Genomic DNA, 115,343 nt, shown 5'->3' with positions numbered 1-115,343 from the left:
GATACCGTGATATTTCAGTTCCCGCTATGGTGGTTTTCAATGCCCGCGATTATGAAAGGCTGGGTGGAACGCGTTTATGCCTATGGATTTGCTTACGGCGTCGGTGAACATTCCGACACGCACTGGGGCGACCGTTACGGAGAAGGCAAAATGGCCGGTAAACGCGCCATGCTGATGGTCACGACCGGCGGCTGGGAACCGCATTACAGTGCGCGTGGGATTAATGGCCCTATCGACGAGCTGCTGTTCCCGATCCATCACGGCATCCTGCACTATCCGGGCTTCAGCGTACTCCCGCCGCTGGTGTTCTACCGCACCGGACGCATGGATGAAACCCGCTATGCGCAAATTTGCGCGGAGATGTCTCACCGGCTGGATACATTAGAAAGCACGACACCCATTTCATTCCGCCAGCAGAATGGCGGCGATTACGCTATTCCGTCACTGATATTGAAACCGGAAATTGCGCCGGAGAAAAATGGGTTTGCGGCGCATTTGAAATAAGGATCTGAGAGAATTTCAGGCATAAAAAATGCCAGTGGATAATTTAATCACACTGGCGTTTTGTGGATTTTAAATAGCAGATGTCTCTAAAACTTATTCCCATTTGATCGCTATTTTCTCAATGCGCTTTGCCGTTTTTGGCTACATACATGGCGTTATCGGCATATTCGAGAAGCTGACGTTCATCGTTACCATGCTCCGGATAGAGTGCGATTCCGATACTGGGCGTGATGTTCAAACTGTGGCCTTCCAGGGTAAAAGGAGGATTGAAAGCGTCACGGATTTTCTCTGCTACCCGAGCAGACGCGGGTAAGGAAACCCCCTGAAGCAAAACCACAAACTCATCGCCGCCGACACGAGCGACGGTGTCCGATTCGCGCACACACAACTTCAGGCGCGCAGCGGCCCCCTGCAGCAGTAAATCCCCAATACCATGGCCAAGCGTATCGTTAACCTGTTTAAATTTGTCGAGATCAATGTACAACAGCGACAACTGACCTTGCTCCCGACGTGCTGTTGAGAGCGCGACTTTCAGGCGGTCATGCAAAAAACCACGATTCGGGAGGTCGGTCAGTGGATCATACTGCGCCATATACTGCAGCCGAGCCTGCATTTGCTGACGCTCAATGACAGTCGCTATTTGAGTCGAAACGAACTGCAGTAACTCCTGATCCTGTTCGTTGTAGCACACACCACCTGGGTAGCTTTTGACCATAAGCACGCCAATCGTGCCCTTATGCGACTTGAGCGGAACACCCAGCCATCAGAATGGATTCATGCCAAAAGAGACCCGCAATTCTTCCATGCGGGCAACCATCGTTTCAGGTGTGAGCAGCAGCGGCAGACCGGTATGAATAATCTCTGCGTAGAACGTACCTGGGATCAGGGTAAAGGGGTCTGGCCTCGGCAGAAACTGATCCACATGATAAGGGAAGCTAAGTTTACCGGTTTCATCATCGTAGAGCGTCACCGAGAAATTATCGACGGGCAGCAGCGTGCCGACGATCTCATGAATGCGCTGGAATAACTTGAGTAAATCTTCGGCGGTATGTGCAGCTTCAGAAATAGAATAAAGCGCAGACTGCAACAATTCGGATCGTTTGCGTTCGGTAATATCTCGGGCAACACCAATGCGCAATTGATCAGCCGGTGACCAGCGTGCCGTCCACATGATGTTGACTACTTGTCCATTCTTATGAATGTAACGGTTCTCAAAATGAAACTGAGGATTGCCAGACATGATCCCCACCACCGAGTTTCGGGTTATTTCCCGATCTTCAGGCAGCATCATGTCAAACATGTTTTTGCCGATCATTTCTTTCGGCGTATAGCCAAAGATACGTTCGCATGATGCGCTCGCAAAAACGATATTGGCATGGGCATCAACCGCAAAAACAGCATCCATCATGAGATCAATAAAACTGGCCAACGGCGCGTGAGGATTCGATTCCATAGAGAAACTATAAGGCCTGAATATAAGAGTGAGTACGACTACCTTTACGATAGATATCCGTCGTCCATTAGCACTGCATCGTTTTGCACCACCGGTTAAAGATAGTACAGGTACAGTTGAATAAACTATGGAAAGAATCACATGATAAGGTTGAAACGGCCGTCTGATATCTGACAGATATCAAAAAGCCCGCATTTACGCGGGCTTAGAGGTGTTTATTGCTTTAACGTGCAGGCTGTTGCCAGACGCGAAATCATTCCCACTCAATCGTTGCCGGTGGTTTGCCCGAGATGTCATAGACAACACGGGAGATACCGTCGACTTCGTTGATGATGCGGTTGGAGCAGCGGCCAAGGAAATCGTACGGCAGGTGTGCCCAGTGCGCGGTCATGAAATCGATGGTTTCTACTGCACGCAGGGAAACGACCCAGTCGTATTTACGGCCATCGCCCATCACACCAACGGAGCGGACAGGCAGGAAGACGGTGAAGGCCTGGCTGACTTTGTTATACAGGTCGGCTTTATGCAGTTCTTCGATGAAGATAGCATCGGCGCGACGCAACAGGTCGCAGTACTCTTTCTTCACTTCGCCCAGCACGCGAACGCCCAGACCCGGACCCGGGAACGGGTGACGGTAAAGCATGTCATACGGCAGGCCGAGTTCCAGACCGATTTTACGTACTTCGTCTTTGAACAGTTCTTTCAGCGGCTCAACCAGACCCAGTTTCATTTCTTTCGGCAAACCGCCCACGTTGTGGTGCGATTTGATCACGTGCGCTTTACCGGTGGCCGAGGCTGCGGATTCAATCACGTCAGGGTAGATGGTGCCCTGCGCCAGCCATTTCACTTCATCCTGCTTGCAGGCTTCTTCATCGAACACTTCAACAAAGACGCGGCCGATGATTTTACGTTTGGCCTCAGGTTCATCAACGCCTGCCAGCGCAGACAGGAAGCGCTCTTCCGCAGCGACATGAACGATGTTCAGACCGAAACGGTCACCGAACATTTCCAGCACCTGATCTGCTTCGTTAAGACGCAGCAGACCGTTATCGACGAACACGCAAGTCAGACGGTCGCCAATGGCGCGGTGCAGCAACATGGCGGTCACGGAAGAGTCAACGCCACCGGACAGGCCGAGGATCACATGATCGTCGCCAATCTGCACACGCAGACGTTCAACGGCATCTTCAATGATTTTTGCCGGCGTCCACAGGGCTTCGCACTCGCAGATATCCATGATGAAACGTTCGAGCATACGCAGGCCCTGACGGGTATGCGTCACTTCCGGATGGAACTGCACACCGTAGAAGCGTTTTTCTTCGTTGGCCATAATGGCAAACGGACAAGTCTCAGTGCTGGCAACGGTCACAAAATCAGACGGGATGGCCGTCACTTTATCGCCGTGGCTCATCCAGACGTCGAGCAACGGTTTGTTGTTCTCGCTCAGGGCATCCTGAATGTCACGGATCAGCGCACTTTCAGTCTGAACTTCAACCTGCGCATAACCAAATTCGCGCTCGTTAGAGCCTTCAACATGGCCGCCTAACTGCATCGCCATGGTTTGCATGCCGTAGCAGACGCCCAGAACCGGTACACCGGCTTCGAAGACATAGTCTGGTGCACGCGGGCTGTCATGCTCGGTGGTACTTTCCGGGCCGCCGGACAGGATGATCCCGTTCGGATTGAATTCGCGGATTTGGGCTTCGGTTACGTCCCAGGCCCAGAGTTCGCAATAGACACCCAGTTCACGCACGCGGCGCGCAACAAGTTGGGTGTACTGGGAGCCGAAATCGAGGATCAGGATACGGTGCTTGTGAATATTTTCGCTCATGAGGGGGCGTTTTCCAGAAAGCAATAAAAGCGTTAAAACAACAGGTTAAATTTTCTAACAATCTTAAAAGCAGACAGCGAGCCTTTAGCTCGCTGTCTTTAGGGTCAGGATCCCATGCGGTAGTTCGGTGACTCTTTGGTAATCGTCACGTCATGTACGTGGCTTTCCTGGATCCCGGCACCGCTGATGCGGACAAACTCAGCCTTGGTGCGCAGGTCGTCGATGGTAGCACAACCGGTCAGCCCCATACAGGAGCGCAGACCGCCCATTTGCTGGTGGATGATCTCTTTCAGACGGCCTTTATACGCCACGCGACCTTCGATACCTTCCGGTACCAGTTTGTCAGCAGCGTTATCAGTCTGGAAGTAACGGTCTGAAGAGCCTTTGGACATCGCGCCCAGAGAACCCATGCCGCGGTAAGATTTGTATGAACGGCCCTGATACAGCTCGATTTCGCCCGGAGATTCTTCAGTACCCGCCAGCATCCCGCCGACCATCACACAGCTTGCGCCGGCAGCGATAGCTTTAGCGATGTCGCCGGAGAAGCGGATACCGCCGTCAGCGATAACCGGAATACCGGTGCCTTCCAGCGCTTCAACCGCGTCAGAAACGGCGGTGATTTGCGGAACACCCACGCCGGTCACGATACGGGTGGTACAGATTGAACCAGGACCGATACCGACTTTCACCGCGCTCACGCCTGCTTTCGCCAGTGCCAGAGCACCTGCGCCAGTCGCAACGTTACCGCCAATGATTTGCAGATCCGGGTATTTCGCGCGGGTTGCGCGGATACGTTCCAGAACGCCTTCGGAATGGCCGTGAGAAGAGTCGATCAACAGAACGTCAACACCGGCAGCAACCAGCGCATCGATACGTTCTTCGTTGCCCGCACCGGCGCCAACCGCTGCACCGACGCGCAGGCTGCCCTGCTCATCTTTACAGGCATTCGGTTTACGTTCGGCTTTCTGGAAGTCTTTTACGGTGATCATACCGAGCAGATGGAATTGCGCGTCAACCACCAGCGCTTTCTCTACGCGTTTTTCGTGCATTTTTTGCAGCACGACTTCGCGGGCTTCGCCTTCTTTGACGGTGACCAGACGTTCTTTCGGCGTCATGACCGCAGTGACAGGCTGTTCCAGATCGGTCACGAAGCGCACGTCACGACCGGTAATAATACCGACCAGTTCGTTTTCTTCAGTCACGACCGGATAACCGGCAAAACCGTTAATTTCGGTGAGTTCTTTAACCTGACGCAAAGTGGTCGATGGCGTGACGGTTTTAGGGTCAGCAACAACGCCGCTTTCATGCTTCTTCACGCGACGGACTTCTTCCGCCTGACGCTCAATAGACATGTTCTTGTGAATGAATCCGAGGCCGCCTTCCTGCGCCAGAGCAATCGCCAGATTCGCTTCAGTCACGGTATCCATCGCTGCGGACAGCATAGGGATATTCAGACGGATTTTAGCGGTCAGTTGAGTACCGAGGTCGGCAGTATTAGGCAAAACTGTGGAGTGGGCTGGAACAAGGAGAACGTCGTCGAACGTTAGTGCTTCTTTTACGATACGTAGCATGGGCAATATCTCACCAAGGTGGATGCGGAAAAGATAAAATATTGCAGCGGGAGTATACAGGTGAGTAGGCATTTCGACCAGAACTATTTCAAAAACTTCTTGATTACCTTTTGCGGGCATGTAGTATCGTTCGATTAAGTCTCTGTTTTTGAATTTGATCTGGATCACATGTCACTACCTTCTTCGCCTCCTATTTTTACCGTAAGCCGCCTGAATCAGACGGTCCGACAGTTGCTGGAAAACGAAATGGGTCAGGTCTGGCTCTCCGGTGAGATTTCAAACTTCTCTCAGCCGTCCTCCGGCCACTGGTATTTTACGCTCAAAGATGACCGCGCTCAGGTCAAATGTGCCATGTTCCGCAACACGAATCGCCGCACAACGTTCCGCCCGCAAAATGGCCAGCAGGTATTAGTCCGCGCGACCATTACTTTGTATGAGCCACGTGGCGATTATCAGCTGATTGCCGAAAGTATGCAGGAAGCCGGCGACGGTTTATTGCAGCAAAAATTCGATCTGCTGAAACAGCAACTGGCCGCCGAAGGTCTGTTCGATGCGCAGTTTAAACAGCCGCTGCCCTCACCGGCCAAATGCGTGGGTGTGATTACTTCCGCCAGCGGCGCCGCGCTGCATGACGTGTTAAATGTCTTAAAGCGTCGCGACCCGTCGTTACCCGTCATTATTTATCCGACGTCAGTTCAGGGCGCGGATGCGCCGGGGCAAATCGTCCGCGCCATTGAGCTGGCTAACGCTCGGGAAGAAGTCGATGTCCTGATTGTCGGGCGCGGTGGCGGTTCGCTGGAAGATTTATGGAGCTTTAACGATGAGCGCGTGGCACGGGCGATTTTTGCCAGCCGCATTCCGATCGTCAGCGCCGTCGGCCACGAAACCGATGTGACGATTGCCGATTTTGTTGCTGATTTACGTGCGCCGACGCCATCTGCTGCTGCCGAACTGATCAGCCGCAATCAGCTGGAATTGCTGCGCCAGATCCAGTCGCAGCAGCAGCGTCTCGAAATGGCGATGGATTATTATCTCGCGCAACTTACACAGCGCTTTACGCGTCTGAATCACCGCCTGCAACAGCAGCACCCGCATTTACGTCTGGCGCGTCAGCAAACGACGCTGTTCAAATTGCGCCGTCGTCTTGATGAAGCCATGCAAAACCAGCTGCGTCAGATGCTGCGCCGCACCGACCGTTTGCAGCAACGCCTCACGCAGCAGCAACCGCAGCCGCGCATTCACCGCGCCCAGCAGCGGGTTCAGCAGCTTCAGTACCGGCTGCAACAGGCGATGTCATCGCAACTGACCGAAAGCCGTCAGCGTTTCGGTACTGCCTGTACGCAACTGGAAGGGGTCAGTCCGCTGGCAACACTCGCCCGCGGCTATAGCGTGACGACCACGCCGCAAGGCGCGTTGCTGAAGAAAACCACGCAGACTGCACCGGGCGATACACTGAAAACACGTCTGGCCGATGGCTGGATTGAAAGTGAAGTGAAATCGATTGTGGTAGAGAAGAAGGTGCGTAAACGTGCGGTTAAATAAGCGTTAGGTTTCCCCCACCCTCCCCCTTCGCAGGGGGAGGATATTGAAAAGCTTACAGATTATAGTTATTTGTCTTCACGCCATTCACCCAAACTTCACGCGTTTCGCCTTGCGGCAGCACAATACTCAGGGTTTTCCACGCCGGTTTGAAATCGCCGCGCTGCGTCAGCGTGATGTTGATTCGCTGATCGTCACTGGCGATATCCCAGTTCAGCCACAGCGCATGATTCTGCTCCCAGCGATGGCTTTCGCCGTCATCTTCAAACAGCATGCCTGACGATGTCACCTGACCCGGTGCCGGATACACATGCAATTCACGCAGCATATCTTTACTGGCCTCAACATGCGCCAGACGGCAAGATTGCGGCAATGCAGCACCGGCGCGCACCAGCAGCGGCAGGCGATCCAGTGGTGCGTCGAGGGTGATTGTCTGCCCGCCCGCAAACCATTCGCCGGTATAGAAATCGCACCAGCCCATTCCGTTATCAGGCAGATAAACATTACGCTCACGCTGCCCCTCATCCACCACGCTGGCGACAAGCAAATCACGTCCCATCAGGAAGTCATCGGTTTCCGCGAAGGTGTTTTTGTCGTGCTCGTGGTCGAGGAATGTCGGGCGCAGCATCGGCTCGTCATCCGCATGAGCCTGCCACAGCAAGGTGTAGAAATAAGGCAATAAGCGATAACGCAGACGGATGGCATCACGAATAAGCGGGGTCACCTGCGGATACATCCACGGCTCATTCACCGTGTGATCATCATTCCAGGAATGAATGGTGAAACGTGGATGCATCACGCCGTTTTGCACCCAGCGGACAAACAGTTCGGCATCCGGCTTATCGCCTGAGAACCCGCCGACGTCATGCCCGACGTTATACAAACCGGATAAACTCATGCCGATGCCCATGCGGGTGTTGTAGCGCAGCGTCTGCCAGTTAGTGCGGTTATCACCGCTCCAGGTTTGCACGTAACGCTGCATGCCGGAACAGCCGGAGCGGGAAATCAGATATGGCCGGATTTCCGGCGCGAAGTTTTGCTGTGCTTCAAACGACGCACGCATCATCAGCAACGGCATCACCGGACGGATATGTTTGATGGCGATAGACTTGCCAAAACCGTGGCAACGCGCATCGCTGTCCCAGACTTCATACTCGTTGTTGTCGTTCCACGTCGAACCGATGCCTTTTTCGAGCAGCTGTTGCGTCACGCCTTTCTGCCACCAGCGCACAGCGGCCGGATGAGTGAAATCGAGGTGAGAACCTTCGTCATCCCAGAATACTGAGCGTTCCGGCACGTCGCTTTCGCTGTCGCGGATAAATAAACCCTGCTCAGCAACCTGTTCATATTGCGGGTGATCCTGCAACAGGCAAGGTTTGATATTGGCCGCCAGACGGATACCAGCGTCGAGAAACGCTTTCGACATCACTTCCGGCTCAGGCACTTTGTCGTAGTTCCAGTTAAAGACGTAACGCTTGTTGCCGATCGAGGTGTAACCCGATGATAACTGAAATGAATCGCAGGGAATTTGATGTTGCTGACACAGCGTGATGAATTTCATCAGCTGTTGCTGAGCGTCCGGCGCATCGGTGTAATACATGGTCGAGCCACTGTAACCGAGACTCCATTTCGGCCCAAAGGTAGTTTTACCGGTCAGGCGCACCAGCTTTTTGGTGACGTCGAGTGACGTTGGGCCGACAAACAGGTAGTAGTCCAGATCGCCCGCTTCGGCACTGAAACGACGGTAAGGCAGATGGTAATTATCCAGTTCATTGCCGAGATCAAGCCAGACATTGCTGAGATTGTCGTAGAAAACGCCAAAACTGACACCATTGCGCCGCGTCAGGGTAAACGGGATATGCTTATACAGCGGATCGGTGCTGGCGGCGTTATAGCCCATCGCATCCAGATTACGCATTTCAAAGCGGCGGCCGCTACGGTTGAGATCACCGGCTTTCTCGCCCAGCCCGTACACGCCATCCTGCGCCTCACGCAGCTGATAGTGCGCCGATGCTTCGTTTTTCACGCCGAGCATATACGCGCCGGTTTTCCGATCTTTTACCAGCGGCTGCCAGACACCGGCCTCATTCTTATATTCCCAATCCAGCCACAACGGCTGATGCACCGTGACGCGCAGCGCCTCAGTGGTCAGTGTCAGGCAATCGTCGCCCTGTTCGAGCTGATAACCCGGCACTGAAAAACCTTCGTTGCTCAGACGGTCACGCCCTTCCCATGGTGCATCATTTTGTGGTGCGATACTCCAGGTACGATCCAGCGCAAGCTCGCCGTTTCGCTGGATGAATACGCGGATTAAACCCTGTTCCAGCACACGCAGAGAAAACAGATGTTTACCATCAACCCGCAAATCCACGCCTGCTTCATCCTGCCCGGCAAGCTCCCAGTGTTTTAACGTCTTCATAGACTCTCCCTTTTTGCCGGATTGCGGCGTTCAGCGATCAGAGCAACCAGGAAGACTGCGCCGATCAAATCAAAGAAACCCATCGCGATAAACAGCGGATTGAAACCCATTTTGTCGGCAACGGCGCCGATCAGCAGTGAAAACAGGAAACTGGCGATCCACGCCGAAGAACCGCGCATACCGTTGACCGTCGCTACCTGACTTTTATCGAATGTCTCCACCACCACCGCGCTTAACATGCAGGAAATCACCTGATGACCGAATCCGCCGATGGAGATCAGGGCAATGGCGGCGTACGGGCTTTGCGTGACGGCGACCAGCGCCAGCGACAGCATCATGAATGCGCCGGTAACAGAACTGGCGACGATGGAGTTGATGCGTGTGCAGCCAAAAACTTTGCGGTACAGCGTGGTGAGATATCCGCTGGCAATACTGCCGAGGTCGGCGGCCAGGAACGGCAGCCAGGCAAACATCACAATGTGTTTTAAATCCATCCCACGTTCATTGGCGAGATACAACGGCACCCAGAAACTGAACACCGCCCACGCAGGTTCAGCCAGAAATGCCGGAATGGCGATACCGTAGAATTTCTTGTTTTTACAGACAATTTTCAGCGATTTGATAAACGGCAGACGCGTTTGTTGCGGCTCGTTATCTGAACGGATCAGCGCCAGTTCATCTTTGCTCAGATTCGGATGCGTTTCCGGTGAATGGTAGAACTTCCACCACAGCAGAACCCACAGCATCGACAGCACGCCGCAGAACAGGAACGCACCACGCCAGCCAAATGACACGTGCGCGACCAGGATAATCGGCGGGGCCAGCATGGCACCAATCGAGAAGCCTACGCCTGCCCAGCCCGCGGCAACCGGACGCTCTTTACGCGGGAACCAGTCGGAAATCGCTTTGGCGTTGGCCGGAGTCGCCGCCGCTTCGGCACTGCCCATAAAGAAGCGCAGAACGGCGAGTTGGATCCAACTGCCCGCGCCCGCATGCAGCATACACACCACTGCCCAGATGGAGGCGCAAATCAGGAAGCCCAGCTTCAGGCCAATCACATCTATCAGCCAGCCGCACAATGGCTGGAAAATGGTGTAAGCCGCCTGAAACGCCGCGACGATATAAGAATATTGTTCAGTGGTCATGTTCAGGCTGGTTTTCAGTTCAGCCGCCAGTAACCCCAGAGAATTTCGGGTGACGTAGTTGACCGTCACGCCGAGCAGAAACAGCGCCAGCATCCACCAGCGTAAAGCCTTTATCTTTCTGCGTCCTGCAACCGCAGCTGTCCCGGTATTTATTTGAATTGTCATGTCCGTTCTCCCACCCGTCGGCCTGGCCGCAGATGATGTGTCATGTGAGGTATTTCTGCAGAGTAGGCAGCCGGATTTGTGAGGGAAACGTGATTTTTTGCAAAAGCTTTCACGCTATAACTGCACGGGGAAGTCAGGGAGGATAAAAGCTCACGGGAAGCACATCTTCTGATATGAAAATTTTTGCATGGACGATTTTGAAGGAGATCACAGTTTGAAAGGAAAGTTAAATATCCAGCAAATTGCCGACCAGACAGGGTTGTCGATCAGTACCGTTTCACGGGTTTTAGCCGGAAAAAATAACACCAGCAGCAAGGCGCGCGACAGCGTGCTTGAGTGTGCCAAATCTCAGGGCGTTCTCGATGGCCTTTCCACCGGCAGGCTGATGCTCAACAACATTTTGATTTTCGCTCCCGCCCGCGCCTTTGATGTGCGCAGCGATATTTTTTATTACAAGGTGATCCAGGGCATTCTGGCTGCCACCGCCCATCATGAAGTGCGCGTCCGTTATTGTGCGATGGAAGAAGAAAACGCCGATGCCGCGCTGTTCATCGCCAAAATGACCGATCCGCAAACCGAAGCCGTATTACTGGTCGGTATCGACGATCCTCACATTCATCAATTGGCCGCTGAAATGGGCAAGCCCTGCGTGCTGGTCAATTGCCATGACCGGCATATGCGCCATGACAGTGTCAGCCCCGATCATCAGACGATGGGCGATTTCGCCTGCGACTATCTCTTTTCTCAGGGCCACACACATATCGTGACCGTGCAGTGCCTGCGACGTCATACGATGGAACTTCGGCTCACGGGGATTAAACAGGCGTTCACGCGCCATCATCAGGTTTTCAGTGACAGCCAGCATCTGCTGAATACCTCAGGATTCGGTGCCCAGGAAAGCGAACAGGCGCTGCTGGAATTTCTGGATGCCTTGCCGCCCGGCCAGCCGCTGCCGACCGCAATCCTGGCCGGTGGCGATTTTATGGCTTCCGGCGTGGTAGCCGCGCTGGCTAAACGCGGCTTTTCCGTGCCCGGGGATATCAGCGTTATCAGCACTGACGGATTCAATCTTGCAGAAATTCACGATGTGCCGCTGACAGCGGTGCATGTGCCGCGCGATGAACTCGGTGCCGAAGCGATTTCCCTGTTGCAACGGCGCATGCTGCGCCCTGATGCGCCTCACACAACGCAGCTGTTGCAGGGAAAACTGGTGGTGCGCGAGTCGGTCAGAAAAGCCAGCGGACGCGCTGTGATTTGTCATTCGCATACGTTGTATGACCCGCAGCCGGACAGATAAATCTCATCTTTAACAGGCTTAACGCTCAGCAGTCCTATACTGACGGTGATGACTATTCATTAGCCGGCTTTCAGTATCAGACGGTCAGAACACCTTGTTTTCACCTTCGGGTGACTCTTGATAAGGAGATTCACGATGAATCACAGTTCAGCAAAGCGTTACAACAGCGTTATCCCGCCCTACATGCTTAACCGTATTATTGAACACGGTTCAGAGCCCCAACGCAGATGTGCCAGACAAACGCTGGTACATGTGAATACCCTGATGGCACAGCCCTACGCCAAACCGCAGAAGATCGTGACAGCCAAAGCGGGTCAGGTTGAGCGTGATATTTATGACGCCAAAAATACCACCCGACTACCGGGGGAGTCCGTGCGTAAGGAAGGTCAGCCGAGTAACGGCGATGTGTCGGTGGATGAAGCCTATGATTATCTTGGCGTGACCTATGATTTCTTCTGGCAGGCCTATCAGCGAAATTCCCTTGATAACAAAGGGCTGGCGCTTCTCGGCACGGTACATTATGACAAAGGCTATCAGAATGCCTTCTGGAACGGACAGCAGATGGTGTTTGGTGACGGTGACGGCGAAATCTTTAACCGCTTCACGATTGCTATCGACGTTGTCGGGCACGAGCTTTCCCACGGTGTCACCGAAACGGAAGCAGGTCTGGAATATAACGGCCAGTCCGGCGCGCTGAACGAATCAATGTCGGATGTGTTTGGTTCGCTGGTGAAACAATTCCACCTGAAACAAACTGCCGATAAAGCCGACTGGATTATTGGTGAAGGCTTGCTGGCGAAAGGCATTAACGGTTCCGGCCTGCGTTCGATGTCTCATCCCGGCACCGCTTACGATGACCCGCTGCTGGGTAAAGATCCGCAACCGGCAGACATGAAGGGTTATGTGAATACCCGCGATGACAACGGCGGTGTGCACATTAATTCAGGCATACCTAACCGCGCGTTCTATCTGGCAGCGACTAAACTGGGTGGTAACGCGTGGGAACGTGCAGGTTACGTCTGGTATGACACGGTTTGTGATAAATCCCTGCCCAAAAATGCAGACTTTGTCACGTTCGCTCAACTGACGATTCAGCATGCGGAAAAACGCTTTGACGCTTCCGTTGCACAAGCGGTTCGTGAAGCCTGGGAGCAGGTTGGAGTGATGTAAATGAAACCTTTAGATTCGCTGGAAAGTAATGCGGTCATTGAGATTTACCGCGAAGGCGGCATTGCGTTTATCCCGAAACTCAGCGGGCCGCGACGGGTCGAACTTTCAGGTATGAGTGATGATAAGCGGCGGGAAATTTGCCAGCTCATCAACAAAGCCCTGCCCTATGCTCAGGAAAAAGAAAACGCCGGTCATGGCGACCAGCGTTATTTCCGGCTGGAGATTTACTATGCATCGGAAGCGCATTCGGCCAGCCTGGTGGTGATTATTCCTGAAACCGAAACGCCCGAGGAACTGGTGAATTTATGGAAGCAGGCTCCCCCTGACGATCACTCTGCGGAATAAGGCGAATACGTAAACTGTACCCTTTTTTTAGAAATCATCCCGTGCCCGTTTTGGCAGAAGTAATCTACCGCGCCGCAGGCTTTCAGCTCCTGCAACGGTTGCTGGCAATCCGGGCATAATGCGATTTGCTGATAGTCGCCATGGCCGGCGTCACAATGAAAGTGACCACTTACCCAGCTCATCGGCTGGCTGCAAACCGGACAAAGTGCATCCATCGTCTATCCCTCTAAATAACACCCAGCGTCCGCAGTAAATACAGACCCAGTGCGGTAGTGAAAAATGATCCGAGCGTGGTGACGGCAATAATATTCGCCGCCAGCGTCGCGTTGCCGCCCATTGCGCGGGTCATCACGTAGCTGCCCGCTGCGGTCGGTGTGCAGGAAAAGAGAAATATAACGCCGAGCGCCGCGTCGCGAAAGCCAAACAACCATGCCCCGAAGGTCATCAGCGCAGGCACAAATATCACACGTGACGCGGAAGACCAGGCCGCCACGTGAGAACTGCGGAACATCGCCTTCACGTCAAGACTGGCACCGGCACATAACATTGCCAGCGGCAGCGCCATCCCTGAAATAAACTCACCGGTGCTGGCAATGGTCGCTGGCATCGGTAAATGGCTGTACTTAAACGCCAGCCCGAGCACCAGACCAATAATCAGCGGATTGGTGATAATACCGCGCAGAATCGGCTTCAGCCCGATGCTATTCCCCTGCCCGCCTTTCAGGCTGCGGGTTAGCGTAATCACGGAAAGCACGTTGAAGAGGATCACTGTGACCGCCAGATACATCGACCCCAGCGCAATACCTTCGCTGCCAAAGGCCAGCGAGGCATAAGCAAGACCCGCGATGCCGGTATTGGCGCGGAATCCTCCCTGCACAAAAATACCGCGCTCACGCGGGTCTTTCACCAGTTTTATCGCCACCAGTTCCAGCAACAGAAATGAAGCGACGGTGCCAAGGCCACCATAAATGGCGAGCGGCAGATTTGAGCCTGAGGAATCATGTCCTTGCGCCACGCTGAAAAACAGCAGGCAAGGTAAGGCGATATTGAACACCAGCCGGCTGGCTTTCTCGTTGAAATTGTCGTCCATCAGGCCAGTGCGGCGCAAAAACACGCCCAGCAGCAAGATCAATAAATTGGGAACCGTAACGCCAAACGCAAAACTCCAGGTCTGCCAGAACATCCAGCCAGCTCCTTGCGGGGAAATTAAGACGAAAAAAAGGGGTACATTTTCATGCACCCCATTCGTTTAGGATTTGTTTTTCAGGTGCTGCATCAGACGTCGGCGCTTGCGCTGCTGGTGAGGAGAAAGCGAGTTTTTCTTGCCTTCATACGGGTTCTCACCTTCTTTGAACTGAATGCGGATTGGCGTTCCCATCACTTTCAGTGAACGACGGAAATAGTTCATCAGATAGCGTTTATAGGAATCAGCCAGGTCTTTCACCTGATTACCGTGAATCACCACGATTGGCGGGTTATAGCCCCCGGCGTGAGCATATTTCAGTTTCACGCGGCGACCATTGACCAGCGGTGGCTGGTGATCGTCAGCCGCCATTTGCATGATACGGGTCAGTAAGGAAGTGCTCACACGCGTGGTTGCACAGGTGTACGCTTCGTTTACTGACTCAAACAGGTTGCCAACGCCGCTGCCGTGCAGGGCAGAGATGAAGTGAATGCGGGCAAAATCAACGAAACCAAGACGCAGATCCAGCTGATCTTTAACCTGAGCACGCGCTTCTTCGCTCATGCCATCCCACTTGTTGACCACGATAACCAGTGAGCGCCCGCTGTTGAGGATAAAGCCTAACAGCGAGAGATCCTGATCGGAAATGCCTTCGCGGGCATCGATAACCAGCATCACTACGTTGGCATCTTCAATCGCCTGCAGGGTTTTGATTACCGAGAACTTCTCCACGGTTTCAGTCACTTTGCCGCGCTTACGCACACCGGCGGTATCAATCAGAACGTATTCACGCTCGTCACGCACCATCGGGATATAAATACTGTCACGGGTCGTGCCCGGCATGTCGTAAACCACGACGCGCTCTTCGCCCAGAATACGGTTAGTCAGTGTGGACTTACCTACATTCGGACGTCCGACGATAGCCAGTTTGATTGGCAGAGACTGCGGGTCGAAATTATCTTCTTCGTCTTCAGGGATTTCATCACCGGTGGCTTCCTGCTCAGCCCAGTAAGCCGCGTTAGCTTCTTCCTCGGTCAGTTCGACTTCTTCCGGCTTTTCACCCACGAACGGGATCAGTACGTGTTCGATCAGTTGCGTCACGCCACGGCCGTGTGAAGCCGCGATAGCATACACATCGCCCAAACCGAGTGAGTAGAAATCACCGGTTGCGCTGTCCGGATCCAGCCCGTCAGTTTTGTTGGCGACCAGGAAAGTGGCTTTTTCACGGCTGCGAAGATGCTGGGCAATGCCCTGATCGGCAGGCATCAGGCCCGCGCGCGCATCCACCATGAACAGCACGATATCCGCTTCTTCGATAGCCAGCAGAGATTGCCCTGCCATGCGGGTTTCAACGCCATCTTCGGTACCGTCAATACCGCCGGTATCCACGATGATGAATTCATTACCCTCAATTTCGGCACGACCATACTTGCGGTCACGCGTAAGCCCCGGGAAATCCGCCACCAGCGCATCACGCGTCTTGGTTAAACGGTTAAATAAAGTGGATTTACCCACATTCGGGCGCCCAACAAGCGCAACGACAGGTATCATTTTGAAGCCTCAGTGTTTTTATAGGTGGTGCTAAACGCAAATAGCTGGCCTGCTGAATTTCATTGCAAACCACTATAATTCAATTTGTTACAGCGCAATCTCTCATTGGGGATTACGCGGATTTCAGAATACGAAACGGCCCCTGAGCAATTCAGGAGCCGTTTTAAAGCCCGGGGTCAACCGACCTCAGGGCCAGATGCCGGTCGCAGTATTAGCGGGTGAAGGAGTAAACCTCGCCACCTTTCGCCTGCACAACCAGCTTGTCGCTTGCCACAATCGGCGCGCTCAGGAAGCCATCGCTGTCGACTTTCTGCTGAGCAACAAAACGACCATCAGTGGTGTTGATCCAGTGCAGATAGCCTTCGGAATCGCCGACCACAATGTAACCATTATACAGCACCGGTGCCGTCAGGTTACGGTGCAGCAACTCACTTTGGCGCCACACGCTGACACCACCCTGAGTATCGAGCGCCATCACGCGGTCATCCTGGTCAACCATATAGATATGGCCTGCGTCGACAATGATGTCATTCACAGAACCAACATCACGTTTCCACATAATCTGACCAGAACGCAGATCCATCGCCACCAGATTGCCATTGTATGCCAGCGTGTAAACAACGCCATCAACGATAACCGGCGTGGTATCCACATCGCTCAGACGGTCGATTTCAGTCGTACCGGTAGTCTGAGAAATACGTTGTTGCCAGATCAGCTGACCTTCTTTCATCAGTACAGCACTGACGCGGCCATTATCACCACCGACGATTGCAGCACCAAAGGCTACCGCAGGCGCTGATTCACCACGCAGAGACAGCGTTGGCATATCGAGGTTAGCGGTCCATTGAATGGTACCGTCGGATTCATTCAGACCCTGCAACATACCATTGCCGGTGTGAACCAGAACCAGACCATCGCTGACAACCGGACGGGACAATGCTTCCCCCGCCACTTTGGTCTGCCAGGCGATTTTACCATCAGTGGTGTTCAATGCATAAACGATAGCTTTTTCACTGCCAACGTAAACGTGATCACCTGAAACTGTCAGGCCGCCAGACAGCTGTGCAGAAATATTTCGGGAGAGGAAGCCGGTCTTTTCAGACAGGTTGACGCTCCATTTTTCTTTACCACTGTCAGCATCGAGTGCTTTAACCAGACCAAAACGGTCAGCTGCAAAAATGGTGCTGTCCTGCCAGGCCGGACGCAGATTGGAGTAGAATTCGCCAATGCCGTCGCCTACGGATTTGCTCCACACTTGCGTCGGTGTGAATTGGTTCTCAACTTTTGGCAGCGGAGACATTTTGACCACGTCTTCTTCGCTGTTAAACAATGAACAGCCACTTAGCAGGGCAACAGAAACCCATCCTACCAAGAGTGTTTTACGCAATTGCATCGGGGTTCCCCTTAGCTGGCTAAGTTGTTCAATTTCATACGCAGCACGGTTTGCAGCGTTTGAGAGGGTTTAGAATCAAGTCCTTTGCTGTAGGCTTCACGAGCACCTTTTGCATCGCCTTTGGCAAGCAAAACATCACCACGGATGCCTTGTTGCATAGCCGTCCAGCCTTCACCCTTCACGCCGTCTAACGTTTTGAGTGCATCATCAAATTTGCCTTGCTGCATCTGGACACGCGCCAGACGTAAGTTCACCAGCGAACGTAAATTATCTTCTTTGGCCTGACCTTGCGCCTGCACTAATTGCTTTTCAGCATTGGCGAAATCACTGGTTCCGACAAAATGATCAGCCAGTTGCAGGGCGGCAAATACGCCGTAATTATTGTCATTGCTCTGAGCAAATTTTTCGAGATCAGCCACGCCTTTCGCGTTATTGCTGGTCAGCGACTGATTAGCTTGCTGGAAAGACGCAGAAGCTTCCGTCAGGGCAGAGTCCTGGTGACTCTGCCAGAAACGCCAGCCGCCCAGGGCTGCAATACCCAGAACAACGCCGATGGCCAGCGCTTTACCGTTTTCGGCAAAGAAGCGACGTACAGCATCAACCTGTTCATTCTCAGTGGTATAGACTTCCACAGTGTCCTTCTCCTTAACCCAACATCGAAGCCAGACGCGCGACGATTTCGCTTTGCGCCAGCGTTTCTTGCGTTCCACTCTGCAGGTCTTTTACGACGACCTGCTGGTTAGCGACTTCAGTTTCGCCTAGTACCAGGGCAACACGCGCACCCCATTTATCAGCACGGGCGAACTGTTTCTTGAAATTGCCGCCACCGTAGTTAGTCATAACTTTCAGCTCAGGCAGCGCATCACGCAGTGTTTCAGCCAGTTGCATAGCTGCGCTTTGCGTGCCAGCACCGGATGAGATCACGTAGGTGTCGACGGTTGCCGGTGCTTTGAAGTCCGGGTTTACGGCCTGAACCAGTAATACCAGACGTTCCAGCCCCATGGCGAAACCGACACCCGGTGTTGCACGACCGCCCAGTTGTTCGACCAGACCGTCGTAGCGGCCACCCGCACACACAGTACCTTGTGAGCCTAAGCTGCTGGTTACCCATTCGAACACGGTGCGGTTGTAATAATCCAGACCGCGCACAAGTCGCTGATTAACCGTATATGGGATACCAGACTGCTCTAAAAGTTCACACAGACCTGCAAAGTGTTCTCTTGATTCTTCATCAAGATAATCACCCAGCTCCGGTGCATCATTTAATAACGTCTGAATATCGGGATTTTTGGAGTCCAGAACACGCAGCGGATTGCTGTACATACGACGTTTACAGTCTTCATCCAGCTTGTCTTTATGTTGCTCAAGGAAAGCCACCAGCGCATCACGATAGTTCGCACGGGCTTCCAGTGAACCGATAGAGTTCAGTTCCAGCGCCACGTGCTCAGAAATCCCCAGCGCGCGCCACCAGCGGGCGGTCAGCAGAATTAATTCGGCATCAACGTCCGGCCCTTGCAGACCAAAGACTTCTACACCCAACTGATTGAACTGACGATAGCGACCTTTTTGCGGGCGTTCGTAACGGAACATCGGACCGATGTACCACAGACGTTGTTCCTGATTGTACAGCAGACCATGTTCAATACCGGCGCGCACGCAGCCCGCCGTACCTTCCGGACGCAGCGTCAGGCTTTCGCCGTTGCGGTCTTCAAAGGTATACATTTCTTTTTCCACGACATCAGTCACTTCACCGATAGCGCGTTTAAACAATGGGGTCTGCTCTACAATCGGCATACGGATTTCACTGTAGCCGTAACTGCCAAGCACTTGTTTCAACGATCCTTCAATACGTTGCCACAGGGCTGTGTCTTCTGGCAGGTAGTCGTTCATGCCGCGAATGGCCTGGATATTCTTTGCCACGTCAGTTCTCTATCGTTTTATAAAAAATGAACCCGATTATAGGGGCTTTGTGGCTTGTGGTTCAACGCACAGAAGCCATTACCCCGGTCGGGTTCAATATAATAATGCAGATGTACGCTGACACCTGCAACCGATGTTACTTTTCAAGATGATTGATAACGATACGTTTACTCTCATCCATAATCGCCGCTTTGGCGCGAATTTTTGCTTCTAACTGGTCGATCATATCATTGTTATCAAAACGCTCTCTCTGACGAACACCGTCTTCATAGAAACCGCTTTTGTTATGACCGCCGGTGACGCCCATGGTAGAAACCAGCGCTTCGCCCGGACCGTTAACCACACAGCCAATGATCGAAACATCCATTGGCGTGATGATATCTTCCAGACGTTGTTCCAGCGCATTCACGGTACCGATGACATCAAACTCCTGACGCGAACAAGTCGGACAGGCAATAAAGTTGATACCACGGGAACGGATACGCAGTGATTTGAGGATATCGAATCCGACTTTGACTTCTTCAACCGGATCGGCCGCCAGCGAAATACGCAGCGTGTCGCCGATACCTTCTGAGAGCAGCAGGCCCAGACCAATGGCTGATTTAACGGAACCTGCACGCAGGCCACCGGCTTCGGTAATTCCCAGATGCAGAGGCTGAACAATTTGCTTAGCCAGCAGGCGGTAGGACTCAACCGCCAGGAAAACGTCAGAGGCTTTTACGCTGACTTTGAACTGGTCGAAGTTAAGACGGTCAAGAATATCAACGTGGCGCATCGCCGATTCCAGCAGCGCTTGCGGCGTAGGTTCGCCGTACTTTTCCTGAATATCTTTTTCCAGGGAGCCGCCGTTCACACCGATACGGATAGGAATATTTTTGTCGCGTGCGCAATCCACCACGGAGCGGATGCGGGATTCGTTACCGATGTTACCTGGATTAATACGCAGGCAATCTACGCCGTATTCTGCAACCTGCAGGGCGATGCGGTAATCGAAATGAATATCAGCGACCAGCGGGACACTAACCTGCTGTTTGATAAGTTTGAATGCTTCTGCCGCATCCATGGTTGGCACAGAAACGCGAACAATGTCGACACCGACGCGTTCCAGTGATTTGATCTGTGCGACTGTCGCCGCGACATCTGTGGTGCGAGTGTTGGTCATCGATTGCACCGCAATCGGTGCTCCGTCACCTACAGGCACCTTGCCGACATAAATCCGGGTTGATTTGCGACGGGTAATGGGTGCTTGGTTATGCATTACTTCACTCTCCATCGTTGCAATCGTCTGACAAACTGCCGATTACTCGGCAGCTAAGGTCAGGCGCGCAACACGGCTTGATTTTACAAAACGACTTAAATCAACCGGCTTGCCCTGGAATTGGATATCCACCGCCCCCGGCGCACCGATTTTCAGTTTATACGGCGCAGTGCCCTTCACGCTGAAGGTCTCTCCGCCTTTCTTCATGCCGCTGAACAGGGTTTTTCCTGATGCGTCATCAATCTGGAACCAGCAGTCAGCTTTAAAGGTAAAGGTCACCGCTTGTGGATCCGCACCTGCTGCCGCAGTTTGTGCATCACCGGTTGGCAGACCGTTTTCAGCAGTTGCAGGCTGACTGGTTGAAACAGCGGCAGGCGCTTGCTCCGCTGGCGTACCCGATGCTGCCGGTGCGTTGCTTGCTGCTGCGCCCGGTGCGGTATTCAGCGGGATAGAATTCTGCGGCTGTGTTGTGTTTGCAGCAGGAGCCGTGTCAGAAGAAGTATCTTCTGTTGTCGGTGCAGAATTCGCATTGTCGCCCAGAGGAATAGTTTGCCCCTGGCCGTTATCCTGATTCAGTTGTGCTGATGACTGATCGGCCATTGTTGCGATTTCCTGCTGTTGCGCCTGATGATTTTGCCACCACCACGCACCGGTCAGGCCAATCACCACAAACACCACCAGCCAGGTAAAGCCCATCAGCCAGCCATCGCGTTTTTTGCGAGACTTACCGAGAGAGAATCCCTGCATTGAAGCCACTTTAGGCACTTTAATCGGCGCTTGTTTACCGATCAGACCTAATAATTCTTCTTCCGGGACATGAACCAGTTTTGCATAGGAACGGAGGTAACCACGCAGGAAAGTCGGCGCAAGATCGGCCGGCGTCGTTTCTTCTTCGATTTGGCGAATAGTTGAGACTTTCAGACACAGGCGTTCTGCAACAGCCTGATGACTAAGACCTAACTGTTCACGAGCCTGACGCAGACGTTCGCCTGTAGTCAGTTTTGCATTATTTTCTTGAGGGGCTTCAGTATTCATTGGCTAAGAACTGCTGGTACTGTTTAGATTGTGGATAACTACGCGCAAGTTGCTTACCGTAGCGTTGAACGCTATCCGGGTTGCCCGCTAACGCAGCGAATCGAATTTGTAACATGAGGCTGTCGGCAGTGGCTGGCAGAACATGTTGATATACATCCAGTAATAGTTTCGCCTGAGCGCGGTTCCCTTCCCCAAATTCTTTGGTTGCCTCAGTCAGCAAGGGTGCGCCTTTATCGGGATCCACTTTCAATGCCCGGCTTAGTAACACTCGCGCTTCCTCATTCTGATTGGCCTTCAGAAAACAGTAGCCTGCATTTTCCAGACTGTCAGCAACCTGACCGTAATCAGGCGCATTAGCTGCGGCGCTAAACTGCTGTTGTGCGGGTACATACTGCCCTAAACTACACAAAAACGCACCGTAATTATTTAAGACCGTCCCATTTTGCGGCGCCAGCTGCAACGCTTGCTGGTAGCGGCTTTCCGCTGCTTTCTGATTGCCGTTTTTTTGCTCGTAAAGCGCCATGCCAAGCTGTGTCCGATAATCCTGCGGCGCACCGTCAACGGCTTTCTGCAGATTCTGCCTGGCCGCCTCCATGTTCCCCTGATTCAGGTACGCCATGCCAAGTTCGAGACGCGTTTGTGCTGCGCCGCTGGCCTGTTGCGTTTCTTTCGGTGAACTGGAACATCCCGCCAGTAAAGCCACAGTCATGCCTGCGGCGATCAGCATTTTCACACTGCCCTTCATTGTCATGCTTAATTCCCTTTACCCTGCCAGCGACAATAAAACAGCGGGCTTCGACGGAACACCGTGGCGAAGCCCATTGGGATCAGACGGCTTTTACGGAAATCTGTTGCTCGCCTGCCATTTTTTTCTTCAACGTACGTTTGGTACGGTCGATAACATCACCGGCCAGCTGACCACACGCGGCATCAATGTCATCACCACGGGTTTTGCGCACGATAACTGTAAAGCCATAATCCATCAGCACTTTAGAGAAACGATCAATACGGCTGTTCGAGCTGCGGCCATACGGCGCGCCCGGGAACGGGTTCCATGGGATCAGGTTGATTTTGCATGGCGTATTCTTCAGACGCTCAGCCAGTTCATGCGCATGCTCGGTGCCATCATTGATGTGATCCAGCATAACGTATTCGATGGTAACGCGGCCCTGATTGGCGTTGGATTTGCTAATATAACGCTCAACAGCGGCCAGGAAGGTATCGATATTGTACTTGCGGTTGATTGGCACAATTTCGTCACGAATGGCGTCGTTAGGTGCGTGCAGGGAAATCGCCAGCGCGACATCTATCATATCGCCCAGCTTGTCCAGCGCAGGGACGACACCCGATGTGGAAAGCGTCACGCGACGTTTTGACAAACCGAAACCGAAATCGTCGAGCATGATTTCCATGGCCGGAACCACGTTATTGAGGTTCAGCAAAGGTTCGCCCATGCCCATCATCACCACGTTGGTGATGGGGCGCGTACCGGCCACTTTCGCCGCACCGATAATTTTTGCCGCACGCCATACCTGACCGATAATTTCGGACACACGCAGGTTACGGTTAAAGCCCTGTTGCGCCGTGGAACAGAAAGTACATTCCAGTGCACAGCCGACCTGAGAGGAAACGCAAAGCGTCGCACGGTCGCCGTCCGGGATATACACGGTTTCAACCAGTTGTCCGCCCACCTGAATCGCCCACTTGATGGTGCCGTCAGTTGAACGTTGTTCTGACGCGACTTCCGGTGCACGAATTTCTGCAACGCGGGCCAGCTTTTCACGCAGCGCCTTATTGATATCGGTCATTTGCTCGAAATCATCGCTGCAGTAGTGATACATCCACTTCATGACCTGATCAGCACGGAACGGTTTTTCGCCCATGTTGATGAAGAACTCACGCATTTGCTTGCGGTTAAGGTCAAGAAGGTTAATTTTTGCGGCAGCAGGCACGACAGTATTCACGGCTTCTGCGGAAACAGCGTTATTTTCAGACAAAATTGGCTCGGACGTGTTGGATTCTAACATGATGAAAATGGCCTCGTTGTTACACGTTATGGCGTATTGGAAGTGCAGAGCCTGGCCCGAAAGGTAACGGCTGGCCTGCAAATAAAATTGCGCCCCGAAGAGGCTGGCTCATTCGGGGCGCAACATTGTACAAATTTTAGGGCACGGTTGCCATGTTTGGAAAGTACAGTTACAAAATTCTTGTGAATTTGCGGCTTATCTTCCAGCAACGGTGACTCAAAAATCTTAACGCGGGCAGATTTCGCTTTCGGTAAAGAAGTAAGCGATTTCGCGTTGTGCAGATTCTACAGCGTCAGAACCGTGAACCGCGTTAGCAGTGAAGCTATCCGCGAAGTCTGCACGCAGTGTGCCAGCCAGTGCGTTGTCCGGGTTAGTTGCGCCCATGATGTCACGGTTACGCTGAACCGCGTTTTCACCTTCCAGAACCTGAACCATGATCGGGCCAGAGGTCATGAACTCAACCAGACCGTCGAAGAACGGACGGCCTTTGTGTTCTGCGTAGAAGCCTTCAGCTTGTTCTTTCGTCAGTTTCAGCATTTTAGACGCGATGATGGTGAAGCCAGCGCGTTCGAAACGTGCGTAGATAGCACCGATGTCGTTGTTAGCTACGGAGTTTGGCTTGATGATGGAGAAAGTGCGTTCAATAGTCATGAAAAAACCTCTGTCTGACTTTTATAGGTAGGGCCGGTTAATTTAATGTTATACCTGCCGTAAAATGGCGGTGATTATAGGGAGCGAAGTTACGATTGCCTACCCGAATCACAACATTTAATTAAAAAAATGTGTGATTAATTCACTATCGAACCTAAACCACCTATTTCCCGCAAACAAAACAGGGGCAAAACGGTGCTTTCCCCTGGTGTCCTCTCACTTTTATGCCTGTCCTGACGAAGGAATAATATTGCGCAACCAGCTTCCCCACTTGCGCTGATAGAACGGCTGGGTGTGGCTGATCAGATAATGGCTGATGCCACGCTCTTTTTCAGAAACGATACAGAAATCCACCGGACGATCGTCGGGAGAGGTTTCACTCGCCACATTCCCTGCCTCGCGGATCAGCGCATCAATCTCCTGCTCATCACCATCCGCTTCGACGCCAATCAGCAGGTTTGGCTGTTCATCCACGGCTTTATCGTGGATCAGCGCCATAAATGCACGGCGCACCGGTTTCTTCTGGGTGAAAAGCGTGGTGAGCGCGTCGATCATAGCGGAAGGATACTCCTCCGGCTGGCCGATCAGCAGCTGACTTTCTTTATCCAGCACCAGCTCAGACGGCGCATTTAACCCGCCATTGCTCAGCAACAGCGTAACCTCGTTCGGGGTGAATTCCTTGCCGTACTCCGACTTCGGATTCAGAAACAACTCCTCCCCTTGTGTCATTTCAAACAACACGCGGGCAGGCAGCGCGACAAACGCCTGCTCATCCGGGCTTTCGCCGGCACTGGCTTTTTCCAGAACCTCCACAGAGGAAAAGAAAGGAATGATCGAGCTGCCGTCCTGTTTTTCCCAGTGCAAAACATTCAGTTCACTGCCTGCGGTAATCGCCACACTGCCCTGCTTTTCAGCGTCATCCTGCCCTGCATCACCCAGCACAAACACGGTGGACTCCAGCAAAGTTTGATAAAACGCCGGACGCCAGGCAGGCGCGGTGACAGACAGGCGAAGCAGACGCTCCAGCTCGTTTTCACCGTCGGTCGCCGCCGCGCTGGCAGGGAGATGATCGTGTGGGACACTCATGGTTCTTAACTCCGCTAGTGGTATAAAACGGGGCGCTGTTAAGCGCCCCGTTGTGCTTCATGCATGCATTGCTTTCTAAAACTTACTTCGCCTTAGCTAACAGCAGGTTGGCGACGGTACGCACCCCCAGACCTGTCGCACCGGCAGACCACTGATCCGCCGCGCTTTTGCGGTACGTTGCGGAACAGTCGATGTGCAGCCAGCCTTTCTTATAGTCAGTGACGAAATGAGACAAGAACGCAGCGGCTGTGCTTGCGCCCGCAGTGTGTGCAGGACCGGCAATGTTGTTCAACTCTGCAAAGTTAGATGGCAGATGAGAACGGTGGAATTCTTCCAGTGGCAGACGCCAGAACGGTTCGTGTTCGGCTTTCGCGCTTTCCAGCAGTTCGCCTGCCAGTGCATCGTCAAAGCTGAACAGTGCGTGATAATCGTTACCCAGCGCAGTTTTCGCCGCACCGGTCAGCGTGGCCGCATCAATGATCAGTTCAGGCTTTTGCGCAGAAGCGTCGATCAGGCCATCAGCCAGCACCAGACGGCCTTCGGCGTCGGTGTTCATCACTTCAACGGTTTTACCGTTGCGGTAGCGGATAATGTCGCCCAGTTTCAGTGCATTGCCGCTGACCATGTTATCCGCGCAGCACAGATACAGTTTCACACGTTTATTCAGACCGTTCGCCGCTGCCAGCGCCAGTGCGCCGGTCAGCGTGGCCGCGCCGCCCATATCCGCTTTCATGGAATCCATTGACGCGCTTGGCTTCAGGCTGTAGCCGCCGGTATCAAAAGTGATACCTTTGCCGACCAGACAGGCGTAAACCGGTGCATCTGCGTCGCCGCCCGGGTTGTAATCCAGCGCCAGTAATACCGGCGGACGGTCAGAACCGCGGCCCACGGTGTGGATACCCATATAACTTTGCTGACGCAGGTCGTCGCCTTTGGTGATGCGGTAGCTGACTTTTTCATTACCGAATTCACACATCAGATCAACCGCGCGGGTCGCCAGTTGTTCAGGGGACAAATCCTCTGCCGGGGTATTAATGGTATTACGTACCCAGTCGATGATTTTCAGGCGTTGTTTAAGCGTGTTCGCGTCATCTTCAGACAATTCTGCCCATTCAACGTTGCGTGTGCCTTTCGGGCCACGGAAGCCTTGCCAGAATGCCCAGCTATTTTCGAGATCCCAGCCTTCACCCGCCAGTTTAACATTTTTAACACCCTGACCGTCGATACGACGCGCGGCACGGGCAATGACCGTCAGCACATCGCCGCCATTCAAATGAATGGTCATACCGGCGGAATCAGTGCTCAGTGTGGCTTTTTCGCCCCAGCGCGCATCAGCAGGCTGGGAAGAAAGGAATACGGACATTGCTTCATTGGTCGTGACTTCGGAACTCATAACAGCACTCCTGATGTTTTTTATCTTCAATGAATATTCATTTTCAATGACAGGCAAATCACCCTTTCATCGGGTGGCACTTCATTTCGTATAAACAGGTGGCAACTCACGCAGGCGGCGGACAGATTTCACCACCAGCGCAATCGCATAATCAATTTCTTCTTCCGTTGTCCAGCGCCCCAGCGAGAAGCGAAGGGAGCTGTGCGCCAGTTCTTCACTTAATCCCAGAGCACGCAGAACATAGGAAGGCTCAAGGCTGGCAGACGTACAAGCCGAACCTGACGATACCGCCAGATCTTTCAACGCCATGATCAGAGACTCCCCTTCTACACTGGCAAAACTGACGTTGAGAATATTCGGTGCCGCATGTTTCGGCGTGCCGTTCAGAAACACCTGATCCAGCGCCTGAATGCCTTTCCACAGGCGATCGCGCAGTTCAGTCAGACGCGCTACTTCGGTTGTCATTTCTTCTTTGGCGATACGATAAGCCTCGCCCATCCCGACAATCTGATGCACCGGCAATGTACCGGAACGCATGCCGCGTTCATGCCCGCCGCCGTGGATTTGCGCGTCAATCCGCACTTTCGGTTTACGACTCACGTACAGCGCGCCAATGCCTTTCGGGCCGTAAATCTTATGCGCGGAAAACGACATCAGATCAACCTGCAACTCGCTGAGATCAATCGCAATCTTGCCCACACTTTGGGTCGCATCCACATGGAAAAGGATGCCCCGACTGCGGCACAGTTCGCCGATGGTCGCAATATCCTGTACCACGCCGATTTCATTATTCACCTGCATGATGGACACCAGAATGGTGTCCGGGCGCAGCGCCGCTTCAATCGCCGCTGGCGGAATAAAACCATCTGCCTGCGGCGCCAGATAGGTGACGTCGAAGCCTTCGGTTTCCAGTTGAGCACAGGTGTCTAACACCGCTTTATGCTCAGTCTGGCTGGTAATAATGTGTTTGCCTTTCGCGCTGTGCGCGTGGGCGGCACCTTTAATCGCCAGATTGTCAGATTCGGTGGCGCCCGATGTGAAGACGATTTCACGCGGATCGACATTAATCAGCTCGGCAATCTGGTTACGCGCTACATCCACCGCCTCTTCAGCCTGCCAGCCGAAACGGTGAGAACGGGAAGCCGGATTACCGAAAGTACCGTCCAGTGTTAAACACTGCATCATTTTCTGTGCAACACGCGGATCAACCGGCGTGGTGGCAGAGTAATCAAGATAAATAGGTAATTTCATGGCAGGTAAGCTCCGGACTGCGCGTTCGGCTTCGAACGAAAGAATTAAAAACGACATCCAGTTTAAAACGGGTTCACGGCTTCTTAAAAGGGAAATGACGCTTTGCGGGCACTAATCGGTAAGAATTGACGTCAGAAAAGCAAAAGCCCGCAGAAATGTGCATTTCCGCGGGCTTTGAGTAACGTAAAAATTCACATGCATCCCCTAAATCATTCGTGTCGCATCAAGGCGGCAACGGAGCAAACCCCGAGGCGGCGCGAAGGATGACAGGGATTAGGCTCGAAGATTGACGTTGATAGTTTCCATCTGGCGGCCATTCGGCTGACGACGGGTTTCCCCGTTCTGGCGGTCGGCCACTTCCAGGATTTCCTGATTATTGACCAGCTCTGCCAGTGTAATATTGTTCAGGAAGCCACTGATGCGTTCGCTCAGATCACGCCATAAGGTGTGAGTCAGGCAACGTTCGCCATTCTGGCAGCCTTCTTTACCCTGGCAACGGGTCGCATCGACAGATTCGTCAACGGCAGTAATCACTGCACCAACGGCGATATCACCAGAATCTTTACCTAACAGATAACCACCGCCCGGACCACGAACACTGGCAACCAGACCATTTTTGCGTAAGCGCGAGAAAAGCTGCTCCAGGTAAGAAAGGGAAATACCCTGACGCTCAGAAATGTCAGCCAGTGGTACTGGTCCTTCCTGGGAATGCAGTGCAACGTCGAGCATAGCGGTCACGGCATAACGGCCTTTGGATGTCAGTCTCATAGCATGGTTACCTGTTTAAATGACTTAGAAATTCAATAGTGCGGAACATGCAAACGAGTCTGCCATTCCCGAGTAAAACAGTCAACTATTTAACCTAGTAATTTACTCAAGTATTACAGATCGGACAGAACCGCACGATTTCTGTCATTTACTGATAATCGACAACCCTTTGATAAAAAGCCACAAACCGGTGTTTTATAATCAAATTCCGATACTTATTCTTTGTTGCTATGAGTCTTTTCAATCGACGTCAGGATACCGCGCAGGATGTTTAATTCCTGAGATTCAGGTCGTGCACGGGTAAACAGACGGCGTAATTTGCTCATCACCTGCCCCGGATGTGCCTGACGAATAAAGCCGGTTTCCAGCAAGGTTTTTTCCAGATGCTGATAAAAACGTTCGAGATCGTCGACCAGCGGATACGGTGTCTCTTCATATTCAATCTGCGGTTTTGCCGCTTCCAGCAAGGCCAGATGTGCGACGCGTACTTCATAGGCAATAATCTGCACAGCCATCGCCAGATTCAGCGAGCTGTATTCAGGGTTTGCCGGAATGCACACGTGATAGTTACATTTTTGCAGTTCTTCGTTGGTCAGCCCGACGCGTTCGCGGCCAAACACCAGCGCCACCGGCGCGGTTTGTGCGGCTTTCGCACTGTGCTCACCGCACTCGCGCGGTTCAAGCATCGGCCACGGCAGTGTGCGGGAACGTGCGCTGGTGCCGATCACCAGACTACAGCCCGCCAGCGCTTCATCAAGCGTATCAACAATTGTCGCGTTACCGATGACATCACTGGCTCCGGCAGACAAAGAGATAGCCTGAGAGTCAGGTTTTACCAGCGGATTCACCAGATAAAGGCTTGATAAACCCATGGTTTTCATAGCACGGGCGGTAGAGCCCATATTGCCAGTGTGGGACGTTTCTACTAATACAATGCGGATATTGGGCAGCATAGGAACTCTTAACCAGACGGAAAATCACAACAGCCTAACACAACGGTAGTTAATTTTCAGAACCCCTGCTATACTGCGCGCCGTTTCCCGTATTCCCGTTCTTTAACATCCTAGTTGGAAGATATCCATGCATCCGATGCTCACCATCGCCGTGCGCGCTGCGCGCAAGGCCGGTAACCTGATTGCCAAACATTACGAAACGCCAGACTCTGTAGAATCTACACAAAAAGGTACCAACGATTTTGTTACCAACGTAGACCGCGATGCAGAACACATGATTATCGATGTTATTCGCAAATCCTATCCAAAACACACCATCATCAGTGAAGAGTGTGGCGAGCTGGAAGGCGAAGACAAAGACGTACAATGGATTATCGACCCGCTGGATGGCACTACCAACTTCGTTAAACGCTTCCCACATTTCGCTGTTTCTATCGCCGTGCGCATCAAAGGCCGCACTGAAGTCGCGGTAGTTTACGATCCAATGCGTAACGAACTGTTCACCGCGAGCCGTGGTCAGGGTGCACAGTTGAACGGTTACCGTCTGCGCGGTACTAACGCGAAAGATCTCGACGGCACCATTCTGGCGACCGGTTTCCCGTTCAAAGCAAAACAACACGCAACCAGCTACATGAATGTGGTTGGCAAACTGTTCACCGAATGTGCAGACTTCCGCCGCACCGGTTCTGCTGCGCTGGATCTGGCCTACGTGGCCGCTGGCCGCGTTGACGGTTTCTTCGAAATCGCCCTCAAGCCCTGGGATTTCGCTGGCGGCGAACTGCTGGTTCGTGAATCCGGCGGCGTGGTGACTGACTTTGTTGGCGGCCACAACCACTTCTCGTCAGGCAACATCGTTGCCGGCAACCCACGCGTCGTTAAAGGTATTCTGATGACCATGCGTGATGAACTGAGCGAAGCGTTGAAGCGTTAATTCCGCTGAGTATCAGTTAAAAAAAACGGGCGTCCTTTCGGGCGTCCGTTTTTTTATGTCTGTTGTTTATGTACAGGAGGTTATCCCCTGAATGGCCCGCCGGTTATCGGCGAAACATCACCGCCGCCAGTGCTGAAGAGCAAAATGCCCGCCACCAGCAGCACAATTCCGCCGGTCAGCGCCAGCAGCGACCAGGTGATCCGCTGCCACGCCGCAGGTGTGCGGGTTGCGCTTAGTTTCACCGCCAGCGCACGGCTGTAAAACACCAGTACGCCAATCAGCGAGACGGTCAGCGACGTGCCGATAGCCATCGTAATGGCTGAAATCACGCCCCAGTTGTAGACGCCAATCACTTTGGAAAACAGCAACACCATGATCGCGCCGGAACACGGGCGTAATCCCATCGCCAGCACAATCGCCACCTGCGTGCGCAAATCTCCGCCCGCCTGAAGCTGCTGATCGTTTGGCACATGCTGATGGCCGCAACCGCAATGTTCGTCGTGGACATGCGTTTCATTGCCCATTGGCGACAGGCTGTGGATTTTCATGGCGTGAACCGGACGCAAACTTTTGATGGTTTGCCACATCCGTTTAAGCGCCCGCCAGCACAACAGCAACCCCAGCAACATCACCAGAATGAAACTGCCCCGCTCCATCCAGAAACTGCTCTGATGCAGCTGACGCGAAGACAGTTGCAGCACGCCGAGCACCACACTGACCAATAATATTGCCACCAGCCCCTGCACAATCGCCGACGCGAAGGTCAGCTTCAGGCTGTTTTTCAGTCGCGAAGGATGCGTCGCCAGATAGGTGGTGATAACGATTTTGCCGTGCCCCGGCCCGATGGCGTGGATCACGCCATAAATCAGGCTAAAACCGGCCAGCGTCATACCCGCCTGCATCGGATTTTCTTTCACCTGCCGCAGCAGACCCGCCAGTTCCTGATGTAACTCCCGCTGCCAGATAATACTGCTGAGTAAAATACGCGGCCAGTAATGGATTAACAGGGAAGCGCCGCCCGCCAGCAGCAACAGAAATACCGCCAGCGGCCAGAGATCGCGCCAGGACAGGGTTTTCGATGGCGTGGAGATTAATGACATTCCAGCGTGACCTTCTGAGCAAATTGCTGACCAAGATCCATGTCTTCCGGCGGGGCATCAGCCTTATCGAGTGACAGGGCATAATTTTGCAGCGAGGCATCCGGCTTCGGCGTAAACAGCGCCAGCGTACAGCGTTTTTCCAGCGCCGGTGGCAGATGCAACGCGGTTTTGTCTTTATAGGTCATATCGACAAAATACGAAGGATCAAAAGTGGAGAATTCCATCGGTTTGCCTTCCAGCCCTTGCGGTTTGGCCAGCGGCAGGACGAATTCCAGCACTGCCTGATCGCCCTTACGGGAAAGCTGATACTCACTGGGCAGATCCAGATATTTCACCGGTTTTCCGTCGCGATAGAAATCTGTGAAGTAATGCTGACTCAGCACCCGCGCCATGACTTCGGCCGCCAGTTTCTTCCAGATATCCGACCCCGGTTTGGCGTTCTGTGCGTCGTACAGCAAATCTGCCGAGGTGATTTCATCCATCGTCCAGACCATTTTCAGCCCGGTCAGCGAGGTTTCATTCGCCACGAGCGTGGTCTGCATATCAATAAAACTGTGCGGGTGCGCCAGCACCGTTGCGGGCAGACAGAACAGCGCAACGCCCAGCCATTTGGCGTAACGGGAGAAAGGCCGGTTCCGGGCCTGGTGTAACGTCATTTCCATATCAGGCGCCATTATATTGTTACTAAGTAACAGTATTTTGCTGTGCATTTAACCGGTCGTCAAAAATATCTGTGATCTGAGTTGTAAGCCGGAGTAAAAGCCAATCCCCGCGCCTTATTGCGGGCATTCGCTTTGCTATGCTTGACTAATAATTTCAGGCGATACCTTTTCGGCAGGTGATATGAATCCAGAAAAACAGCCCTCCCCTGCGCTTTCCGCTACGCAACGCCGTTGCCACGTGTTGCTGATGCTGTACGCGCCGCTGACGGCGGTTCAGCTGGAGATCATCAGCGAAATTAACGGCGTCGGGCTAGACATGACGTGGGAAGATCTGGCGGAAGTGACCTGCGAAATTCAGCGGATCCACCAGCTTGATGTGCTGCAGTACAGCGAAAAAGAATGCCGCATTCAGGGCGATACGCTCGCTCAAAGGCTGTGTTTATTTCAGGGTTTGCGCCGTACATTGCGCATTTCACCGGACTTCGTTTCCCGCCATTTTATTCCCTGGCTGCATATCGCCTTCGAAGGCCAGGCCTGCCCGAAGGCTGCTCTGCGCACCGACATTCTTGGCATGATGCTGGAAGACTGCGGCGCGTTATTACCCAAACCCCTGAGCGGACACGACCGCCAGCTGATGCTCATCTGCCTGCAATACTGTCTGTGGCAAAACAATGGCCCGACCGGCTTACGCTTCACCGAACAACAGCGTCGCTGGCTGCGCGAAAAGCCCGAATATCCTGCCGCCCGCGAACTGTTTATTCAGTTACAGGAACTCAGCAACGGCCGGCTGGATGAGTGCGAATGTGAGTTTTTCACCCTGATGTTACGCATGCTGAAAATCCACAGTTATCAGAGTTCCGGTTCGACGGAAGATCAGCGGCTGTTATTAGAAATTGAAAATATGGTGGCGCGTTTTCAGGATATCGCCGGGATGAAATTCAGCAGTTACGAAGGGCTGGTCGGCCAGCTTTTCGCCCATCTGGGCCCGGCGATCGAACGCTGTCATTTTGGCATCGGCATCGACAATCTGATGCAGGAAGAAGTGAACCGCATGTATCCGCGTCTGGTGCGAACCACCCGCGAGGCGTTGCAGGGTTTCGAACACGAATATCTGATTACGCTTTCTGAGGATGAAATCGGGCTGGTGGCGATCACTTTCGGCGCGTGGCTGATGCAGGGTAATGCCTTGCAGGAAAAACAAATTTTGCTGCTGACGCACGACAATCCGCAGCTGGAAGAAGCGGTCGAGCAGCAAATTCGCGAAGCGACGCTGCTGCCGCTGAACATCAAATATCAGACGCTGGCAGATTTCTATAAATTCGGTGCGCCAAGTGGCGTAGCGCTGATTGTCACCCCTTACGCCACCCGCAGCACCGACGCCGACCCGCTGGTGATCCACACGCAACTACCGCTGGCCAAAGAGCAGCGTAAACGTATCCGCTCGCTGCTCGAAGCCCCCTAACGGGCTGACGTCTCCGGCGCTGACGGCGTAACCACCGGACGCAGGAAAATCGCCGGCACCGCCAGCAGCGCCATCACCCAGAACAATCCGGCATGCAGATGTTCGAACAGGAAACCGGATACCATGGTCATCACGGCCACGCCGCCCCCCATCGCCAGTGCGGAATACACCGATTGCAGGCGGATCACCTGATCACGTGGTCGTGCGGCGATAAATCGCATGCCCGCCAGATGGCAAACCGTAAACGTGCCACAGTGCAGAATCTGCATCACAATCAGCCACGGCAACGCGGTAAACGCGCCCATCATTCCCCAGCGCACCACGCCACACACGGCCGAAAGCAGCAGCAGATCCCGCGCTGACCAGCGGTTGAAAAGCTGTTTGCTAAAGGTAAAGACCAGCACTTCCGCCACGACGCCCAGCGACCACAAATAGCCGATGGTCGTGGAAGAATAGCCCACGTCCTGCCAGTAAATTGCACTGAAACCGTAATACGCCGCATGGGCGCCCTGCAACAGCGTCACACATAACAGGAAACGCCAGACTGGTTTTTCGCCAAGCAACGCTTTCCACGAAATACCCGGCGCACCGCTGGTACGCGGCTCTCCCACCGGCTTCACGCTCGGGCGCAGCAACATGCCGAGCAGCATCGCGGCCACGCCTGCGGTCAGTGTGTACAAAATCGCCTTATGACCGTAGACCTCAACCAGCTTGCCGGTCACCGCCGATCCAATCACGAAGGCAATGGATCCCCAGACGCGCACCTTGCCGTAATCCATATTGATCTGGCGTTGCAACGTGCCTGCCAGCGCATCGGTCAGCGGCACCAGCGGACCGAAGAACAGACTGAAACCGGCAATGTTGATCATCAGCCACGCCCAGCCGTTGCCAAACCAGAACCCGACGGCAAACGCCAGCGTAAGCAGCGCCAGAATACGCAAACCGGTGATGAGATGTGAAGGGTCTTTGATGGAGGGCGAAATGATTAACGTGCCGAGAAAACGGGCGACCAGACCAGCACCCAGCAACAAGCCGATGCTTTCGGAGGAGATCCCCTCACCTTTAAGCCACAGGCCCCAGAAAGGAAGAAAAATACCGTAACTGAAAAAATAGGTGAAATAACTGAGTGCAAGCCAGCGCGTGGAACGCAATTCCATAAATCCTCCGGTGTGAGGCCAATACTTTGACAAAGCTCACAATCGCTAGCAATCCGCAGACGCTTTCATACTCCCGTAATGTCTGCCAGCTCACAAATTCTGATACATGCCCATAAAAAAACCCGCCGTAGCGGGTTTTAGCAGCTTAACGGCTTCGCAAATATTACGCGTAAACCGGGAAACGTGCACAGATGTCGAGAACTTTCTGTTTAACGCGTTCGATCGTTGCTTCGTCGTTCACGTTGTCCAGCACGTCACAGATCCAGCCAGCCAGTTCGCGCACTTCAGCTTCTTTGAAACCACGACGGGTCACAGCCGGGGTACCGATACGCACACCAGAGGTCACAAACGGGCTCTTCGGATCGTTAGGTACACTGTTTTTGTTCACAGTGATGTTAGCGCGACCCAGAGCAGCATCGGCTTCTTTACCGGTCAGATTCTTATCGACCAGATCCATCAGGAACAGGTGGTTGTGCGTACCGCCGGAAACCACTTTGTAGCCGCGTTCCAGAACCACAGCCACCATTGCCTGTGCGTTTTTAGCCACCTGCTGTTGGTAAGCTTTGAACTCAGGTTCCATCGCTTCTTTCAGTGCTACCGCTTTACCGGCAATCACGTGCATCAGCGGGCCGCCCTGGCCACCCGGGAAGACAGCAGAGTTCAGTTTTTTGTAGAACTCTTCGTCGCCGCCTTTCGCCAGAATCAGACCGCCGCGTGGGCCAGCCAGCGTTTTGTGCGTGGTGGTGGTCACGATGTGTGCGTGTGGAACCGGGTTCGGGTAAACGCCCGCAGCAATCAGACCGGCAACGTGTGCCATGTCAACGAAGAAGTAAGCGCCAACGCTGTCGGCGATTTCACGCATTTTTGCCCAGTCAACGATACCGGAGAATGCAGAGAAGCCGCCGATGATCATTTTTGGTTTGTGCAGTTCGGCCTGACGTTTCACGTCTTCGTAATCGATGTCGCCGCTTTCGTCGATACCATAAGGCACCACGTTATACAGCTTACCGGAAAGGTTAACCGGTGAACCGTGCGTCAGATGACCGCCATGGCCAAGGTTCATCCCCAGAATGGTGTCGCCCGGTTGCAGCAGTGCGGTATACACCGCGAAGTTTGCCTGTGAGCCGGAGTGCGGCTGAACGTTGGCGAAATCTGCACCGAACAATTCTTTTGCACGGTCGATAGCCAGTTGTTCAACGATGTCGACGTACTCACAGCCACCGTAATAACGTTTGCCCGGGTAGCCTTCTGCATATTTGTTGGTCAGTTGCGAACCCTGAGCCTGCATGACACGCGGGCTGGTATAGTTTTCTGACGCAATCAGCTCGATATGTTCTTCCTGACGAACAACTTCTTTTTCCATTGCTGCCCACAGCTCAGCATCATAATCGGCAATGTTCATTTCACGCTTTAACATCCGCATCTCCTGACTCAACAAACTAAAAATAAACGCCCCTTCCGGGTTCTGCGCCACAGTGTAAATGTTTAAGCGGCCTTCGGATAGGGTCAGTTTGAGGTTTTTAGGCAAACGATTGGCTCCAGATACAGCAAGGCTTTGATCTGCGAACATCTGTCCATAATCAAGGGATAAATATTCACCTGAACATGTACAAATTTCAGCTTTGTGACTCAGCCCCTGTCGGGAAAAGCCCTTACCCCTTTAGGGGGTGTTTACAGAAATAGTGGGTTTATATAAGATGCATTTAAAATACATGTTTAAATAAAATCATCACAGACAAGGTGTTCACCATGCTTGATTCAGCCACTATCGCCACCGTTAAATCCACTATTCCTTTGCTCGCCGCGACCGGTCCGAAACTGACCGCACACTTTTATGACCGTATGTTTGCGCATAATCCCGAACTGAAAGACATCTTCAATATGAGCAACCAGCGCAACGGCGATCAGCGTCAGGCGCTGTTTGATGCCATCTGCGCTTATGCCGCCAATATTGAAAATCTGGCGGCGCTGCTGCCTGCAGTGGAACGCATCGCGCAAAAACACACCAGCTTCACCATCCAGCCTGAGCAATACAATATTGTCGGCGCTCACCTGCTGGCAACGCTGGATGAAATGTTCAGTCCGGGTCAGGAAGTGCTGGATGCATGGGGCAAAGCCTATGGCGTGCTGGCGAATGTGTTTATTAACCGTGAAACCGAGATTTATCAGGACAGCGCAGAAAAAACGGGGGGCTGGCGCGGCACGCGTGAATTCCGCATCGCCGACAAACAACCGCAGAGTGAACTGATTACCTCTTTCCTGCTGGAACCTGTCGACGGTAAACCGGTGGCCGACTTCCAGCCAGGGCAATATCTGGCGGTATATATCCGCGATGCCTCACTGGAAAATCAGGAAATCCGCCAGTATTCCCTGACCCAGGCACCGAACGGCAAAACCTACCGCATCGCGGTAAAACGCGAAGGGCAAGGTGCCGTATCCAACTTCCTGCATAATTTTGCGCAGCCGGGCGACATCATTCATCTTGCTGCCCCGCACGGTGATTTCTTTATGGATATCAGCGATACCACGCCGGTGGCGCTGATTTCTGCCGGTGTCGGCCAGACGCCGATGTTGGGTATGCTCAATACGCTGGCAGAACGCGGACATCATGCGCCGGTACAATGGCTGCACGCGGCTGAAAACGGTGCCGTGCACGCATTTGCCGGTGAAGTGACAAGCGCGCAGAAAAACCTGCCGCAACTGGAAAGCCATGTCTGGTATAACCGGCCACAGGCAAATGATTTACCCGGTGAAGATTTTCAGTATCAGGGGCTGATGGATCTGAGCAAAGTCAGCGCACAGCTGAGCGATCCGGCGATGCATTTCTACCTGTGCGGTCCGGTCGGCTTTATGCAGTTTGCAGCGAAACAACTGCTGGCGATGAACATCAGCGAAGCGAATATTCACTACGAATGCTTCGGCCCGCATAAAGTGATTTAATCCCTGCACGAAAAGAAAAGGCTGACACAGAATGTCAGCCTTTTTTATTGCTGTTCAGTACAGATTAATGACGACGTCGGCGACGTACAAAGAACAGCGCAATCAGCAGGATAACCACCAGTCCCGCAATGCCCATGCCCCAGTGCGCCAGTTCAAGCAACGGCGAAGGTTTGCCACCTGCACGCAATTCTTTCACGCGGTCAGATGTCACTTTCGCCTGATCGTTACCAAACTGCCGCAACAACTGATTGCTCAGCGTAGCGACCTGCGTATCCGACAGTAAATGCTCAAACGCTGGCATCGCGACATCTTTGCTTTCCGGCCCGCGCTGCACGCCATGCAGAATCGCCATCACCAGGTTGTCGCTGTTCAGGTGCCCGAGCGCTGTATTATTGATCAGCGATGGCAGGCCACCGTCCTTGCTGCCACGGCCATCGGGCTGATGGCAACTGGCACAATAGCCATCATAAACCTGCCAGCCAGTCATTTTATCGGCATCAGCCGGACGCGGAACACCACGCAAAGAATCGGCATAATTTGCCGGTGATCCGAACTGGTCTGCGGCTCTCGCCTGCCCTTGCTGACTGACCGGCGTGATCTGTTTCAGCCAGACGGCAATGGCCTGCAAATCGCTGTCACTCAGATGGCTGAGGCTATGGTCGATCGCTTCTGCCATCGGCCCTGCCGCCTGCGCTTTACCCGGCGCGTGACCGGTTTTCAGGTAACCGGCGATCTCACCGGTGCTCCAGTTGCCAATCCCGCTGACCGCATCCGGCGTAATGTTCGGCGCGAACCAGGTGCCCAGACTGCTGCCGCCCAGCGCTTTATCGCCCTGTTCCGCCATCAGCGCATTACGCGGCGTATGGCAGGTGCTGCAGTGCGCCAGTGCCTCGCCGAGATACGCGCCACGGTTGACCTGATCGCTTTTCGACGGATCGGCTTTAAACGCGCCTTTTTCGAGGAACAGTAAATTCCAGCCTGCCATCGACAATCGCACGTTGAACGGGAACGGCAGCGCCGTCGGCGTTGACGGCACATCCACCGGCTCCACGCCCTGCATAAAGTAGGCGTACAGCGCTTTCATGTCGTCATCGCTGATTTTGGCATACGAGGTGTAGGGCATCGCCGGATACAGATTCGCACCATCACCGCGCACGCCATCACGCACCGCGTGTTCAAATTGCTCCAGCGTGTAATTGCCGATACCGTCTTTTTTAGACGGCGTAATGTTGCTCGAGTAAATAGTGCCCAGTGGCGTTGCCAGTCCGAGGCCACCGGCGAACGGTTTGCCGCCTTCGGTGGAGTGACAGGCCACGCAGTCCCCGGCGACCGCGACATATTCGCCTTTCCTGATCAGCGCATCCTGTTCCGGCGATAACGCGGCATAAGCTGTGCCCGCCGTCAGGCTCAGGCCAAAGGCCAGCAACGCGCCCGTCAGACGTTTTTGAGTTAAACGATTCAGAGTCATGTCAGTCAGCCTATAGCGCAGTTTTGGCAAGATGATCAGCAGTGCGTAACGCCAGTGCGACAGCGGTCAGCGTCGAATTGACCGTGGCCGAGGTCGGCATGACACCGGTACTGGTGATGAACAGATTTTCATGGTCATGAGTACGTCCGAACGCATCCACCACGGAATCTTTCGGGTCATGCCCCATGCTCATCGTGCCGGTAATATGCTGGTTGTTGCCGTAAACGCCCGGCTTGCTGAAGCGCAAATTGGTGCCGCCCATCAGTCTGGCGATCTCGGTATATTCTTTTACCGCGCGCGCCATACCGCGATGCACATAATCGTCCATGTGGTAAATCGCTGCCGGTTTCGGGATGCCCAGTTTGTCTTTTTTGTCGCTGAGAATGATGCGGTTATCGTAATTCGGCAACTGCTCCATCACGTTTTTCAGGCTGGTCTGGTGCGAGGCACGGCGACGAATTTCGTTATCCAGGCTGATGCCGTAAACGCCTTCCGCCAGCAGATCTTGCGTTACCGACTGCACCTGAGATGAGTTGGCGATATCGATACGGAACGAGGCGTAATCTTTACGGAAATCGCCGTCGCGCAGGCTGTTGATAGACGCCGGACTCATTGGCCCGCGTCCCGCCCACAACGGTTCTTCGGTTTCGAAGGTCAGTGAGTTACTCGGGTGATCCATCAGGTGACGCCCGACGGTGCCGGAACTGTTTGCCAGCCCGTCAGGATATTTATCGCTGGCGGAGATCAGCAGCAGTTTCGGACTTTCGATGCCGTTGGCCGCCAGCACAAAGTTTTTCGCCGTAACTTTATGTTCGCCTTTATCCGGGTCGTAATAATGCGCGGCAACAATACGGCCTTTCTCATCATGCTCCAGACGGTAAACTACCGCGCTGGTGATCAGTTTTGCACCCGCCGCTTCCGCAGCCTGCGCGGCGATGCCGCCGTGATATTGCGCGTCAATCGGGCAAATCGGCATGCAGTTGTTATTACCGCAGCAGGCAGGACGCCCGTCATAGTTACGGCTGTTACGGGCGGTGGTGTTAACGATCACCTCATAACCGCCCGGTGCCAGACGCTCGCGGAAACGCTGTTGCAGCCAGGATTCAGCGACCGGTTCCATCGGGAAGGGCTGGCTGCGCGGTGAACCGTTATTCGGCGCACCGGACACGCCCATTTTCACTTCGGCTTCGTAATAAAACGGTTCCAGCTCATCGTACGACAACGGCCAGTCACGCCCGACGCCGTACAGTGTTTTAATCTTCATATCATTAGGCAGAACACGCCATGCCTGCGCCGCCCAGTGCCAGGTCGTGCCGCCCATAATGCGGATGTATTCCGCCGGGAAAGGATACGGTCCCTGCTGTTGCAGATAATCATTATCTTCCGGTTTATATACCGGATGCGGTGACCAGTCCGAGTACGGATATGGCGACATAAAGTCTTTTTTGCGCGGCGAATTACGGAAGTTTTCAGTCAGCGTACCGCGATCAATACGCGGGCCGGATTCGAGAATAATGACGGAGATGCCCTGTTTTGCCAGACGCTGTGCGACCAGCGAGCCGCAGCTCCCCGAGCCGATGACGACGACGTCAGCGGAAAGTTGTTCACTCATTGTTTAACCCTTTTTGAACGTTATTTTCAGACAGGCTGTTTTGCCCAGGTGCCGTAAGCGCCGTAGGCATAACTCGGCGGGTTGAGGTGATCGCGAACCGCAACATTCATCAGCGCATTTTCATACGCCAGACAAACCGCCTGTTTGCCATCGCCGACCACGCCGAGATACCACGCCTGAAGAATGCTGCGCGGCAGTTTCGCCAGCGCGGGCTGCTGTGCATCCAGCGATTTTTGCAGTTCAGCGGCATCAATGTGATTCGCCGTGATAAACGCCTGCAACGCCTGAACCTGTGCGGTGAAGTCCGGGTACAGCGCTAACATCGTCTGGTAATAACGTTCAGAAAGGGCCAGGTCCAGCCGGTCGTGACCGGTCAGATACCGCGAGAGTTGGGTGAAATCCTGTTTTGCCTGTGACAAACCGGCAACCGGCGCGGCATAGACCGGGCTGAGCAGCAGCTTATTCATCAACGGAACGGAAAGCGCCGCCAGTGCGCCCCCTAAAAATACGCGCCGGGAAATGCGTATGGGTTTTTCTGGTTGTGACATTGCAAAGCCTTCTGAATGGGTGTGAAAACCACGATCAACGGAGATCAATCCACACCAGTTCCGGCCGCCTGATACTTTCACCCTGAATTGTTTTAGTCGGTGATTACAACGTATCTGACAGGTTATTCGAACTGGTATAACAACAAGCGTGATTTTACTCTCACTTTTTCAATGAAGTCACAATAAAAACCCCACAAATTTCACACAAAACTAACAAATAGCATTTTTTGTGGTTATTGGCGGAGAGGAACTTTGGGGGCTGATGAACAGAATTAACCGCTAAGAACTGGATAAACAAAGAGTTGAGAAGTGATGTGATTAAAAAATGATTGGTATAACAAGACAGGAAGGAGGAAACGGGCAATAACAGAGGAAAAACTCAGGGCCGGTAACATCGTATTACCCGCCCTGATGAAACATTAAATCGCTTCTTCGTCCTGCTCGCCGGTACGGATACGCACCACACGCGCCACATCAAACACGAAGATTTTACCGTCGCCGATTTTACCGGTCTGCGCGGTGGTCATAATAGTTTCCACGCAGGTATCCACGATGTCATCCGCCACGACAATTTCGATTTTCACTTTTGGCAGGAAATCGACCATGTATTCCGCACCACGGTACAGTTCTGTGTGACCTTTCTGACGGCCAAAGCCTTTCACTTCGGTCACGGTCATCCCGGTAATCCCGACTTCAGCCAGTGCTTCACGGACATCGTCGAGTTTGAATGGCTTGATAATCGCATCAATCTTTTTCATGGCGGACCCTTATAATCATTCGTTTGCTCTCCGCCTTCCTGAGCGGCAGCATGGTTCACAATCTGGTTTCGGATGCCGGAGGCATGCGAAGACGCTAAAGGTATCATAGTTCAGCGGCAGGAATGTACCTCAAGCCTCTGAAAGTAAATTCCCGTTACTCTTTAAAATCGGTCGCTTCTAATTCATGACGGGACAGCAACTTGTAAAACTCAGTGCGGTTACGCCCGGCAATACGTGCTGCCTGCGTCACGTTGCCTTTGGTGATTTGCAGCAACTTGCGCAGATAATTCAGCTCGAACTGATTACGTGCATCGGCAAACGTTGGCAGCGCGGTATTTTCACCTTCCAGCGCCTGTTGCACCAGCGCTTCGCTGATCACCGGTGCAGACGTCAGCGCCACACATTGCTCGATGACGTTCACTAACTGGCGCACATTGCCCGGCCAGCTGGCAGCCATCAGCCGTTTCAGCGCATCCGTCGAAAAACTGCGCACAAAAGGTTTATGTCGCTGCGCCGCAACACGCAGCAGATGATTGGCCAGCAGCGGAATGTCTTCTGATCTTTCACTCAACGTCGGCAGCTTCAGGCTGACGACATTGAGGCGATAAAACAGGTCTTCGCGAAACTCACCCTTCTCCATCGCTTTTGGCAAATCACGGTGCGTCGCAGAAATAATGCGCACATCCACATCGACATCCTGATTGCTGCCCAGCGGGCGCACCTTGCGTTCCTGCAACACGCGCAGCAATTTCACCTGCAGCGACAAGGGCATATCGCCGATTTCATCAAGGAACAATGTGCCGCCGGTCGCTGCCTGGAAAAGACCTTCACGGCTGCTCACCGCGCCAGTAAACGCCCCTTTAGCATGACCGAATAATTCGGATTCCAGCAACTGTTCCGGCAATGCGCCACAGTTAATGGCAATAAAGGCTTTCTTGCCGCGCGGGCTGGCACCGTGAATGGCCTGCGCCAGCACTTCTTTACCGGTGCCGCTTTGGCCGTTAATCAGCACGCTGACATCAGACTGTGCGACCATATTGGCCTGTTCAAGCAGACGCAACATAATCGGGCTGCGGGTGACAATCGATTCGCGCCAGCTTTCATCGACTGACGGGCTGGACTGCGCCAGCGCTTCATCGATAGCTTTATACAACGCATCGCGGTCAACCGGCTTGGTGAGAAATCCAAATACGCCCTGCTGGGTGGCAGCCACCGCATCGGGAATAGAACCGTGCGCCGTCAGAATGATCACCGGCATGCCGGGCTGGAATTTCTGGATTTCGGCGAAAAGCGCCATGCCGTCCATTTCATCCATGCGCAAATCACTCAGCACCAGATCAATACGTTCGCGATGCAGCAAACGCAACGCTTCAGCGCCGCTTTCCGCCGTGGTGACGCGAAAACCTTCGCTGGTCAGGCGCATGCCCAACAGTTTTAACAGGCTGGGATCGTCATCAACCAGCAATAAACTGGCAGCTTTACGTATCGTCATTTTGCGTTCTGATCCTTAGCGGGCGGCGCATAGGTTTCGGCAGGTTTGACCGGCTTACCGGATGTCGCTTTCGCAGGTACGCTGGCGTCGTTATCCGGCAAATCTCCCTGAATTTGTTTACGCGAGGAAAGCTGACGCTCAATGTCGGTCAGGTTTTCCAGTTTACGCCGCGTATCCGCAAGATTGTTTTCCAGCACCTGCTGTCCGGCGATCATCGTCTGAAGTTTTTCTTCATTCATCACCTGCTGACGGGCATTGCGGGCTTTTTCATCCCCCAGCACCACCTGCAAATTCTGACGTTCACGCCATAACTGCACCAGCGGGCGAATCGAACCCGGCATCTGGCCACGGTACTCGCTCACTTTCGCCAGCAATGCGCGACGCTGTTGCTGATCGGGATCCGCACCGGCAAGCAGGATGCTTTGTTTAAACACCTGTTCCCAACTTGTGGCCGGGATCTGCTGCGCCTGGTAACGCGCCTGCGCATCACTCATCCGGTCAGCGCAGTCCATCGCCCGTAACCAGTACAGCGAATTGGTCAGCGCGTCGCTGTCATCCAGCGCCCAGAGGGTTTCACAGGGCGCAATGCGAAAGTCGATCACTTTGCTGTCAGGCACGACCTGATCGGAAACTTGCTGATAATAGGGATTACTGGCGGAATGCGGCGCGCAGCCTGCAAGCACCAGCGGTATGCTCAATAAGATTACCCGGCAGCGTAACAGCACATGCAACCAGCCTGAAAATTTCATCATTATTCATTCTTCTCAGCCGTCAGGGGCAATTCGATACGAAAACAGACGTCCGCATCCTCAACGGCAACCAGTTGCAGCTCTCCATGCATGCGGCGAATACAGTCCTGAGCAATACTCAACCCCAGACCGCTGCCTTTTACAGCCCCTTTCCTCTGCTGGCTACCCTGGTAAAAAGGTTCAAAAATCATCGTGCGCTCGGCCTGCGGGATCGGTATTCCGGTGTTCGCCACCTCGATTATCACCCGTCCGTTTTCCTGCCAGCTACGGACCCAAATAGTACCGGATTCAGCCCCGTAGTGCACCGCATTGGAATAGAGATTATCCAGCACCCGCCTCAGTAAGGTCGGTTCCGCCAGACACCGGGGTGCGCCGATCATCACTTCACTGCGGATTTTCTTTGCGCGGGCGGGCAGGCTGTTAGCCGTTACGACGTCATCCACCAGCGCTTTAAGATCGACAAACACACTCAGCGTCGGCGCATCAGCCAGCTTGCGGTTGTAATCGAGCAGTTGTTCAATCAGCGTTTGCAGGTGACGGCTGCTGCTATTGAGGATAGCCACCACCTCTTTTTGATCCGGCGTCAGCGGCCCGGCCACTTCATCTGCCAGCAGTTCGGTGCCTTCACGCATACTGGCGAGCGGGGTTTTAAGTTCATGAGAAATATGGCGCAGGAATTCGTGGCGCTGTGATTCCAGCCAGGCAAGACGTTCACTCAGCCAGACGATGCGCTGCACCAGCGATCGGATCTCCCGCGGCCCTTTGAAACGGGTCACATCGCCCAGATTACGTCCTTCACCCAGCCGGTTGATCATTCGTTCAACACCTTTCACCGGCCCGATAATCATGCGGGTGAACAGCACCACCAGTGCGCCACTGAGCAGAAAAAGTACCAGCGCCTGCCAGCCAAAGAACTGACCACGTTCGGCAATCGCGCGCTGGAGTTGCTGTCCGCGCGAGAACACCACTTCCCGCGTCGCCTGTACCATTTCGGCATTGGTGCGCGAGAAATTTTCCAGCCGTGCAGAGGAATCTTTATCCGGCGAGTTATTCAGGCAGGTCGGTAGTGTCAGTTGAGTCAGTAAGGTGCGCAGCGTCTGGTAATAACGTAAATCCGGCAGCACAGACGCATGGGCATCCAGCAACTGGGCATATTGCTTGTGCTGATTCTGATAAAGGCGGGAAAGGGTCGGATCGTCAAGGACACAATACTGGCGGTAGCTGCGCTCCATCTCCAGCGCGATGCCGGACATCGATTCACTGCGACGCGCATCACTCAGCGTGGTGCGGTTGATACGCGCCGCCTGCCGGCTGAGCTGATCGAGGCTGTCATAGGCCTGATAGGCCAGCACCAGCAACGGCAGCATCACCAGCAGGAAAGCCATCAGTACCAGCTGACGTAACGAGCCGGGGAATAAACGTCCTCTTTTCAACGCATTCATCTCATTGACCACAGATAACGTCATGCTAGCGGACAACGGTTTGAACAGCCAGTGTCAGAGAGGATATGTAAAAGGATTGGGAAACAAAAAGGCAGACTTCAGAGGGGTTGGTATTGCTGAACATCCTGACGGATGTTCAGCAAACCGGAAGAGGTGGTGCCTCACTCAACGTGTCGTTCGATGCTTGATAACGTGCTTGCGCAACGATTATCGGTCGGGTGAACGATAGGCACCGTTTCTTTGGCGTCATTCGGACATTATGAGCATATCAACGCTTTCGCGTGAGCCAATCATAATCAGGTGAATGAGCAACTGCCCGATTCTAGCAGGATGCGTGCCAACTTTAAAGTTAAATTACCAAGATTATGAATTTAAAGGTTTTTTATTTTAAACGTGTTTTCAGGCATCTGCACGACGCGCAATAATCCGTTTAAAAAACACCCGGAGTGTCGCCGAAACCCAACAGTATTCGATGAAGTAATTCAAACGCTTAATTATCAATGTGTTAAATGTCTCCAAATGACGACAACACATAACGTGACTGTCGCCATTTTATGACACACGCTGTTTCGCAGGGGATGACGGCTTTCCGTCGCATAAAACATACGCAATGAAAAAATCTGCCGGTTTCACGGCCGCTTATACCTCCCGTTAAAGAGAAGCTGCAATATCATTATTCTTAAGAAGTGATTAAGTCATTAAAAAAAACGCATATGTTATATTCCCCACCATATTCCCCTAAAATTTACCAACGAGATTATTATGTTTTCCCATAAAAAATCAGGAATTCATTTTATTAAAAAGCAGGATATTAAACATTCATCTGGATGATGTGGAAAAATTGAATCTGACTATAACATGTATTCTTATTATGCAGATGCCCCTCAGGTTGCAACGGAAAAAGCAGCTGACATAAATGGACTGAAATACGAAATAATCTCAATGAATAGCAACATGCACGGAATTCACCGCTGATAAAATCACAATAAAGACGGCATCGGATTTTATAAAAAAACTAACGATTTCTGGAGTAATATTATGCCATTTTTTAAAAAAAAGACCGCCAAACTATCCCCGGAAGAACTGCTGTTAACGGAGCAGGAAAATAAAAAACGCCATGAGCAGCAGAGGCTAACAACGCTTCAAAGTTGGACTGTCCTTCCTGAGAACCATGTTTTAGTGCATACCTTTGAACTGAACGAAAGCCCTTTCTGCCGACAGGTCGCGGCTTCCCTGTTTAATGGCTGGGATATTTTCAGTACCTCACTGGTTGATTTAAAAGATATTAAAAAATTCACGACACAGACCTCAAGGTATACCGGGATGTATCACAGCATCGCGCTGGTACTTGAAGTACCGCGACAAAATATACTTGGGACATTCCCGCGTGACGTTAATTTTATCAACCATGCGGGACGGGAATACTACAATCCCCTGGGAGCAGTAGTCAGGCCCTATGAGCTGGTGGACTGTATTAAGAGCGGAAGAGGAAAAGGGAAATTCAGATGTTCTGGTGGATATCAGCAACTTTTAACCCCTGCTGATCTCATGGCGCAAGATAATTCGATCCGTAAACAATATAGCCACAATGAAATACTCGTTATCGGCCGCCCGGGTCTGAATTTATATGCAGGGTTACCTCCCACTCAAAACATCCGGGTGACCAAAGTGTTAGGCGTCGATAAAACTCAGTTTCCTGACTACAGTCATATTCATTTTGATCATATGAAGACAACAGAAGAAATTGGAAAACACGTTGCCCGGCTCAACAACGTGCCCTTTGAAATGCTCTGATCACACGCCCGGATCAATGCTCACTGAAACCCAGAGAATTTGGCGCCGGCACCGGTTGTTCGCAGTCTGCCGGATTATCCGCTTTGGCCGGATCACACATCACCGCCTGCGGCGGCAGGAAAATATGGTCGAGGATCGCCCGCGCGGTCGGCCCGGCCACCACACCATCGCCGCCGCCATTTTCCATGATCAGCGCCATCACCACCGTCGGGTGTTTATAAGGGGCAAACGCCGTATAGAAGATGTGGTCACGCAAACGTACCGGCGTCATTTTGGCGTTGTATACCTGATTCTCACGCAGGCTGAAAACCTGCGAGGTGCCGGATTTTGCCGCAATCTGATAAGGCGCGGTGTGGAAAAGTTTATAACCGGTACCATTCGGGAGGTTAGCCATCCCGAACATCCCGTTTTTCACGATGCCCCAGATGGGCGATTTCGGGTCAGCGATTTGCTGCGTCGGCGGCATTTTATACGGCGTGATCACTTTGCCGCTTTTGGCGGAATATAACAGGTGAGGCGTTTCCAGTTTACCGTTGTTCACCAGTGCGCTCAGCGCCCGCACCATCTGGATCGGCGTCGCCACCCAGTAGCCCTGACCGATGCCCACAGACACGGTATCGCCCTGATACCAGCCTTTTTTATGTACCTTCAGTTTCCATTCGCGACTCGGCAGTACGCCGTTATATTGCTCATCCAGATCAATACCTGTCGACTGCCCGTAACCAAATTTGCTCAGCCAGGTATGAATACGGTCGATGCCCATTTCATAGGCCACCTGGTAGAAGAAAGTATCAGCGGACTCTTCGATAGCTTTGGTGACATTCAGCAGGCCGTGACCGGTTTTCAGCCAGTCGCGGTAATGCCGTTCTGTGCCCGGCAGCGTCCAGGTCGGCGCACCAAAGAACGTGGTTTGTGGCGTGATCACCCCTTCAAACAGCGCCGATGTTGCCATAAACGGTTTCACCGTCGAGGCCGGTGGATACAGCCCCTGGGTCACGCGGTTAATCAGCGGCAGATCCGGGTTCTTCAGTAACGCGCTGTATTGCTTACTGGAAATGCCGTTCACAAACGGGTTCGGATCATAGCTCGGGCTGGAGACCATCGCTTTGATCCCGCCGTCACGCGGATCCATCACCACCACTGCCGCACGCTGCCCTTTCAGCACTTTTTCGATGTACTGCTGCAAATCCAGATCAAGCGTCAGATAGATATTTTGCCCGGCCTGCGGCGGAACCTCTTTCAGTAAACGCACCACATGACCGTGGTTATCGACCTCGACTTCCTGATAGCCGGTGCGGCCATGCAAAATGTTTTCATAGTATTTTTCAACGCCCTGCTTACCAATATCGTGGTCAGCCGCGTAATTCTCAGCGATACCCTCCGCCTCGAGACGTTTGGCATCTCTGTCGTTTATCTTCGAAACATAACCCACGACATGCGCCAGTTCCGCACCGTACGGATAACGGCGCTGCTGATAGGTGCTGATAGAGACGCCGGGGAAATCAAACTGATTGACGGAAAAACGCGCCACTTCAACATCCGTCAGCGCCAGCTTCAGCGGGATCTGCGCAAAGCGACGTCCGTGGATCATCGCATCGTGAAAACTGTCCAGATCGTCCTGTGTCAGATCAACAATGGGTTTCAGCGCATTCAGCGTGGCGTTGAGATCAGGCACTTTTCCCGGGATGACTTCAATCTGGTACAGGGTGATATTTTGCGCCAGCACGACACCGTTGCGATCCATGATCAACCCGCGACTGGGCGCGATCGGCAGCATTTTGATGTCATTCTGATTCGAGCGGGTCTGATAAAAATCATGCATGCCCACCTGCAGGTGATACAGGTTAAACACCAGCGCAGACGACAGGAGGATCACCACCATAAATGCGATCACGGCACGACGAACGAAAAGGACGGACTCGGCAGTATGGTCGCGGATTTCGTCGTTAAGTAAGGCCATAAGCGGGCAAATACCTTTTTTGTCTGCTTCTTGAAGCGGGCGAAAATGAAAAAAAGTGGGGACCGGAAAAGTGCGCAAGGATAGCCCGTCGTGCAACAGGCGACTATAAGAAGTGTGCTAATGAACTGGCAGGAGTGTTTCTATTTATTGCAGGGCGTTGCGGACAGACGTAACGCCCGGATTCAGAAAATGCTGTGGCCAGGATTTTTACTTCGCGGTATTCACTTTGCAATCTCCGTAAACATAACCTTCGGTTTGCGTGGCGACAACAAAACTGTCTTTTACGTGAATATACATCAGGTTATCTTGTGCACCGGCTTTCATGGGCTGATTGTCTTTGCCGATGATGTCCGTCAGTTCCGGGCTGGTGACCATTTTGCTGCCATCCGGAGAAAAGCTGAACGTATTACCCGCATCATAGACCTGTGCGTTTTTATTGACGACTTCAGAAACATCGTTGCCATCATCAGACTGCGTGTGGTGCGTTAATACACATTGATACTGAGTGACAGCAGATGCTGAAAACGACGCCAGCACCAGGGTAACCGCCACAAAACTGCCTAACCTGACCATCAGATAAATCCATAAAGTGAGCAAGAGTTCCATGCTATCACTTGTCTGGCTGATAGAAAGAGTCCGGAAAAAAAATATTCACATGCTGAATGACTTAACGGGAATCCACCATCATTGAGGATGCCGCCAGTCCCGGATGCGTGTTCACCCCTTTTTTATACTGCCGCTAAGAAAAATCCTGCCTATAATCCGCAGATTGCACTTAAGTGATTAACAAAGGATTGAGATGAAATCGTTCAAAGTACCCGGTATGGAAATGCATTTACGTTTCCACGAGTTACCAGGGCTGGGTGTGCCGCTGGTCTTTTTACACGGTCTCGGCTGTGCAGCTTCCTGCGATTTTCCACGGGTGGCGACAGATGCTTCCCTGCGCCCGCGTCGCTCGCTGCTGCTGGATTTCGCCGGTTCAGGTTACAGCGATAAACCCGATGATTTCAGCTACAGCCTCCGGGCGCATACTGATTGTGTGATTGCCTGGCTGGAAAGCCTGGGTGTGCCACAGGTCAATTTAATCGGTCACAGCATGGGCGGCAGCATTGCCATTATGGTGGCAGCGCAACGCCCTGATCTGATCCAGCGCCTGATTGTCGCCGAGCCAAATCTGGATGCCGGCGGCGGCACCTTCAGCCGCGCGGTGACACAGTATTCAGAAGAAGCATATCTGCGCGAGGGCCATGCACATCTGATTGATGTCGCCGTACGCGGGAATAATCACATCTGGGCAGGATGTATGAGCATCGCCTCGCCGCTGGCCATCCACCGTCAGGCGGTCGGGCTGGTAAAGGGGGAAACGGTATCATGGCGCGAACAGCTTTATCAGCTTGAAATGCCTGCGACGGTGTTGTTTGGTGAGTTTTCACTGCCTGAACCGGATGTCGCCGTTTTGCCGCAACATGGCGTTCAGACCGCCATTGTGCCGCAAGCCGGTCACTCGATGATGTGGGAAAACCCGACCGGCGTCGCGGCCGCGATTAATGCCGCGCTGAATACCGGGGCCTTGTAGGCCGGAACGCAGAAACAAAAACGAGCTCAAACAGCTCGTTTTTTTCACCTTATTAATAATTAATCGTTTAAAACTCCCCCGGTCAGAATCTTTCTGATGCAGCCAATGACACAACGAAACCTTTGTAGCCCTGCCTGAAAAAACTAAATAACAGATTAGTGATCCAGATCAACTAAAACCCGCGCCCCGCAAGGCCTGCAGCGGTGTTTTAAGTCCAATTTTGAGCTGATTTTAGCCAGAAAATGGCGACTCATGCCGTCATGGATGCATTTCATTCCGCAACTCATGCATCTCACTCCACAAATCATCCGCATCCATTCCGCGGACTTATCATAGCCACAGTTAATTGAATCTACTTCGCTCGGGAGAACCCACTATGAGTGACAAATCTGGCATGCAGAACGACAACCGTACCCGCTGGCTGACACTGGCCGGTACCATTCTTACTCAGCTTGCACTGGGTTCCGTTTATACCTGGAGTCTCTTTAACGGTCAGTTGTCCGAAAAACTCGGCGAACCGATCAGCCGCGTTGCACTGACGTTCGGTATCCTGAGTCTGTGTCTGGCTCTCGCCTCTTCCGTTGCGGGTAAACTTCAGGAACGGTTTGGTGTGCGTGCCGTCACCATCGCCGCCGGTTTACTGATGGCCGCCGGTTTCGCGCTGACCGCCCATTCCGATAACGTCATCATGCTGTACATCAGCGCCGGCGTGCTGGTCGGTCTGGCGGACGGTGCCGGTTACCTGCTGACCCTCACCAACTGCGTGAAATGGTTCCCTGAGCGTAAAGGCATGATTTCAGCCTGTTCAATCGGTGCTTACGGGCTGGGCAGTCTGTTATTCAAATTCGTCTGCGGTCATCTGCTGGCGACAGAAGGTTTGCAAAACACCTTCATGATCTGGGGTGGTGTGGCGATGGTGATGGTGATTGCCGGCGCACTGATGATGAAAGATGCGCCGAAACAGGAAACATCAGCCGTCACCCGTGAGGAAAACACCCTGAACGATAACAGCAACGACAGCCGTGATTTTACCCTGTCCGAAGCCATTCGTGCACCGCAATACTGGATGCTGGCGCTGATGTTCCTGACCGCCTGCATGAGTGGTTTGTATGTGATTGGTGTGGCGAAAGATATCGGTCAAAGCCTGGTTAAACTGGATGCGCTGACCGCCGCCAACGCCGTAACCGTGATTGCGATTGCTAACCTGAGTGGCCGTCTGGTGTTGGGTGTATTGTCTGACAAAATGCAGCGTATCCGCGTTATCTCTATCGCGCAGATTGTGTCGCTGGCCGGTATGAGCATGATGCTGTTCACCCAGATGAACGAAATGATGTTCTTCCTCTCCGTGGCCTGCGTCGCTTTCAGCTTCGGTGGAACCATCACCGTTTACCCTTCACTGGTCAGCGACTTCTTCGGCCTGAACAACATGACCAAAAACTACGGCCTGCTGTATCTGGGCTTCGGTATCGGCAGCATCTTTGCCTCACTGGTGGCTTCCCTGTTCGGTGGCTTCGCAGTGACCTTCAGCATCATCACTGTATTATTGATTGTGTCATTGGTTCTTTCTGCCACAATTCGCTTACCGAATAAGTCAGAAGAAGCGCATAATACGCTCCAGCACGTGTAACACAGCAGCTGAGCACAGCATAAATGATGAACGGGAGCACAATTAGCTCCCGTTTCTTATGAAGAAAGCATATAAAATCGGCCGCTGAATCACGTACCCTTATGACAAAATGTGAACAGACCGGACACCTGCAAAATGAAACGCATTACCCTCGCTCTTTTTGGCCTGATGATCTCAATGACCACGTTCAACAGTTTCGCTCAGGCTTACCCTTCCAGCGCTCAGGAAGTGGCTTCTGAACTGAATCGTAAAGCCAGCGAAAGCAGCACCAGACCTTCCACAACTATCGATGCCAGCGCGCATAACAAACTGAACGCCCGCACCGATTATTTGAAATAAAACTCGCTTAAGTCACCACACGCCAGTCAGCCCGACGTCAGCGAACCAAAGTGGCGCGCTTGCCGTCAAACGCCCAGCCGCGGATCAGATACTGCATGGCGATCGCATCATCGCGATCTTTGTGCCGCAGGTTGTTGTAACGCTGATGGGCGATGCCGACGGCATCCATATCCAGTTCAACGCCCAGCCCCGGCAGTTCATTCAGCGCCAGTTTACCGTCTTTAATCTGCAACGGGTTTTTGGTCAGATGCTGTCCCTCCTGCCAGATCCAGTGTGTATCAAATGGCGTGATCTCGCCGGGCGCGGCCGCCCCGAGATGCGCCAGCATCGCCAGCGACACATCAAAGTGATTGTTCGAATGACAGCCAAGCGTCAGCCCCCACGCATTACATAATGTGCCGATGGTATTCGCCCCGCGCATGGACCAGTAATGGGGATCAGCCAGCGGGATATCGATCGCATTCAGTTGCAGCGCATGGCTCATCTGCCGCCAGTCGTTGGCAATCATATTGGTCGCGACCGGTAATCCGGTGGCGCGCTTAAATTCCGCCAGCGTTTCACGTCCGGAAAATCCCTGCTCCGCGCCACACGGATCTTCAACGTAAGACAAAATCCCGTGCATGTTTTTGCACAGCGAAATCGCCTGATCCAGCGACCAGGACGCATTCGGATCCACGGTGATCCGCGCCTGCGGGAAGCGTTTTTTCAGTGCCCTGACCGTTTCTATTTCGACTTCACCCGCCTGCACGCCGCCTTTAAGTTTGAAATCTTTAAAACCGTATTTATCCTGTGCCGCTTCCGCCAGTTGCACCACTTTTTCGTGGCTCATGGCCTCCTGATGACGCAGGTGATACCACGGATGCTGCCCCGGCTGCGCCTTTCCTGGCTGATAATCCAGATCGGTTTTTTGCCGGTCGGCAATATAAAACAGATAACCGAGCACCGGCACTTCATCGCGCTGTTTACCGGGGCCGAGCAGTTGCGCCACCGGCTGATTGAGAAACTGCCCCATCAGATCCAGCAGTGCGGTTTCCAGAACCGCGACGGCATTGTGATGACGTTCGAGATCCCACGGCCGGAAGCCCGGCAGCACCGGTTTCGGCTGACGGTTTTCCTCCAGATCCCGTTTGTGCAAATCGCTCACCAGCTGATTCATGATGCCAATTTTCTGCCCGACGATATGCGGGATGGCATCATTAAGGATCTTCAGCACCACGCCGGTGGCGGGCGCTTCGCCCACGCCGGTATGTCCGGCACTGTCTTTGAGCACCAGCAAAATACGGGTGAAATAACAGTTATGTGCACCGGCAATGTTCAGCAGCATGCTGTCGTAACCGGCGACCGGAATGACCTGCATTTCGACAATTTTAGGCGTATCAGACATGACGTTTTGGCTCCATTCCCTGCGGGGCGTGATATTCAGGTTGCGTTGGCGTGCGGTGAGTTTTGGTGAAGAACAGCGTGATAGCGGCGAAAACCGAAATTCCGCTGAGGATATACAAACCCGCAGTGGTGCTGCCGGTGGTTTGTTGCAGATAACCAAACACCGCCGGTGCGAAGAAACCGCCGAGATTGCCCAGCGAATTGATCAGCGCAATCCCCGGCGCCACGATGGATGACGGTAGCTGACTTTGCGGGATCGGCCAGAACAATACCGCGCTGGATTTCGTCCCGATACACACCACGCACAGCGCAAATAAGCCAAACCACGGACTGCCGACAGTACACAGGCAGGTGCCGATCGCAGCCACAATCAACGCCAGCGCCAGAATGGTTTCGCGACTGCCGCGGAAACGGTCGCTGACACGGCCCAGAATATTGATGGCGATAATGGCGCAAATCCACGGAACGGAATTCAGCATGCCGATCTGGAAGGGGGAAAGCCCCTGAATACGGCCGATGATCTCCGGCTGCCAGAACACCAGCGTGTAACCGGTCATGCACATCACAAAGAACAGGAAACACAGGTACGCCATTTTGCCGTCAGTGATCAGCTTCCAGCGCGACTGACCCTGCGTATGTAAATCACGCGAACTGGATTCCGTGCTCAGCGCATTACTCAGCGCAAGTTTCTCTTCAGCAGTCAGCCATTTTGCCTCTTCAGGTTTCGACACCAGGAAGAATGCCGCCACGATCCCTACCAGCACCGACAGCGCACCTTCGATAAACAGCACCCACTGCCAGCCCGGCAATCCCATAAAGTCATGCAGTTCCAGCAGGCCACCGGTAACCGGGCCGGAGAGCAAGTACGCGGCTGCGGAACCGGTGAGGATCAACGCCGTGGCACGGCCGCGGTAAACATTCGGCACCCATTTGCGGAAATAGAACAGGATCCCCGGGAAGAAACCGGCTTCAGCGACACCGAGCAGAAACCGCAGCACGTAGAATTGCATCGGTGTGGTGACGAAGCCCATGGCAAAAACCACCGCACCCCAGGTGATCATGATGCGCGTCAGCCAGACACGCGCGCCGTACTTGTCCATCAGCATGTTGCTGGGAATTTCAAACAGCGCGTAACCGACGAAGAACAGCCCGGCACCGAAACCGAACGCTGCCGTACTGATGCCTACGTCGGTTTCCAGGCTATGCTTGATGAATCCGACATTGGTGCGGTCGATTTGGTTAATGATCAACATCAGGATGAGCATCGGAATGGTGCGGGCAAAGAATTTGCGGTTTGCACTGCGTACCGCTTTGTTTTCATGACCGTTCATGGTGTTCCCTTAGCGTTGAAATTATGAACAACTGCAACACTAAGTAAGATGTGTACACCGGGATTTACCATTGTGCAGTCGCCCAAGCTTTGATCACCCGCAAGGACTCACTGGCCTTATTACCGCATATTATCAATGCATTAAACGATGTGCATAAGCACAATCATCTCCCCTGCTTCGTCATTGCTTTTGGGCAGATTAGCGAGATGCTTCACAGTTCAGAAAGGGATTTCTCAGACACATTGCTTAAAATAAAAGCACATATTTATCCATATGGATTATATGTTTGTTATAATTGCATCATGAAACAAATGATTGGGACAATTCGTCCCGCACAAGGAGTGTGAAATGAAGGCCACTGCTTTTTGGTTAATGATGGCAGGAGGCTCTGTCGGGATCGGTTATGTGATGGCCCTGATGATGGAACTTCTGTGAGTAAACAGCGTTAACGACGACGGATAAATAAGGACATTTCATGGCATTTTACAGCCCTAAACGCATCATTCTTTATACTGCCTCTGCGATTGCGCTGCTGGTGATCGTTGGCCTGGTCACGTATTTCACTGTCGGCCATTTAGGCGCATAACGCCTTTCCCTCTGCTTTCTCTTCCTGTGGCGATACTTGTCGTATCGTCGCATAATGCTGCCATTCATTAAGCTATGCGGAAAGATTCATCATGACATACAAAGGATTAATGATTGTTGCCGTGGTTATCGTGCTGGCAAGCATCGGTTCTGAGTCTCTGATACAGAAGGGCATTGCGCTGGCGGACAGCAAAATTGATCAGGTGATTACGCATTATGCGGACAAATAAGGCTTACATCTGCTGGATTAACCTTACCGGGCGATGACAAAACCATACACAAGGTTTGATATCTTAAATCCATCAAATGTTGTGTGATGTCCCTGTGTAATACCCCTGTAGAACCCTGTTATTTTGCCCGCCGCGTGCGGGCTTTTTTTTGCCTGTTTTCCGGCAAAGGCATCCTTTGGGATTTGGGAAGATGAGCGATTTGCTCTTATGCACGAATAATTCGAGTTGCAGGAAGGCGGCAAGTGAAGGAATCCCGATGAGCTTACTTATGTAAGTGATTCGGGTGAGCGAAGGAAGCCAACGCAGAGTCAGCCCAAAGGATAAAGGGAATTCCCGCAAGCATTTGGGTTGGATCAAGGCGGCAACAGAACGCTTCCCCGGGAGCATACATCAGTATGTGACTGGGGTGAGTGATGGCGGCCAACGCAGAGCCAGCCCAAAGGATAAAGGGAATTTGCCGGTGCTTTCCCGGCCGTCATATTATGGCGCAAGCGTCCATCGAACACTCCGACATTGCGCGGCCTGAGCACGGCCATTTCATAACAGAAAAAACAACGGGTGAAATAATCCAACTGGCTTTTCTGTTATGGCTCCCGGAAATAAATTCAGAAGCTTATATATAATAAACCCCGGCGTTGGCCAGGGTTTATTTTTGTCATTGATAATGTCGATATTGAAACAATTATTCTGGCTGCTCCGGGTTTAACCCATCTTCGCTATTGCAGAGTGTTTGCCTTCAATATCAGGCGACATTACAGAACGACAACGTTACCCGCTGATGGGCCTTTCTGACCATTTTCGATGGTGAACTCAACGTTCTGACCTTCGTCCAGGGTTTTGAAATCATTGCTCTGGATTGCAGAGAAGTGAACGAACACGTCTTTGCTGCCGTCTGCAGGGGAGATGAAACCGAAACCTTTACCAGCGTCAAACCATTTTACTAAACCAGTCATTTTATTAGACATAGAAAATACCTTCTTCGTTTTTATTTTATGATGCCATAGGGCAATATAGGTCTGTTTTTATTTGAAATACTTATGGATGCATCAGAGAAGGAAATTCGTCGGAGAAAGGATTTGCTATATCACTTGAACCAGGAACTGCTTTACTAAAATGTCTTACATAAATAGGTCTTAACCACAAACCGTTGACGCTATTTACACACAGGCGGATTTATTAAGCAAGCTTTTATTTCAACGGGATTATATTACCGGCGGATTTATTCCAACCGGAAATATCGCTCAGGCCGCCCGTGACAACGGCTGTAGCCCGATTAAATAATAAGAAAGCCTGCCCGGTTCCGGCAGGCTTTAAGAATCATCCTCCCGCTCTTTTCATGCAATCCGCACGACGACCGTCTACCCGCTTAGCAAACCACGCGGTAGTCAGCTTGCGGGTAATCTTCGGACTTTCCAGCGTGATGCCCGGTAGCATTTCCCGTGGTTGTCTTTTTCCGGTGGTTTTATCCGCCAGCGCGAAGACCTGCTTGTAGAGCCGGGTCTCTTCAAACTCCAGTTGTTCGCCCTTCTCCAGTGCCTTACGGATGGCCGAATTGCTGATGTCCAGACGTTTGCTCAGTGTGCGTACCGCCAGCTCTGTGCCGCCCGGTTTATCAGTGCCGTAGTTAATCAGGTCACCGTCCAGTGCCAGCGGAATGCCGGACACTTTACTTACCGCACTCTGGAATGCGGCGTTGCGGCTGGCATACCAGCCAGCATTAAAGTCGGCAAAGCGGTATAACGGCTGAGTGTAATTCGCCGGATACCCCAGCAGATGTTTGACGCCAAAATACACGCCGCCGCGGCGGCTAAACACTTCGTTGCGGATTGAATCCTCAACTTTATACGGATAGCCTTTGGCGTTTTGCTCGGCAAACGCGATGCTGACCTGCATCGGCCCGCCGGTATGCACCGGATTCAGATTGCCGAACAGCTTCTGCCCCATCGGCACCATATCAATGAAATCATCAAAAATCGCACTCAGCTGTTTCTCGGTTTTTACGTTATCCAGCCGCTCGCTGTAGGATTTGCCGTTCGGGGATTTCAGCAACAACGCGGTGTGCACCAGGAAATTGGGCACATGAACCGCATCGGCGCGCCGGTCAATCTCTTTCCACGCAATTTTGCTTAATCCCGGCACCGGTGCGTCGGCGTTGAAATTGGATTCCTGCTGCGCCACCGCCAGCACAGAACAGATATTTTCGGTGGTTGCCGGAATGTTCTGCGTGGTGAAAGCGGCGGTAATATCGGTCGCCCAACCTTTTCTGTCAGGGGCTGATGTCGGCATCAGCCGCACGATATCCGCTTTCACGTCATGCGGATTTTGCACCGGCGTTGCGCTTTTTTTCGTCGAGGTACACCCCGCGAGGATCATCATGACCAGCACCGGCGCAAACTGTTTTATCGAAAATGACTTATGCTTCAAAGTGATACATTCCCTGAATAAATGACTCTGAGAGTGACGTTAGCGAAGATAGCTATGCTGATCTAGCAAAAAAATATCTTTATGCGTTAAGGTTAAGGCTCTGATGATGGAGATAAAGGAACAAGGAAATGATGCACTCAGCGCCCCGCTTACAGACCTCACACCGCGTATTTTTGCTCCCTTTTATGATGTTGCTGATGATTGTTGTCCTCAGCGGCTGCGGTGATAAAGAACCCGCACAACGCAAAGCCTTTATAGATTTTCTTCAGTCGCGGATCCTCGATAAACCCGTGCTGGCCGTCCCGCAACTGACCGAAGCGCAGAAAAAAGATTTTGGCGATTACACTAAAGATTACGCGATTATCACCGGTTTTCATCATCAGATGAATATCGAACTGGATTCTTCGCTGGTGCCGGTTTTTGCCGGTATGAACGGCGTAAACAGTGTCAGTAACCTGCTTGAGCAGCGCGATGATCTGAAGAAAATGGCTGACAGCAGTGAACGATGGAAAGAGAAAATCGTGCTGCTGAAAACCCAGGCCGATACGCAGCATGCAGCGCTGAAACAGCCGGAAGACCTGAAGAAGGTTTACGATCAGGTGTATGAGAAAACCATCGTTAAACCGTCAGCCGTCACTGAGCAGGTGTTTGATTTATTGCCGCAGGTGCTGAACCTGATTGTAGCGAAGGCAGACTTCATCAAAAGTCAGGGCAAAAACGTCACCATCACCGGCAACCGTCTGCAATTCGCCAACCAGAAACAACTGGATAAATACAACGCCATCCAGCAACAACTGGTTCCGCTGAATGCGCAACTGATGCAACTCAGCCGTCAGATGCAGCAAATGGTGCGTTAATCCACCAGGCAAAGACCCGCCCGCCGCAAGACGGTTTTTTCATTGCGGTGCTTTTGTTATGGTGTGCGGCAATTAAATAAGGAGACACCTATGAATGACGAGACCCTGAACAAACGTGTTGACCAGCTTGAGCGCGTAAACCGTGAGCTGCTGGTGCAGATTTCCGCCATGCGTCTGCTGTTCGGCAGCGTGGGGAATGTGCTGAATGCCAGCCAGGAAAATGCGTTCACCCTTGCGGTCAATCAGGCGCTGGAAGCCAACCGTGCAGATGTCGCCAATCAGGCTGATCTGGATGATGCCTCACGCAAATTCCGCGAAGACGTCTTCAAATGCACTGAATCCCTGCTGCCGGGTTCACGCTAAGTCAAAGCTCAGGCGCAATGCCTGAGCCTTTTCTCATCCTTCTGGCTGGTCGTTTAGCCTCATCCAATCTACAAATTCACCACGCAGTTACGCCCTTTATTTTTGGCCTGATACAGCGCTTTATCCGCGGTTTTCAATGCCCCGTCAATATTGGCTTTTCCGGGATAGAACAGGGTAACGCCGAGTGAAATCGTGACCTGACCGGCCCCCTCAAACTGCTGCATTTCAACCTGCTTGCGCAAACGCTCGGCCAGCCCGGTGGCCTGCGTCAGTGACGCGCCGGGCAGCAGCAGCAAAAATTCCTCGCCACCCATGCGACACAGCAGATCGCCTTCCCGCGAATTACTCAGAATGTGGCGCGCCAGTTGGGTGATCACCCTATCGCCCACGTCATGTCCGAAAGTGTCGTTTACTTTTTTGAAGTGATCGATATCGAGGGTGATGACCGCAACGCGCGACGATTCCTTTAGCTGTTTATCCACCGCCTCATAAAAACCGCGCCGGTTCAGCAGCCCGGTCATCGGGTCGGTATGGGCTTCGGTACTCAGTTGTTCGATACGCTGATGCAACAAACGGATCCCCTGCAACATCACCGTTTTCAGCTTCGATGCTTCGTAATACCAGGCATTGATCTGCTGAATTTCCTCGGAGACATCATGTGAGTCCATGGTGTCAGCCTTCGAGGCAAGCTGCCGCAGCGGCCGCGAAATATAGCGCGTCAGCAGCCAGATGCAGATGAACACCAGAATGACGATCGGCAACGTGTAGATCAAAACCTGCATCATTACGTGATACAGCAGTATCACATCGGCTTTCGCCGGATGCAGCACCAGCACCGTCCAGCCCGCCACCTCCACCGTAGAGAAACCCGCCAGAGATTCTTCGCCTTGCAGGTTTTCCATACGCAAAAAACCCTGCTCCCGTCCGCCCAAAAGTGCCTTGTTCACATGCCCCTGTGGCGCGCTTTCGCTCCAGCCTGACGCGTCGCGATACAACACGTCGCCTTCACGGTCGATGACATAGATATAGGCGTCTTTACGGTAATTGCGGGCATTAATCAGCGTATCCACAATGCTGCCTTTGCTCAGGTCAATTTCGGTGGCCAGATACCCGAGATAGCCGCCACGCGCATTACGGATAGGTGAGGAAAGCACAATGATGTGATTATTCTGTGGAGTGAGAAAGGGGGAACTGAGCACCGGATTTTGCGTTTTCAACGCAGCGGTATTGGCATCAGACACCAGTTTTAAACCGACCATCGCCGCAGAGTTTCGTGAAGCCGCCCGCACGACGCCGGTGGTATCCACCACCAGCACCGAGCTGAAGCGCTTACTTTGCAACTGCAAACGATCGGCTTCTTCAGTCAGTGCATCAACATTGTTAAACCGCTCGCCGAGTAAATCGGCGCTATAGGCCACCTGCTTGTTTGCGGCATTGAAAAACAAATCAGCCGTCAGCGACAGTCGTGTAGCGAACGACTGACTCGCCCTGAGGGAGGATTCGGTAAGGAGCTTCTTCTCTACCTGAAAAATTGCCAGATAACTGCTGAGCAAGGTGACAAGCGTACTCACCAGTGCAAGAAGCAATATCAGTCTCTTAAGATTAAATGCAAACCGCCGCTGCTGATCCATTCTCTGTCCGTTGAGCTAATGACCCTGAATATTACAGAGGATAGCAGCATGTCCGGCAAGGGTTTTGATATGTCTCAGTCAGGGCAGTTTTGCTTACGATTAACACGGGCGCTTTAGTAGCATTTTTTCCGGATCAGAGCTTGCGTATTAACTTCTGTAAACGCGCCTTCTGCCAGCGCTCAACCGATCCGCGAAAAACAAAAATGCGTAACCCCCGCAACAACACAATGCCGCCCCAGATACACAGGGGCCAGACGAACCAGACTGAATCCGGTGAGGTGTAATGGTTTATCGCGAACAGACCGGCATTGACCACCGCCCACAACAGAACGGAACGATAAAAACTGCTTTCTTCCGCTACCTGATATCTGGCTTTTTCTATCTGGTCGTCAAGCGCCTGCCCCGAAGCACTGCCCGTTTTCGCATCGTTTTCTGTCAGTTCAGAAACCTTGATATCAAAGGCTGCTGCGATAGCGCCGAGGGTTTCGAGGCTGGCCTGCTCACCATTTTCGATACGCTGCACCGTGCGCACGCTCAGTGAGGAAAGTTCTGCCAGTTGTTCCTGAGACCATGCACGGGAAATGCGAAGTTGCCTGATTTTGCTCTGATTCATAATTTTTACCTGTAGAGTGAATGTTGAACACCCAATCAGCATGCAACGCAGGATCGGAAATCAACACGACAGCAACCTGACACGGACACGTCAGCAAACTGACAGTATTAAAAATCAGAAGGTTAGCCGGTAAAATTTACTGTCTACCGCCATCAGCGGGAAGGCTGGCGGCAGATCCGGCACCGTGACTTCCTTAAAACCGTTCTTTTCATAAAAGCGATGCGCCGCCAGAAACTTGTCTGTCGTGCCGAGAAAAATATCTTTCACATTTTTCTCCCGGGCATGATGCAACAACGTGTTGAGTAACAATGTGGCCACGCCGTACTCCCTGCCACGAAAAGGCGCGCTGACAAACATTTTGCGCAGTGCTGTCTGCGCATTGCCGATATCTTTCAGTCCCAGCGTGCCCACGACTTTCCCTTCATAGCGGGCAACCCAGAAATCCCCGGCGCCGCGCTGATAAAATTGCGGAATGTCATGCAGATCAGGCTGCTGTTCTTCGGTGATGACAATGCCAAATTCCTGATTCTGGATCGGTAAAATCACATCCACCACACCGCGCTGATCGGCGGCAGAAAAGCGTTCAATTAAGACAGAATGACTCATCACACACTCCCTTAGTTAACAACAGATTTAATGAGGACATAGCAGCGCCAGCTCGGGATTTTCAGGGAAAACCCGTTCACTGAGAAAATCAATAAACACCCGCAACTTCGGCGTCATATAACCGCCGGAGGGCCATAAAATGTAAAAATCACCACTGCGCTTCACGTAATCATCCAGCACGGTCACCAGTTGCCCGCCCGCCAGCTCCTTGCGGATACTGAAATCAGGCAGACAGGCGATGCCCAGCCCCTGCAGGGCAAAACATTGGCGCGTTTCAATATTATTGCAAACCATCGATACCGGCAGCGATAAATCCTGATATTCCGGCAGCGGCCATGGTTCAAGCTTTCCGCTGTTAGGAAAGCGAAAATGCAGACAACGGTGATCAACCAGTTCCTGCGGCTTCGCAGGTGTACCATACTGTTCAAAATAATCCGGCGCGCCGACCAGTAAATGATGAAAAGTACCCAGCTTGCGCATCGACAATCGCGAATCAGCCAGTTGGCCGGTGCGCACCACAGCATCAAACCCCTCTTCCACCACATCAACGATGCGATCGGTGAAATCCAGATCCAGCCCGATATCGGGATAACGACGCATAAACTCGCCCAGCACCGGCAAGAGTAGCGTGCTGACCTGAGGCAAACTCAGCCGCAACCTGCCGCGCGGACTTTCCGCCAGTTGCGACAGCTCGCTTTCTGCCGCCTCGAGTTCCGCCACAATGCGCCGGCAGCGTTCGAGGAACAGCGTCCCTTCGACGGTCAGCGTCACGCTGCGGGTGCTGCGGTGAAACAGCCGCACATTCAGCCTGGTCTCCATGCGCGCAATGCTTTTACCTACCGCCGACGCCGATACGCCTAAAATTCGCCCGGCTGCCACAAAACTGCGGGTTTCTGCCACCTGTACAAAGGTATTCAGGCTACTGAGATTTTCCATTACTGCCCCCGATTACGGACATCATCGTCCGTATATTATGGAAACCTACCCTACTTTTTCCTCACTGAGGAGATCTCTATCGTGATTTAACACTTTCTGAAGCTGAGATATCCCATGAATTCCACTGCGTTGAAATCCCGACTTGATTGCGTTATCGCTCAGGCTATTCAGTCACAAAGACTGGTCGGTGCCGTTGTCATGGTCGCCCTTCACGGCGAGGTGGTTTACCACCAGGCTGCCGGTTTTGCCGACCGGGAAAGCCACCAACCGATGACTGAAAATACGCTTTTCCGTCTGGCATCGGTCAGCAAGCCGATTGTGTCCACCGTGGCAATGGCGCTGATCACCCAAGGGAAGCTGGCGCTGGATGACGATATTCAGACAGAGTTGCCGCAGTTTCGCCCTACCCTGCCAGACGGACAACCGGCACGCATCACGGTACGGCAGTTATTAAGTCATACCGCCGGGCTGAGTTACCGCTTTTTTGAGCCGGACGAAAACGGCCCTTATGCCCGCGCAGGGGTTTCTGACGGAATGGACAGCAGCAGCATTTCGCTGGCGGAAAATCTGCGACGTTTATCGGATGTGCCTTTGCTGTATACACCGGGCACGTCGTGGGGGTATTCGCTGGCCGTGGATGTGCTGGGCGCAGTACTGGAACAGGTCTGCAAACAACCGCTCGCTGAAGTGGTAAAAACGCAACTGACCGACCCGCTGAGCATGCATGACACCGGTTTCTTCGCACATGACCCGGCGCGGCTGGCTACGCCGTATGTCAGTGATGTGCCACAGCCCCATCGTCTGCGTGAAGGCGAAAAAGTCGCCGCTTTCGACAATACCGTGGGAATTGAATACTCACCTTCGCGCGCACTCGATGCTCAGGCTTATCCTTCCGGCGGCGCGGGTATGGTCAGCAGCGCGGCTGACGTACTGAAGATGCTGGAAATGTTGCGTCTCGGCGGCGCTCCGTTGATCTCGTCCGCGCTGGTCGATGAAATGGGACGGGATCAAACTCGCGGAGCCGAACTGCCGGAATCCCCGGGTCTGGGCTTTGGCTTAGGTTTTTCGGTATTACGTGACCCGCAGGCTGCCGCTTCACCGGAATCAACCGGCACGTGGCGCTGGGGCGGGGCTTACGGTCATTCCTGGTTCGTTGATCGTACCGCCGGACTGAGCGTGGTTGCCTTGACCAATACCCTGTATGAAGGCATGTCAGGTGCGTTCGTCACTGAACTGCGCGATGCGGTGTATGGAGCGCAGTCATGAATTCCCCTGCCTTGAAATATCCCCTGCCACTTTCAGCTTTACTGGCGATGGCACTGACCGGCTTTATCGCCATCATGACCGAAACCTTGCCCGCCGGATTGCTACCTCAAATTGCAGCGGATCTTAATGTGTCACCGGCGATGGCCGGGCAACTGGTGACGCTGTATGCCGCCGGTTCGCTGATGGCCGTCATCCCGCTGGCAGCACTGACACGGGGCTGGAACCGCCGCACTGCGTTGCTGACGGCAATCTTTGGCTTTCTGATTTTTAATACCCTCACCACCTTCTCGACGAATTATGTCCTGACGCTCTTCGCCCGCTGGGTGGCCGGCGCGGCGGCAGGGCTGGCGTGGGGGTTACTGGCCGGTTATGCACGTCGGATGGTCCCGGTGCATCAGCAAGGGCGTGCGTTGTCGGTGGCGATGGTCGGCACACCTCTGGCGCTATCTGTCGGCGTTCCGCTGGGCACCTGGATGGGCTCCGCGCTCGGATGGCGCATGGCATTCGGCGTGATGTCCGCCATCACGTTGCTGCTGATTGTCTGGGTGGTGAAAAAAGTACCGGACTATCCGGGGCAGGCCGCAGGGGAACGCCAGCCTTTAAGACAGGTAATGATGATGCCCGGCGTGCGCAGTATTCTGATGGTGATCCTGCTGTGGATGCTGGCGCACAACCTGCTTTATACCTACATCGTGCCGTTCCTGCGCCTGTCCGGGCTTGATGCACGGGCCGATCAGATATTGCTGGTTTTCGGCCTCGGCGCGCTGGCAGGCATTGGTATTACCGGCATGCTGGTGGATAAACATTTGCGGCGCACCCTGCTGGTCAGCCTGATAGCCTTTGCCCTGCTATCACTCGTGCTGGCGCTGAGCCGCTTTTCGCCGCTGACCGTGACATTGTGTGTCGCGCTGTGGGGGCTGACGTTTGGTGGTGCAGCAACCTTGCTGCAAACGGCGATTGCTGACGCTACCGGTGAACATGCCGATATGGCGCAATCGATGGTGGTCGTGGCGTGGAATCTGGCGATTGCCAGTGGCGGGGTAACCGGTGGGATCCTGCTGGAAACCGCGGGTATTGCAGTCTTTCCGTGGGCCATGCAGTTGCTTATCGTCGCCGGGCTGATTATTGCCGTCTGCGCCCGCAAGAACGGTTTCCGCCCGGGAGCCCGTCATGAAGAAATAGCACTAATGCCGGAGGAGCAGAAACGGGATCAAAGTTTCGAATCAGGCGAAAAGGTATAATCTCTAAACCTTTCCGGAACCAGAATGCTGAAGCCGCTCCCGATGCGGCTTATTCTCGCAAAGTAAAAATCAGGCAATTCAGAATCAATGGGAATCATGGAAGTACGCAATAAAGCCGTTATACTTTTGTCAGTTATTGCCATCGCAGCCTTACTGTTGATGGCGTTTGAATGGCTCACCGATCAGACCGTTCCTGAACTGAAAGAACATGTTGTCCACTATGTTGATCAGCACATGGCGCACTCAATGTCCGGATTGCAGGAGGAGAAATGGTAACCAAACGGATGATGACCAAGCACTGGAAAATGGTCGTAGTACTGCTGTGTATCTGTGGCGCACTGATGCTGTTACGCTGGGCGGCGATGATCTGGGGGTAAAGTATTGCAAATTACCCCGCTTAAAACTGCTTAAATAAGCATCATTCCGGTCAGAGGGTTGAAACCTTCCGCTACGCGAGCCAGAATATCCTGAGTGATTTTTAAGAGCCCGTTCTCCCGTTTATGAAAATACTAAAACCTCGTCGTCCGCATGGGCGATGGACTTATTACATCATGCATGAAGACATTCTGTGGCCCTGCCCGGTTCGCTGGGAGTGGGAGAATGGCTACGGTGGCTGGCTGCCTTTTTATTACTCACCGACGCTGGAATTTGTGGCTGGCGATCCGGACAAAGCCACCAAAGTGGCGGGCAACAAGGCCCGCACGCTACATAAACTCGTCAGAATTCATGAGCACGAATGCTGATTTTCGTCTTCAGGTATGCGTTACGCGCTTTCGATTAATCCGCTGGCACGTAACACCCGACGCTTCACCGCATCCGGTAAAACGGCATTCATTCCCCCGACACATCCCAGACTGAACCAGTGACGCGCACGGGTAATGCCGGTGTAAATCAGCTCGCGCGTGAGGATCGGACTGAGATTCTCCGGCAGCAGCAGCGCGGTATGGGTAAATTCGGACCCCTGCGATTTGTGCACCGTCATGGCAAATACGGTTTCCACCGCCTGCAAACGCCCCGGCATCACCCAGCGGATATCCTGCGTACCGTCTCCGGCCAGAAACGCCACTCGCAGGGTCGGCACCACAGTACCATCGGCAAGACGATGCGGGATCTCCAGCGTGATGCCGATATCGCCGTTCATCAGACGCTGGCTGTAATCATTGCGGGTCACCAGCACCGGACGCCCCGGATACCAGCCGATCGACGCCTTAAGCAACCCTTCCTTTCGCAAGATGTCGGCGATGCGCTGATTCAGTTCTTCCACCCCCCAGCGCCCGCCACGTAAGGCGCACAGCAGCTGGAACTGGCTGTAGGCCAGAAGCACTCTGGCCGCCCAGCGGTTGAAGGCTTCCGGCGGTTCATTGTCTGCCGGTCGCGCCTGGATCATCACGTTGAGATAATGTTGATAGCCGACCGGAGGTTCTACGCCTTCGCGTCTGGCCGCCGCCGGGAACTGCTTCGCGCCGCCCTTCACCACCCAGTCGCGCAGTTCAGCATCATCGTCAGTGCTCAATGTCAGTTGCGCCAGGTCAGCGTATCCATGTTTCCAGACCTGTTTCAGCGCTTTCACATCCCCGTCATTTACTGCTTCCGCTAACTGGCCAATGCCGCTTTGTGCATCAAAACGGTAACTGTGGCGCAGCATCACTACAGCCTGATCCATCGCCGTACCCAGGGGATCAACCAGCGAATCCGGGATCTGTTCGCCGGTCACGCTTTGCAACCAGTCGCGGGTATGCGGCAGATAATGGCCGCCGTTGGCGCGCTGACATAACTCGCTCAGTAATGCCCCCGCCTCCACCGACGCCAGTTGATCTTTATCGCCGAGCAGGATCAGACGCGCCTGTTCTGGCAATGCCGCCAGCAATGCGGCCATCATTTCCAGATCGACCATTGACGCTTCATCAACCACCAGCACATCCAGCATCAGCGGGTTGCCCGGATGATGGCGAAAATGCCGCGTATCGGGGCGGCTGCCGAGCAGACGGTGCAGTGTCACCACATCGGTGTTGATACTTTCTCGCACCGCATTACCGTTGCCGAGCGCACTGAGATCCAGCTTCGATACCGCACCGGCAATTGATTCATTGAGTCTTGCTGCCGCCTTGCCGGTCGGCGCGGCCAGTCTGATGCGCAGTGGCTGACCATTTTCCTCCAGCGCCAGCGTCTGTAACAACGCCAGCAGACGCACCACCGTGGTGGTTTTACCGGTGCCCGGCCCGCCGGTAATAATGCTGAACGCACTGCCCGCCGCCAGCGCGCAGGCCAGTTTCTGCCAGTTGGCGATATCAGATTTCGCATCCGCCGGGAATAACGCCGTCAGCGGCGCACGCAAAGATTCCACCGGCAAAGTGTGCAGCGCACTGCGCGCCAGACGTTGTTCAATTGCCGCCCGCACATTCTGTTCGTACTGCCAGTAACGGCGCAGATACAGCCGCTGGCCGGTCAGCACCAGCGGCGAATTACCTTCGTGGTGTCCGACCAGCGTCGGGTGCACCAGCGCCGCCAGCCATTCCTGCAAACTCAGGTCGTCGAGCACGGCCGCCGGACGGATCACCGCGCCGTCAGCGTGATCGCCTTCCGGTGGCAGCGAGAGTGAGAATGCACTGTCATCAAGTGTGGCCTGCAAATCCAGACACACATGACCGCGCCCTAACTGATAGCTGGTCAGTGCGGTCGCCAGCAACAATAACGGATGCGCGTCCGGCGCTTCTTTTGCCAGAAACGTCACCAGTGCGCGATCGAGTTCGCGCAGCCAGCCACATTCCACCCAGCTCGCCAGCAGTTGTGCGATATCTTCACGGCTGTTGATTTTCATGCGTGTTCCTCCGTGCCGCTGAACAGAGCGTCGAGTTGTTCCATTAATGCTTTGTCCGGCCGCTGAACGCAGACGCCGTTACCCGGCGCGTGGCTGCCGCGCAGGAATAAATACACCGCGCCGCCGATATGCCGGTCGTAGTCATAATCCGGTATGCGGGATTTCAGCAGACGATGCAGCGCAAACAGATACAGCGAGAACTGCAAATCGTAGCGGTGCTCGCGCATTGACTGCGTCATATTTTCCTGGTCATAACCGCTGGCATCGTCTCCGAGCCAGTTGGATTTATAATCCAGCACGTAATAACGCCCGTCATGTTCAAACACCAGATCGATAAAGCCTTTCAGCATGCCGTTGAGATCTTCCGCCAGCAGCGGCGCACGCTCCGCGCCCTCAAGCGTGTATTGCTGAACCAGCTTGTCGAGGCGAACAGTTGAGACCTTTGTCAGCGAGAACCAGAACTCCATTTCAACCTGATAAGGCGGCAGTTCCGCCAGCGTGAAGGTTTCACCGTCCGGCAGGGCTAACGGCTGCGTCAGTAACGCGGTCAGCCAGCCGGAAAGCGGTACGATCCACTTTTCCCAGCCGCGCGTATTACAACGCCGCGCGACCTGATCGGCGATTTTCGCCGGATCCTTCGCCAGTGCCGCAAACCCTTCGTCGCCCGCCCATTCCAGCAAACCGTGCAGGAAATTACCCGGCGCAGGGCCGCGCGGAAACGCATACAAATTCTCACCGGTCATCGGTTGCAAAAGCCCGGGCACCGGCTCTTTGTCTTCCACAAATACTTTCTGATCTTCTAAATAGCTGTCCTGCGCTGCGCTTTCGATCTCACCACGAGGCTCCCGGTTCAGGGTCTCCGGCACCATGTAGGTGCCTGCCGGTGCGATTTGCAGGCCGGAGAAACTCGACACCCACCAGCGCGGCCCTTTATACGTTCGCAGCGGCGGGCGCGACCCGAGTTCCGGCAGCAACTGCTCACTGCGATAGATTGCGCCGTCCGTGACAGGCAGCGGCCAGGCGCGAATGGTGTCTGTCTCCAGTGCCTGCAAACTGGCGGGCAGCGCATCCGCATCGATCGCGTCGCCGCCGTGGAACAGATAGCCGGAGGCGCTCTTTTCGAACTCTTTCAGCGGAGCCATGCCCAGCCACAGCGCGTAACGCGAGCGGGTCATCGCGACGTAGAACTTACGCAGGTCTTCCCCCAGACGCTCGCGATCGGCCTGCACCAGTTGTTCATCCGTCGCGCTCAGCGCCACTTCCAGTTCACCTTCCGCCGTGTGCCATTTCAGCGGTGAGTCCTGTTTTTTCACCGCGCGGAAAGCACAGGCGAAAGGCAGGAATACCAGCGGATATTCCAGCCCTTTGGACTTATGCACCGTGACCACTTTCACCAGTTCTGCATCGCTTTCGAGACGCAGTTTGCGCGCATCGCCCCCCTGATGTTCATCCTGACACTGTTCCGCCAGATAGCGGATCAGCGCGTGCTCACCGTCGAGCTGAACGCTGGCCTGTTGCAGCAGTTCAGAAAGATGCAGCAGGTCGGTCAGCGCACGTTCGTCACCACGGCCAAGCAGACGGCGCGGCACGTCGAATTCCCACATCAGACGGCGCAGCATCGGCAGAATGCCCTGTTTGCGCCAGCAGGTACGCAGCGCCTGAAACTGCTGAACGTAGCGCTCCCACTCGTTTTCATCCTGATTGAGCCGGTCCAGCGCTTCCCAGCTCAGGTTCAGCGAAGGTGTCGCGAGGGCCGCGCGCAGTAACCGGTCGTTTTCCGGCGCAGCACAGGCCGCCAGCCAGTATTGCAATTCGCCCGCCTGCGCACTTTCAAAAATCGATTCTTTATCGGAAAGATACACACTGCGCACGCCGCGTTTCGACAGCGCAACGCGCACTGCGGTCGCTTCCCGCCCGGTGTTCACCAGCACCGCGATATCGCCGGGCATTACTGGCTTCAGCATTTCGCCGGGCAGGCCAAAACCGGCAGAACCTTGCTGGCCGAGGCGCAGCAGGCGAACAATTTCCGTGGCGCAGCCGTCGGCCATCAGCTGGACATACTGGTTTTTCGGCAATACTTCCGCCTGATTCTCCGGATACCACAGCGTCAGCGCAGCGGCTTCGGCATCATCAATTACCAGCGTATCGGCGCGTCCTTTGGCTTCTACCGGCAGGAACGGCACCTGATTTTCAGCGCCGCGCCGGAACAGGAACGCGCCCTCGCCGGACTTGCGATTTTCGGCCAGTTCAAACACCTGATTCACCGACGCCACCATCGCGCGGGTAGAACGGAAGTTGGTCGCCAGCGTGTAGTGGCGGCCACCGGTATCACGACGGGCGCGCAGATAGGTATAAATATCGGCACCACGGAAAGCGTAAATCGCCTGTTTCGGGTCGCCGATCAGGATCAGCCCCTGCTCCGGCGCATTTTCCGCCACACGGTAAACGGCGTCGAAAATACGGTATTGCAGCGGATCGGTATCCTGAAATTCGTCGATCATCGCCACCGGGAATTGCGTACGGATGATCTCCGCCAGCCGCGCGCCGTTGTCGCTGCTGAGCGCAGCGTCCAGACGGGTCAGCAAATCGTTGAAACCCATTTGCGCGCGCTTTTGCTGCTCGAGGTCAAAACGATTTTTTATCCAGCGGCAGGCATGTTGCAGTAAACCGCTGCGGGCATCCGGCAAACTTTCCAGCCGGGTTTTCAGGGTTTCCATTGCCGAAATGGCCGGATGGACGGGCGCAACGCCCTGCTTCCAGCCTTCGTCTAAGCCTGCCGGTGTCAGGCGGGTCCAGCCGGTTTTGAGATCCGGGATTATTTCGTCGCTGGTCGCCCAGGCGTGAAGTTTATCCAGCCACGGATTGAAATATCGCGCCTGAATTTTCCCATTCACCGCTTTCGCCGCTACAGCGCCTTCGAGCATTGTGCGCAGTTCCTGCGTCCATTGCGGCCAGTCTTGTTTCAGCGCCGCCAGTTCCGCCGCTTTCAGGTTATTCACCGTTTCGCATACTTCGGCAGGCGTCTGATCTGAGCCTAACTCCCCGGCATATTCCAGCAGCGGCATCACGCTGCGGTGTAAGTCTTCCGGTGAGCGCCACCAGCCGCGCAACATACGGATTTCCTGCTCACCAAGCGGGAAATAGAAACTGCGCCAGTAATCGCGCACCACGTTCATCAGCAGTTCGGTCTGGTCGGTTTCCAGCGTCTGGGTAAACAGGCTGTCGCTGTCGAATGCGTGCTCGCCAAGCATGCGGTTACACCAGCCGTGAATAGTGGAAACGGCGGATTCATCCATCCATTCCGCCGCCAGTTGCAGCTTGCGGGCACAGCCCGGCCATTGCTCCGGCGTATATTCCGCACGCAAATTTTGCAAAAATTCGTCGCTGTCATTTTCCGCGTCAGGATTTCCTAAAAAAGACCCCGCCGCTTGCGATAAACGCGCACGGATGCGATCGCGCAGTTCTTTGGTTGCGGCATCGGTAAAGGTCACCACCAGAATTTCCGGCGGCGTCAGCGGGCGGCTGAAGGCGTTATCGCCGCCGTGCCCGAGCACCAGCCGCACATACAGCGCGGCGATGGTGAAAGTCTTGCCGGTACCCGCGCTGGCTTCAATCAGGCGGCTTCCCGTCAGCGGAAAGTTCAGCACATTCAATGCTGATGGCAGACGTTGTTCCGTCATTCCTTGTCTCCTTTCTTACTGCGGGAAAGATAATTGATCAGCGGTGCCAGTAGCACATCGGCCAGCCGGGCAAATTCACCGTCAGACCAGAGTGCGGCAAAGTCCGGCCACGCGCGGGCCAGGTACGCATTGCTGTCACGCTCACCAAATTTCATGTTGGCCGGATCGTGATTTTCGTAGCTGTCGCGGGCGGCAAGCCAGGCATCGCTGTCCGTTGCGCTGTGCGCCGTGCCCTCTTTTTTCAGCCAGACAAAGGCGGTTTTTACCGCCAGCGGCAACGGCCGCAACTGCCCGATTTTCCACGTTTCAATCAGCGTGTCCCACAGTTCGCGCGCATAAGCGATCTCCAGCGGCGGTAATTCGGCGGTGCCGTTTTTGCTGACGATAAAGGTGTGCATTGGCTGTCCGTCAAGATGCCCCGCAAGATGCGCAACCCAGTAAGGCAGCAGCCTGTCAAAGCGGTAAGCGCGATCTTTTATGATGCCGGTACTTTCCAGCACCACGCGGGCACGGCCGCCCGCAGCATTTGCCCGCAGTTCGCTCAGCCAGTCGGAGAACGTCACACCACCGGTTTTATCTTCCACCGCCTCATTCGCCAGCGGCTGCGGCCATGCATCGAGAACCTGCTGATAGCTGGCAAACAAGGTATCCATCGGTTCGGCCAGATCGTCACTCAGCACCGCAGCAAATTCGCCCGGTGCCAGCTCGCCGCGTCGTTCAATACGTTCGAGTTGCTGACGTAAAACGTCCTGACGCGAAACGCCCGCTTCCAGTGCCCATTTTTGCGCGCGGATCAGCTCATCCTGCAACCGCCAGTTTTCCAGCGCATTGATGTCGAACGGCTCCTGATCTTCGCTGCCCGGATCTTCCAGCTCAAAGTAGATGTTCAGCCGCTGGCGGAAGAAACTGCGCACCGGATCCGACAGGAAATCCGACAACTGACGCAGCGTCAGTGCGCCTTCCTGTTCCACCGGTTGCAGCGGTTGCGCTGCCACGGCAGCGGCTTCCGCTTCCAGCCCGGCACGCCATTCGTGGGCATAACTGAACAGCGGGCTGCCCTGACTGAAATAGTCGCGGTTGAACGGTTGCAGACGATGTTCGGTGGTCAGGGCGTGCAGTAAATCTTCGCCATTTTGTGCTTTCCAGCCTGCCGCCAGATGGTCGCGCAACTGCGCCACCAGCACGGATGGCGGGCGCTCGGTGTTGTCATGAATGCTGCGCCCCACCCAGCTAATGTGTAAGCGTTCACGCGCAGAAAGCAGGGCTTCGAGGAACAGATAACGGTCATCTTCACGGCGTGAACGGTCGCCCGGGCGGTAATCGCGCCCCATGAGGTCGAAATCCATCGGTACGCGGTTACGCGGATAATCGCCGTCGTTCATCCCCAGCAGATGCACGTGGCGGAAAGGAATGGCACGCATCGGCATCAGCGTGGCGAACGTCACCGCGCCGCCGAAAAACGGCTGGGTCAGACCCGACTGGTCGAACTGCGCCAGCCAGTGATCGCGAACCACCGACAGCGGCAGTTCGGCCTGTAAATCTACGCTTTCACAGGCTTCGAGCCAGATTTCCAGCTCACCGTGCAGACGCACTAAAATAAAGCCATCTTCACCGTCATCCTCGCTAAAGTATTGAGAAAGGATATGACGCAGACGCCTGCCCCACTCCTGCGGAGGCGCAGGTTCACGTAGCTGACGCCAGGTGTCATCCAGGCAGTTCAGCAGATGTGACAGCGGGCCAATCAGTGCCGCATCCAGCCCGCCGATTTCATCCAGCGGCTCGATGTTTTTCCAGGCTTCGCCGCTGCCCACCGCATAGCCCAGCAACATGCGTTGCAGACCAAAGAACCAGCTGTTTTGCTCCGGTGATAACGGCAGTTCGAGGCTCTGGCGCTGCTCGGCATGCAGCCCCCAGCGCACGTTGGCGGCTCTGATCCAGCGGTGCAGCAGCGGCAGTTGTTCTTCTTCAATCCCGAAACGCTGACGCACCGACGGCACATCGAGTAAATCCAGCAAATCACTGACCGCAAAACGCGACTGTGGCAGTTCCAGCAAACTTTCCAGCGCACCGAGTAACGGATTATTCTGGCGTGGTCCCTGATCGGCAACGGTGAACGGGATATAACGCGGATCACTGCGCTCCATCAGGCCAAACACCGCCTGAATGTGCGGCGCATAACCGTTGATATCCGGCACCATCACGATAATGTCGCGCGCTTTCAGCGTCGGATCTGCGGCCAGCGCCGCCAGCAGGCGGTCATGCAGCACTTCCACTTCGCGCTGGGCGCTGTGGGTAATAAAGAAACGCAGGGAATCGTCATGCTGAACGTCAGCGGCAGGCCATTCATCGATGGTTTCAGCCAGCGGGCGCAGTTGCAAAATGTCTTCCTGCAACTGATGCAACAAGGTATCGGTGCCGTTTGAGGTAAAGAGGTCGATGCGCGGGATCACCGGCGCCAGTTGCGCCGCATAGGATTCGTGGTTGTCGTATTCATTCAGCAAACCGATATAGTCGCGCCCCTGCTTGCCCCATGCCGCCAGCAACGGATGCGCATGCTGATGGAGCTCATCTTCGGCAATGACCTGCGGCATGCCCGGCTTACGCAACTGACGTATCCGCTCTGCGCGCAGCAAATCTTTATCAGCAATGATATCGCTCCAGTCGTGCTCGCACGGGTTATGCACACACATAAAGATGTGTGTCCAGCGTCCCAGCACGGCCAGCACTTCAAGGGATTGTTGCGGTAACGAGGAGATGCCAAAAACCACCAGCCGCGCCGGTAAACCGGCCGGGCGCTGGTCTTCAGGAATAGTTTGCGCATAGTGCAGGAAACGCTGATGCAGCGCCGCACGGCTGGTGTTGCGCTCGTTTTCAGGTACATCCGCCAGCAGCGCGCGCCACAGTTGCGGCTGCCACAGCAGGTTTTCCGGCAAGGGCTCGCTGCCTTTACGGCTGGTGCGCAGAACGTCCAGACCGTTGCCCCAGTCTTCCAGCCAGTCAGCACGGTAAACCTGATACTGATCGAATAAATCCGCCAGACGCTGCGCCAGCTGATGCAGTTTACGCATATCGCCGTCATCTTTTAAGAAACGGGCCAGCGGCGCAAAAACGGGTTCGGCAAGCAGTTCGGGTAACAGGCGGATCAGGCGCCAGGTCAGCAGCGGACGGTCGAAAGGCGACGATTCCGGCACCTGTTCTTTGCCGAGCACCGCGCGGTACACCTGCCAGAAAAAACGTGCCGGAAGTTTGATATCCAGCGCCGCTGCAATTCCGCAGCCACCGTCGGTCACATCACGCGCCAGCGCCAGTTTCAGCCACTGGTTGATGCCGTTGCTCTGCACCAGAATCACTTCATTTTCCAGCGGCGACAGCGGATGCGCTGCCATCCACGAGACCAGCACGTCCCTCAGCGTTTCTGAGTGATTTCCGTGTAATACCATCAAACCTGAATTCACGCCCGCATCCCTTGTTATCGCCTGTCAGGGTTGAGATTTTGCGTTGATTTGGAAAGGATTGAAAGGACAGAAAAGAAAAGAGGCAGGGCTTGCGGCCTGCCTCGTAGCAAAATGTAACGCGCTGAAAATTACCCGCGCGTTTTACGAGCTTCTTTCCAGAGATATTTTAGGATCACTGAATGCTGTAGCGCTCAAGCCAGTGCGCGTAAGGCGCAGGCAGAACCCATGAAGGATTGTCCTCGCCCAGTTCTTTCGCCAGCGCATACGGATAATGCGGGTTGGCGAGCATGGCGCGGCCAATCATCACCAGATCCATATCTTGTTCGCTGATACAACGTTCGGCCACGTCTGCCGACGCAACGCCCCATGAACTCGCCACCGGCAAGCCGGCTTCAGCACGCACGCGGCGCGACACTGGTGCCAGGAAACCGGCTCCCCATGGGATCTGTGCTTCCCAGGTCGAGAAACCGACGCTGACGTTGAGCATATCCAGCCCTTTCTCACGCAGAATACGGGTCAGTTCGATAGATTCCGCCAGCGTTTCTTCATCGCGGCCATCGTATTCGATCACGCCAAAACGCGCGGTAATCGGCAGGTTTTTCGGCCAGACGGCGTTAACGGCGTCGAAAGTTTCAATCAGGAAACGGCTGCGACCGGCAAAATCACCGCCGTATTCGTCGGTGCGGGTGTTGGAATGCACGGAGAAGAAGCTTTGCGCCAGATAGCCGTGGGCAAAATGCAGCTCCAGCCATTCAAAACCGGCATCGCGGGCACGTTTCGCGGCAGCGACAAAATCGGCCATCACACGCTGGATATCGGCTTTGGTCATTTCTTTCGGCACTTTCGGCAGGTGTTTGCCGAATGCGACTGCGGATGGCGCAATGGTTGCCCAGCCACGCGGATCGCCTTCAGCAATATGATCGTCCCCTTCCCAGGGCAGATTGGCGCTGGCTTTACGGCCTGCGTGACCGATCTGGATCCCCGGTACTGCGCCTGCGGCTTTGATGGCTTTGGCAATCTTCGCCAGTTCAGCAGCCTGTTCATCGTTCCAGATCCCGAGACATCCCGGGGTGATACGCCCTTCCGGCGAAACCGCCGTCGCTTCGACAATCACCAGGCTCGCGCCGCCGCGTGCCAGCGTGGCGTAATGCACCTGATGCCAGTCATTCGGCACGCCATCAGTGGCGGAATACTGGCACATAGGCGGAACGGCAATGCGGTTTTTTAAGGTGACGTCTTTCAACGTAAATGGCGTAAATAGTGCAGACATAAAATTTCCTCGGTGGATTGGCGCATTAAGCACACAGAGTGCTGCCAAAGAGCTATAAGCAGAAGTGTAGAAATATTATAGTGCGTATCAATTTTCGTTATAACTCAATCGGTGCCCCGCCGCCCGTCAGTGGCTGAGACAACAACTGGCGCAGGTCTGTAGCGGGCAGTAATATCCGATTTCTGAAACGTCGATAAAATCCTCTTAAAAGGGTCGTACCATGGAAAAATTACCTGCCATCACCATCACTTATTGTTCTCAATGCAACTGGATGCTGCGCGCCACCTGGATGGCGCAGGAATTGCTGAATTCGTTCAGTACCGATCTGGCGTCGGTAACGCTTGTCCCCGGCACCGGTGGCATTTACGAAATCAAAGTCGATGACGAGATTATCTGGGAACGCAAACGCGATGGCGGTTTCCCGGACGCCGCACTGCTTAAACAGCGTGTGCGCGATATTTGTTTCCCGGAACGTTCACTGGGGCATGTGGATAAGAAGAAGATTGATGAGAACGGTGAGGCCTGAGGGTGCGCTAAACGCAAAAAAGGCAGGACATTCATCCTGCCTTTTGGCGTTTTAGCAAAGACTGGCATTAAAAGTCAGGCTTTGCGGGAGACGTGTTCGGCGGCTGCACGGTTGGCTTTTGCGACAGAATCTGCCAGCGTTTTCCCTTGCAAGAGTGATGTGCACAACGTGCCCATAAAGCAGTCACCGGCACCGTGGGTACTGACCAGCTCTATTTTTTCGGCGGGCATCGACTGGCTGCGTCCGCCGGCTGCACACCAGGCCACACCGTGTTCACCCGCCGTCACGATAACAGCCGGAGAATGCTGGCTCAGTAATTCGGCTGCCACGCAGGCATCGGACAAATCATTGACCGGAATACCGCTCAGATCACGGGCTTCGACGCCATTCACCACCAGCAAATCGACAGCAGACTGCATCTCAGCACAAAGTGTCCGCGCCGGTGCGGCATTCAGACAAATGCGGATCCCGCGCTGTTTCGCCTGTTTCGCTGCCGCCAGATTCACCGCCTCCGGCACCTCATTTTGTAACAACAGCATGTCAACCTGCTGCCACAAGGCATCATCATCAAACTGCGCGGTATCAATGTGGTTGTTTGCATTGGAAACGACCACTGCGCCGTAATCCCCTTCTGCATCCATCAGCGCCACGCTCATGCCGGAAGGTACGCTTTCATTAACGGCGATAAAGCTGCTGTCGACCGCGTTTTCATTTAGCACACCACGCAGGAATTCCCCCTGCGTATCGGCGCCCACGGCACCGGCAAAACGAACACCGGCGCCCGCTCTGGCAGCGGCAACGGCCTGATTCCCGCCCTTGCCGCCGAATTTATATGAACAGCCGCTGCCGATCACCGTTTCGCCTTTTTCCGGACGATGATGCGCGTGGATCACGATGTCATAATGAAGGCTGCCCGTGACTAAAATTTTACCCATTTTAGTATTCCCGAAGGTCCTGAACCGCCTGCTGGGTTTTCATCAGGTTCTTTTCTGCCGTTTTCAGATCCTTCTGGGCAATCGCCACAAATAAGGCATCCAGAATATTCAGCTGAGCGATCCGCGACGCAGCATTTTCCCCGAGCAAGTGCGATCCCTGAGAGGTTGAATTGAGAACCACATGCGCATTGCGCGCAATGGGCGACTCGGCGTAATTGGTGATGGCGATCACTTTGGCGCCATTGCGCGCCGCCAGTTTGATCGGATCATTCACCGCGCGGGTGGCACCGGAATGGCTGATCGCCACCACCGCATCATCGTCCGATAAGACCGCTGCCGACATCAGCATGATATGCGCATCATCGTAGACCGTCGTTTTAATGCCAATTTTCAGCAATTTATGCGACAAATCTCTGGCGACGGCAGCAGAGCCGCCGACAGCATATAAATCGATGTGCCTGGCTTTAAATAAAATGTCAGCAGCCCGGTTAAATTCCGAAACATCGACAATAGATAATGTTTCTTCTATTGCCTGAATAGAAGTACGGAATACTTTTTCAAGTAATTGTTCCGACGAGTCTCCCGGCTCAATTTCCGCATGTAAATTTGCCACTTCAGAATAGTTGTAATAAATCAAACTGCTTCTGAAATCTCTGAATCCTGAAAAGTTTAATTTTTTGGTCAGTTTAACAATCATCGCCTCAGAAACATTATTTTCCAGCGCAATTTCTTTTAATGAAGTTTGCTCAGAAAAATCATTTTTAGACGTAATCGCTTCGACGACTTTTCTTTCCAGCGGCGTCAGATGTGGCAATTTCATACGAATTTGAGCACCAATGGCTCGCGGATCCTGATTCATTACTTGCCTCGTGTCGCTCTGTCAATCAACATCGCTATGATAATAATAAGGCCAGTAGCAAGCAATTGATAAAACGCCTGAATATTGAGAAGTGTCAGACCATTACGCAATGAACCTAAAATAACCGCGCCAATCAGTGTGCCGATCACACTGCCTTTCCCGCCCATCAGCGAAGCCCCGCCAATTGCCGCCGCAGCAATAGCATCCAGCTCCCATAAATTCCCCATGGTCGGTTCAGCGGCACCCAGGCGACCAATCAAAATCAGTGAGGCTAAAGAGGCCAGCACACCGGAGATCACAAAGACCGTGACCTTGGTTCTTTTGACCGGAACCCCCGCGACTCGTGCGGCTTCTTCGTTGCCGCCCACGGCCAGAATATATTCCCCCAGCGGCGTTTTGTTCATCACCGTCCAGAGTATCGCCGCGATAGCAATAACAATCACGATTGGTGCCGGAACCCCGAAAATCGTGCTGTTAATGACGGTGCGAAACTCCACCGGGATACCAAAAATCGGGTTACCGTTGGTAAAAATCAGCGCCAGCGCGCGGAACAGCGAGAGTCCGCCGAGGGTGACGATAAACGGCTGTAAACCGGCATACGCCACCAGCATGCCGCTGAACACGCCGCACAGTGCGCCGACACCCAGCGTCGCCATTATTGCCACTGGAACCGGGACGCCGGACACCATCAGCGTGGCACCCAGCACCGCCGAAAGTGCCGCCGTCGGCCCGACGGAGAGATCGATACCGCCGGAAATAATGACCAGCGTCATGCCCAGCGCAATAATTCCGTTGATGGAGGACTGCTGTAATATATTGAGTAAATTAGGGACGGTAAAAAATACCGGCGACAAAAAAGAGAAGGTGATCACAATAATCACTAAGCCAATCAGCGTACCGGCATCGCGTACGTTGAATTTAAATAATGCCGAAGGCATAACCTTGGGCTGAACATTACCTTGAGTCGTCATAATAATGGCCTTTAATCTTTGTAGGTGTCGGAGAAATAGTTTTCAGACCGCTTAATTCACATCGTTAATCGCATAACGGGCAATGTTTTCTTCAGTAATCTCATCACCGTTAAGTTCTTTTGTGATTTTCCCTTCACGCATCACCAGGACTCTGTCTGAGATACGAATTATTTCCGGCATCTCGGAAGAAACCACCACAATGGCTTTTCCCTGCTGCGCCAGTTTTTCTATCAGATTATAAATCTCAGACTTTGCTCCGATATCAATTCCCCGGGTTGGCTCGTCAAAAAGAAAGACTTTATTGTCCGCTGCGACCCAGCGACCAATAATGACTTTTTGCTGGTTTCCGCCGCTGAGTGTTCCAATGGGTTTTTCTATGTTAAGCGGACGCAACCGCAGATCGGTCATCACGTCCAGCGCCGTTTTATCCAACTGATTTCTTTTCAGCAAACCGTATCGGGTAAATCGCCCCATTGACGGCAACGCCATATTCATTTTGACTGCGCGCTCTTTAATGATGCCCTCTTTTTTACGATCTTCCGGCACCAGTCCGATCCCGGCGCGGATAGCAGAACTGACATTGTGATTTTTCACCGCGACGCCTTCCACCTCAATGCTGCCGCCGGTTTTGGCATCAATGCCGGCGATGAGTTTCAGCAACTCTGTACGCCCGGAACCGACCAGTCCGGCAATTCCCAGCACTTCACCGGCCGTGACAGAAAAAGTCGCTGACCGCACGGCATTATCACGACTCAATCCTTCGACGCGCAGCACTTCCCTGCCGGTCGCATAAGAGTGATGGTGCACTTTTTCGATTTTGCGTCCGACCATTTTGGTGACAATAGTTTCTTCGGTTTCATCGCAGATATTGACCACGCCGACCTGTTTACCATCACGTAAGATCGTCGCCCGATCGCAAACTTTGAAAATCTCGTTCATTTTGTGTGAGACATAAATCAGCGACACATTCATCGATTTGAGATCTGAAATCAGCTCTGCCAGGCGCTCAAACTCCGTCGGCGTCAGGCTGGAAGTCGGTTCATCCATTGCAATGATCTTCGCTTCATCCAGCAAAGCGCGGGCGATTTCAACGATCTGTTGCTGAGATACTTTCAGGTTCTTGATCGGCTCATCGGGATCAATACTGGGATCAAGACGACGCAGGATCGCCACTGCCCTTTTGTACTGAGCCTTTCTGTCGACAAACAACCCTTTGAGTTTCGTTAACGGGCGGCCAAGAAACATATTCTGTGCCACGGAGAGTTCAGGAACGTGCTGCAATTCCTGATGGATCATCGCGATACCGGCATGACGGGCAGACAGCGGATTCTTCATCTGAATAACCTGCCCTTCCACCAGAATTTCACCGGAATCTGCCGCCCGCACACCGGACAAAATATTCAGCAGTGTCGATTTTCCCGCGCCATTTTCTCCAATCAGCGCATGGACTTCGCCCGGCCTCACAGAGAAATCAACGCCCTGAACTGCTGCCACGCCGCTGTAGCTTTTGCTGATGCCGCGCATCGTCAAACTGTACTGTTCCATACACTCTCCTGACCCGTTTTCACACGTCTGACTTATTGTTGCTGAGCCAGCAGCTGGCGCAGTTTCGCGTTATCTTTGGTGGAGAACGCATCAGCATTGTCCTGGGTAATCAGCGCCTGTGGAGTGGAGACCACGCGGGAGATTTTCTGTCCGTTAATCAGGCGTACGACCACTTCCATCGCCACTTCCCCTGTAAGCACCGGGAAGCTGTCCACCGTGCCGGTCAGCTCGCCACGCTTGATAGAGGCATAAGCATCGGAGATACCGTCAGTGCCAAATACCGCCACCTGTTTGGATTTTCCGGCAGCCGCCACGGCTTCAACCACACCGAGTGCCATACCATCGTTGTTGGCGTAGAACCCAATCAGATCAGGATGTTGCTGCAAAATTGTCGCCGCTGCGTTATAGGCATTTTCACGGCTCCAGTTGGCCGGAACGCTGGCGACTACGGTGAATTTCCCGCTGGTCTGAATCGTTTCTTTGAAGCCTCTGGTACGCTGCGCCGCGGCATACACCCCCGGCTGGCCTTCGATGACGGCCACTTTGCCGCCTTCAGGATGTTTTTTGATAAACCAGTTGGCGACGCGTACGCCGTTGTCTTTCTGTACGTTACCGACGTAATGCGCCGCATTCGGCATCACCGCATCATTCACGTTAACGACAGCAATGCCTTTGCTTTTAGCCGATTCGTACGCCGGTTGCAGGTTGGCGTCAGTTTGCGGCGACACCAGCAAACCGTTGAAGCCCTGTGAAATGAGGGTTTCGGCGATAGACAGCTGACCGAGCTGGTCGTCTTCGTTAGCCGCAGCCTGATATTCGACGGTGATGCCGTGCTTATCACCGAATTCCTTATATCCCTGGCCGAGTGAGCGCCAGTATTCATTGGTCAGCGTTTTAGACACACCGCCGATTTTGAGGGATTTGTCGATTGCCGGCAGCGGGCCATATTTGGCCGTGAGTTGCGTCCAGTCAGTGCGATCCGGTTCGGTATCGGATTGCAACGGTGGCAGATCGGCGGCATAAACGCTGGTGCAAAGCAGTGTAGAGGTGAGTACAGACAGTAAGAGTTTTTTCATCATCTGGCCTTCGATTGTTATTTTTATGGTGTCACAGCGACACGCGCTGTGGCGGGTCGCTTTACTGCGCCAACATCACGTCGTTGACGATTTGCTGTGTGGCTACGGCGTCCTGCCTGCTGATGGCTTCATTCAGCGCCGGGTTATTCTCGAGTTTTTCGCAAAGTTTGAGTAAACGGATCACGGTCGCGATATTGGTTTCTGCTTCACGCACCGGATCCAATCCGCTGGCGTCCGGGAAGGTATCGAAGTAATACGCGCCTTTATAGCCGTCGCGTTTCATCTGCAACAGGAATTCCAGCGTGGCACGCGGGTTGACGGAGCCGACCATCAGGCCGTCGTCGCGTTTGCCCCAGCCGTCATTGAGATCGAGCCCCAGCAAACGCGAACGGCGGGCTACCATCGCCGCCGCAAACGCCGGTACTTCGTTGGCAAACAACACATGCGCGAAATCCAGTGTGATACCTAAGTTCTTGCAACCGGCTTCTTCAACCGCCAGCAGACAGGTAGTGGCATTTGGGAAAATGCTGTAAGCGCGTGGTTCGTTGGGTTTGTATTCAATGCTGACGTCGATATCCGGGGCGTATTCCGCCACTTCACGCACGGCGCTGACTGCGTCTTCCCAGATTTTTTTGTAGTCAGCCTGGAAACAGTAATCAAAGCCATCCTGTCCCATCCACAACGTCATAATGCTGGCACCAAACTCACGACCGGCGTCGATCCCGCGTTTGGTCAATTCAATCGCCTGACGACGAATTTTTGGATCCGGGTGAGTAAACGCGCCGATTTTAAATTCCGGAGCATCCCAGCGCATTTGCATCCCGTTCACCGCCAGCCCGACTTCTTCGATTTTCTGGCGCATCACAGTGATATCGCCGGTCATGTGCTGCGGATAATTCAGGTCCAGATGCGTCAATCCTTTAACCGTAGCTGCACGTTCGATCATTTGCAGCACTGAAGGTTTGCCTTTCTGTTCAGGCCAGTAAAGATGTGCCCCCGACGCAAACGAGTTCAGACGTGTGGCAAATTTAAGTTCTGACATGGGATGTCCTTTGTAAACTGATTCGTGATGTACTTTCCTTCTTCACTTTATTTTGTGAAGTAGCGCATTACTATCACCCACGGATAAAAGCCGCAAGATCCCCTGGTGGAATTGTGATCAGATTTGGGAGGCGTTTCACGAAATTTAGAGAAAGCGCGGCGGACGTTACAAGGAGCAGCGGGTTGGTTTAGGAAGGCCTTTAATTTCGCGCTGAAATAAACAGGGGCGTCCTTTCGCCCCGACAAACCTCTGTTTTTTGTGACGGGTCTCAAGTTTTTCCCTTCCCTGCCGATAACTAAAACTTAAGATTCCTTCCAGGGAAATGCTCATGCTTAAGACCATCCGTTCGCGCATTATCACGGCCTGTATCGTCATCGTGGCCTGTTCGCTGATTATCAATACCTTCCTGAGTTATACCGTTGCCAACAAGTACAACAGTCAGGCGACAGACAGCACGCTGAACGCGCTGACGGCCAGCCACACGCGAGGGATCAGCGATTGGGTAAGCTCGAAAACAGGGATGATCGTTTCACTGCAACAGATCGCGATGTCAGAAGATCCGATCCCGGTTCTCAAACAGATCGCCAGTGCAGGTGGGTTTACCAACGTGTATGTCGGTTATGCAAACCGCAGCGCGAAGTTCTCCGATCCGACCGGGGTGCCTGCGGATTACGATCCGACCGGCCGCCCGTGGTACAAGCAGGCTGAAGCCGCCGGACATCCGGTGGCCACACCGCCTTATATTGATGCCGGTAGCGGGAAACTGGTGGTCACTTTCGCCGTACCGGTGATGGAAGCAGGCACGCTGAAAGCGGTTGTGGCGGGCGATGTCTCGATGGACAGCGTCGTGAGCAACGTTAATACCATTCATCCGACGCCAGGCAGTTTCGGCATGCTGGTGGATAAATCCGGTGTGATCATCGCGCATCCGGATACCAGCCTGGCACTGAAGCCGATTACCGCACTGGCGGAAGGGGTGAATTTGCAGGATGTGTTTGCCGCCGATGCACCGGTGGATATCCGTCTGAACGGTGCGGTCAAGCGCGTCCGTGCGATGCCGGTAGCAGGCACGGAATGGTTTACGCTGGTGGCGCAGGATAAGAAAGAGTCCACTGCGGGTATGCGATCCCTGCTGACCTCGTCGGTGATTACGCTGATTGTGATCGTGCTGATTTCAGCCGTCGTCATCGGGCTGATTATCAGCAAATCGTTCCACCGCCTGTCGGTGGTGCGCGATACGCTCAATGCGATCAGTTCCGGTGAGGATGATCTGACGCAGCGCCTGCCGGCTGACGGACATGATGAAGTGACGCAAATCGCGCACGCCTTCAACACCTTCGTTGATAAGCTCAGCAAGGTGATGTCTGAAATCCGTACCACCAGTGAATCCGTTAAAATCGCGGCCGATGAAATCGCCGCAGGGAATAACGATTTGTCCGGTCGTACAGACTCTGCCGCGGCCAGCCTGCAACAAACCGCCGCATCCCTTGAGCAGATCACGGCGACGGTTTCCCAGTCGGCCAGTTCGGCGAAACAAGCATCCGAAACCGCCAAATCCGCTTCTGCGGCGGCCATACGCGGTGACGAAGTGGTGACTAAAGTCATTAAAACGATGGAAAGCATCGAAACCGCGTCATCGAAAATCGGAGACATTACCAGTGTGATCGACGGTATTGCCTTCCAGACCAACATTCTGGCACTGAACGCCGCAGTCGAAGCCGCGCGCGCAGGTGAACAGGGGCGCGGTTTTGCGGTCGTCGCCAGCGAAGTGCGCAGCCTCGCACAACGCAGTGCGCAGGCGGCGAAAGAGATCAAAGTGCTTATCGAATCAACGGTGAGCAGCGTGGCGTCCGGCTCAGCGCAGGTGCGCCTCGCCAGCGACAGCATGAGCGAAATCGTCAGCAACGTGTCGAACGTCAGCAGTGTCATGCTGGAAATCACCCATGCATCTGAAGAGCAGATGCTGAGTATTAACGAAATCAACCGTGCCATTACCCAGCTCGACGGCATGGTGCAGCAGAACGCAGCGATGGTTCAGGAATCCACGGGGGCGGCGTCGGCGTTGCAGGAACAAGCCACCGGTCTGGCGGTTGCCGTCGGGCATTTCCGGGTCTGATCGCGCCGCCTGAGTAAGATGTTCATCATAGCGCCCGGACTTTATCCTCTGGGCGTTTTTTGCTTTACTTCATCGCCTCCTCACGTATTTTCCGCCGACCTCAGATTTTGTAATGTCTGTTTTATGCTAGGATTTAGACAAGAATATATAAAAACAGCATGTCACCTTTGAGGAGCAATGAATGAAGTATCCCGTTAACTTTCGATGGGCTCAAAAACATGAGGATTATTGTTTACGCCATAAGATCCATCTTAAATTCCCGGAAATAGTGAAAGGAATATATAAAAAGAGAAATATATTCCTTTTTAAAAAAGGGGAGAGAATAAAATTTACCGAGGATGTTTGGGTTGAAGAGCATGCCTCAATGCCGCGAAAAAGTTTCTGTTCAATGGGCGCGTATTCTTACGCGTGCAGTAAATTACCCAATAACCTCAAAACTGGCAGATTTTGCAGCCTGGCAGCAGGAGTGCGGGTTATGGGGCCGCAACATCCCATACACCGGTTTACGACCAGTCCGCTGACATATCATGATTTCTTCCCCAAAGTGGCGCAGGAACAATTCGGAGAAACGCTGAATATTGCCGGGTTCAACTATATGCCGGAGGCGACGGTATTAGGTCATGATGTTTGGGTGGGCGAACACGCCGTATTAAAAGGCGGCATCACTATCGGCAATGGCGCAATTATTGCCGCCAATGCCGTCGTCACGTCTGATGTTCCTCCGTACGCGATTGTCGCGGGCATTCCGGCCAGAGTGATTAAATACCGGTTTGAGAAGAGTATTATTAATCGTTTACAATCTATTCAATGGTGGAATTATAAAATTACTGATTTACCCGACTTCGCAGCGGCTGATGATATTGTAAAATTCGCCGATGAGATGGAAGATAAAATACGCCGGAAGGTCATCAGCGAACATCACTATAAAGTGGTGAATATTGCGCAAGAGCTGGCAGAAATATAAAAAACCAGACCGGACAATGCGTAACACCTCTGTTGTCCGGTCCGGAATGCCATGAAAAATGCGATCAGGCTTTCAGCTCGCGCTCCACCAGCGTGGTCAGCACACCGATGCCGAGCGGAATAATGTCGTCATTAAAGTCGTAGCGCGGGCTATGCAGTGAGTCAGAAGGTGTGGCGCCATCGGCACCCAGCCAGAAATAGGCCCCCGGACACGCTTCCAGCAGATAAGCAAAATCTTCTGCAGCCATCGACGGCGCATTATTGAAATGCACTTTCTGAATACCCGGCGTGTTTTTCGCCGCGTCGCGCACAATCTCTGCCTGCGCCGCATGGTTCTGCGTGACCGGATAACCCAATTCCCAGCGCACTTCCCCTTTCACACCGTACGGTAACGGCACCGCATGGACGTATTCTTCAATCAGCCGCCAGCAGGTCTCACGGGTTTTGTTGCTCAGGCAACGCAGCGTGCCCGACATATGCAGCGTTTCAGGAATGACGTTAATGGCTTCGCCCGCATGAAGTTGCGTCAGGCTGATCACCGTTTGTTCCAGCGGCGACAGGCGGCGCGAAATCAGGCTTTGCAATGACAAAATCAGCTGCGCGCCAGCCACCACGGGATCCGCACCCCGTTCCGGCATCGCCGCGTGACAACCTTTGCCGGTCAGGGTGATATAGAAATTATCCTGCGACGCCATCATCGGCCCCTCGCTGACCGCCACCTCGCCAACCGGCAGTCCCGGCCAGTTATGCAGCGCGTAAACCGCCTGCATCGGAAAACGGTCAAACAGCCCTTCTTTCACCATCATTTCGCCACCGCCTAAGTTTTCTTCAGCAGGCTGAAAGATGAAATGGACAGTGCCGCGAAAATGACGGTTCTCACTCAGGTGTTTTGCCGCGCCCAGCAAAATGGAGGTGTGACCATCGTGCCCGCAGGCATGCATCAGGCCCGGGTTTTGTGACTGGTGCTCGAATTCATTCAGTTCTTGAATGGGTAATGCGTCGATATCTGCACGCAGTCCGATTGAAGGGCCTTCGCCGTTTCGCAGTGTGGCAATAACGCCGGTCTCGGCAATGCCCGTGTGCACTTCAAGACCAAAAGACAGTAGCAGTTCACTGATTATTTTTGCGGTGCCATGCTCATTCAGACCCAGTTCAGGTCGCCTGTGAAAGTCGCGACGCCACTGCTTCGCCTGCTCGATAATCTGTCCGGAAATGACCGCCATAAACCCTCTGTGCTGTTCTGAATTCAACACGGTGAAATGCTCTCACCGGCACGTTACTGCTCCAAAGTATCACATCCCGCAGTGAACCGATAAACGGGAAATCGGCTTCCTTTGCCCTTTATCGTGAGTGAGATTTCGGCGGTGAGCACACTTTCGGAATTTACCCAATATTGGCTGAACCCTTCACTATTGCCTGAATGAAAAAACCGCGCCGGATCGGTGTTTTTCCCGCCATTACATCCTTTGGAAAACACTAAGTCCGATTTTCCCCGCTTACGCATCAAAATTTAACTTAGGCCGGACTATTCTATATCGCAATTAAAAAACCTTCTTTCTACATAAATATTACATTGATAGTAATTCAACAATAAAATTAACCTTTGTTATTTATCTTCGCACGGGAATAATAACCAGGAAATAAATTTCTCTGGAAAGAATATTAAATCATCTGCATAGTTATTATTGCTACTCAGAGTGTTTCCAGAGGATTTACATGCGCGTAAACATGCCTATATCACAGCGGGAATATAAGTTAGATCCCGGCACCACGTTAATGTCCACAACTGATGTCAACAGCCATATTATTTATGCCAACTCAGCGTTTATAAACGTCAGCGGATTCTCTGAGGATGAGCTGACCTTCAGGCCACACAATCTGGTACGCCATCCTGATATGCCGGTCGAAGCCTTTGCCGACATGTGGTTTACCTTGCAGCAAGGCGACAGCTGGACAGGGCTGGTGAAGAACCGGCGTAAAAATGGCGATCACTATTGGGTACGCGCGAACGTCACGCCGGTCTATCACCTGGATAAACTCACCGGCTATATCTCCGTACGAAATACCCCCGCTGAACAGGAAGTGAAAGCCGCTGAAGAATTATACAAACAGGTAAAAGAGAAAAGCGCAGGTCGTCGTAAATTTTATAAAGGCCTGGTGATACACACGGGGTTATTTTCATTTTTATCCCTGTTGCAAAAACTTCCCGTTAGCTGGCGATTACGTTTGCCGCTATTTATTCCTGCCCTTTTCCCGCTCTTATTTTCTCTGGCAGGAATAAACCTGACTGAAAGCGCGATCGTTACCGTTATTCTTTTGCTGGCTGCCGATCTTTTCCTGCAATCGCAAATCAGCAATCCGATAAAAACCATTCTGGCGCAGGCGCAACAGGTGGTTTCCGGTAAAAAAGCCGCTTACGTTCATTTTAACCGTGTTGATGAAATTGGTTTGCTGATGCGTTCTGTTAACCAGTTTGGCCTGAATCTGCATTCTCTGGTCGAAGATGTGGGCACGCAGGTTGGCGGGATCGCCCATATCAGTGAGCTCATGGCAAAAAACAGCACTGCCCTGAGCGCCCGTACGGAAGAAACGGCAACTCACCTTCAGCAGACCGCCGCCGCGATTGAAGAAATTACCGGCGCCGTGGAGCAAAGTTCAGACACGGTGGTGCAGGCCAGCAAACTGGCTGACAGCGCGACGGCCGTGGCGCAGAAAGGCGGAGAAATCATGCAGGAAACCATCGGTATGATGCAGTCGATTTCCCACGCCAGCAGCAAAGTTGTGGACATCATTTCGGTTATCGACAGCATTGCCTTCCAGACCAATATTCTGGCGCTGAATGCGGCCGTGGAAGCGGCAAGAGCCGGTACTGAAGGCCGCGGATTTGCCGTGGTTGCCGCCGAGGTTCGCGTGCTGGCACAGCGTTCCGCCACCGCCGCTAAAGAGATCAAAACCCTGATCGAAACGAATATGCACAGCGTCGAAACCGGCGGGCATATGGTTGAAAATGCCGGGAAGCAGATCAGTGAAATTATTGCTGAAGTCGTGCAGATGTCCGGACTGATTAAAGAGATCAGCCATGCCACTCATGAACAAACGTCGGCGCTGACGCTGATCAACACCTCGCTGGCGCAGATTGAAACCATGACACAAAACAACGCCGGGATGGTTGCCCAGTCGTCGGAATCCTCAGAGAGGCTCAATTATCAGGCTACCCGCCTGAGAAACGCGATTGATGTGTACGGCGGGCAGATGACGAAAAGATAAACCCGCACAACGGCTCATGGATAAAGTGTGATTAAAAAAGGCTTTCCTCTGATGGGGAAAGCCTGATTTTCAGCCTGCGTGAAGCGGATTTAGTTATGATCCCGACGGTATAACTCCCATTCGTCGATACCGCGTCCATCAGGGAATACGCAGTCTGCACGAACGCCGTGTGGTGTTTGCACACTCACCGATCTTCCGCCTCTTTCATGGCAATATACCGCAGCCGGATTTGCCATCCCGCTCTGGTGTCTTTCTGGTTTATGGTGATAACCCGCGCAACCTGCCAGCGCTGAAACCATGATAATGAGGAAGAACTTTTTCATTCTGAACCTTCGTGATGAGAGTAAAAACGACGGGGAATTCTATTCCCCGTCGCTTTCCGTGACCTACTCCCATATTCTTAAAAAGCTTCTTCTTTTTACTTCGTTTATCAGGCGTTAAAGTTTCAGGAAAGGGCCACAGCATCAGCTCCGGCGGGACGTTTTGTCAGAACAGCTTAAAAAAAGCTTTTCTACTCACACAACCGGCAAAAATTTATGGCTACTATTATTCAGGTCGTGAATGGCTTCATCAATCAGGAAGGGGAATATGGAAAAGTACCAAAACCGGGGCGGCAATTCGGGTATCGTCGCTTTCACGACTACAGAAGATTCAATTACCGTGAAGTTCAAAGATGGCTGGCATTACATCTATAATTCCATCCGGCCAGGGGTGACAGACGTTGACCATATGATCGCCATGGCGAAAGCTGGCAGCGGATTGCATGGTTATATCAACCGAAAGATCCGCAATAATCACTTCCATAAATACCGCTAATCGCAGACACGAAAAAGGCGGCAACCGCCGCCTCTTCTGCTTACTGCTTATTACTGCTCAGCTTATTTGTACATTTCTGCTGTACCGTAAAGCTGGTTATTACCGGATGCACCGATAATACGGTATGAACTTGCACCCGCCTGGGTGGCTTTTGCATTAAATTCTGATTGCAGGCCTGACAGTGAACCGGTGGTTGATGCACCGACTACACCAATGGATTGCTGACCTGCCGGCGCTGACTGCACTTCAGTCGCTGCCAGGGTTGAGAAAGAAGCTGTTGCCAGTGTCAGAGCGGCGATAGTCATTGCGATGTTTTTCATGAGGTTAATTCCTGTTCTTCGAATTTTGATTGGGAAACCTTTTGCAGGTGCCCCGGTTAAAGGTCAACGTTACTTATTAATTAACGTTCGATAAGTAAATACTAAGCGTCGCCGGAAGGTTGTGCAAGCAATTTATTTAACGATCATTAACTAATTGTGCGATCGCTTCGGGCGACGTCTGCCGCTGTTCATCGGTATGGGGTTATTTGCTATAGGCGAGGATCGTTATTTCCGCCAGATGACCCCGAATACAGGGCCGTTCGATCCCTAAAGAGACAGGTAAAAGGATTAATGATAGGGAAATTAATCCGTTAAATTACTCACCTCCGTTAATTAGTCCACCCATGTGTCAGCAATATCCGCTCCCGGCAAAAAAGCTGCCGACGCTACGACCAGGGGCGGCTATCAGTGAATAACACTCACGAGGCCAAAGGATCGCCAGTAAGAAAAGGAAGTTCGTACCTGATTAAAAAATAAACTTGAAATTGTTTTCAGGATCCTCTCAGACTGGATATATTCTTTTAAATATCACTTTTTCTATGTGGAGCACGAAATGCTGAATTACTTTTTTTTTCAAAAGGGTAAGCAAATTGTTGTACTGGAAAGCTCGGACGTGGGCAAAGCTTCTCAGCTGATTGAAGATGGCTACGAAAAACAGTTTGAAGAGATCAGTGCCACAAATGAAAAAAATGCGCTTGCACGCTTTGCTGACATTCGCCGAAATAACCAGATAGATCGCGATGACTTTCTGGCAGGCGCCGGGTCTATGCCCCTTATAAGTGGATTAACGGCCATTGCTACCTATCTTGTTAGCAAAAAGTAGCTCAGCTACGGACGGCTGAGAGTGAACCGTCGGAAAAATACACCCGCAATATAGCGGGTGATTATGTCCGCTGCTGGCACAAACCCGAGCATCAGATCCCCTCAAATTAATGAATAAATCTAATAAACCCTAGCTAATTACCCCCTCTAATTGAATAAATCACTTTGCGTTATCCTTTTTCTACACAACAGCTGAAGGATTACGTCATGCAAACTGTAAATCTGAACAACGGTATTGAAATGCCCCTGCTGGGCTTTGGTGTGTTTCAGATGACTGATGCCGCTGAATGCGAAAGAGCGGTGATTGATGCCATTGATACGGGATACCGCCTGATCGACACCGCGGCTTCTTACCAGAATGAAACCCAGGTCGGGAACGCTCTGAAACAGACCGGTATCGCACGTCGCGACCTCTTTGTAACAACCAAACTTTGGCTGCAGGATACTCATTACGAAGGTGCTAAAGCACAGTTCGAACGCTCCCTGAATCGGCTGCAACTTGATTACGTTGACCTGTACCTGATTCACCAGCCTTACGGTGATGTTCATGGTGCCTGGCGTGCCATGGAAGAATTGCATGAGGCAGGCAAAATTCGCGCCATTGGCGTCAGCAACTTCCATCCTGACCGACTGGCCGATCTTATCGCCTTCAACAACGTTGCCCCTGCGGTAAACCAGATTGAAGTTAACCCGTTCAACCAGCAGCTGCATGCCGTTCCGTGGATGCAAAGCCGTGGTATTCAGCCGGAAGCCTGGGCACCGTTTGCTGAGGGTAAAAATGGCCTGTTCCAGCATCCCGTGTTAACGGCAATTGGTCAGAAGTACGGCAAAAGTGTGGGCCAGGTTGTACTGCGTTGGATCTTCCAGCGTGGCATCGTTTCGCTGGCGAAATCGGTGCGAAAAGAACGTATGGCAGAGAACATCAGCATTCTCGATTTTGAACTCAGTCCTGAGGATATGTTGCAGATTGCCGCCCTTGATACCGCAACCAGCGCCTTCTTCTCTCACCGCGACCCGGCGAGGGTGGAATGGCTGACTGGTCGCAAACTTGACGTTTAAACCGCGATAAAAGAGGTATTCATTCAATGCAAAAACGTTATCTGGGTAAATCCGGACTCGAAGTCTCCGCTCTTGGACTCGGTTGCATGGGGCTCAGTCACGGCTACGGCCCGGCGACCGATACCCGTCAGGCTATCGAACTCATTCGTGCTGCGGTTGAACGTGGCGTCACGTTCTTCGATACCGCCGAAGTGTATGGCCCATTTCTGAATGAAGAGGTTGTCGGCGAAGCCTTAAAACCTTTTCGCGATCACGTCGTTATCGCCACCAAATTTGGTTTTACTTTTGGCGACGACAACAAGCAGCAGATTTTAAACAGCCGTCCGGAGCATATCCGTGAAGCCGTTGAAGGCTCATTACGCCGCCTTAAAACAGACGTTATTGATCTGCTGTATCAGCACCGCGTCGATCCGGATGTCCCGATTGAAGATGTTGCGGGAACAGTGAAAGACCTGATAGCTGAAGGCAAAGTTAAACATTTCGGTCTGTCCGAAGCTGGCGCACAAACCATTCGTCGTGCGCATGCTGTACAACCGGTCACTGCGCTGCAAAGCGAATACTCCATGTGGTGGCGCGAGCCTGAGCAGGAGATCCTGCCGTTGCTGGAGGAGCTGGGCATTGGTTTTGTCCCCTTCAGCCCATTGGGTAAAGGTTTCCTGGCGGGGTCGATTAAACCAGGAACGACGTTTGGCAAGGATGATTACCGCAGCACCGTGCCGCGTTTCGCCGCGCAAGCGATTGAAGCCAATGAAAAGCTGGTCTCATTGCTGGGTGAACTGGCGGCAGAGAAAGGCGTGACGTCTGCACAAATCGCGCTGGCATGGCTGCTGGCACAAAAGCCGTGGATTGTTCCTATTCCGGGCACCACCAAACTGCACCGGCTGGAAGAAAACCTGGGCTCAGCCGACATCATGCTTTCGCAGGATGACTCACAGCAGATAACCCAGGCGCTTGAAACGATTAAAATCGTCGGCGAACGTTACTCTCCTGAGCATCAGGCTCGCACAGGCCGTTAATACCCGGACGGGTCCGCAGCGAATGGCGGACCCGTTATTCCTGGTAGCGAAGTGCATCGATCATCAGCGCAAAAGCAGGCGGATGCTGCTTACGGCTGGGGTAGTAAAGATAATATCCGGGGAAAGACGGACACCAGTCCTGCAGAACCTGGATCAGCTCTCCTGACTTTATATAATCCAGTACCCTGTCCTCAGGTATACAGGCGATGCCAAAGCCAGATAAAGCCGCATCAATCCTTTCCGCCTGCAGATTAAACGTTACCTGCCCTTCAACCCTGACCCGTAACGGTTTCCCATCCTTCTCAAACTCCCAGTGGTAAAGTCCACCGGCAGTGGGCAGACGCATATTGATGCACCGATGATTTTGTAGCTCGTGAGGCGTTTCAGGCGCGGGGTTAGCAGCAAAATATGACGGTGCGCCAACGACTGCCATTCGCATATCCGGCCCAATTCTCACCGCGATCATGTCCTTATCCACGCTTTCGCCCAGACGGATCCCGGCGTCAAAACGCCCCTCAACAATATTGACAAAACCGTTATCGACCACCAGCTCGAGATTAATTTCCGGGTATTCCCTGAGGAAGGGTTTTAGCTTCGGCCACACCAGATTTCGCGCGGAATGCTCCCCGGCAGATAAACGGATATTACCGGAGGCGGTGCCGTTCAGTTGAACAAGCGATTCCAGCTCCTGCTCGAGATCAGCAATACGGGGCTCAAGGCAGGCAATAATTCTCTCACCCGCTTCTGTGGGGGCAACACTTCGGGTAGTTCGCGTCAGAAGGCGGATGTTCAGCCTTTCTTCCAGCGCTTTCATCGCGTGGCTGAGTGCTGACTGAGAAACACCGAGTTTGCCCGCGGCTTTGGTAAAACTTCGCTCTCTTGCTACCATCAGAAAGATTTGGAGTTCGTTGAAGTTTTCTTTAAGCATTAGCGGTTTCCTTATTGAAGCATTCCCCCCATAGTTCACTCATGAAGGGTATTCATAAACACAATCATTTTAGCCCCGTTACTGACAATAATGATAATTGATGTTGTATCGGTATCGGAAATAAGTCTGAATTATCAGCAGGTTTATCAGGAAAGGACTCGTTAACGACCAGGTGGCATCCCACAATAACTACAAAACTGACGATGGAAATGAAATGGCGAGATGTGAGCCACTTCACTGAAATAATGTGTCGCGATCTCAAAAACGCCATAAATTCTATGCCGCTGACAAATAAACGGAGATAACACGTTGAGAACCGTCGAAATACTGCAATACACATTACACAAAGGCACCGGGGCCACGTTTCACGCCATCATGCAGGAAATCAGCGTTCCCCTGCACCAATGCCACGGGATCGACGTTGTTTCGTTCGGCAACTCGCTGCATGACCCGGATTGCTACTATCTGATCCGTGCCTTTGATAGCCCTGAAAGCATGGCTACGGCTCTTGATGCCTTTTATGCAAGCGCTGACTGGCTCAACGGTCCACGCGAAAACATCATTCGTAGTATCGAAACCGGCATTAAAACAGTGATGAACCTGCCGCCGGAAAGCGTGGAAGGGCTACGAGGGTAAGTGCAGGTTAGCGGAATATAACGTAGTAGTGATAAATCACAGGCGACAGAGATATGATCTGCCGCCTGTGATTTCTACCGGGATACTTCCCTCACGTTTAAACGCTAAAAAGATGCCTTCCTTTGCCATTTCAAGAATTATCACTGGTGAACCAGATGCGCCTTTGAAATCAGCTTTATAAGTAATTAATCCAGCATCAACAATTTCCGAATACCCATTACCCAGATAATAAAGCAGTGCTTCAATATTCACTGTCATTTGTATAATCTACACCGTATGGGTGTTTATGATTAAATCTCACCACCTGAAATTTGAATAATTTTTTGCTCTGCATAAAATTTAATCCCCAGCATGGATTCCAATTCTAATGCTTGTGCCTTTGTAACGTTAAACCCCCCAATCCCACGGATAAAGGACATTTTATCTGTAGCATTCCATTTCATGATTTCAGCGACAGAATCTACGTTAGCTTCAGGAATCTCTATCTCCCGCACTAACTGCTCGCTGAACTCATCAAAGATTTCAATGCTATAAACAATCATTATTTTTCAACTCTCCGACTTGAATCTGCTGGTTTCGTTTGAAACCCCGTTTCAGGATTAAACTCACCTAAATGGTTACGCCCGCTTTTGTCATAGACTTCGACGGTTCCATGTTGAGAATCCCATTCATAAATTCGGCACCCTTTGCTACCAGCGGAGTTCAGACGCATGTAAAAACGTTAAAGTTTCCACTCTTTCTTCTGAGGTATACATTATTTGCATAACAGTAGGTATTTGAAATCCTTTAAGAGTGTATTTTTCTTTGAGTCCGAAGTTGTGTCTGCCTATACGTCTTGGCTGTATGCTGCCATCTGGTAAACCAATAAATTTATGTATCCATTCAATGGTCATGTTTTTTTGGAGCGGGCCCGGTAATTCATTTTGGAAAGAATAAGAAGCATCGTCACGACTAACTAAAGTAACCGTAACGGATAAGAGATATTTCCCTTCTCTTTTAAATGCCAGGTAAACACCTTCTTTCAGCATATCTAACGATACAAAATTACTTCCAGAAGAGCCGGAAGGCTTTGTTTTATAATGAATTAAACCTGCATCACAGATCTCTTGATAAGTCTTACCTAAACTTCTGATTAATGCTTCAACATTTATGCTCATTTGTATAACCCCGCAGCCTTATTTAATTTATGCATTTTTGCTCTCGCAGCTTCAAGTTGTACCTCTGACGCTCCATGGTTTTTTAATGATGGTTTGATAGAATCAAAATTCTTATCTGAGGCCGCACGCAAGTCTTGAGCGTCAATTTCTATTTGATATTTTGTATTGCGACCACCATATGTTTCACTCACCTGTTGATGCAACTCTTTAGGAATGATAATTGACGCGACATCTTTTGCTAAGTCTTCTAGTTCCTTAGGAGATAAATCAGGATATAAACGCGCGTAATACTCAATAACCGAAGCTGATGACGGCATATGATCCGCCTCAAACTTCCCTTCTCTCGAGCGCCGCTTAAAGTCACTGTATAACTCAACCTCCAAAAACCTCACCGGCGGTTTACTCAGATAAATATAAATCGGCGGCATGCCGTGCGGCAGATTGACCAGGATGTAATCATCAAATGATTGTTCATCCGGGATCGGTAGCGAGGTTGAGGTGCTGCCCATTTCTTCCGCGCCGGGTAACGGTAATACGGTGATGGTCGAAGGTAAATACGGCTCATCACGATTACCGGTATTGCCTGGCGCTTTAAACTCAAGCTCGTCGGGCGTCCAGATGATGGCGGGCTTTTCCGCGCCATCCGCCCAGAACTCATAGTTACCCGTGAATATGTTCCGCCGCATGGCGCGTACACGAACCTGATCCAGACCGCTGTCAGCGCCGGTGTGATAAGCCACGGGAATTAACCGGCCATATTTATCCTTCACCCACTGAAAACGGATCCGCGTCGGGGCGGACTTTCCGGCCAGCGCCGCAAGCTGGCTGTCGCTTAAAATATCCTCTTCACCGGCGTTCAGCTTGTTCGAGTAAAACGTCCCGATAACACCGACGGTGACCGGATTCACGAACAGGCTGCCGAGGCGGATCGACGTCACCCCGCGCAGTGCACTCATGCCCGACGCAATGAGTTCAGCGCCACCGCCCGTTGCTACGGGTATTGCCAGCGGTATACCAGACTGAGCGGGTGCATCAGTCTTCTTGCCAAATAACTTTTTGTACCAGGGCTTTTTATCACCGGCGGGCTTCTTGCGCTTCGTCGCCTGCGCGTGCTGCTCAACTTCGGGCTTTATGCCTGCGCCCGGCGTCGGCACCCCGTAAGACAATCGCCCGAAGTTATGATGCTGCTCCTCGCAGGTTCGTGCTTCGGTATTCCCTGCGCCACATTCCGCGGATTTCGCAAACACCGGCATCGAACGTCTGGCCTGTTCTGCCGCTTCTTTCTCAGCCTGAACCAGCAATACCGCGGCACGCTCTGCTTCCCACTTTTCACGCGCCAGTTCGGCGGGTGATTTACCTCTCCCCATCCATTGTCCGGCTGGCGCGATAACCCGGTTCGTCCCCGGCGGGCAACCACATAAAACATCCGAACCGTCCACGGCAGAAGCGAGACCGTCATAGGTGGAATGCGGTTCTCCGCTGGTGATTTTTCCGCGACGACCGCATTTCGGGCAGTCGGTCGTAGCATCACCGATGCGGATCACGCCAAGCCCGTGTTCCGTCGCATTGGGCAGAGAGGTCAGGCACACCGCGCCTGTCGTGGTTTTGTCGCCGTGCAGCGCCTGCCCGCGACCATAACAATTTGAGCGATACCCCATCCGTTACGCGCCGGTAACGGCAAGAAAATCTACTGCCATCGGGACATCTTTTCGGGCAACCAGGTAGCAACTGCCCTGCGGCGTACTGATAATTTTATCGCCGTTATCCAGCATGCTGCCGACTAAGGCAAACCCACGATTACCGTTACAAAACTGCTGGCCTGCGCTGGTGGCAATCTTTGCCGTGCTGCCATCGGCATAAGTGACTTCATCCTGCTCAAGGGCAAACGCCGCTTCCGTGCCATTCTCAAGGGTGACTTTTCCTGTACTGCTGGCTTTGGTGACTTTGCCACCGCGGGCAGTCAGGCTGCCTGGAACTGCCAGCCGGTAAATCGCAATAACAGGATGCTGACGGGCAAACGCTGCCTGTTCCTCAACAACTGCCCTCGCGCTTTCATCCATTTCAGCCAGTTGTTCAGGCGTGAAAGGTGGGGTATTGATGACATCCAGTAATTCCTGATTCAGTTCATTAGTGAATTGCATTTCCATATTTATTTTCCGTCCATTGAGGTGAGTTTCGCCGGTATGATAATCAGCTAAAATAAACACCCACAACGAACAATAAATATAAAACCATAAACCTTGAGCTAAATCATAAGATATAAGTCATTTAAGTTATTCGAGTTATTTATACAAACAGATAATACGAATACTCATATTCATTATTATTTAAAGAGGATTCATATAAAATATTTATAGCACAAACAGTCTCATGAATTATTTCAAACAAGATAAATTCAAAGTCAAAATTCAGCCATCGCAGAAAATAACACATAATAATTAATGGATATAGAATGAAAATTGTCGTCATTATTTTATCATTTGCCCTCTTTTCTGGTACTCCTGATGCAAAAAAACTGTACCGAACGTGATGCAGAAGCAGCAGATATTGCAGTGGACAATCTCGATTCATGGGATGCCCTACATAAAAACTACATTGCTTATGCACAATGTGACGATGGCAGTATCGCAAAAGGAAATTCAGAAGCGATGGCGCGGAGACTTACCGATAAATGGCCGGAAATCGCTAAGCTGCAATCTCTGATAAATCGCGATTCGGGATTTGAAAAATATATTATGAGGCATATTGATGCCACGCTGGATGCGGATGACGCAGATACCCGTCAGCTTCTAAACAACGTTTTCCCGACAGAAGTCCGCCACTGTTTAATTTCGGTAACTACACTCTCTGGCGTGACTGGGTTATCTCCTTCAGGATAAAAAATTAAATCAGTCCCTGAAGGATGCCCGGTAACCCGACTGAAATTTTCCAGTAAACTGTCCTGATATGACCCGCTGCCATGCACGTCGAAAATATCTTTCACCAGCGCAACAAATTCGGCTTCCGAGTACTCTTCAAACTTATCCTTGAGCTGCATGTTTTTCCTTTATCTGTATTCAGGTGGCACCTGAGAGTCATTCGTTATCCAAAACAGCCCGAACCCGCGCTTTAAGTTCATCAGCATCAAACTCATACTTATCACGATCATTGTCAGGATTGAATTGATCTGCGAGACAGAAAATGGTCGAGCATTTTTCACTGTCCTGATAGTTATCTTTCAGCGAATCGCCATTTTCACCCTCAGCTTTCCATAACATCTGATAAGGGTCAGCAAAATCTTCGGCTGAGATCTCGCCATTAATAAATGATCTGGCGAAGGTTAAAAGTTTCTGGCTCATTTTGGGCTCCCTAAGATTGAAAACACTAAACTGACTGCTTTCTACTTTCATGGAATGCAATAGTCAGCGCATCTTCTTCGGCATAAAAATATGCCACCGGCACATCCAACCCAGCAAGAATGCCTGACACGTATTGAGAAAGCGCTGCACACAAGCATGCTTCCCTGAGTCTTTTAAATGGATAAGCTGAAACGCTAAATGGTGCCGATAATAGGAGTCGAACCTACGACCTTCGCATTACGAATGCGCTGCTCTACCAACTGAGCTATATCGGCTTTTTTGAAAGGTGCCGGGGCTAGGGGTAACAAATTATGCAAACCGCTGACGTCCGTCAAGCGCCGATCGGGATGTTTGGTGAGTTCTTAATCACCCTGCGCACAATATGGATATAACGTCGGTTCTGATGCAGCAAAAACGTTTGGGCGAACGGGGAGCAGGCGCAGAAAGGAACTAAAGGGAGAAGCTAAAGGATTGAAAATCAGGGAGTGCGAGAAGATAAATGGTGCCGACTACCGGAATCGAACTGGTGACCTACTGATTACAAGTCAGTTGCTCTACCTACTGAGCTAAGTCGGCATTTTGAAGTGTTACCGGGGAACTACGGGGCATAAGCTATTCAAATCTCCGACGTCCGTCAAGCCCCCGGCGGTGCGTATGCTGCTTTTCTCATCAGCACACGCACTTTGATGAACTGACTGCTTAAGCTTTCGCCAGCGGTTCACGGAAGAAACTGATCAGGGCGTTGTAAATCTGATAGCGGTTTTTCTCCAGCACCATCATGTGCGTGGCTTCACCGATTTCCAGCCAGCGTTTATCCGGTGAGCCGGTGGCGCGCAGGAACCATGCCTGTGCCAGTTCGACGGGCACATCAATATCCCATTCGCCGTGGATTAACATCAGCGGCACGCCGATATCGGCCGGATCGTAAAACGGTTTTCCCGCCGCCCAGTAATCGCGGATATCCTGAATCGGACCGTTGCTGGCACGGATTGATTGCTGTGCCCGAAGTGCGTCATCCGGCTCGTCGCTGACGGTTTTCTCCAGCCATGCCTCAAATCCCCCTTCCGGGATCAGCCCTCCCCGCTTGCACTGTGGCGCTCCGCTAATCCAGCGTTCACGCGCCGCACCGGCATTGACGATGCGCCACGCGTTCAGTTCGCCACCGGGGTCGAGCGGCAGCGGTTTATCGCTTACCCATTGCGGGGCAATCAGCCCTAAGCGCCTGACTTTATGGCCGTTCTGCGTGGTGTACGTACCGGTGACGCTGCCGCCCCACGACATCCCGATCACGTTAACCTGTGAAAGCCCGTTCGTTCTGAGCACAAAATTGACGGCGCTGCTGAAATCGCGCACGGCGACATCCGTTCTCACCGCAGGTGCGTTGAGGGTGGCGGCCTGAAGCATTTCCACCGGACGGGTCGATCCGCCATAACCGCGTACATCGACGGCGTACACATCAAAACCGGCGCGGGCGAGTGCATCGGCAAAAGAGGCGCCTTCCAGCGGCGTGTCAAACAGGCTGCCGGAGGAATAAGTCGCGCCGTGCATCATGACGATGGTGCTGGCTTCGCTGAATTTTTGCTCCCCTTTGCGGTGCTTGTGCAAAAGATGCAACCGGATGCCGTCGGTATCAGACGGGATCAAAAAGCTTTCGCTGAAAATATCGGAATTGCTCATCGGGTTTTCCTTCTCAGAGTGGCTGCCAGCTCAGGCCACGGGCATCCTGACGGATTTTGCCCGCAGAGGAACCGGCGAAATGGGTGGTGAAAACGGTGGCCTGATGGCTCAGGGCAAACTCAATTGCCTTATGGCGTGAGGCTGTCGCCTGTGCCGGTTCTTCGCAGAACACCGAATCCCAGTCAGGGCGCGCGAGCTGAAGCGGATGGTGCATCACATCGCCCCAGAAAAAGGCCGTTTCACCTTCAGAGGTAAAGGCGAAAGAGAAATGATCATGGCTGTGGCCTGGCGTGCGGATGATGGCGAACCCCGGAATGGCCGTGGCGTCATCAGCATGTATCCGCTGATCGAGACCGGCCGCCACGACCGGCTCAACGCTGTCGGCAAAGATGCCGTCGCTCGGATCCCGGACGTTGTTCGGATCGGCGTAAAACTGGTATTCGGCTTCAGAAAACAGATAACGCGCGTTCGGGAAAGTCGGCACCCAGCGGCCATTCTCCAGCCGCGTATTCCAGCCGACATGATCAACGTGCAGATGTGACAGCAGTACCACATCAACATCTTCCGGTTCGACGCCCGTCGCCCGCAGGTTATCCAGCCAGCCCGTCTTCAGCTGATTGAACAACAGGTTCAGTGGACGCAATTTATCGTTGCCGGATGCGGTATCAATCAGCACCGTCTGCGTGCCGGTCTGCACCAGCCAGCTGTGGGTGCTGAGCATCAGTTCTGAGGCATCTGCGCCAAAAAAATCTGCCGGTAATGTTTTCGCGGCATCCTGAATAGCATCAGCATTCCATTGCGGAAAAAGCGACGATCCGGGATCTTGCAATGTCATCTCGGGGATCTTAGTGATTCTGGCGCTGCCGATCGGGTAAGTTTCTGGCACACTCATTTTATGACCTTATCTGGTGACAACCTTCTGGTGTGGGGTCATCCTCCCTGTTTCAGCACAGGCGAACAAGATGGCAATGCCGAATGCAGGATTGCTGATATTGCAACGATAAAAAATGAAAGGGCCGGAATGGATAAGCTGGAGAATATGCGCACGTTCGTGCAGGTGGTGGATTCGGGGTCATTCAGCCGTGCGGCAGAACTGATGGATTTACCGAAATCCACGGTAACGCGGCAGGTGCAGGCGCTGGAAAACGAACTGGGCGTGAAGCTGCTGCACAGGACGTCGCGCCGTTTAAGCATGACGGAACAGGGCGAAGCCTATTATCACGGAGCAATACGGCTGCTTGATCAGATGGAGATTCTCGACAGCAATGTGCAGGCGGCAACGCAGGCTCCGCGCGGCAAAATCCGCGTCGAGATGCCGAATGCGATTGCTTATCGGCGGGTGATCCCCGCCCTGCCCGGCTTCCTGATGCATTATCCCGACGTTCAGGTTGAGGTGAGCGTCGGTAACCGCACCGCCGATCTGATTGCGCAAAACATCGATTGTGTGATCCGTATCGGTGAGCTGCATAACGATGCGCTGATCGCCCGGTCGCTTGGGGTTTTACCGATGATCACCTGTGCCGCACCGGCGTATCTGCAAAAACACGGCGTGCCTGAACATCCGCAGGATCTTATCCGCGACCATACGCTGGTGCAGATCGCCTCGCCACAAACCGGACGGGTATTTGAACATCAGGTGTTTAAGGATCAGCAGTGTGTCACTGTTCGCGGGCGCTGGCAGTTCTCGGTTAACGATTCCACCGCAGCGCTGACCGGTGCCATAGCGGGGCTTGGCGTGCTGACGACGTATCGCTTTCTGGCACAGGAAGCGCTGGATAACGGCGCGCTGGTGCCGCTGTTTCCTGAATGGGCGGATGAACAGGTGCCGGTGCATATTGCCTGGCCGGAGAACAGGCATTTGCCGTCAAAGGTGCGGTATTTTATCGAATGGGTCAGGGCGTTGTTTCAGGAATGATGGTGTTCAGCAGGGATAAGCGATCGCACCGGTTTCATCATGCTGAATCCACCGGTGCCGGTCAGTTACGGACGGACTAAATCGTCGCCGTAACCAATCCATTTGTAGGTCGTCAGGGCTTCTAATCCCATCGGGCCGCGGGCGTGCAGTTTTTGTGTGCTGACCGCCACTTCTGCGCCTAAACCGAATTGTCCGCCGTCAGTAAAACGGGTGCTGGCGTTGACGTAAACCGCAGAGGAATCCACTTCACGCACGAACCTGTCCGCGCTGCTGATGGAACGGGTAAGGATCGCATCGGAATGCTCGGTGCCGTAGGTACGGATATGCGCCACGGCGGCGTCCAGATCGGCCACTACCGTCACGTTCAGATCCAGCGACAGCCATTCATCCGAATAATCTTCTTCGGTCACCGCCAGCACTTTCGCCGGGCCGTTTTGCAGATACGGCATTGCGGATTCGCTGGCATGTAACGTAACGCCTGCGCGGTGCATTTTATCGCTCAGTTCCGGCAGGAAGCGGGCGGCAATCGCCTGATGCACCAGCACGGTTTCCAGGCTGTTACAGGCGCTCGGGCGCTGCACTTTCGCGCTTTCCAGCACGGTCAGCGCTTTGTCGAAATCGACGCTTTCATCCACAAACGTATGGCAAACGCCGATACCGCCGGTGATCACCGGGATGGTGGATTGTTCGCGGCACAATTTGTGCAGCGCCGCGCCACCACGTGGGATCAGCATATCGACGTATTTATCCAGACGCAGCAGTTCCGCCACCAGTGCGCGATCCGGACTGTCGATGGCCTGAACGGCGGCTTTAGGCAGTCCGCATTCCTCCAGCGCCATCTGAATGACGTTAACCGTCGCCTGATTGGTGTGGTGCGTTTCTTTACCGCCGCGCAGGATAACGGCATTGCCGGTTTTCAGGCACAGGCTGGCGACATCGATAGTGACGTTCGGGCGCGCTTCATAAATCACGCCGATCACGCCGAGCGGTACACGGCGGCGCTCGAGACGCAAACCGCTGTCCTGCTGTGAACCATCAATCACCTGCCCGACCGGATCGCTCAGACGGCAGACATCACGCACGTCGCTGGCAATCGCCGAAAGGCGCGCGGGGGTCAGCAGCAGGCGGTCTAATAACGCCTCGCTCATGCCGCTTTCGCGGGCAGCAGCCATGTCGAGTTCGTTAGCAAGAATAATGCTCTGGCTGTTGGCCTCAAGCATGTCGGCCATCAGCATCAGCGCACGATTTTTCTGCGCGGTGCTGAGGGTGGAAAGCTGCCAGGACGCGGCTTTCGCGGCCTTGCCCATCTCGTTAAGCATCTGTGGCTCCTTAACTGACAATCATGTCGTCACGGTGAACGGCAACCGGGCCGTATTCGTAACCGAGAATTTCACTGATCTGCTGAGAGTGATGACCGGCAATCATGCGCATCGCATCGCTGTTATAGCGGCTGACACCGTGCGCGAGGTCGCGTCCGTTCAGGTTGCGGATGCGGATCACTTCGCCACGCGAGAAATCGCCTTTCACTTCGCGGATCCCTTTTGGCAGCAGCGAGCTGCCGCGCTCCATCATGGCGGAAACCGCGCCGTCGTCGATGGTGATTTCACCGGCTGGCGGTGCACCGAAGATCCAGCGCTTACGGTTTTCCAGCGGCGTCTCCATCGCGTGAAAACGTGTGCCGACGGAAACGCCGTTAATCACATCGCCAATCACGCCCGGCAGGTTGCCCGCAGCAATAATGGTGTCGACGCCCGCCCGGCACGCGACATCTGCCGCCTGCAGTTTGGTGGCCATGCCGCCGGTACCGAGACCGGAGACGCTGTCGCCCGCCACACCGCGCAGTTCATCATCAATGGTCATGACTTCGCGGATCAATTCAGCTTCAGGATTGGTCCGCGGATCTGCGGTAAACAGACCACGCTGATCGGTCAGCAACAGCAATTTATCGGCACCCGCCAGAATAGCGGCCAGTGCGGAAAGATTGTCGTTATCGCCGACTTTAATTTCAGCGGTGGCGACCGCATCGTTTTCATTAATGACCGGCACGATATGGTTATCGAGCAGCGCGTGCATGGTGTCGCGGGCATTCAGGAACCGCTCGCGGTCTTCCATGTCGGCACGCGTCAGCAGCATCTGACCAATGTGGATGCCATAAATCGAGAACAATTGCTCCCACAGCTGGATCAAACGACTTTGCCCGACGGCCGCCAGCAGTTGTTTGGAAGCAATGGTGGCGGGGAGTTCGGGGTAGCCAAGATGTTCACGCCCGGCAGCAATCGCGCCCGACGTGACAATCACAATCCGGTGCCCTGCCGCATGTTGCTGCGCGCACTGGCGGACAAGCTCAACAATGTGAGCACGGTTGAGGCGGCGCGAGCCGCCAGTGAGCACGCTGGTGCCCAGTTTTACAACCAGTGTCTGACTACCACTCATAATCGTTCCATTAGTGTGAAAAAGAAGGGCTTCTTTGTCTTTGTAACAGCAGAGAAGCGTTATGCCAAACGGCATAACGCTATAATAGCAGCATTCATGATGGGAATGGGTAGTACAGAAAGTCAGGCGGAGAGCTTCACAGGTTCTTCGCTGAAATCATCAGCAGGTTCCAGTTTGAGGGACATCTCTTCGATCATGGCATTCAGGTTTTTGTGGAACCCTTTCAATGTCGTCTCAAGCTTCTCTCGCACTTCAGCATCTTTAATGTTTTGCACTTTCCAGATGCCGTCTTTATCAAATAATCCAAAATGATAAACATAGGTAAAACGTTCGGCTTCAGCCTGCAATTCAATCCACCAGCCCCAGAATTCACGCTTTTCCGGCGCAGGCTTCACGTTCACACAGACAGCTAAACAGTCAAAGAAAAAGCGGTCGTTCTCGCATTTCCCTTCTCTGATGTACGGTCCCAGTGTACCGAAACGTTTCATTAGCCTGCTTTTAGGATGACCGCTTGGTAACGTCATAGTACAACCTCCATTGAAAGACGATCCTTTTTAGCAAAACGTTAGGAATTAGCAACTATTAAGTTAACGCATATGCTTTTGCAACCACCCACAAATCTCATGTAAAGCGCTGTCAAAATGCGCGTAAAGCGGCTCGCTGCGGATGGTCAAAAGCTTGCCGTCAGCGGAAGAATCCGCAATCAGCTTAGCTTCGCTCTTCGGACTGAATATATCGTTCTCCCAGTATGCGGCCAGGATGGGCGTCGGCGTTCTGCGTCCAAGCAACCCCTGTGTTTTCAGAGAATAACGATTAAGTTCGGTTTTCAGCGCTGAGTCGGACGCGCTCGACATGCCGATGCGGCTCGCCAGCACATCTATATACATGTCCGGCACCTGCTCCTGACATTTCGGGTCGCTCAGCAGCGTATGCACCAGCGCCCCCAGCGTGGCCACTGCCCGCACGCGGCGCGGTTCGAGATACGCCAGACGCACGGCGACGTTCGCACCAAAACGGTAACCGAGCAAACTGACGCGGCTGGCATCGACCCAGGGCACATCCGAAAGCTGCATCAGCACCTGCTGATGCAGGAAGCTGGTGTCCTGGGTCAGTTTCCACTTCGATGAAAAACCGATCGACGGCATGTCGATGGTCAGCATCGCGATGCCCATCGGCGCGAGATATGAACGGAACAGGCGCTGATGGTCGCTCTGTAAGGTGTCGAGACCGCCACACACCAGCACCGTCGGGAACGGTGCTTTCCCTTCGGCTGGCAGGTGCAGGAAACCGGTGATCGGCGCACCGCCGGGGATCTTAAATTCCAGCTCTTTCAGTTCGTAAGGCGAATGTTCCGAGGATTTTTCAAAGGCTTTATTGGCCAGCGCTTGCGCCTGTTCCGCCAGCGTATCGCCTTTCAGATGCGGATAACCGGCGATGCTGTAAAGGTTGGCGGCTTTCAGCCAGTATTCGCTCGCCACATCCGCATCTTTCTCTTCGGCGGCTTTTTGCTGCCAGTACATCGCCTGATTTGACCATTCGTAGATCCAGTTGCCATTGCGGTAACCAATCACGGTATCGAGCAACAACGGATCGCTGTGCTCCGCCTGGGAGACAGCAATGCGCGACAGCACTTCTTCAACTTCCAGCGGATCAACCCCGCGCCACATCCACATCAGACGGTTAATCGTGCGGTACCAGCAATGAACCGTGTCGCCTTCCAGCGCAGAATGCATCGGCGGGTGCGTATTATGGTGATGAACGCGATGAACCAGCGTTGATGTTTCCGGGTATTTGAAGGAAGGTTTAAACAGTTTTTCCGTAAGATTGGCTGGAGCCATGATGCAAGATCCTCCGTTAGCAAGCAGCAGGTCGCCCGCAGGCGATCATTTCTGGACGGGATTATAACCCGCCCACGTTGCGACAAGTGAGGGGTGAGGTCAAGCGGAAAGGATTTCAAGGCAATAAAAGCAAAACGCCCGGCAATAAGCCAGGCGTTAAATTAGAGGAATATTAACAGTGGAGGATTATTTTCCTACCAGAGGTGGCACGAATACCACGCCCATATCCCACGGCTGTTCGATCCAGGTGTTCTGCGGGATGTCGATCACATAGTCATCAACCAGCGGTGCGCCAGCCGGTTTCGCGAAGATCGTGATGAAATGCGCTTTCGGGTACATTTCGCGGATGGCTTTCGCGGTGCCGCCGGTATCCACCAGATCGTCGATCACGATGAAGCCTTCACCGTCGCCTTCTGCGCGTTTCAGCACCTGCATTTCGCGCTGATTATCATGGTCGTAGCTGGAGATACATACGGTATCCACATGACGGATGCACAGCTCGCGAGCCAGCAACGCTGCCGGAACCAGGCCACCACGGCTGACGGCAATAATGCCTTTCCATTGTTCTGCCGGCAGCAGGCGTTTAGCCATAGTGCGCGCGTGGATTTGCAGCATGTCCCAGGTTACAACGTATTTTTCGCTCATAAAGGTGTCCCAGCCAGTGAATTAACGGCTTCTAAAAAAATAATGGGGGGAAAAAAGGTTGCGCGAGATTATAGTGAGTCCGGTTCACAAAAACCAGCGATTATCTGGCTTCAGCCGCCCAAAAATCCCGGAATTTCTCCCCGTCCCCGCGCACAGGTTAAGATTAAGTGATATTCTGTCAGGCCACTCGCCACACAGTCTGGCGGGGATTACTTAACCTTAAACCTACAGCATCTCAGTCAGTTCCCCTGCAAACGGAGCCTGAATGAGCTGACTGTCACAGGAGACTTATAGTGTCTGAACTGTCTCAGCTTTCGCCACAACCGTTGTGGGATATTTTTGCCAAAATTTGTTCAATTCCGCACCCTTCCTATCATGAAGAAGCGCTGGCAAAACACATCGTTGAATGGGCACAGGAAAAAGGTATCCACGCTGAGCGTGATGAAGTTGGCAACATTTTGCTGCGCAAACCCGCCACCAAAGGCATGGAAAACCGCAAAGCCGTTGCACTGCAGGCTCACCTCGATATGGTGCCGCAGAAAAACAACGATACTGTTCATGATTTCACTAAAGATCCGATCCAGCCCTTCATCGAAGACGGTTGGGTAAAAGCCCGCGGCACCACGCTGGGTTCTGATAACGGTATCGGTATGGCGTCCGCGCTGGCGGTTCTGGCTGATGACAGCGTAGAACACGGCCCGCTGGAAGTGTTGCTGACCATGACCGAAGAAACCGGCATGGCAGGCGCATTCGGCCTGCAACCGAACTGGTTACAGTCTGAAATTCTGATCAACACCGATTCTGAAACCGAAGGCGAAATCTACATGGGTTGCGCTGGCGGGATTGATTTTACCGCCACACTGCCGCTGAGCCGTGAAGCGGTTCCGGCCGGTTTCAGCACGCTGAAACTGACCCTGAAAGGCCTGAAAGGTGGCCACTCCGGCGCGGAAATCCACTTAGGTCTGGGCAACGCCAGCAAACTGCTGGCACGTTTCCTGGCAGACAACGCTGATACTCTTGGTCTGCGCCTGCTCGACTTCACCGGCGGCACACTGCGTAACGCTATCCCGCGTGAAGCGATTGTGACCCTTGCTGTTGCTGCTGATAAAGCAGACGCGCTGAAAGCGGCAGCACAAGAATTCCTGGCAACGATTCAGTTCGAACTGTCAGCGGTAGAGAAGAAAATTGCCTTCGTGGTGGAAGCGGCTGAAAGCAACGCGAAAGCGCTGACCGCAGAAACTCAGGGTAAATTCCTTGCCCTGCTGAACGCGACGCCAAACGGCGTGATCCGCATGAGTGATGACGTGAAAGGCGTGGTAGAAACCTCGCTGAACGTCGGTGTTGTCACCATGAAAGATGACGAAGTGGCGATCAACAGCCTGATCCGCTCGCTTATCGACAGCGGTAAAGAATATGTGGTCAGCATGCTCAATTCACTGAGTGAACTGGCTGGCGCGAAAAGCCTCGCAAAAGGCAGCTATCCTGGCTGGAAACCTGAGCCGAATTCACCAGTGATGACGCTGGTGCGTGAAACTTACCAGACGCTGTTCAATAAAACTCCGAACATCATGGTGATCCACGCCGGTCTGGAATGCGGTCTGTTCAAAAAACCGTACCCGGACATGGACATGGTTTCCATCGGGCCAACCATCACCGGGCCACACTCGCCGGATGAGCAGGTGGAAATCGCCAGCGTCGAGCTGTACTGGAAACTGCTGACGGCCCTGCTGAAAGCGATTCCTGAACGCGGTTAATACTCGATCGGTCCCCTAAATCATTCGGGCTGTATCAAGGCGGCAACTGAGTAAATCCCCGGGAGCATACACAAGTATGTGACCGGGGTTTGCGAAGGCAGCCAACGCAGAGACAGTTTGAAGGATGACGGGGATTATTCCCAGGGAAGCAGAAGCTGCCGCTCTATTTGCGGATCCTGCAACGTCACATGTAATCCCACCAGCCTGACTCCCCTTCCGCCACGCCGCTGTTCCCAGGCTTCACGCGCGACCTTCAGCAGATCTTCTTTATTCAGCATCGGCCAGACGTGTTCCTGCGTGGTCTGCTGGAAATCATGGAATTTGAGTTTTACACCCTGCCTCGCGATGCGCAGATCCGGGCTGACACGGCTTAAACGTGTTTGCAGTTCAGGATACAAACGTTCGATCAGCGACACGCATTCTTCCCAGCTGTGGATATCTTCTGCCAGTGTGCGTTCAACGCCGACCGATTTACGTAACCGCTCGGGGGAAATTTCACGTTCATCGATACCCTGACAGCGTTCCCACAGCACACGGCCAAATTTGCCAAAGCGTTTAAGCAGTTTCGCCAGATCATAACGCTGCACATCGCCGCAGGTGATCAGCCCCTGCTCCTGCAAACGCTGAGCGGTGACTTTGCCGACGCCGGGGATTTTACTCAGCGGAAGATCCTGTAAAAACGCCCCGACCTTTTCTGGCGTGATCACAAACTGACCGTTGGGCTTGTTCAGATCCGAGGCGATTTTTGCCAGAAATTTGATCGGCGCGATGCCCGCAGATGCCGTCAGATTGATCTCATCGAAAATGGCCTGACGGATTTCAGCAGCGATAAGCGTTGCAGAGCCGTTGCATTGCGTCGCGTGGGAAACATCCAGATAAGCTTCATCGAGTGACAACGGTTCGATCAATGGCGTATAACGCGCAAAGATTTCGCGGATATGGTTTGACGCTTCTTTATAGGCCTCCATTCGGCCGGGGATCACTTTCAGGTGCGGGCAAAGTTTCAGTGCCATGCCGGTGGGCATCGCGCTGTGCACGCCAAATTTGCGGGCAGGATAATTAGCGGTGCTGATAACACCACGGCGGTCACGACTGCCGCCAATGGCAATAGGAATGTCGCGCAGGGAAGGATCATCGCGCATTTCGACCGCAGCGAAAAAGCAGTCCATATCCACATGAATGATTTTACGCATAACCCTCCCCCTCAATAACTGTATAAGTATACAGTTGAATGCAGGGATGTCCAACATAGAAAATGAGGGTTAGTTTGACTTAATTAATCACCATTAATGGCAACGTAATAATTTTCCTATTCCTAAAGTCATTATTCATTATTTGGTGATTGCTAAAAATTTAATCAGTATTAATATGACAGCGTTTCCGACAGACAGTACATAAGAAGAAAATCAGTGGCGGTCTTACAGGCAGTTGAGCTGTAGACAAAATAATCAAAATTATTACCGAGCAGGACTTAGAATGATCAGAATCGCGCTGTTTCTTGCGATGCTCCTCAGTTTGCCTTTATTTACAGCAAATTACGCCGTGGCCAGCGATGCTGTCCCGGTCAACGCGGCACTAAAAAAACAATTACTGGGTGCACCTGTTTATATCCAGATCTTCAAACAGGAACGTAAACTCGAATTGTATGCTCAGCTCGACGGCGAATTTCGTCTGATCGGCAGTTATGGCATCTGCGATTTTTCCGGCGGTTTGGGAAATAAACGTCGCGAAGGCGATTTCAAAAGCCCGGAAGGTTTCTACAACGTGGATATTCACCACCTGAAACCCGACAGCCGCTTTTATCGCGCCATCAACATCGGTTTCCCCAATGCTTATGATATCTCGCAGGGTTATTCAGGTAAGTATCTGATGATCCACGGTAACTGTAAGTCTATTGGTTGCTACGCCATGACCGACGGCTACATGGACGAAATATTCACCTACGTACAGGCGGCATTCCAGTTCGGGCAACGCAATTTAAAGATTAGCATTTACCCGTTCAGGATGACCGATGCCAACATGAAGGCGCATAAAAACTCCAGCTATTACAGTTTCTGGAACCAGTTACAGCCGGGATATGCGTACTTTGAGAAACACCATCAGCCACCAAATGTCGTGGTCACTGACGGTAGATATGAAGTGCTACAACCGTTGTCCAATACTCCGCTGCCTTCACAGCTGGCGTTCGCCCCGATGAAATAATGCGAATTCACCTGGAGCAATTTTGTTCCAGGTTTCGTTCGCCGTCAGCGGTTGCGTGGCAATCACGGTGACGACATCATCCGGTGTCGTCTGCTGCTGAAAATCAATTTCCACATCCTGATCCAACAACGTTGCCTTGCCGAAAGGCGCACGCCGCGTGATCCAGTGCAAATTCGTCGAGCAATACGCCATCACGAAATTGCCATCCGACAGCAACATGTTAAACACCCCTTTCTGCCGTAATTCATCAGCCAGCGACGCAATATAGCGAAACACCGGCGGCCAGCTTGCAGGGCGGCGCGGATAGCGTTGGGTGAGTTTGTGCAGTAACCAGCAGAAGGCGTATTCGCTGTCGGTCTGGCCCACCGGACGCAGCGTACCGGTATCGAGCTGACGATAACCACGAAGCTGACCGTTGTGCGCATAAGTCCAGTTGCGTCCCCACAGTTCGCGGGTAAACGGGTGGGTATTTTCCAGCGCGACTTCACCACGGTTTGCCTGACGGATATGAGAAATCACCGCGCAGGATTTGATCGGATATTCCTGAACAAGGCGGGCAATGGGCGAATTAAAGCTTGGCGTCGGATCTTTAAAAGTACGACAGCCATTCCCTTCATAAAAGGTGATGCCCCAGCCGTCTTTATGCGGGCCGGTCCCGCCACCACGCTGCACTAATCCACTGAAACTGAAACAAATATCAGTAGGAACGTTAGCGCTCATCCCGAGCAATTCGCACATCACCAGCCTCCTTTACGGCAAAAGGCTTATGCCTTTGCCATCTCTTTTTCGATCAGAAGAATCAAAATATGAATGACTTTGATGTGGATTTCCTGCACGCGGTCAGCGAAACCAAAGTGCGGAACGCGGATTTCCACATCGGCTGAACCGTCCATTTTCCCGCCATCTTTACCGGTCAGGGTGATAACTTTCATGCCTTTAGCGCGTGCGGCTTCGATGGCTTTGATCACGTTACCGGAATTACCGGAAGTGGAAATGCCCAGCAGCACGTCGCCCTTCTGGCCTACGGCTTCCAGATAACGGGAAAAGATGTATTCGTAACCGAAATCGTTGCCGACGCAAGAGATGTGGCTGACGTCAGAAATCGCAATTGCCGGATAGCCCGGACGGTTTTCACGATAGCGGCCTGTCAGTTCTTCGGCGAAATGCATGGCATCGCAGTGTGAACCCCCGTTACCACAGGAAATCACTTTCCCACCCGCTTTGAATGAATCGGCCAGCAGCACCGCTGCACGTTGAATAGACTCAATATTTG

General features: G+C 53.1%; 108 protein-coding genes and 2 tRNA genes (2 of these 110 running past the window's edge). 33 read left to right on the top strand and 77 right to left on the bottom strand.

Annotation, left to right across the window (positions count from 1 at the left end):
* Positions 1-504, top strand: the 3' portion of a protein-coding gene (locus AACU55_RS12250) for an NAD(P)H-dependent oxidoreductase (RefSeq protein WP_134705523.1). The gene continues 270 nt to the left of window position 1, outside the view; only the last 504 of its 774 coding nucleotides appear in the window; the start codon falls outside the window, past its left edge; its stop codon occupies positions 502-504.
* Between the two features lie 118 nt (positions 505-622).
* Here the strand turns inward: AACU55_RS12250 and AACU55_RS12245 are convergent, their stop codons facing one another.
* The 4 genes from AACU55_RS12245 to guaB form a co-directional block, all read right to left on the bottom strand.
* A complete protein-coding gene (locus AACU55_RS12245) occupies positions 623-1,219 on the bottom strand; it encodes a GGDEF domain-containing protein (protein WP_240785635.1) in 597 nt (198 codons plus the stop codon).
* Positions 1,220-1,267: 48 nt separating this feature from the next.
* Positions 1,268-1,957: a PAS domain S-box protein gene (locus AACU55_RS12240; RefSeq protein ID WP_240785632.1), complete on the bottom strand. Its 690-nt coding sequence runs from the start codon at positions 1,955-1,957 to the stop codon at positions 1,268-1,270.
* 253 nt (positions 1,958-2,210) lie between these two features.
* Complete coding sequence (gene guaA, locus AACU55_RS12235) at positions 2,211-3,788, bottom strand: glutamine-hydrolyzing GMP synthase (RefSeq protein WP_013574385.1); 1,578 nt, start codon at positions 3,786-3,788, stop codon at positions 2,211-2,213.
* A 104-nt stretch (positions 3,789-3,892) separates the two neighbouring features.
* Entirely contained in the window at positions 3,893-5,359 is a 1,467-nt protein-coding gene (gene guaB / locus AACU55_RS12230; protein ID WP_167686138.1) for an IMP dehydrogenase, read from the bottom strand.
* Positions 5,360-5,527: 168 nt separating this feature from the next.
* Between guaB and xseA the strand changes: the two genes are divergently transcribed.
* The gene (xseA, locus tag AACU55_RS12225) at positions 5,528-6,901 is read left to right on the top strand and encodes an exodeoxyribonuclease VII large subunit (protein WP_134705521.1); all 1,374 of its coding nucleotides are present in this window, start codon (positions 5,528-5,530) and stop codon (positions 6,899-6,901) included.
* A gap of 52 nt (positions 6,902-6,953) precedes the next feature.
* On the opposite strand, the gene AACU55_RS12220 is transcribed toward xseA, so the two are convergent.
* Both AACU55_RS12220 and AACU55_RS12215 read right to left on the bottom strand, forming a co-directional pair.
* The gene (locus AACU55_RS12220; RefSeq protein ID WP_134705520.1) at positions 6,954-9,317 is read right to left on the bottom strand and encodes a glycoside hydrolase family 31 protein; all 2,364 of its coding nucleotides are present in this window, start codon (positions 9,315-9,317) and stop codon (positions 6,954-6,956) included.
* Positions 9,314-10,627, bottom strand: coding sequence for an MFS transporter (locus AACU55_RS12215; RefSeq protein WP_134705519.1), 1,314 nt, complete (start codon positions 10,625-10,627; stop codon positions 9,314-9,316). The genes AACU55_RS12220 and AACU55_RS12215 overlap by 4 nt, the downstream gene beginning before the upstream one ends.
* A gap of 214 nt (positions 10,628-10,841) precedes the next feature.
* Between AACU55_RS12215 and AACU55_RS12210 the strand changes: the two genes are divergently transcribed.
* The 3 genes from AACU55_RS12210 to AACU55_RS12200 all read left to right on the top strand — a co-directional run bounded on the left by AACU55_RS12210 (position 10,842) and on the right by AACU55_RS12200 (position 13,439).
* On the top strand, positions 10,842-11,924 hold the full coding sequence (locus tag AACU55_RS12210; RefSeq protein WP_134705518.1) for a LacI family DNA-binding transcriptional regulator: 1,083 nt from the start codon (positions 10,842-10,844) through the stop codon (positions 11,922-11,924).
* 135 nt (positions 11,925-12,059) lie between these two features.
* The gene (locus tag AACU55_RS12205; RefSeq protein ID WP_112151286.1) at positions 12,060-13,094 is read left to right on the top strand and encodes a M4 family metallopeptidase; all 1,035 of its coding nucleotides are present in this window, start codon (positions 12,060-12,062) and stop codon (positions 13,092-13,094) included.
* The gene (locus AACU55_RS12200) at positions 13,095-13,439 is read left to right on the top strand and encodes a protealysin inhibitor emfourin (RefSeq protein ID WP_037036404.1); all 345 of its coding nucleotides are present in this window, start codon (positions 13,095-13,097) and stop codon (positions 13,437-13,439) included.
* Here the strand turns inward: AACU55_RS12200 and AACU55_RS12195 are convergent.
* The 16 genes from AACU55_RS12195 to trmJ form a co-directional block, all read right to left on the bottom strand.
* Positions 13,424-13,654, bottom strand: a complete 231-nt coding sequence (locus tag AACU55_RS12195) for a zinc ribbon domain-containing protein (protein WP_134705517.1) — start codon at positions 13,652-13,654, stop codon at positions 13,424-13,426. The genes AACU55_RS12200 and AACU55_RS12195 overlap by 16 nt on opposite strands.
* A gap of 11 nt (positions 13,655-13,665) precedes the next feature.
* Positions 13,666-14,622, bottom strand: coding sequence for an AEC family transporter (locus tag AACU55_RS12190; RefSeq protein ID WP_134705516.1), 957 nt, complete (start codon positions 14,620-14,622; stop codon positions 13,666-13,668).
* A 66-nt stretch (positions 14,623-14,688) separates the two neighbouring features.
* A complete protein-coding gene (der, locus tag AACU55_RS12185; protein WP_013574375.1) occupies positions 14,689-16,173 on the bottom strand; it encodes a ribosome biogenesis GTPase Der in 1,485 nt (494 codons plus the stop codon).
* Positions 16,174-16,384: 211 nt separating this feature from the next.
* Positions 16,385-17,566, bottom strand: coding sequence for an outer membrane protein assembly factor BamB (bamB, locus tag AACU55_RS12180; RefSeq protein ID WP_013574374.1), 1,182 nt, complete (start codon positions 17,564-17,566; stop codon positions 16,385-16,387).
* An 11-nt stretch (positions 17,567-17,577) separates the two neighbouring features.
* Entirely contained in the window at positions 17,578-18,198 is a 621-nt protein-coding gene (locus tag AACU55_RS12175; protein ID WP_013574373.1) for a YfgM family protein, read from the bottom strand.
* A gap of 13 nt (positions 18,199-18,211) precedes the next feature.
* Positions 18,212-19,486: a histidine--tRNA ligase gene (gene hisS / locus AACU55_RS12170; RefSeq protein WP_134705515.1), complete on the bottom strand. Its 1,275-nt coding sequence runs from the start codon at positions 19,484-19,486 to the stop codon at positions 18,212-18,214.
* A 136-nt stretch (positions 19,487-19,622) separates the two neighbouring features.
* On the bottom strand, positions 19,623-20,744 hold the full coding sequence (gene ispG, locus AACU55_RS12165; RefSeq protein ID WP_134705514.1) for a flavodoxin-dependent (E)-4-hydroxy-3-methylbut-2-enyl-diphosphate synthase: 1,122 nt from the start codon (positions 20,742-20,744) through the stop codon (positions 19,623-19,625).
* A gap of 42 nt (positions 20,745-20,786) precedes the next feature.
* Positions 20,787-21,779, bottom strand: a complete 993-nt coding sequence (gene rodZ / locus AACU55_RS12160) for a cytoskeleton protein RodZ (protein WP_134705513.1) — start codon at positions 21,777-21,779, stop codon at positions 20,787-20,789.
* On the bottom strand, positions 21,769-22,506 hold the full coding sequence (gene pilW, locus AACU55_RS12155; protein WP_041673193.1) for a type IV pilus biogenesis/stability protein PilW: 738 nt from the start codon (positions 22,504-22,506) through the stop codon (positions 21,769-21,771). The genes rodZ and pilW overlap by 11 nt, the downstream gene beginning before the upstream one ends.
* Positions 22,507-22,606: 100 nt before the next feature.
* A complete protein-coding gene (locus AACU55_RS12150) occupies positions 22,607-23,806 on the bottom strand; it encodes a bifunctional tRNA (adenosine(37)-C2)-methyltransferase TrmG/ribosomal RNA large subunit methyltransferase RlmN (RefSeq protein WP_013574368.1) in 1,200 nt (399 codons plus the stop codon).
* A 225-nt stretch (positions 23,807-24,031) separates the two neighbouring features.
* On the bottom strand, positions 24,032-24,457 hold the full coding sequence (gene ndk / locus AACU55_RS12145) for a nucleoside-diphosphate kinase (protein WP_013574367.1): 426 nt from the start codon (positions 24,455-24,457) through the stop codon (positions 24,032-24,034).
* Between the two features lie 222 nt (positions 24,458-24,679).
* Entirely contained in the window at positions 24,680-25,543 is an 864-nt protein-coding gene (sseB, locus tag AACU55_RS12140; RefSeq protein ID WP_037036412.1) for an enhanced serine sensitivity protein SseB, read from the bottom strand.
* A gap of 82 nt (positions 25,544-25,625) precedes the next feature.
* Entirely contained in the window at positions 25,626-26,936 is a 1,311-nt protein-coding gene (gene pepB, locus AACU55_RS12135) for an aminopeptidase PepB (RefSeq protein WP_037036414.1), read from the bottom strand.
* Positions 26,937-27,017: 81 nt separating this feature from the next.
* Positions 27,018-28,187, bottom strand: a complete 1,170-nt coding sequence (locus AACU55_RS12130) for an IscS subfamily cysteine desulfurase (protein ID WP_134705512.1) — start codon at positions 28,185-28,187, stop codon at positions 27,018-27,020.
* 273 nt (positions 28,188-28,460) lie between these two features.
* Positions 28,461-28,955 (bottom strand): Fe-S cluster assembly transcriptional regulator IscR, encoded by a 495-nt coding sequence (iscR, locus tag AACU55_RS12125; protein ID WP_013574363.1) that lies wholly within the window; start codon positions 28,953-28,955, stop codon positions 28,461-28,463.
* Between the two features lie 215 nt (positions 28,956-29,170).
* The gene (trmJ, locus tag AACU55_RS12120) at positions 29,171-29,908 is read right to left on the bottom strand and encodes a tRNA (cytosine(32)/uridine(32)-2'-O)-methyltransferase TrmJ (RefSeq protein ID WP_013574362.1); all 738 of its coding nucleotides are present in this window, start codon (positions 29,906-29,908) and stop codon (positions 29,171-29,173) included.
* A 127-nt stretch (positions 29,909-30,035) separates the two neighbouring features.
* Here trmJ and suhB point away from each other — a divergent pair, with 127 nt between their 5' ends.
* A complete protein-coding gene (suhB, locus tag AACU55_RS12115) occupies positions 30,036-30,839 on the top strand; it encodes an inositol-1-monophosphatase (RefSeq protein WP_013574361.1) in 804 nt (267 codons plus the stop codon).
* A gap of 80 nt (positions 30,840-30,919) precedes the next feature.
* Here suhB and AACU55_RS12110 read toward each other — a convergent pair whose 3' ends face one another.
* Positions 30,920-31,939 (bottom strand): nickel/cobalt transporter, encoded by a 1,020-nt coding sequence (locus AACU55_RS12110; RefSeq protein ID WP_037036418.1) that lies wholly within the window; start codon positions 31,937-31,939, stop codon positions 30,920-30,922.
* Positions 31,930-32,595 (bottom strand): DUF1007 family protein, encoded by a 666-nt coding sequence (locus tag AACU55_RS12105; protein ID WP_223509731.1) that lies wholly within the window; start codon positions 32,593-32,595, stop codon positions 31,930-31,932. Before AACU55_RS12105 ends, AACU55_RS12110 begins: the two co-directional genes overlap by 10 nt.
* A gap of 187 nt (positions 32,596-32,782) precedes the next feature.
* On the opposite strand from AACU55_RS12105, the gene csiE reads away from it, so the two are divergent.
* Entirely contained in the window at positions 32,783-34,063 is a 1,281-nt protein-coding gene (gene csiE / locus AACU55_RS12100; protein ID WP_013574358.1) for a stationary phase inducible protein CsiE, read from the top strand.
* On the opposite strand, the gene AACU55_RS12095 is transcribed toward csiE, so the two are convergent.
* Together AACU55_RS12095 and glyA are read right to left on the bottom strand one after the other, a co-directional pair.
* Complete coding sequence (locus tag AACU55_RS12095; RefSeq protein ID WP_134705511.1) at positions 34,060-35,220, bottom strand: 3-phenylpropionate MFS transporter; 1,161 nt, start codon at positions 35,218-35,220, stop codon at positions 34,060-34,062. The genes csiE and AACU55_RS12095 overlap by 4 nt on opposite strands.
* A gap of 163 nt (positions 35,221-35,383) precedes the next feature.
* Positions 35,384-36,637, bottom strand: coding sequence for a serine hydroxymethyltransferase (gene glyA / locus AACU55_RS12090; RefSeq protein WP_015689472.1), 1,254 nt, complete (start codon positions 36,635-36,637; stop codon positions 35,384-35,386).
* Between the two features lie 332 nt (positions 36,638-36,969).
* On the opposite strand from glyA, the gene hmpA reads away from it, so the two are divergent.
* Positions 36,970-38,160 (top strand): NO-inducible flavohemoprotein, encoded by a 1,191-nt coding sequence (gene hmpA / locus AACU55_RS12085; protein WP_134705510.1) that lies wholly within the window; start codon positions 36,970-36,972, stop codon positions 38,158-38,160.
* Positions 38,161-38,224: 64 nt separating this feature from the next.
* Here hmpA and AACU55_RS12080 read toward each other — a convergent pair whose 3' ends face one another.
* The 7 genes from AACU55_RS12080 to AACU55_RS12050 form a co-directional block, all read right to left on the bottom strand.
* On the bottom strand, positions 38,225-39,628 hold the full coding sequence (locus tag AACU55_RS12080; protein WP_134705509.1) for a c-type cytochrome: 1,404 nt from the start codon (positions 39,626-39,628) through the stop codon (positions 38,225-38,227).
* A gap of 10 nt (positions 39,629-39,638) precedes the next feature.
* Positions 39,639-41,240, bottom strand: a complete 1,602-nt coding sequence (locus AACU55_RS12075) for a GMC family oxidoreductase (protein ID WP_134705508.1) — start codon at positions 41,238-41,240, stop codon at positions 39,639-39,641.
* Positions 41,241-41,266: 26 nt separating this feature from the next.
* Complete coding sequence (locus AACU55_RS12070; RefSeq protein WP_134705507.1) at positions 41,267-41,788, bottom strand: sorbitol dehydrogenase family protein; 522 nt, start codon at positions 41,786-41,788, stop codon at positions 41,267-41,269.
* A 419-nt stretch (positions 41,789-42,207) separates the two neighbouring features.
* The gene (gene glnB / locus AACU55_RS12065; protein ID WP_013574351.1) at positions 42,208-42,546 is read right to left on the bottom strand and encodes a nitrogen regulatory protein P-II; all 339 of its coding nucleotides are present in this window, start codon (positions 42,544-42,546) and stop codon (positions 42,208-42,210) included.
* 154 nt (positions 42,547-42,700) lie between these two features.
* Positions 42,701-44,038: a two-component system response regulator GlrR gene (glrR, locus tag AACU55_RS12060; RefSeq protein WP_013574350.1), complete on the bottom strand. Its 1,338-nt coding sequence runs from the start codon at positions 44,036-44,038 to the stop codon at positions 42,701-42,703.
* On the bottom strand, positions 44,035-44,790 hold the full coding sequence (gene qseG / locus AACU55_RS12055) for a two-component system QseEF-associated lipoprotein QseG (protein WP_013574349.1): 756 nt from the start codon (positions 44,788-44,790) through the stop codon (positions 44,035-44,037). Before qseG ends, glrR begins: the two co-directional genes overlap by 4 nt.
* On the bottom strand, positions 44,790-46,229 hold the full coding sequence (locus AACU55_RS12050) for a sensor histidine kinase (RefSeq protein WP_134705506.1): 1,440 nt from the start codon (positions 46,227-46,229) through the stop codon (positions 44,790-44,792). The genes qseG and AACU55_RS12050 overlap by 1 nt, the downstream gene beginning before the upstream one ends.
* A gap of 1,038 nt (positions 46,230-47,267) precedes the next feature.
* Between AACU55_RS12050 and AACU55_RS12045 the strand changes: the two genes are divergently transcribed.
* Positions 47,268-48,023 carry a hypothetical protein gene (locus tag AACU55_RS12045; RefSeq protein WP_134705505.1) on the top strand — a complete coding sequence of 252 codons (756 nt, stop codon included), beginning with the start codon at positions 47,268-47,270 and terminating at the stop codon, positions 48,021-48,023.
* 13 nt (positions 48,024-48,036) lie between these two features.
* Here the strand turns inward: AACU55_RS12045 and mrdA are convergent, their stop codons facing one another.
* Positions 48,037-49,983: a penicillin-binding protein 2 gene (gene mrdA, locus AACU55_RS12040; RefSeq protein ID WP_013574345.1), complete on the bottom strand. Its 1,947-nt coding sequence runs from the start codon at positions 49,981-49,983 to the stop codon at positions 48,037-48,039.
* Between the two features lie 207 nt (positions 49,984-50,190).
* Entirely contained in the window at positions 50,191-50,589 is a 399-nt protein-coding gene (locus AACU55_RS12035; protein WP_231576090.1) for a hypothetical protein, read from the bottom strand.
* Between the two features lie 193 nt (positions 50,590-50,782).
* On the opposite strand from AACU55_RS12035, the gene AACU55_RS12030 reads away from it, so the two are divergent.
* From AACU55_RS12030 to AACU55_RS12020, 3 genes are all read left to right on the top strand, one after another.
* The gene (locus tag AACU55_RS12030) at positions 50,783-51,559 is read left to right on the top strand and encodes an alpha/beta fold hydrolase (protein ID WP_134705504.1); all 777 of its coding nucleotides are present in this window, start codon (positions 50,783-50,785) and stop codon (positions 51,557-51,559) included.
* A gap of 376 nt (positions 51,560-51,935) precedes the next feature.
* On the top strand, positions 51,936-53,186 hold the full coding sequence (locus tag AACU55_RS12025) for an L-lactate MFS transporter (protein ID WP_134705503.1): 1,251 nt from the start codon (positions 51,936-51,938) through the stop codon (positions 53,184-53,186).
* Between the two features lie 135 nt (positions 53,187-53,321).
* Positions 53,322-53,525 carry a hypothetical protein gene (locus tag AACU55_RS12020; RefSeq protein ID WP_013574341.1) on the top strand — a complete coding sequence of 68 codons (204 nt, stop codon included), beginning with the start codon at positions 53,322-53,324 and terminating at the stop codon, positions 53,523-53,525.
* A gap of 37 nt (positions 53,526-53,562) precedes the next feature.
* On the opposite strand, the gene AACU55_RS12015 is transcribed toward AACU55_RS12020, so the two are convergent.
* Positions 53,563-54,909 (bottom strand): enolase C-terminal domain-like protein, encoded by a 1,347-nt coding sequence (locus AACU55_RS12015; RefSeq protein WP_037036435.1) that lies wholly within the window; start codon positions 54,907-54,909, stop codon positions 53,563-53,565.
* Complete coding sequence (locus AACU55_RS12010) at positions 54,902-56,239, bottom strand: MFS transporter (RefSeq protein WP_013574339.1); 1,338 nt, start codon at positions 56,237-56,239, stop codon at positions 54,902-54,904. The genes AACU55_RS12015 and AACU55_RS12010 overlap by 8 nt, the downstream gene beginning before the upstream one ends.
* A 677-nt stretch (positions 56,240-56,916) precedes the next feature.
* Here AACU55_RS12010 and AACU55_RS12005 point away from each other — a divergent pair.
* On the top strand, positions 56,917-57,054 hold the full coding sequence (locus AACU55_RS12005) for a hypothetical protein (protein ID WP_013574337.1): 138 nt from the start codon (positions 56,917-56,919) through the stop codon (positions 57,052-57,054).
* A gap of 752 nt (positions 57,055-57,806) precedes the next feature.
* Here AACU55_RS12005 and cspE read toward each other — a convergent pair.
* Positions 57,807-58,019 carry a transcription antiterminator/RNA stability regulator CspE gene (gene cspE, locus AACU55_RS12000; protein ID WP_013574336.1) on the bottom strand — a complete coding sequence of 71 codons (213 nt, stop codon included), beginning with the start codon at positions 58,017-58,019 and terminating at the stop codon, positions 57,807-57,809.
* 352 nt (positions 58,020-58,371) lie between these two features.
* Positions 58,372-59,430 (bottom strand): DUF1615 domain-containing protein, encoded by a 1,059-nt coding sequence (locus AACU55_RS11995; RefSeq protein WP_051931124.1) that lies wholly within the window; start codon positions 59,428-59,430, stop codon positions 58,372-58,374.
* A gap of 176 nt (positions 59,431-59,606) precedes the next feature.
* Between AACU55_RS11995 and AACU55_RS11990 the strand changes: the two genes are divergently transcribed.
* Complete coding sequence (locus AACU55_RS11990) at positions 59,607-60,335, top strand: DUF3053 domain-containing protein (RefSeq protein WP_134705501.1); 729 nt, start codon at positions 59,607-59,609, stop codon at positions 60,333-60,335.
* Positions 60,336-60,425: 90 nt separating this feature from the next.
* On the top strand, positions 60,426-60,698 hold the full coding sequence (locus tag AACU55_RS11985; RefSeq protein ID WP_015689466.1) for a hypothetical protein: 273 nt from the start codon (positions 60,426-60,428) through the stop codon (positions 60,696-60,698).
* A gap of 68 nt (positions 60,699-60,766) precedes the next feature.
* Here the strand turns inward: AACU55_RS11985 and AACU55_RS11980 are convergent, their stop codons facing one another.
* The 4 genes from AACU55_RS11980 to AACU55_RS11965 form a co-directional block, all read right to left on the bottom strand.
* Positions 60,767-62,329, bottom strand: coding sequence for a sensor domain-containing diguanylate cyclase (locus AACU55_RS11980; RefSeq protein WP_037036438.1), 1,563 nt, complete (start codon positions 62,327-62,329; stop codon positions 60,767-60,769).
* A 133-nt stretch (positions 62,330-62,462) separates the two neighbouring features.
* Positions 62,463-62,942, bottom strand: a complete 480-nt coding sequence (locus AACU55_RS11975) for a 2TM domain-containing protein (RefSeq protein WP_013574332.1) — start codon at positions 62,940-62,942, stop codon at positions 62,463-62,465.
* Between the two features lie 114 nt (positions 62,943-63,056).
* Positions 63,057-63,548, bottom strand: a complete 492-nt coding sequence (locus AACU55_RS11970) for a GNAT family N-acetyltransferase (protein ID WP_013574331.1) — start codon at positions 63,546-63,548, stop codon at positions 63,057-63,059.
* A gap of 27 nt (positions 63,549-63,575) precedes the next feature.
* On the bottom strand, positions 63,576-64,484 hold the full coding sequence (locus AACU55_RS11965) for a LysR family transcriptional regulator (protein ID WP_134705500.1): 909 nt from the start codon (positions 64,482-64,484) through the stop codon (positions 63,576-63,578).
* Positions 64,485-64,598: 114 nt separating this feature from the next.
* Between AACU55_RS11965 and AACU55_RS11960 the strand changes: the two genes are divergently transcribed.
* The 5 genes from AACU55_RS11960 (at position 64,599) to AACU55_RS11940 (ending at position 67,734) form a co-directional block, all read left to right on the top strand.
* Positions 64,599-65,750, top strand: a complete 1,152-nt coding sequence (locus AACU55_RS11960; RefSeq protein WP_134705499.1) for a serine hydrolase domain-containing protein — start codon at positions 64,599-64,601, stop codon at positions 65,748-65,750.
* Entirely contained in the window at positions 65,747-66,991 is a 1,245-nt protein-coding gene (locus tag AACU55_RS11955; RefSeq protein WP_134705498.1) for an MFS transporter, read from the top strand. Before AACU55_RS11960 ends, AACU55_RS11955 begins: the two co-directional genes overlap by 4 nt.
* 96 nt (positions 66,992-67,087) lie before the next feature.
* Entirely contained in the window at positions 67,088-67,267 is a 180-nt protein-coding gene (locus tag AACU55_RS11950; protein WP_223509705.1) for a hypothetical protein, read from the top strand.
* Entirely contained in the window at positions 67,261-67,368 is a 108-nt protein-coding gene (gene yniD, locus AACU55_RS11945; RefSeq protein WP_013574326.1) for a small membrane protein YniD, read from the top strand. Before AACU55_RS11950 ends, yniD begins: the two co-directional genes overlap by 7 nt.
* Before the next feature lie 174 nt (positions 67,369-67,542).
* On the top strand, positions 67,543-67,734 hold the full coding sequence (locus AACU55_RS11940) for a hypothetical protein (protein ID WP_013574325.1): 192 nt from the start codon (positions 67,543-67,545) through the stop codon (positions 67,732-67,734).
* Positions 67,735-67,754: 20 nt separating this feature from the next.
* Here the strand turns inward: AACU55_RS11940 and recD are convergent, their stop codons facing one another.
* The 4 genes from recD to AACU55_RS11920 form a co-directional block, all read right to left on the bottom strand.
* Positions 67,755-69,809 (bottom strand): exodeoxyribonuclease V subunit alpha, encoded by a 2,055-nt coding sequence (recD, locus tag AACU55_RS11935; RefSeq protein WP_134705497.1) that lies wholly within the window; start codon positions 69,807-69,809, stop codon positions 67,755-67,757.
* Positions 69,806-73,489, bottom strand: a complete 3,684-nt coding sequence (gene recB, locus AACU55_RS11930) for an exodeoxyribonuclease V subunit beta (protein ID WP_134705496.1) — start codon at positions 73,487-73,489, stop codon at positions 69,806-69,808. Before recB ends, recD begins: the two co-directional genes overlap by 4 nt.
* Positions 73,486-76,944: an exodeoxyribonuclease V subunit gamma gene (gene recC / locus AACU55_RS11925; protein WP_037036447.1), complete on the bottom strand. Its 3,459-nt coding sequence runs from the start codon at positions 76,942-76,944 to the stop codon at positions 73,486-73,488. The genes recB and recC overlap by 4 nt, the downstream gene beginning before the upstream one ends.
* A gap of 172 nt (positions 76,945-77,116) precedes the next feature.
* A complete protein-coding gene (locus tag AACU55_RS11920; protein ID WP_121019592.1) occupies positions 77,117-78,214 on the bottom strand; it encodes an NADH:flavin oxidoreductase/NADH oxidase in 1,098 nt (365 codons plus the stop codon).
* Positions 78,215-78,434: 220 nt separating this feature from the next.
* On the opposite strand from AACU55_RS11920, the gene AACU55_RS11915 reads away from it, so the two are divergent.
* Entirely contained in the window at positions 78,435-78,740 is a 306-nt protein-coding gene (locus AACU55_RS11915; RefSeq protein ID WP_037036451.1) for a SelT/SelW/SelH family protein, read from the top strand.
* A 74-nt stretch (positions 78,741-78,814) separates the two neighbouring features.
* Here the strand turns inward: AACU55_RS11915 and AACU55_RS11910 are convergent, their stop codons facing one another.
* The 6 genes from AACU55_RS11910 to AACU55_RS11885 all read right to left on the bottom strand — a co-directional run bounded on the left by AACU55_RS11910 (position 78,815) and on the right by AACU55_RS11885 (position 85,168).
* On the bottom strand, positions 78,815-79,675 hold the full coding sequence (locus tag AACU55_RS11910; protein ID WP_134705495.1) for a ribokinase: 861 nt from the start codon (positions 79,673-79,675) through the stop codon (positions 78,815-78,817).
* 1 nt (position 79,676) lies between these two features.
* Complete coding sequence (locus tag AACU55_RS11905; protein WP_013574318.1) at positions 79,677-80,534, bottom strand: MurR/RpiR family transcriptional regulator; 858 nt, start codon at positions 80,532-80,534, stop codon at positions 79,677-79,679.
* Complete coding sequence (locus AACU55_RS11900) at positions 80,534-81,505, bottom strand: ABC transporter permease (RefSeq protein ID WP_134705494.1); 972 nt, start codon at positions 81,503-81,505, stop codon at positions 80,534-80,536. Before AACU55_RS11900 ends, AACU55_RS11905 begins: the two co-directional genes overlap by 1 nt.
* A gap of 51 nt (positions 81,506-81,556) precedes the next feature.
* Entirely contained in the window at positions 81,557-83,050 is a 1,494-nt protein-coding gene (locus tag AACU55_RS11895; RefSeq protein ID WP_134705493.1) for a sugar ABC transporter ATP-binding protein, read from the bottom strand.
* Between the two features lie 32 nt (positions 83,051-83,082).
* On the bottom strand, positions 83,083-84,126 hold the full coding sequence (locus AACU55_RS11890) for a sugar ABC transporter substrate-binding protein (protein WP_013574315.1): 1,044 nt from the start codon (positions 84,124-84,126) through the stop codon (positions 83,083-83,085).
* 61 nt (positions 84,127-84,187) lie between these two features.
* Complete coding sequence (locus AACU55_RS11885; RefSeq protein ID WP_037036457.1) at positions 84,188-85,168, bottom strand: TIM barrel protein; 981 nt, start codon at positions 85,166-85,168, stop codon at positions 84,188-84,190.
* Between the two features lie 328 nt (positions 85,169-85,496).
* On the opposite strand from AACU55_RS11885, the gene AACU55_RS11880 reads away from it, so the two are divergent.
* Positions 85,497-87,284, top strand: a complete 1,788-nt coding sequence (locus AACU55_RS11880; protein ID WP_134705492.1) for a methyl-accepting chemotaxis protein — start codon at positions 85,497-85,499, stop codon at positions 87,282-87,284.
* A gap of 181 nt (positions 87,285-87,465) precedes the next feature.
* On the top strand, positions 87,466-88,248 hold the full coding sequence (locus tag AACU55_RS11875) for a CatB-related O-acetyltransferase (protein WP_134705491.1): 783 nt from the start codon (positions 87,466-87,468) through the stop codon (positions 88,246-88,248).
* Positions 88,249-88,312: 64 nt separating this feature from the next.
* On the opposite strand, the gene AACU55_RS11870 is transcribed toward AACU55_RS11875, so the two are convergent.
* Positions 88,313-89,470 carry a M20 aminoacylase family protein gene (locus tag AACU55_RS11870; RefSeq protein WP_037036462.1) on the bottom strand — a complete coding sequence of 386 codons (1,158 nt, stop codon included), beginning with the start codon at positions 89,468-89,470 and terminating at the stop codon, positions 88,313-88,315.
* A gap of 493 nt (positions 89,471-89,963) precedes the next feature.
* On the opposite strand from AACU55_RS11870, the gene AACU55_RS11865 reads away from it, so the two are divergent.
* Entirely contained in the window at positions 89,964-91,514 is a 1,551-nt protein-coding gene (locus tag AACU55_RS11865) for a methyl-accepting chemotaxis protein (RefSeq protein WP_134705490.1), read from the top strand.
* An 89-nt stretch (positions 91,515-91,603) separates the two neighbouring features.
* On the opposite strand, the gene AACU55_RS11860 is transcribed toward AACU55_RS11865, so the two are convergent.
* Entirely contained in the window at positions 91,604-91,837 is a 234-nt protein-coding gene (locus AACU55_RS11860; protein WP_013574310.1) for a putative hemolysin, read from the bottom strand.
* 265 nt (positions 91,838-92,102) lie between these two features.
* Here AACU55_RS11860 and AACU55_RS11855 point away from each other — a divergent pair, with 265 nt between their 5' ends.
* Positions 92,103-92,330: a hypothetical protein gene (locus tag AACU55_RS11855; RefSeq protein WP_013574309.1), complete on the top strand. Its 228-nt coding sequence runs from the start codon at positions 92,103-92,105 to the stop codon at positions 92,328-92,330.
* Positions 92,331-92,392: 62 nt separating this feature from the next.
* On the opposite strand, the gene bhsA is transcribed toward AACU55_RS11855, so the two are convergent.
* Entirely contained in the window at positions 92,393-92,650 is a 258-nt protein-coding gene (gene bhsA / locus AACU55_RS11850; RefSeq protein ID WP_134705489.1) for a multiple stress resistance protein BhsA, read from the bottom strand.
* Between the two features lie 553 nt (positions 92,651-93,203).
* On the opposite strand from bhsA, the gene AACU55_RS11845 reads away from it, so the two are divergent.
* From AACU55_RS11845 to AACU55_RS11835, 3 genes are all read left to right on the top strand, one after another.
* Entirely contained in the window at positions 93,204-93,473 is a 270-nt protein-coding gene (locus AACU55_RS11845) for a hypothetical protein (protein ID WP_134705488.1), read from the top strand.
* A 206-nt stretch (positions 93,474-93,679) separates the two neighbouring features.
* Complete coding sequence (locus tag AACU55_RS11840; RefSeq protein ID WP_037036468.1) at positions 93,680-94,531, top strand: aldo/keto reductase; 852 nt, start codon at positions 93,680-93,682, stop codon at positions 94,529-94,531.
* A gap of 26 nt (positions 94,532-94,557) precedes the next feature.
* Positions 94,558-95,547: an aldo/keto reductase gene (locus AACU55_RS11835; protein WP_134705487.1), complete on the top strand. Its 990-nt coding sequence runs from the start codon at positions 94,558-94,560 to the stop codon at positions 95,545-95,547.
* A 34-nt stretch (positions 95,548-95,581) separates the two neighbouring features.
* Here the strand turns inward: AACU55_RS11835 and AACU55_RS11830 are convergent, their stop codons facing one another.
* The gene (locus tag AACU55_RS11830) at positions 95,582-96,475 is read right to left on the bottom strand and encodes a LysR family transcriptional regulator (RefSeq protein WP_037036472.1); all 894 of its coding nucleotides are present in this window, start codon (positions 96,473-96,475) and stop codon (positions 95,582-95,584) included.
* A gap of 309 nt (positions 96,476-96,784) precedes the next feature.
* On the opposite strand from AACU55_RS11830, the gene AACU55_RS11825 reads away from it, so the two are divergent.
* Complete coding sequence (locus AACU55_RS11825; protein ID WP_134705486.1) at positions 96,785-97,111, top strand: NIPSNAP family protein; 327 nt, start codon at positions 96,785-96,787, stop codon at positions 97,109-97,111.
* A gap of 36 nt (positions 97,112-97,147) precedes the next feature.
* Here AACU55_RS11825 and AACU55_RS11820 read toward each other — a convergent pair whose 3' ends face one another.
* The 6 genes from AACU55_RS11820 to AACU55_RS11795 are packed head-to-tail and all read right to left on the bottom strand — an operon-like array spanning position 97,148 to position 100,415.
* Complete coding sequence (locus tag AACU55_RS11820) at positions 97,148-97,369, bottom strand: DUF6392 family protein (protein WP_051931113.1); 222 nt, start codon at positions 97,367-97,369, stop codon at positions 97,148-97,150.
* A gap of 32 nt (positions 97,370-97,401) precedes the next feature.
* Entirely contained in the window at positions 97,402-97,653 is a 252-nt protein-coding gene (locus AACU55_RS11815; RefSeq protein ID WP_037036475.1) for a DUF7683 domain-containing protein, read from the bottom strand.
* Positions 97,653-97,823 (bottom strand): colicin E3/pyocin S6 family cytotoxin, encoded by a 171-nt coding sequence (locus AACU55_RS11810; protein WP_134705485.1) that lies wholly within the window; start codon positions 97,821-97,823, stop codon positions 97,653-97,655. The genes AACU55_RS11815 and AACU55_RS11810 overlap by 1 nt, the downstream gene beginning before the upstream one ends.
* Positions 97,801-98,268 carry a DUF6392 family protein gene (locus tag AACU55_RS11805; protein WP_134705484.1) on the bottom strand — a complete coding sequence of 156 codons (468 nt, stop codon included), beginning with the start codon at positions 98,266-98,268 and terminating at the stop codon, positions 97,801-97,803. Before AACU55_RS11805 ends, AACU55_RS11810 begins: the two co-directional genes overlap by 23 nt.
* Positions 98,265-99,926 (bottom strand): S-type pyocin domain-containing protein, encoded by a 1,662-nt coding sequence (locus tag AACU55_RS11800; RefSeq protein WP_240785631.1) that lies wholly within the window; start codon positions 99,924-99,926, stop codon positions 98,265-98,267. The genes AACU55_RS11805 and AACU55_RS11800 overlap by 4 nt, the downstream gene beginning before the upstream one ends.
* A 3-nt stretch (positions 99,927-99,929) precedes the next feature.
* Positions 99,930-100,415 carry a hypothetical protein gene (locus tag AACU55_RS11795; protein WP_037036481.1) on the bottom strand — a complete coding sequence of 162 codons (486 nt, stop codon included), beginning with the start codon at positions 100,413-100,415 and terminating at the stop codon, positions 99,930-99,932.
* Positions 100,416-100,772: 357 nt separating this feature from the next.
* Here AACU55_RS11795 and AACU55_RS11790 point away from each other — a divergent pair, with 357 nt between their 5' ends.
* Positions 100,773-101,147, top strand: a complete 375-nt coding sequence (locus AACU55_RS11790) for a hypothetical protein (RefSeq protein ID WP_240785636.1) — start codon at positions 100,773-100,775, stop codon at positions 101,145-101,147.
* Here the strand turns inward: AACU55_RS11790 and AACU55_RS11785 are convergent.
* The 6 genes from AACU55_RS11785 to AACU55_RS11760 form a co-directional block, all read right to left on the bottom strand.
* Complete coding sequence (locus AACU55_RS11785; protein ID WP_134705483.1) at positions 101,051-101,305, bottom strand: bacteriocin immunity protein; 255 nt, start codon at positions 101,303-101,305, stop codon at positions 101,051-101,053. The genes AACU55_RS11790 and AACU55_RS11785 overlap by 97 nt on opposite strands.
* A 37-nt stretch (positions 101,306-101,342) precedes the next feature.
* Positions 101,343-101,606 carry a colicin immunity domain-containing protein gene (locus AACU55_RS11780; protein WP_013574296.1) on the bottom strand — a complete coding sequence of 88 codons (264 nt, stop codon included), beginning with the start codon at positions 101,604-101,606 and terminating at the stop codon, positions 101,343-101,345.
* A 199-nt stretch (positions 101,607-101,805) separates the two neighbouring features.
* Positions 101,806-101,881: transfer RNA gene (locus tag AACU55_RS11775), tRNA-Thr, on the bottom strand.
* A 225-nt stretch (positions 101,882-102,106) separates the two neighbouring features.
* Positions 102,107-102,182: transfer RNA gene (locus AACU55_RS11770), tRNA-Thr, on the bottom strand.
* 123 nt (positions 102,183-102,305) lie between these two features.
* Positions 102,306-103,283 (bottom strand): alpha/beta hydrolase, encoded by a 978-nt coding sequence (locus AACU55_RS11765; RefSeq protein ID WP_134705482.1) that lies wholly within the window; start codon positions 103,281-103,283, stop codon positions 102,306-102,308.
* Positions 103,284-103,296: 13 nt separating this feature from the next.
* The gene (locus tag AACU55_RS11760) at positions 103,297-104,175 is read right to left on the bottom strand and encodes an MBL fold metallo-hydrolase (protein WP_013574294.1); all 879 of its coding nucleotides are present in this window, start codon (positions 104,173-104,175) and stop codon (positions 103,297-103,299) included.
* 129 nt (positions 104,176-104,304) lie between these two features.
* Here AACU55_RS11760 and AACU55_RS11755 point away from each other — a divergent pair, with 129 nt between their 5' ends.
* The gene (locus tag AACU55_RS11755) at positions 104,305-105,198 is read left to right on the top strand and encodes a LysR family transcriptional regulator (protein WP_134705481.1); all 894 of its coding nucleotides are present in this window, start codon (positions 104,305-104,307) and stop codon (positions 105,196-105,198) included.
* Between the two features lie 65 nt (positions 105,199-105,263).
* Here the strand turns inward: AACU55_RS11755 and proA are convergent, their stop codons facing one another.
* The 5 genes from proA to gpt form a co-directional block, all read right to left on the bottom strand.
* Complete coding sequence (gene proA, locus AACU55_RS11750) at positions 105,264-106,517, bottom strand: glutamate-5-semialdehyde dehydrogenase (protein WP_013574292.1); 1,254 nt, start codon at positions 106,515-106,517, stop codon at positions 105,264-105,266.
* Positions 106,518-106,527: 10 nt separating this feature from the next.
* Positions 106,528-107,631 carry a glutamate 5-kinase gene (gene proB / locus AACU55_RS11745; protein WP_013574291.1) on the bottom strand — a complete coding sequence of 368 codons (1,104 nt, stop codon included), beginning with the start codon at positions 107,629-107,631 and terminating at the stop codon, positions 106,528-106,530.
* Between the two features lie 122 nt (positions 107,632-107,753).
* Positions 107,754-108,155 carry a sigma factor-binding protein Crl gene (gene crl / locus AACU55_RS11740; protein ID WP_013574290.1) on the bottom strand — a complete coding sequence of 134 codons (402 nt, stop codon included), beginning with the start codon at positions 108,153-108,155 and terminating at the stop codon, positions 107,754-107,756.
* 63 nt (positions 108,156-108,218) lie between these two features.
* Positions 108,219-109,469 carry an esterase FrsA gene (gene frsA, locus AACU55_RS11735; RefSeq protein WP_013574289.1) on the bottom strand — a complete coding sequence of 417 codons (1,251 nt, stop codon included), beginning with the start codon at positions 109,467-109,469 and terminating at the stop codon, positions 108,219-108,221.
* A gap of 186 nt (positions 109,470-109,655) precedes the next feature.
* Entirely contained in the window at positions 109,656-110,114 is a 459-nt protein-coding gene (gpt, locus tag AACU55_RS11730; protein WP_013574288.1) for a xanthine phosphoribosyltransferase, read from the bottom strand.
* A 293-nt stretch (positions 110,115-110,407) separates the two neighbouring features.
* Between gpt and pepD the strand changes: the two genes are divergently transcribed.
* Positions 110,408-111,868 (top strand): beta-Ala-His dipeptidase, encoded by a 1,461-nt coding sequence (gene pepD / locus AACU55_RS11725; protein WP_013574287.1) that lies wholly within the window; start codon positions 110,408-110,410, stop codon positions 111,866-111,868.
* Between the two features lie 134 nt (positions 111,869-112,002).
* Here pepD and dinB read toward each other — a convergent pair whose 3' ends face one another.
* On the bottom strand, positions 112,003-113,061 hold the full coding sequence (gene dinB, locus AACU55_RS11720) for a DNA polymerase IV (protein ID WP_134705480.1): 1,059 nt from the start codon (positions 113,059-113,061) through the stop codon (positions 112,003-112,005).
* A gap of 283 nt (positions 113,062-113,344) precedes the next feature.
* Here dinB and dpaA point away from each other — a divergent pair, with 283 nt between their 5' ends.
* Positions 113,345-114,070, top strand: a complete 726-nt coding sequence (gene dpaA, locus AACU55_RS11715) for a peptidoglycan meso-diaminopimelic acid protein amidase (RefSeq protein WP_013574285.1) — start codon at positions 113,345-113,347, stop codon at positions 114,068-114,070.
* On the opposite strand, the gene AACU55_RS11710 is transcribed toward dpaA, so the two are convergent.
* Together AACU55_RS11710 and lpcA are read right to left on the bottom strand one after the other, a co-directional pair.
* Complete coding sequence (locus AACU55_RS11710; protein ID WP_015696178.1) at positions 114,041-114,808, bottom strand: class II glutamine amidotransferase; 768 nt, start codon at positions 114,806-114,808, stop codon at positions 114,041-114,043. The genes dpaA and AACU55_RS11710 overlap by 30 nt on opposite strands.
* 26 nt (positions 114,809-114,834) lie before the next feature.
* Positions 114,835-115,343: the 3' portion of a D-sedoheptulose 7-phosphate isomerase gene (gene lpcA / locus AACU55_RS11705; protein WP_037036516.1), read on the bottom strand. The gene runs 73 nt beyond the window's last position; 509 of the gene's 582 nt are visible here — the last part of the coding sequence; its start codon lies off the right edge, out of view; its stop codon occupies positions 114,835-114,837.

This window comes from Rahnella sp. CJA17(1/100) (assembly GCF_963881615.1).
Lineage (GTDB): Bacteria > Pseudomonadota > Gammaproteobacteria > Enterobacterales > Enterobacteriaceae > Rahnella > Rahnella aceris.
This window is presented reverse-complemented; position numbering and strand designations above follow the sequence as displayed.

Bases quoted from the DNA above. Each gene is read 5' to 3' on its own strand.
- AACU55_RS11920 (WP_121019592.1), bottom strand. From the start codon at position 78,214: ATGTCTGCACTATTTACGCCATTTACGTTGAAAGACGTCACCTTAAAA.
- AACU55_RS12220 (WP_134705520.1), bottom strand. From the start codon at position 9,317: ATGAAGACGTTAAAACACTGGGAGCTTGCCGGGCAGGATGAAGCAGGC.
- AACU55_RS11855 (WP_013574309.1), top strand. From the start codon at position 92,103: ATGGAAAAGTACCAAAACCGGGGCGGCAATTCGGGTATCGTCGCTTTC.
- AACU55_RS11955 (WP_134705498.1), top strand. From the start codon at position 65,747: ATGAATTCCCCTGCCTTGAAATATCCCCTGCCACTTTCAGCTTTACTG.
- crl (WP_013574290.1), bottom strand. From the start codon at position 108,155: ATGACGTTACCAAGCGGTCATCCTAAAAGCAGGCTAATGAAACGTTTC.
- AACU55_RS11985 (WP_015689466.1), top strand. From the start codon at position 60,426: ATGAATGACGAGACCCTGAACAAACGTGTTGACCAGCTTGAGCGCGTA.
- der (WP_013574375.1), bottom strand. From the start codon at position 16,173: ATGATACCTGTCGTTGCGCTTGTTGGGCGCCCGAATGTGGGTAAATCC.
- gpt (WP_013574288.1), bottom strand. From the start codon at position 110,114: ATGAGCGAAAAATACGTTGTAACCTGGGACATGCTGCAAATCCACGCG.
- AACU55_RS12010 (WP_013574339.1), bottom strand. From the start codon at position 56,239: ATGAACGGTCATGAAAACAAAGCGGTACGCAGTGCAAACCGCAAATTC.
- qseG (WP_013574349.1), bottom strand. From the start codon at position 44,790: ATGATGAAATTTTCAGGCTGGTTGCATGTGCTGTTACGCTGCCGGGTA.
- AACU55_RS12195 (WP_134705517.1), bottom strand. From the start codon at position 13,654: ATGGATGCACTTTGTCCGGTTTGCAGCCAGCCGATGAGCTGGGTAAGT.
- AACU55_RS12080 (WP_134705509.1), bottom strand. From the start codon at position 39,628: ATGACTCTGAATCGTTTAACTCAAAAACGTCTGACGGGCGCGTTGCTG.
- proB (WP_013574291.1), bottom strand. From the start codon at position 107,631: ATGAGTGGTAGTCAGACACTGGTTGTAAAACTGGGCACCAGCGTGCTC.
- AACU55_RS11790 (WP_240785636.1), top strand. From the start codon at position 100,773: ATGCAAAAAAACTGTACCGAACGTGATGCAGAAGCAGCAGATATTGCA.
- AACU55_RS11870 (WP_037036462.1), bottom strand. From the start codon at position 89,470: ATGGCGGTCATTTCCGGACAGATTATCGAGCAGGCGAAGCAGTGGCGT.
- AACU55_RS12190 (WP_134705516.1), bottom strand. From the start codon at position 14,622: ATGTTCTGGCAGACCTGGAGTTTTGCGTTTGGCGTTACGGTTCCCAAT.
- ispG (WP_134705514.1), bottom strand. From the start codon at position 20,744: ATGCATAACCAAGCACCCATTACCCGTCGCAAATCAACCCGGATTTAT.
- pepB (WP_037036414.1), bottom strand. From the start codon at position 26,936: ATGAGTTCCGAAGTCACGACCAATGAAGCAATGTCCGTATTCCTTTCT.
- AACU55_RS11835 (WP_134705487.1), top strand. From the start codon at position 94,558: ATGCAAAAACGTTATCTGGGTAAATCCGGACTCGAAGTCTCCGCTCTT.
- AACU55_RS11880 (WP_134705492.1), top strand. From the start codon at position 85,497: ATGCTTAAGACCATCCGTTCGCGCATTATCACGGCCTGTATCGTCATC.
- AACU55_RS12130 (WP_134705512.1), bottom strand. From the start codon at position 28,187: ATGAAATTACCTATTTATCTTGATTACTCTGCCACCACGCCGGTTGAT.
- AACU55_RS12110 (WP_037036418.1), bottom strand. From the start codon at position 31,939: ATGTCATTAATCTCCACGCCATCGAAAACCCTGTCCTGGCGCGATCTC.
- AACU55_RS12020 (WP_013574341.1), top strand. From the start codon at position 53,322: ATGAAACGCATTACCCTCGCTCTTTTTGGCCTGATGATCTCAATGACC.
- AACU55_RS12005 (WP_013574337.1), top strand. From the start codon at position 56,917: ATGACATACAAAGGATTAATGATTGTTGCCGTGGTTATCGTGCTGGCA.
- mrdA (WP_013574345.1), bottom strand. From the start codon at position 49,983: ATGGCCTTACTTAACGACGAAATCCGCGACCATACTGCCGAGTCCGTC.
- AACU55_RS11910 (WP_134705495.1), bottom strand. From the start codon at position 79,675: ATGGGTAAAATTTTAGTCACGGGCAGCCTTCATTATGACATCGTGATC.
- AACU55_RS11780 (WP_013574296.1), bottom strand. From the start codon at position 101,606: ATGAGCCAGAAACTTTTAACCTTCGCCAGATCATTTATTAATGGCGAG.
- AACU55_RS11875 (WP_134705491.1), top strand. From the start codon at position 87,466: ATGAAGTATCCCGTTAACTTTCGATGGGCTCAAAAACATGAGGATTAT.
- hmpA (WP_134705510.1), top strand. From the start codon at position 36,970: ATGCTTGATTCAGCCACTATCGCCACCGTTAAATCCACTATTCCTTTG.
- bhsA (WP_134705489.1), bottom strand. From the start codon at position 92,650: ATGAAAAACATCGCAATGACTATCGCCGCTCTGACACTGGCAACAGCT.
- recD (WP_134705497.1), bottom strand. From the start codon at position 69,809: ATGAAAATCAACAGCCGTGAAGATATCGCACAACTGCTGGCGAGCTGG.
- AACU55_RS11900 (WP_134705494.1), bottom strand. From the start codon at position 81,505: ATGACGACTCAAGGTAATGTTCAGCCCAAGGTTATGCCTTCGGCATTA.
- iscR (WP_013574363.1), bottom strand. From the start codon at position 28,955: ATGAGACTGACATCCAAAGGCCGTTATGCCGTGACCGCTATGCTCGAC.
- AACU55_RS11895 (WP_134705493.1), bottom strand. From the start codon at position 83,050: ATGGAACAGTACAGTTTGACGATGCGCGGCATCAGCAAAAGCTACAGC.
- AACU55_RS11805 (WP_134705484.1), bottom strand. From the start codon at position 98,268: ATGAGCATAAATGTTGAAGCATTAATCAGAAGTTTAGGTAAGACTTAT.
- proA (WP_013574292.1), bottom strand. From the start codon at position 106,517: ATGCTTAACGAGATGGGCAAGGCCGCGAAAGCCGCGTCCTGGCAGCTT.
- AACU55_RS12045 (WP_134705505.1), top strand. From the start codon at position 47,268: ATGCCATTTTTTAAAAAAAAGACCGCCAAACTATCCCCGGAAGAACTG.
- bamB (WP_013574374.1), bottom strand. From the start codon at position 17,566: ATGCAATTGCGTAAAACACTCTTGGTAGGATGGGTTTCTGTTGCCCTG.
- AACU55_RS11980 (WP_037036438.1), bottom strand. From the start codon at position 62,329: ATGGATCAGCAGCGGCGGTTTGCATTTAATCTTAAGAGACTGATATTG.
- AACU55_RS12205 (WP_112151286.1), top strand. From the start codon at position 12,060: ATGAATCACAGTTCAGCAAAGCGTTACAACAGCGTTATCCCGCCCTAC.
- AACU55_RS11865 (WP_134705490.1), top strand. From the start codon at position 89,964: ATGCGCGTAAACATGCCTATATCACAGCGGGAATATAAGTTAGATCCC.
- AACU55_RS11845 (WP_134705488.1), top strand. From the start codon at position 93,204: ATGCTGAATTACTTTTTTTTTCAAAAGGGTAAGCAAATTGTTGTACTG.
- AACU55_RS12215 (WP_134705519.1), bottom strand. From the start codon at position 10,627: ATGACAATTCAAATAAATACCGGGACAGCTGCGGTTGCAGGACGCAGA.
- xseA (WP_134705521.1), top strand. From the start codon at position 5,528: ATGTCACTACCTTCTTCGCCTCCTATTTTTACCGTAAGCCGCCTGAAT.
- yniD (WP_013574326.1), top strand. From the start codon at position 67,261: ATGGTAACCAAACGGATGATGACCAAGCACTGGAAAATGGTCGTAGTA.
- AACU55_RS11915 (WP_037036451.1), top strand. From the start codon at position 78,435: ATGGAAAAATTACCTGCCATCACCATCACTTATTGTTCTCAATGCAAC.
- AACU55_RS11800 (WP_240785631.1), bottom strand. From the start codon at position 99,926: ATGGGGTATCGCTCAAATTGTTATGGTCGCGGGCAGGCGCTGCACGGC.
- AACU55_RS11840 (WP_037036468.1), top strand. From the start codon at position 93,680: ATGCAAACTGTAAATCTGAACAACGGTATTGAAATGCCCCTGCTGGGC.
- suhB (WP_013574361.1), top strand. From the start codon at position 30,036: ATGCATCCGATGCTCACCATCGCCGTGCGCGCTGCGCGCAAGGCCGGT.
- AACU55_RS11830 (WP_037036472.1), bottom strand. From the start codon at position 96,475: ATGCTTAAAGAAAACTTCAACGAACTCCAAATCTTTCTGATGGTAGCA.
- AACU55_RS11765 (WP_134705482.1), bottom strand. From the start codon at position 103,283: ATGAGCAATTCCGATATTTTCAGCGAAAGCTTTTTGATCCCGTCTGAT.
- AACU55_RS11710 (WP_015696178.1), bottom strand. From the start codon at position 114,808: ATGTGCGAATTGCTCGGGATGAGCGCTAACGTTCCTACTGATATTTGT.
- AACU55_RS11960 (WP_134705499.1), top strand. From the start codon at position 64,599: ATGAATTCCACTGCGTTGAAATCCCGACTTGATTGCGTTATCGCTCAG.
- AACU55_RS11860 (WP_013574310.1), bottom strand. From the start codon at position 91,837: ATGAAAAAGTTCTTCCTCATTATCATGGTTTCAGCGCTGGCAGGTTGC.
- AACU55_RS11810 (WP_134705485.1), bottom strand. From the start codon at position 97,823: ATGCGTCTGAACTCCGCTGGTAGCAAAGGGTGCCGAATTTATGAATGG.
- AACU55_RS11760 (WP_013574294.1), bottom strand. From the start codon at position 104,175: ATGAGTGTGCCAGAAACTTACCCGATCGGCAGCGCCAGAATCACTAAG.
- glrR (WP_013574350.1), bottom strand. From the start codon at position 44,038: ATGACGATACGTAAAGCTGCCAGTTTATTGCTGGTTGATGACGATCCC.
- guaA (WP_013574385.1), bottom strand. From the start codon at position 3,788: ATGAGCGAAAATATTCACAAGCACCGTATCCTGATCCTCGATTTCGGC.
- AACU55_RS12075 (WP_134705508.1), bottom strand. From the start codon at position 41,240: ATGAGTGAACAACTTTCCGCTGACGTCGTCGTCATCGGCTCGGGGAGC.
- AACU55_RS12015 (WP_037036435.1), bottom strand. From the start codon at position 54,909: ATGTCTGATACGCCTAAAATTGTCGAAATGCAGGTCATTCCGGTCGCC.
- csiE (WP_013574358.1), top strand. From the start codon at position 32,783: ATGAATCCAGAAAAACAGCCCTCCCCTGCGCTTTCCGCTACGCAACGC.
- sseB (WP_037036412.1), bottom strand. From the start codon at position 25,543: ATGAGTGTCCCACACGATCATCTCCCTGCCAGCGCGGCGGCGACCGAC.
- AACU55_RS11815 (WP_037036475.1), bottom strand. From the start codon at position 97,653: ATGATTGTTTATAGCATTGAAATCTTTGATGAGTTCAGCGAGCAGTTA.
- AACU55_RS11820 (WP_051931113.1), bottom strand. From the start codon at position 97,369: ATGACAGTGAATATTGAAGCACTGCTTTATTATCTGGGTAATGGGTAT.
- AACU55_RS11990 (WP_134705501.1), top strand. From the start codon at position 59,607: ATGATGCACTCAGCGCCCCGCTTACAGACCTCACACCGCGTATTTTTG.
- AACU55_RS12200 (WP_037036404.1), top strand. From the start codon at position 13,095: ATGAAACCTTTAGATTCGCTGGAAAGTAATGCGGTCATTGAGATTTAC.
- AACU55_RS12030 (WP_134705504.1), top strand. From the start codon at position 50,783: ATGAAATCGTTCAAAGTACCCGGTATGGAAATGCATTTACGTTTCCAC.
- recB (WP_134705496.1), bottom strand. From the start codon at position 73,489: ATGACGGAACAACGTCTGCCATCAGCATTGAATGTGCTGAACTTTCCG.
- trmJ (WP_013574362.1), bottom strand. From the start codon at position 29,908: ATGCTGCCCAATATCCGCATTGTATTAGTAGAAACGTCCCACACTGGC.
- AACU55_RS12095 (WP_134705511.1), bottom strand. From the start codon at position 35,220: ATGGAATTGCGTTCCACGCGCTGGCTTGCACTCAGTTATTTCACCTAT.
- AACU55_RS11885 (WP_037036457.1), bottom strand. From the start codon at position 85,168: ATGTCAGAACTTAAATTTGCCACACGTCTGAACTCGTTTGCGTCGGGG.
- cspE (WP_013574336.1), bottom strand. From the start codon at position 58,019: ATGTCTAATAAAATGACTGGTTTAGTAAAATGGTTTGACGCTGGTAAA.
- AACU55_RS11890 (WP_013574315.1), bottom strand. From the start codon at position 84,126: ATGAAAAAACTCTTACTGTCTGTACTCACCTCTACACTGCTTTGCACC.
- frsA (WP_013574289.1), bottom strand. From the start codon at position 109,469: ATGGCTCCAGCCAATCTTACGGAAAAACTGTTTAAACCTTCCTTCAAA.
- dinB (WP_134705480.1), bottom strand. From the start codon at position 113,061: ATGCGTAAAATCATTCATGTGGATATGGACTGCTTTTTCGCTGCGGTC.
- rodZ (WP_134705513.1), bottom strand. From the start codon at position 21,779: ATGAATACTGAAGCCCCTCAAGAAAATAATGCAAAACTGACTACAGGC.
- glyA (WP_015689472.1), bottom strand. From the start codon at position 36,637: ATGTTAAAGCGTGAAATGAACATTGCCGATTATGATGCTGAGCTGTGG.
- AACU55_RS12105 (WP_223509731.1), bottom strand. From the start codon at position 32,595: ATGACGTTACACCAGGCCCGGAACCGGCCTTTCTCCCGTTACGCCAAA.
- AACU55_RS11940 (WP_013574325.1), top strand. From the start codon at position 67,543: ATGCATGAAGACATTCTGTGGCCCTGCCCGGTTCGCTGGGAGTGGGAG.
- AACU55_RS12150 (WP_013574368.1), bottom strand. From the start codon at position 23,806: ATGTTAGAATCCAACACGTCCGAGCCAATTTTGTCTGAAAATAACGCT.
- glnB (WP_013574351.1), bottom strand. From the start codon at position 42,546: ATGAAAAAGATTGATGCGATTATCAAGCCATTCAAACTCGACGATGTC.
- AACU55_RS12240 (WP_240785632.1), bottom strand. From the start codon at position 1,957: ATGGAATCGAATCCTCACGCGCCGTTGGCCAGTTTTATTGATCTCATG.
- AACU55_RS11795 (WP_037036481.1), bottom strand. From the start codon at position 100,415: ATGGAAATGCAATTCACTAATGAACTGAATCAGGAATTACTGGATGTC.
- AACU55_RS12245 (WP_240785635.1), bottom strand. From the start codon at position 1,219: ATGGTCAAAAGCTACCCAGGTGGTGTGTGCTACAACGAACAGGATCAG.
- AACU55_RS11970 (WP_013574331.1), bottom strand. From the start codon at position 63,548: ATGAGTCATTCTGTCTTAATTGAACGCTTTTCTGCCGCCGATCAGCGC.
- dpaA (WP_013574285.1), top strand. From the start codon at position 113,345: ATGATCAGAATCGCGCTGTTTCTTGCGATGCTCCTCAGTTTGCCTTTA.
- AACU55_RS12035 (WP_231576090.1), bottom strand. From the start codon at position 50,589: ATGGAACTCTTGCTCACTTTATGGATTTATCTGATGGTCAGGTTAGGC.
- guaB (WP_167686138.1), bottom strand. From the start codon at position 5,359: ATGCTACGTATCGTAAAAGAAGCACTAACGTTCGACGACGTTCTCCTT.
- AACU55_RS11965 (WP_134705500.1), bottom strand. From the start codon at position 64,484: ATGGAAAATCTCAGTAGCCTGAATACCTTTGTACAGGTGGCAGAAACC.
- AACU55_RS11995 (WP_051931124.1), bottom strand. From the start codon at position 59,430: ATGATGATCCTCGCGGGGTGTACCTCGACGAAAAAAAGCGCAACGCCG.
- AACU55_RS11755 (WP_134705481.1), top strand. From the start codon at position 104,305: ATGGATAAGCTGGAGAATATGCGCACGTTCGTGCAGGTGGTGGATTCG.
- AACU55_RS12025 (WP_134705503.1), top strand. From the start codon at position 51,936: ATGAGTGACAAATCTGGCATGCAGAACGACAACCGTACCCGCTGGCTG.
- AACU55_RS11905 (WP_013574318.1), bottom strand. From the start codon at position 80,534: ATGAATCAGGATCCGCGAGCCATTGGTGCTCAAATTCGTATGAAATTG.
- AACU55_RS12050 (WP_134705506.1), bottom strand. From the start codon at position 46,229: ATGAATGCGTTGAAAAGAGGACGTTTATTCCCCGGCTCGTTACGTCAG.
- AACU55_RS11785 (WP_134705483.1), bottom strand. From the start codon at position 101,305: ATGCAGCTCAAGGATAAGTTTGAAGAGTACTCGGAAGCCGAATTTGTT.
- AACU55_RS12070 (WP_134705507.1), bottom strand. From the start codon at position 41,788: ATGTCACAACCAGAAAAACCCATACGCATTTCCCGGCGCGTATTTTTA.
- pilW (WP_041673193.1), bottom strand. From the start codon at position 22,506: ATGCTGATCGCCGCAGGCATGACTGTGGCTTTACTGGCGGGATGTTCC.
- AACU55_RS11975 (WP_013574332.1), bottom strand. From the start codon at position 62,942: ATGAATCAGAGCAAAATCAGGCAACTTCGCATTTCCCGTGCATGGTCT.
- AACU55_RS11950 (WP_223509705.1), top strand. From the start codon at position 67,088: ATGGAAGTACGCAATAAAGCCGTTATACTTTTGTCAGTTATTGCCATC.
- ndk (WP_013574367.1), bottom strand. From the start codon at position 24,457: ATGACTATTGAACGCACTTTCTCCATCATCAAGCCAAACTCCGTAGCT.